At 42.4% G+C, this 115,343-nt stretch carries 96 protein-coding genes, 5 tRNA genes and 1 riboswitch (2 of these 102 cut by a window edge); of the genes, 40 read left to right on the plus strand and 61 right to left on the minus strand.

Annotation, left to right across the window (positions count from 1 at the left end):
- Window positions 1-1,869, plus strand: the 3' portion of a protein-coding gene (locus tag F0226_RS04970) for a bifunctional 2',3'-cyclic-nucleotide 2'-phosphodiesterase/3'-nucleotidase (RefSeq protein ID WP_253820767.1). It extends 255 nt beyond the left edge of the window; the window shows 1,869 of its 2,124 coding nt (coding positions 256-2,124); its start codon lies beyond the left edge, outside the window; its stop codon occupies window positions 1,867-1,869.
- Between the two features lie 126 nt (window positions 1,870-1,995).
- Here F0226_RS04970 and F0226_RS04975 read toward each other — a convergent pair whose 3' ends face one another.
- Window positions 1,996-3,366 (minus strand): NCS2 family permease, encoded by a 1,371-nt coding sequence (locus F0226_RS04975; RefSeq protein ID WP_171734621.1) that lies wholly within the window; start codon window positions 3,364-3,366, stop codon window positions 1,996-1,998.
- Between the two features lie 60 nt (window positions 3,367-3,426).
- Window positions 3,427-3,526: riboswitch (purine riboswitch) on the minus strand.
- Between the two features lie 300 nt (window positions 3,527-3,826).
- Between F0226_RS04975 and gmk the strand changes: the two genes are divergently transcribed.
- The 4 genes from gmk to recG all read left to right on the plus strand — a co-directional run bounded on the left by gmk (window position 3,827) and on the right by recG (window position 9,340).
- A complete protein-coding gene (gene gmk / locus F0226_RS04980; protein ID WP_171734704.1) occupies window positions 3,827-4,450 on the plus strand; it encodes a guanylate kinase in 624 nt (207 codons plus the stop codon).
- Window positions 4,451-4,566: 116 nt separating this feature from the next.
- Complete coding sequence (rpoZ, locus tag F0226_RS04985) at window positions 4,567-4,839, plus strand: DNA-directed RNA polymerase subunit omega (RefSeq protein WP_004735648.1); 273 nt, start codon at window positions 4,567-4,569, stop codon at window positions 4,837-4,839.
- A 53-nt stretch (window positions 4,840-4,892) separates the two neighbouring features.
- A complete protein-coding gene (gene spoT / locus F0226_RS04990; protein ID WP_171734622.1) occupies window positions 4,893-7,019 on the plus strand; it encodes a bifunctional GTP diphosphokinase/guanosine-3',5'-bis pyrophosphate 3'-pyrophosphohydrolase in 2,127 nt (708 codons plus the stop codon).
- A gap of 242 nt (window positions 7,020-7,261) precedes the next feature.
- The gene (gene recG / locus F0226_RS04995) at window positions 7,262-9,340 is read left to right on the plus strand and encodes an ATP-dependent DNA helicase RecG (protein ID WP_171734623.1); all 2,079 of its coding nucleotides are present in this window, start codon (window positions 7,262-7,264) and stop codon (window positions 9,338-9,340) included.
- Between the two features lie 129 nt (window positions 9,341-9,469).
- On the opposite strand, the gene envZ is transcribed toward recG, so the two are convergent.
- A complete protein-coding gene (gene envZ, locus F0226_RS05000) occupies window positions 9,470-10,774 on the minus strand; it encodes a two-component system sensor histidine kinase EnvZ (protein ID WP_171734624.1) in 1,305 nt (434 codons plus the stop codon).
- A gap of 128 nt (window positions 10,775-10,902) precedes the next feature.
- Entirely contained in the window at window positions 10,903-11,622 is a 720-nt protein-coding gene (ompR, locus tag F0226_RS05005; protein ID WP_137373978.1) for a two-component system response regulator OmpR, read from the minus strand.
- A 163-nt stretch (window positions 11,623-11,785) separates the two neighbouring features.
- On the opposite strand from ompR, the gene greB reads away from it, so the two are divergent.
- Window positions 11,786-12,268: a transcription elongation factor GreB gene (gene greB, locus F0226_RS05010; RefSeq protein ID WP_171734625.1), complete on the plus strand. Its 483-nt coding sequence runs from the start codon at window positions 11,786-11,788 to the stop codon at window positions 12,266-12,268.
- Here greB and F0226_RS05015 read toward each other — a convergent pair.
- The 4 genes from F0226_RS05015 to F0226_RS05030 all read right to left on the minus strand — a co-directional run bounded on the left by F0226_RS05015 (window position 12,265) and on the right by F0226_RS05030 (window position 15,658).
- Complete coding sequence (locus F0226_RS05015; RefSeq protein ID WP_171734626.1) at window positions 12,265-12,936, minus strand: Crp/Fnr family transcriptional regulator; 672 nt, start codon at window positions 12,934-12,936, stop codon at window positions 12,265-12,267. The two genes, greB and F0226_RS05015, sit on opposite strands and share 4 nt — an antisense overlap.
- Window positions 12,937-13,112: 176 nt before the next feature.
- A complete protein-coding gene (locus F0226_RS05020; RefSeq protein WP_171734627.1) occupies window positions 13,113-13,838 on the minus strand; it encodes a nucleoside phosphorylase in 726 nt (241 codons plus the stop codon).
- A 66-nt stretch (window positions 13,839-13,904) separates the two neighbouring features.
- Window positions 13,905-15,110: a nucleoside transporter C-terminal domain-containing protein gene (locus F0226_RS05025; RefSeq protein WP_171734628.1), complete on the minus strand. Its 1,206-nt coding sequence runs from the start codon at window positions 15,108-15,110 to the stop codon at window positions 13,905-13,907.
- Entirely contained in the window at window positions 15,107-15,658 is a 552-nt protein-coding gene (locus F0226_RS05030) for an NAD(P)H-dependent oxidoreductase (protein ID WP_171734629.1), read from the minus strand. Before F0226_RS05030 ends, F0226_RS05025 begins: the two co-directional genes overlap by 4 nt.
- A gap of 850 nt (window positions 15,659-16,508) precedes the next feature.
- On the opposite strand from F0226_RS05030, the gene F0226_RS05035 reads away from it, so the two are divergent.
- Window positions 16,509-18,842, plus strand: coding sequence for a Tex family protein (locus F0226_RS05035; RefSeq protein ID WP_171734630.1), 2,334 nt, complete (start codon window positions 16,509-16,511; stop codon window positions 18,840-18,842).
- Window positions 18,843-19,018: 176 nt separating this feature from the next.
- On the opposite strand, the gene F0226_RS05040 is transcribed toward F0226_RS05035, so the two are convergent.
- Window positions 19,019-19,492 (minus strand): ATP-dependent Lon protease, encoded by a 474-nt coding sequence (locus F0226_RS05040; RefSeq protein ID WP_171734631.1) that lies wholly within the window; start codon window positions 19,490-19,492, stop codon window positions 19,019-19,021.
- A 336-nt stretch (window positions 19,493-19,828) separates the two neighbouring features.
- A complete protein-coding gene (gene bioH / locus F0226_RS05045) occupies window positions 19,829-20,614 on the minus strand; it encodes a pimeloyl-ACP methyl ester esterase BioH (protein ID WP_171734632.1) in 786 nt (261 codons plus the stop codon).
- 85 nt (window positions 20,615-20,699) lie between these two features.
- Here bioH and F0226_RS05050 point away from each other — a divergent pair, with 85 nt between their 5' ends.
- From F0226_RS05050 to F0226_RS05070, 5 genes are all read left to right on the plus strand, one after another.
- Window positions 20,700-21,416, plus strand: a complete 717-nt coding sequence (locus F0226_RS05050; RefSeq protein ID WP_171734633.1) for a ComF family protein — start codon at window positions 20,700-20,702, stop codon at window positions 21,414-21,416.
- A gap of 108 nt (window positions 21,417-21,524) precedes the next feature.
- A complete protein-coding gene (nfuA, locus tag F0226_RS05055) occupies window positions 21,525-22,109 on the plus strand; it encodes a Fe-S biogenesis protein NfuA (RefSeq protein ID WP_171734634.1) in 585 nt (194 codons plus the stop codon).
- A gap of 245 nt (window positions 22,110-22,354) precedes the next feature.
- On the plus strand, window positions 22,355-22,924 hold the full coding sequence (gene nudE / locus F0226_RS05060) for an ADP compounds hydrolase NudE (RefSeq protein WP_171734635.1): 570 nt from the start codon (window positions 22,355-22,357) through the stop codon (window positions 22,922-22,924).
- An 11-nt stretch (window positions 22,925-22,935) separates the two neighbouring features.
- Window positions 22,936-23,763 (plus strand): 3'(2'),5'-bisphosphate nucleotidase CysQ, encoded by an 828-nt coding sequence (gene cysQ, locus F0226_RS05065; protein ID WP_171734636.1) that lies wholly within the window; start codon window positions 22,936-22,938, stop codon window positions 23,761-23,763.
- 292 nt (window positions 23,764-24,055) lie between these two features.
- Window positions 24,056-26,242: a putative Ig domain-containing protein gene (locus F0226_RS05070; protein ID WP_171734637.1), complete on the plus strand. Its 2,187-nt coding sequence runs from the start codon at window positions 24,056-24,058 to the stop codon at window positions 26,240-26,242.
- Window positions 26,243-26,357: 115 nt separating this feature from the next.
- Here F0226_RS05070 and F0226_RS05075 read toward each other — a convergent pair whose 3' ends face one another.
- The 12 genes from F0226_RS05075 to gspC all read right to left on the minus strand — a co-directional run bounded on the left by F0226_RS05075 (window position 26,358) and on the right by gspC (window position 38,002).
- On the minus strand, window positions 26,358-27,137 hold the full coding sequence (locus F0226_RS05075; RefSeq protein ID WP_171734638.1) for a type II secretion system protein N: 780 nt from the start codon (window positions 27,135-27,137) through the stop codon (window positions 26,358-26,360).
- 1 nt (window position 27,138) lies between these two features.
- On the minus strand, window positions 27,139-27,630 hold the full coding sequence (locus tag F0226_RS05080; protein ID WP_171734639.1) for a type II secretion system protein M: 492 nt from the start codon (window positions 27,628-27,630) through the stop codon (window positions 27,139-27,141).
- A gap of 18 nt (window positions 27,631-27,648) precedes the next feature.
- Window positions 27,649-28,869: a type II secretion system protein GspL gene (gene gspL / locus F0226_RS05085; protein WP_171734640.1), complete on the minus strand. Its 1,221-nt coding sequence runs from the start codon at window positions 28,867-28,869 to the stop codon at window positions 27,649-27,651.
- Window positions 28,838-29,926, minus strand: coding sequence for a type II secretion system minor pseudopilin GspK (gene gspK / locus F0226_RS05090; protein ID WP_171734641.1), 1,089 nt, complete (start codon window positions 29,924-29,926; stop codon window positions 28,838-28,840). Before gspK ends, gspL begins: the two co-directional genes overlap by 32 nt.
- Window positions 29,919-30,608, minus strand: a complete 690-nt coding sequence (gene gspJ, locus F0226_RS05095) for a type II secretion system minor pseudopilin GspJ (RefSeq protein WP_253820771.1) — start codon at window positions 30,606-30,608, stop codon at window positions 29,919-29,921. Before gspJ ends, gspK begins: the two co-directional genes overlap by 8 nt.
- Window positions 30,609-30,618: 10 nt before the next feature.
- Window positions 30,619-30,990: a type II secretion system minor pseudopilin GspI gene (gspI, locus tag F0226_RS05100; RefSeq protein WP_171734643.1), complete on the minus strand. Its 372-nt coding sequence runs from the start codon at window positions 30,988-30,990 to the stop codon at window positions 30,619-30,621.
- Window positions 30,977-31,585, minus strand: coding sequence for a type II secretion system minor pseudopilin GspH (gene gspH, locus F0226_RS05105; protein ID WP_171734705.1), 609 nt, complete (start codon window positions 31,583-31,585; stop codon window positions 30,977-30,979). Before gspH ends, gspI begins: the two co-directional genes overlap by 14 nt.
- Before the next feature lie 136 nt (window positions 31,586-31,721).
- Window positions 31,722-32,165 carry a type II secretion system major pseudopilin GspG gene (gene gspG, locus F0226_RS05110; RefSeq protein ID WP_171734644.1) on the minus strand — a complete coding sequence of 148 codons (444 nt, stop codon included), beginning with the start codon at window positions 32,163-32,165 and terminating at the stop codon, window positions 31,722-31,724.
- A gap of 121 nt (window positions 32,166-32,286) precedes the next feature.
- Entirely contained in the window at window positions 32,287-33,507 is a 1,221-nt protein-coding gene (gspF, locus tag F0226_RS05115) for a type II secretion system inner membrane protein GspF (RefSeq protein ID WP_171734645.1), read from the minus strand.
- Window positions 33,508-35,010: a type II secretion system ATPase GspE gene (gene gspE / locus F0226_RS05120; RefSeq protein ID WP_171734646.1), complete on the minus strand. Its 1,503-nt coding sequence runs from the start codon at window positions 35,008-35,010 to the stop codon at window positions 33,508-33,510.
- Window positions 35,010-37,040: a type II secretion system secretin GspD gene (gene gspD, locus F0226_RS05125; RefSeq protein ID WP_171734647.1), complete on the minus strand. Its 2,031-nt coding sequence runs from the start codon at window positions 37,038-37,040 to the stop codon at window positions 35,010-35,012. The genes gspE and gspD overlap by 1 nt, the downstream gene beginning before the upstream one ends.
- Window positions 37,041-37,081: 41 nt before the next feature.
- A complete protein-coding gene (gene gspC / locus F0226_RS05130; protein ID WP_171734648.1) occupies window positions 37,082-38,002 on the minus strand; it encodes a type II secretion system protein GspC in 921 nt (306 codons plus the stop codon).
- Between the two features lie 308 nt (window positions 38,003-38,310).
- Here gspC and hslR point away from each other — a divergent pair, with 308 nt between their 5' ends.
- From hslR to F0226_RS05150, 4 genes are all read left to right on the plus strand, one after another.
- Window positions 38,311-38,697 carry a ribosome-associated heat shock protein Hsp15 gene (hslR, locus tag F0226_RS05135; RefSeq protein WP_137373953.1) on the plus strand — a complete coding sequence of 129 codons (387 nt, stop codon included), beginning with the start codon at window positions 38,311-38,313 and terminating at the stop codon, window positions 38,695-38,697.
- Window positions 38,698-38,715: 18 nt separating this feature from the next.
- Complete coding sequence (gene hslO / locus F0226_RS05140) at window positions 38,716-39,594, plus strand: Hsp33 family molecular chaperone HslO (protein ID WP_171734649.1); 879 nt, start codon at window positions 38,716-38,718, stop codon at window positions 39,592-39,594.
- Between the two features lie 337 nt (window positions 39,595-39,931).
- Window positions 39,932-41,557 (plus strand): phosphoenolpyruvate carboxykinase (ATP), encoded by a 1,626-nt coding sequence (gene pckA / locus F0226_RS05145; RefSeq protein ID WP_171734650.1) that lies wholly within the window; start codon window positions 39,932-39,934, stop codon window positions 41,555-41,557.
- 145 nt (window positions 41,558-41,702) lie between these two features.
- A complete protein-coding gene (locus F0226_RS05150; RefSeq protein WP_253820768.1) occupies window positions 41,703-43,718 on the plus strand; it encodes an AsmA family protein in 2,016 nt (671 codons plus the stop codon).
- 98 nt (window positions 43,719-43,816) lie between these two features.
- On the opposite strand, the gene F0226_RS05155 is transcribed toward F0226_RS05150, so the two are convergent.
- From F0226_RS05155 to F0226_RS05165, 3 genes are read right to left on the minus strand one after another with little or no spacing between them, the layout of a single operon-like run.
- Window positions 43,817-44,764 carry a bifunctional GNAT family N-acetyltransferase/hotdog fold thioesterase gene (locus F0226_RS05155; protein ID WP_171734651.1) on the minus strand — a complete coding sequence of 316 codons (948 nt, stop codon included), beginning with the start codon at window positions 44,762-44,764 and terminating at the stop codon, window positions 43,817-43,819.
- Window positions 44,765-44,781: 17 nt separating this feature from the next.
- Window positions 44,782-45,216, minus strand: a complete 435-nt coding sequence (gene dtd, locus F0226_RS05160) for a D-aminoacyl-tRNA deacylase (RefSeq protein WP_137373948.1) — start codon at window positions 45,214-45,216, stop codon at window positions 44,782-44,784.
- Window positions 45,188-46,129: a virulence factor BrkB family protein gene (locus tag F0226_RS05165; protein ID WP_171734652.1), complete on the minus strand. Its 942-nt coding sequence runs from the start codon at window positions 46,127-46,129 to the stop codon at window positions 45,188-45,190. Before F0226_RS05165 ends, dtd begins: the two co-directional genes overlap by 29 nt.
- 43 nt (window positions 46,130-46,172) lie before the next feature.
- Between F0226_RS05165 and F0226_RS05170 the strand changes: the two genes are divergently transcribed.
- Window positions 46,173-46,814 carry a DUF2959 domain-containing protein gene (locus F0226_RS05170; RefSeq protein WP_171734653.1) on the plus strand — a complete coding sequence of 214 codons (642 nt, stop codon included), beginning with the start codon at window positions 46,173-46,175 and terminating at the stop codon, window positions 46,812-46,814.
- 155 nt (window positions 46,815-46,969) lie between these two features.
- Here F0226_RS05170 and F0226_RS05175 read toward each other — a convergent pair whose 3' ends face one another.
- Together F0226_RS05175 and typA are read right to left on the minus strand one after the other, a co-directional pair.
- Complete coding sequence (locus F0226_RS05175; RefSeq protein ID WP_171734654.1) at window positions 46,970-47,509, minus strand: AAA family ATPase; 540 nt, start codon at window positions 47,507-47,509, stop codon at window positions 46,970-46,972.
- 154 nt (window positions 47,510-47,663) lie between these two features.
- Window positions 47,664-49,496 carry a translational GTPase TypA gene (gene typA / locus F0226_RS05180; protein WP_171734655.1) on the minus strand — a complete coding sequence of 611 codons (1,833 nt, stop codon included), beginning with the start codon at window positions 49,494-49,496 and terminating at the stop codon, window positions 47,664-47,666.
- 562 nt (window positions 49,497-50,058) lie between these two features.
- On the opposite strand from typA, the gene glnA reads away from it, so the two are divergent.
- The 6 genes from glnA (at window position 50,059) to add (ending at window position 58,806) form a co-directional block, all read left to right on the plus strand.
- A complete protein-coding gene (gene glnA, locus F0226_RS05185; RefSeq protein ID WP_171734656.1) occupies window positions 50,059-51,468 on the plus strand; it encodes a glutamate--ammonia ligase in 1,410 nt (469 codons plus the stop codon).
- 250 nt (window positions 51,469-51,718) lie between these two features.
- On the plus strand, window positions 51,719-52,285 hold the full coding sequence (locus F0226_RS05190; protein ID WP_171734657.1) for a DUF4124 domain-containing protein: 567 nt from the start codon (window positions 51,719-51,721) through the stop codon (window positions 52,283-52,285).
- A 164-nt stretch (window positions 52,286-52,449) separates the two neighbouring features.
- A complete protein-coding gene (glnL, locus tag F0226_RS05195; RefSeq protein WP_345776506.1) occupies window positions 52,450-53,526 on the plus strand; it encodes a nitrogen regulation protein NR(II) in 1,077 nt (358 codons plus the stop codon).
- 123 nt (window positions 53,527-53,649) lie between these two features.
- The gene (glnG, locus tag F0226_RS05200; RefSeq protein ID WP_171734658.1) at window positions 53,650-55,050 is read left to right on the plus strand and encodes a nitrogen regulation protein NR(I); all 1,401 of its coding nucleotides are present in this window, start codon (window positions 53,650-53,652) and stop codon (window positions 55,048-55,050) included.
- A gap of 105 nt (window positions 55,051-55,155) precedes the next feature.
- Entirely contained in the window at window positions 55,156-57,696 is a 2,541-nt protein-coding gene (locus F0226_RS05205) for a GGDEF and EAL domain-containing protein (RefSeq protein ID WP_171734659.1), read from the plus strand.
- A gap of 105 nt (window positions 57,697-57,801) precedes the next feature.
- Window positions 57,802-58,806 (plus strand): adenosine deaminase, encoded by a 1,005-nt coding sequence (gene add / locus F0226_RS05210; protein ID WP_171734660.1) that lies wholly within the window; start codon window positions 57,802-57,804, stop codon window positions 58,804-58,806.
- Window positions 58,807-58,956: 150 nt separating this feature from the next.
- Here the strand turns inward: add and hemN are convergent, their stop codons facing one another.
- From hemN to F0226_RS05235, 5 genes are all read right to left on the minus strand, one after another.
- Complete coding sequence (hemN, locus tag F0226_RS05215) at window positions 58,957-60,348, minus strand: oxygen-independent coproporphyrinogen III oxidase (protein ID WP_171734708.1); 1,392 nt, start codon at window positions 60,346-60,348, stop codon at window positions 58,957-58,959.
- 210 nt (window positions 60,349-60,558) lie between these two features.
- Window positions 60,559-61,047 carry a DUF2489 domain-containing protein gene (locus F0226_RS05220; RefSeq protein WP_171734661.1) on the minus strand — a complete coding sequence of 163 codons (489 nt, stop codon included), beginning with the start codon at window positions 61,045-61,047 and terminating at the stop codon, window positions 60,559-60,561.
- A 6-nt stretch (window positions 61,048-61,053) separates the two neighbouring features.
- The gene (gene yihI, locus F0226_RS05225; RefSeq protein ID WP_171734662.1) at window positions 61,054-61,623 is read right to left on the minus strand and encodes a Der GTPase-activating protein YihI; all 570 of its coding nucleotides are present in this window, start codon (window positions 61,621-61,623) and stop codon (window positions 61,054-61,056) included.
- Window positions 61,623-62,261 (minus strand): class I SAM-dependent methyltransferase, encoded by a 639-nt coding sequence (locus F0226_RS05230; RefSeq protein WP_171734663.1) that lies wholly within the window; start codon window positions 62,259-62,261, stop codon window positions 61,623-61,625. Before F0226_RS05230 ends, yihI begins: the two co-directional genes overlap by 1 nt.
- 693 nt (window positions 62,262-62,954) lie before the next feature.
- Window positions 62,955-63,572: a c-type cytochrome gene (locus F0226_RS05235; protein WP_171734664.1), complete on the minus strand. Its 618-nt coding sequence runs from the start codon at window positions 63,570-63,572 to the stop codon at window positions 62,955-62,957.
- Between the two features lie 148 nt (window positions 63,573-63,720).
- On the opposite strand from F0226_RS05235, the gene yihA reads away from it, so the two are divergent.
- The gene (gene yihA / locus F0226_RS05240) at window positions 63,721-64,380 is read left to right on the plus strand and encodes a ribosome biogenesis GTP-binding protein YihA/YsxC (RefSeq protein ID WP_273297382.1); all 660 of its coding nucleotides are present in this window, start codon (window positions 63,721-63,723) and stop codon (window positions 64,378-64,380) included.
- A 628-nt stretch (window positions 64,381-65,008) separates the two neighbouring features.
- Here the strand turns inward: yihA and polA are convergent.
- From polA to hemB, 3 genes are all read right to left on the minus strand, one after another.
- Complete coding sequence (gene polA, locus F0226_RS05245) at window positions 65,009-67,807, minus strand: DNA polymerase I (protein ID WP_171734666.1); 2,799 nt, start codon at window positions 67,805-67,807, stop codon at window positions 65,009-65,011.
- 629 nt (window positions 67,808-68,436) lie between these two features.
- On the minus strand, window positions 68,437-68,871 hold the full coding sequence (locus F0226_RS05250; RefSeq protein ID WP_171734667.1) for a GNAT family N-acetyltransferase: 435 nt from the start codon (window positions 68,869-68,871) through the stop codon (window positions 68,437-68,439).
- Window positions 68,872-68,936: 65 nt separating this feature from the next.
- Window positions 68,937-69,983 carry a porphobilinogen synthase gene (gene hemB / locus F0226_RS05255; protein ID WP_171734668.1) on the minus strand — a complete coding sequence of 349 codons (1,047 nt, stop codon included), beginning with the start codon at window positions 69,981-69,983 and terminating at the stop codon, window positions 68,937-68,939.
- A 200-nt stretch (window positions 69,984-70,183) separates the two neighbouring features.
- On the opposite strand from hemB, the gene F0226_RS05260 reads away from it, so the two are divergent.
- Complete coding sequence (locus F0226_RS05260) at window positions 70,184-70,945, plus strand: TatD family hydrolase (protein WP_171734669.1); 762 nt, start codon at window positions 70,184-70,186, stop codon at window positions 70,943-70,945.
- 287 nt (window positions 70,946-71,232) lie between these two features.
- On the opposite strand, the gene tatC is transcribed toward F0226_RS05260, so the two are convergent.
- From tatC to rmuC, 7 genes are all read right to left on the minus strand, one after another.
- The gene (tatC, locus tag F0226_RS05265) at window positions 71,233-71,988 is read right to left on the minus strand and encodes a twin-arginine translocase subunit TatC (RefSeq protein ID WP_171734670.1); all 756 of its coding nucleotides are present in this window, start codon (window positions 71,986-71,988) and stop codon (window positions 71,233-71,235) included.
- 100 nt (window positions 71,989-72,088) lie between these two features.
- Window positions 72,089-72,499, minus strand: a complete 411-nt coding sequence (gene tatB, locus F0226_RS05270; protein ID WP_171734671.1) for a Sec-independent protein translocase protein TatB — start codon at window positions 72,497-72,499, stop codon at window positions 72,089-72,091.
- Window positions 72,500-72,502: 3 nt separating this feature from the next.
- The gene (gene tatA / locus F0226_RS05275; protein ID WP_137373928.1) at window positions 72,503-72,745 is read right to left on the minus strand and encodes a Sec-independent protein translocase subunit TatA; all 243 of its coding nucleotides are present in this window, start codon (window positions 72,743-72,745) and stop codon (window positions 72,503-72,505) included.
- A gap of 51 nt (window positions 72,746-72,796) precedes the next feature.
- Complete coding sequence (ubiB, locus tag F0226_RS05280; RefSeq protein ID WP_171734672.1) at window positions 72,797-74,431, minus strand: ubiquinone biosynthesis regulatory protein kinase UbiB; 1,635 nt, start codon at window positions 74,429-74,431, stop codon at window positions 72,797-72,799.
- Window positions 74,428-75,033: an SCP2 domain-containing protein gene (locus tag F0226_RS05285; protein WP_171734673.1), complete on the minus strand. Its 606-nt coding sequence runs from the start codon at window positions 75,031-75,033 to the stop codon at window positions 74,428-74,430. The genes ubiB and F0226_RS05285 overlap by 4 nt, the downstream gene beginning before the upstream one ends.
- 100 nt (window positions 75,034-75,133) lie before the next feature.
- Window positions 75,134-75,913 (minus strand): bifunctional demethylmenaquinone methyltransferase/2-methoxy-6-polyprenyl-1,4-benzoquinol methylase UbiE, encoded by a 780-nt coding sequence (gene ubiE, locus F0226_RS05290; RefSeq protein WP_137374123.1) that lies wholly within the window; start codon window positions 75,911-75,913, stop codon window positions 75,134-75,136.
- 74 nt (window positions 75,914-75,987) lie between these two features.
- On the minus strand, window positions 75,988-77,520 hold the full coding sequence (rmuC, locus tag F0226_RS05295; RefSeq protein WP_171734674.1) for a DNA recombination protein RmuC: 1,533 nt from the start codon (window positions 77,518-77,520) through the stop codon (window positions 75,988-75,990).
- 136 nt (window positions 77,521-77,656) lie between these two features.
- On the opposite strand from rmuC, the gene F0226_RS05300 reads away from it, so the two are divergent.
- Window positions 77,657-78,565 carry a DMT family transporter gene (locus tag F0226_RS05300; RefSeq protein ID WP_171734675.1) on the plus strand — a complete coding sequence of 303 codons (909 nt, stop codon included), beginning with the start codon at window positions 77,657-77,659 and terminating at the stop codon, window positions 78,563-78,565.
- A gap of 110 nt (window positions 78,566-78,675) precedes the next feature.
- Here F0226_RS05300 and F0226_RS05305 read toward each other — a convergent pair whose 3' ends face one another.
- The 4 genes from F0226_RS05305 to ftnA all read right to left on the minus strand — a co-directional run bounded on the left by F0226_RS05305 (window position 78,676) and on the right by ftnA (window position 82,036).
- Window positions 78,676-79,506: an HDOD domain-containing protein gene (locus tag F0226_RS05305; protein WP_171734676.1), complete on the minus strand. Its 831-nt coding sequence runs from the start codon at window positions 79,504-79,506 to the stop codon at window positions 78,676-78,678.
- Between the two features lie 207 nt (window positions 79,507-79,713).
- The gene (locus tag F0226_RS05310) at window positions 79,714-80,907 is read right to left on the minus strand and encodes an NAD(P)/FAD-dependent oxidoreductase (protein ID WP_171734677.1); all 1,194 of its coding nucleotides are present in this window, start codon (window positions 80,905-80,907) and stop codon (window positions 79,714-79,716) included.
- A gap of 208 nt (window positions 80,908-81,115) precedes the next feature.
- Window positions 81,116-81,439: a universal stress protein UspB gene (gene uspB, locus F0226_RS05315; RefSeq protein ID WP_137373904.1), complete on the minus strand. Its 324-nt coding sequence runs from the start codon at window positions 81,437-81,439 to the stop codon at window positions 81,116-81,118.
- Between the two features lie 69 nt (window positions 81,440-81,508).
- On the minus strand, window positions 81,509-82,036 hold the full coding sequence (ftnA, locus tag F0226_RS05320; protein WP_137373903.1) for a non-heme ferritin: 528 nt from the start codon (window positions 82,034-82,036) through the stop codon (window positions 81,509-81,511).
- Window positions 82,037-82,224: 188 nt separating this feature from the next.
- Between ftnA and uspA the strand changes: the two genes are divergently transcribed.
- Both uspA and F0226_RS05330 read left to right on the plus strand, forming a co-directional pair.
- On the plus strand, window positions 82,225-82,659 hold the full coding sequence (gene uspA, locus F0226_RS05325; RefSeq protein ID WP_171734678.1) for a universal stress protein UspA: 435 nt from the start codon (window positions 82,225-82,227) through the stop codon (window positions 82,657-82,659).
- A gap of 53 nt (window positions 82,660-82,712) precedes the next feature.
- A complete protein-coding gene (locus F0226_RS05330) occupies window positions 82,713-83,582 on the plus strand; it encodes a carboxylate/amino acid/amine transporter (RefSeq protein WP_171734679.1) in 870 nt (289 codons plus the stop codon).
- An 81-nt stretch (window positions 83,583-83,663) separates the two neighbouring features.
- On the opposite strand, the gene F0226_RS05335 is transcribed toward F0226_RS05330, so the two are convergent.
- The 3 genes from F0226_RS05335 to F0226_RS05345 form a co-directional block, all read right to left on the minus strand.
- Complete coding sequence (locus tag F0226_RS05335) at window positions 83,664-84,329, minus strand: hypothetical protein (protein ID WP_171734680.1); 666 nt, start codon at window positions 84,327-84,329, stop codon at window positions 83,664-83,666.
- Between the two features lie 122 nt (window positions 84,330-84,451).
- Window positions 84,452-85,231: a class I SAM-dependent methyltransferase gene (locus tag F0226_RS05340; protein WP_171734681.1), complete on the minus strand. Its 780-nt coding sequence runs from the start codon at window positions 85,229-85,231 to the stop codon at window positions 84,452-84,454.
- Between the two features lie 209 nt (window positions 85,232-85,440).
- On the minus strand, window positions 85,441-88,626 hold the full coding sequence (locus F0226_RS05345; protein ID WP_345776507.1) for an EAL domain-containing protein: 3,186 nt from the start codon (window positions 88,624-88,626) through the stop codon (window positions 85,441-85,443).
- Window positions 88,627-88,724: 98 nt separating this feature from the next.
- Here F0226_RS05345 and asnC point away from each other — a divergent pair, with 98 nt between their 5' ends.
- Window positions 88,725-89,189 carry a transcriptional regulator AsnC gene (asnC, locus tag F0226_RS05350; RefSeq protein WP_137373898.1) on the plus strand — a complete coding sequence of 155 codons (465 nt, stop codon included), beginning with the start codon at window positions 88,725-88,727 and terminating at the stop codon, window positions 89,187-89,189.
- Between the two features lie 188 nt (window positions 89,190-89,377).
- Here asnC and prlC read toward each other — a convergent pair whose 3' ends face one another.
- A complete protein-coding gene (prlC, locus tag F0226_RS05355) occupies window positions 89,378-91,420 on the minus strand; it encodes an oligopeptidase A (protein ID WP_171734682.1) in 2,043 nt (680 codons plus the stop codon).
- A 161-nt stretch (window positions 91,421-91,581) separates the two neighbouring features.
- On the opposite strand from prlC, the gene F0226_RS05360 reads away from it, so the two are divergent.
- The 6 genes from F0226_RS05360 (at window position 91,582) to F0226_RS05385 (ending at window position 99,080) form a co-directional block, all read left to right on the plus strand.
- A complete protein-coding gene (locus F0226_RS05360; protein WP_137373896.1) occupies window positions 91,582-92,436 on the plus strand; it encodes a 23S rRNA (adenine(2030)-N(6))-methyltransferase RlmJ in 855 nt (284 codons plus the stop codon).
- A 194-nt stretch (window positions 92,437-92,630) separates the two neighbouring features.
- The gene (gene gorA / locus F0226_RS05365) at window positions 92,631-93,986 is read left to right on the plus strand and encodes a glutathione-disulfide reductase (RefSeq protein ID WP_171734683.1); all 1,356 of its coding nucleotides are present in this window, start codon (window positions 92,631-92,633) and stop codon (window positions 93,984-93,986) included.
- Between the two features lie 132 nt (window positions 93,987-94,118).
- Entirely contained in the window at window positions 94,119-95,450 is a 1,332-nt protein-coding gene (locus tag F0226_RS05370; protein ID WP_171734684.1) for a serine/threonine-protein kinase, read from the plus strand.
- 40 nt (window positions 95,451-95,490) lie between these two features.
- Window positions 95,491-96,933, plus strand: coding sequence for a chromosome partitioning protein ParA (locus F0226_RS05375; RefSeq protein ID WP_171734685.1), 1,443 nt, complete (start codon window positions 95,491-95,493; stop codon window positions 96,931-96,933).
- Complete coding sequence (locus F0226_RS05380; RefSeq protein ID WP_171734686.1) at window positions 96,933-97,505, plus strand: ECF-type sigma factor; 573 nt, start codon at window positions 96,933-96,935, stop codon at window positions 97,503-97,505. Before F0226_RS05375 ends, F0226_RS05380 begins: the two co-directional genes overlap by 1 nt.
- 24 nt (window positions 97,506-97,529) lie before the next feature.
- Window positions 97,530-99,080, plus strand: a complete 1,551-nt coding sequence (locus tag F0226_RS05385; protein ID WP_171734687.1) for a hypothetical protein — start codon at window positions 97,530-97,532, stop codon at window positions 99,078-99,080.
- A 9-nt stretch (window positions 99,081-99,089) separates the two neighbouring features.
- On the opposite strand, the gene F0226_RS05390 is transcribed toward F0226_RS05385, so the two are convergent.
- Window positions 99,090-99,986, minus strand: a complete 897-nt coding sequence (locus F0226_RS05390) for a hypothetical protein (protein ID WP_171734688.1) — start codon at window positions 99,984-99,986, stop codon at window positions 99,090-99,092.
- 217 nt (window positions 99,987-100,203) lie between these two features.
- Here F0226_RS05390 and F0226_RS05395 point away from each other — a divergent pair, with 217 nt between their 5' ends.
- Window positions 100,204-102,537, plus strand: coding sequence for a hypothetical protein (locus F0226_RS05395; RefSeq protein ID WP_171734689.1), 2,334 nt, complete (start codon window positions 100,204-100,206; stop codon window positions 102,535-102,537).
- A gap of 97 nt (window positions 102,538-102,634) precedes the next feature.
- Here F0226_RS05395 and F0226_RS05400 read toward each other — a convergent pair whose 3' ends face one another.
- From F0226_RS05400 to F0226_RS05445, 10 genes are all read right to left on the minus strand, one after another.
- Window positions 102,635-103,627 (minus strand): SPOR domain-containing protein, encoded by a 993-nt coding sequence (locus tag F0226_RS05400; RefSeq protein ID WP_171734690.1) that lies wholly within the window; start codon window positions 103,625-103,627, stop codon window positions 102,635-102,637.
- A gap of 199 nt (window positions 103,628-103,826) precedes the next feature.
- On the minus strand, window positions 103,827-104,765 hold the full coding sequence (locus F0226_RS05405; protein ID WP_171734691.1) for an ABC transporter permease: 939 nt from the start codon (window positions 104,763-104,765) through the stop codon (window positions 103,827-103,829).
- 2 nt (window positions 104,766-104,767) lie between these two features.
- Entirely contained in the window at window positions 104,768-105,745 is a 978-nt protein-coding gene (locus F0226_RS05410) for an ABC transporter permease (RefSeq protein WP_171734692.1), read from the minus strand.
- Between the two features lie 181 nt (window positions 105,746-105,926).
- The gene (locus F0226_RS05415) at window positions 105,927-107,480 is read right to left on the minus strand and encodes an ABC transporter substrate-binding protein (RefSeq protein WP_171734693.1); all 1,554 of its coding nucleotides are present in this window, start codon (window positions 107,478-107,480) and stop codon (window positions 105,927-105,929) included.
- Between the two features lie 105 nt (window positions 107,481-107,585).
- Window positions 107,586-109,313, minus strand: a complete 1,728-nt coding sequence (locus F0226_RS05420) for an ABC transporter ATP-binding protein (RefSeq protein ID WP_171734694.1) — start codon at window positions 109,311-109,313, stop codon at window positions 107,586-107,588.
- A gap of 662 nt (window positions 109,314-109,975) precedes the next feature.
- A tRNA-Pro gene (locus F0226_RS05425) sits at window positions 109,976-110,052 on the minus strand.
- 54 nt (window positions 110,053-110,106) lie between these two features.
- Window positions 110,107-110,182, minus strand: a tRNA-His gene (locus tag F0226_RS05430).
- Window positions 110,183-110,226: 44 nt separating this feature from the next.
- Window positions 110,227-110,303 (minus strand) — tRNA-Pro (locus F0226_RS05435).
- A gap of 76 nt (window positions 110,304-110,379) precedes the next feature.
- Window positions 110,380-110,455: transfer RNA gene (locus F0226_RS05440), tRNA-His, on the minus strand.
- A 50-nt stretch (window positions 110,456-110,505) separates the two neighbouring features.
- A tRNA-Arg gene (locus F0226_RS05445) sits at window positions 110,506-110,582 on the minus strand.
- A gap of 297 nt (window positions 110,583-110,879) precedes the next feature.
- Here F0226_RS05445 and F0226_RS05450 point away from each other — a divergent pair.
- Window positions 110,880-111,293: a cytochrome c5 family protein gene (locus F0226_RS05450; protein ID WP_137374121.1), complete on the plus strand. Its 414-nt coding sequence runs from the start codon at window positions 110,880-110,882 to the stop codon at window positions 111,291-111,293.
- Window positions 111,294-111,390: 97 nt separating this feature from the next.
- Here the strand turns inward: F0226_RS05450 and rep are convergent, their stop codons facing one another.
- Window positions 111,391-113,409, minus strand: a complete 2,019-nt coding sequence (gene rep, locus F0226_RS05455) for a DNA helicase Rep (RefSeq protein WP_171734695.1) — start codon at window positions 113,407-113,409, stop codon at window positions 111,391-111,393.
- Window positions 113,410-113,589: 180 nt separating this feature from the next.
- Here rep and F0226_RS05460 point away from each other — a divergent pair, with 180 nt between their 5' ends.
- The 3 genes in view from F0226_RS05460 to F0226_RS05470 are tightly spaced (at most 18 nt apart) and all read left to right on the plus strand, a layout consistent with a single transcriptional unit that may run on beyond the window.
- Window positions 113,590-114,171: a TetR/AcrR family transcriptional regulator gene (locus F0226_RS05460; protein WP_171734696.1), complete on the plus strand. Its 582-nt coding sequence runs from the start codon at window positions 113,590-113,592 to the stop codon at window positions 114,169-114,171.
- Between the two features lie 18 nt (window positions 114,172-114,189).
- Complete coding sequence (locus F0226_RS05465; RefSeq protein WP_171734697.1) at window positions 114,190-115,293, plus strand: efflux RND transporter periplasmic adaptor subunit; 1,104 nt, start codon at window positions 114,190-114,192, stop codon at window positions 115,291-115,293.
- Between the two features lie 11 nt (window positions 115,294-115,304).
- Window positions 115,305-115,343, plus strand: partial view of a multidrug efflux RND transporter permease subunit gene (locus F0226_RS05470; protein WP_171734698.1) — the start only. Its footprint extends 3,084 nt past the window's final position; the window shows 39 of its 3,123 coding nt (coding positions 1-39); the start codon lies at window positions 115,305-115,307; its stop codon lies beyond the right edge, outside the window.

The raw sequence follows: 115,343 nt of genomic DNA on the forward strand, positions 1-115,343 counted from the left end.
ATTCAAGGTAGCCCAATGGCTGACTACATGGCGAGCTTAGGTGAAGACAACTTACAGTCAAACCTTCACTCTGTTTATAAAGCCATGAACTTGCTCGGCTATGATGCTGCCAATATTGGTAACCATGAATTCAATTACGGTTTGGATTATTTAAAAGCGGCGATTCAAGGCGCTGACTTCCCTTACGTTGTGTCGAATGTATTCAAATATGATGACACTCTACTTTCAAGCAGCGATTTTTCGAGCCAGTCATGTGAACCTCGCATCGATGAAGAGTTCCTATCTCAAGCTGAAAATGCCTTTACTCCTTATCTCATTCTAGAACGTAACTTTGAAGGCAGTGATGGCAAAATGCACGCGGTGAATGTGGGTGTGATTGGCTTTACACCACCAAATATCATGAGCTGGGATAAAACCAATTTAGAATGCCAGGTCGTTGTTTCAGACATTAAAACCACCGCCGAATTCTACGTTAGTAAAATGAAAGCTGAAGGCGCTGACATCATCGTCGCGATTCCACACTCAGGGCTTTCTGGTAGTGACGCTGACGTACCATTTATCGACAATGCAACATGGGGGCTTGCTAACATTGATGGCATCGACGCCATTATGTTTGGTCATGACCACAACAACTTCCCAACCACAACCGATACTTATGATGGTATGGAAGGAGTCGATGCCGAGAAAGGTAAGATCTTTGATAAACCAGCGGTTATGCCAGGCTACTGGGGTAATAACGTCGGTATTATTGACCTGAAATTGGAATCGACTAACTCTGGGGGGACTTGGAGTGTCAATTACGGTCAAAGTACCGCGGAACTGCGTGGATTGTATGAAGATACCGAAATTATGGCTCAAGATGTGGTTGATGCAGTAGCAGATGACCACCAAGGCACCATCGACTACATGCAGACCCCTATCCTTAAAATTGATCAAAAGATTAATAGTTTCTTCTCAGCAATCGAACCTGATCTATCTGTACAGATTGTCAACGAAGCACAATACAACTGGGGTATGACAGTTACTCAAGATGGCACAGTGCAAATGGAAGATGGCGCTATTTTGTTGTCGGTATCTGCACCTTTCAAAGGTGGTCGTGGTGGCGCTGAAGATTATACCAACATTGATGGCACAGAATTAACCAACGCTAGTGTTGCTGACCTATATGTGTTTGATAACAACACACCTGCAATTCTTAAATTAACCGCAGCTGATGTTAAAGAGTGGCTAGAAACCATTGCATCTCAGCAATACCAAACAGTTAGTACTGGTGGCGATTACCTTCTGCACCAAATGTTCCGCAGCTACAATTTAGATGTGTTCTATGGCGGTTGGAAAGCTGATGGCAATTCGAACAGCTTAAATTACACAATTGATGTCGGCACCCCACCTCGTTACTACGTAAATGCTAATGGTGAGCTAATCAACGACGCTGACGATAAGCCACAACTTAATCCAAATGGTGATTACCGCCGTATCAGTGACATTAGCTACAACGGTGTGGTCCTTGAAGACTCGCAAGTTCTTTATGTGGTAACCAATAACTACCGAGCTTCAAACAACTGGATTCCTGGCGTAGACCAAGCTGAAATTGTTCATGAAGATGGCGCATTCTCAAACCGAGAGTTAGTTGACCAATACCTAAAAGGTATCGCTTCTGAAAGTGCAGAAGAAGTGCCGCTACACCGTTTTGACAATGCTGAGAACTTCTCATTAACGGGATTAACATCAGGTACAGCCGTGAAGTTCTTATCTTCTCCAAGTGGTGAAACATTTGCTGGTGAGGTCCCTTCTGTATCATTCACATCAGAAACGGGCAACGTCGGTGATAATACTGGATTCAGTGTGTTTACCTATACGTTTAATTAAAAGCACGTTTAATTAAGAACACATTTTATTAAAAATACGTTCAATTAATATGCTCTAAATAATGTACAAACAAAAATGGCTTTACCTAACGTAAAGCCATTTTTTTATACTTGTGAAGTATAGGAGTTAAAGCAGCACTAAATACGCTAAGAAGATAACCGAAAGAATATAAATCAATGGATGGACTTCTTTACCTTTGCCTGCAACAACCATTGTAAATGAATAGCTGATAAAGCCCATTGCCATACCATTGGCAGGAGAGAAGCTCAGAACAGTAAACATAATGGTAAAGAATGCCGCAATGCGTGACTCTTTCTTTTCCCAGTTAATCTGACCTAGGCGACCGACCATGTAGATGCCTACCACTACCATAGCAGGTGCCACCATTGCCGCTGAGAAGATAGAGAACAGTGGGTATAAGAACAAAGACACTAAGAACAAACCAGCCACGACAACCGCCGCTAAACCTGTCTTTGCACCTTGAGAAGAAGCAATACCAGATTCAGAGAACGCAGTAATTGAAGTCGTCCCTAATACAGAGCCAATCACAGTACCACCAGCGTCTGCCACTAACGCAGATTTAGCGTTAGGTACTTTGCCATCTTTATCGATAATGCCTGCATCACGACCTACACCAACAATCGTGCTTAACCCATCAAAGAAATCGACAATCAAGAAGATCATCACGACAAATAGCAAATCAAACATTTTCTCTGCAGTGAAGTGAGAGAAATCAAAAATCGCCCCAAACGTACCCGACATACTTGGCGGCATAGACACGAATTGCTCAGGAATAGGAGCGTTAGATGTGCCCATGAAAACGTCAGCAAGTATGGTCAAAACAATTGCAGAAATGAAAGAGATAAAGGTCGCTAATTTGATGTCACGAACCATGCAGCCCAAAGCAATAAAAATACTGATGTAAGCAATGATCACAGTTGGGTCTGAGATGTCACCTAAACCCACTAAAACAAATGGGTTAGAAACAATAATACCGGCGTTTTTTAAACCTAAAAAAGCAATGAACAAACCGAGGGAAACGGTAATCGCCAACTTCAAATCTTCAGGGATTGATTCAATCATCGATTTGCGGATATTGGTCATCGAGAAAGCAAGGTATAGAAGACCAGACAGGAAAATCCCAAAAAGCGCTTCATTCCATAATAAAGCGACTGAACCACTGAGTAACATCCCCTTGAAGAAGCCATTCATACTCATGCCTGGTGCAAGCATTACTGGGTAGTTACCCCAAATCCCCATAATCAAAGTTGCGATAGCAGCAGACAAAGCCGTGGCCGTAAATACCGCGCCTTTATCCATTCCAGGAATCCCTCCTAGAATCGCAGGGTTAACCGCAAGAATGTAGCTCATCGCCAAAAAAGTGATAAAACCCGCATACAGCTCAGTGCTGATATTGGTTTTTCTTTCTGAGATTTTAAACAGTGCATCAAGCGAACCAGAAGACTTCTGGGCTTTGAGGGTTGATTCAGTACTCACAGCGAAACCTTTGCAATTAATTAATAAATTTTAAGATTGAAATGCTGTGCGAAATAGACGAACTTCTACACTAAAAACTGTAGTCACCAAGATAGGCTTGGTAGTAGAAACATCTAATCCATTTCATTAGATATATACAGCATTTAATCGTTTGCGCGGATTGTAAGGTTTTCGTCTAAAAGTTCAACGTCTTTATATTTAGATCACATTAAAATAGTGAAATTACATTTAATTGCACAAGGGTTTTACCTTTTGCGAGCTGGGTGAAGATCTTTTGAAAGCAAATAACGATCAAGATGATTGTTCTCAAGGATCGAAACATGCTACTCTTCGCCTCCATTTTTCTGACCTAATTTTCATCAATTGGCATTTATTAATGCTTAGTTTTGATAAGGCAGAACTATCTTTTTGTGCCGGCTTGTCAGCCAGCATTCAATCCAACAACAGTGGAAACATACAGATGGGCAAAGGTACTCTTTACATCGTATCTGCACCTAGCGGCGCAGGTAAATCGAGCTTGATCTCAGCAATGCTAGAAACCAATCCTACCTACGCAATGAAAGTGTCTGTTTCGCACACCACTCGTGGCATGCGCCCAGGTGAAGAAAATGGTGTTCACTACCACTTTGTAGAAAAACACCACTTCGAAGACCTAATCAAGAAAGATGAATTTCTTGAGTACGCTGAAGTATTCGGCAACTACTACGGCACTTCACGAGTATGGATTGAAGAGAATCTAGAGCGAGGCATTGATGTCTTCCTAGATATCGATTGGCAAGGCGCACGTCAAATCCGCGAAAAAATGCCTTTAGCGAAGAGTGTATTCATTCTTCCACCATCAAATGGTGAACTAGAGCGCCGTTTGAATGTTCGCGGTCAAGATAGCGACGAAGTTATTGCGAAACGTATGAGCGAAGCGAAGTCTGAAATTTCTCACTACAGTGAATATGACTATGTAATCGTGAATGATGACTTTGATGCAGCCTTAATGGACTTCAGAGCTATCATCCGTGCGGAGCGCTTAAAAGAAGATAAGCAAGCGGCAAAATACAGCGGCATGCTTACAGCACTACTGGCGGAATAATCTAGAACTAGATTTTCCATTGAGATAAGTATACGGTGAGCTAGAAAGTATCTAGTTAAACTTGTATACTTTCTCGTCATCAAAAATTTATTAGTTAATTACTATTTGGAGTCCTCATGGCACGCGTAACTGTTCAAGACGCTGTTGAAAAAGTTGGCAACCGTTTCGACCTAGTTCTTATTTCGGCTCGCCGCGCACGTCAAATGCAAACTGGCGGCAAAGATTCACTAGTGCCTGAAGAAAACGATAAGCCGACGGTTATCGCTCTTCGCGAAATCGAAGAAGGTCTTATCACTAAAGACGTACTAGATGCTCGTGAGCGTCAAGAGCAACAAGAGCAAGAAGCGGCTGAACTTGCAGCAGTAAGCAGCATCGCTCACACTCGTTAGCTCACAGCCGTTAATAGCGTCATTCGAACTAATTAACCTTCCGGGCCTTTAATTTGTATCTATTCGATAGCCTCAAAGACGTTGCCCAAGAATACCTAACAGAGCCTCAAATTGAGGCTCTGCGTCAATCTTATGTGGTAGCGAGAGACGCCCATGAAGGGCAAACCCGTTCAACGGGTGAACCATACATTATCCATCCTGTTGCTGTTTCACGAATTCTAGCCGAAATGCGTCTAGACATTGAAACACTGCAAGCCGCCCTACTCCACGATGTAATTGAAGATACTGAAGTTACAAAAGAAGAGTTAGAAGCGCAATTTGGCAATACCGTTGCTGAATTGGTTGATGGTGTATCTAAGCTGGATAAGCTTAAATTTCGTGATCGCAAAGAAGCGCAAGCAGAGAACTTCCGTAAGATGGTTCTCGCCATGGTGCAAGACATCCGCGTTATCTTGATCAAACTAGCTGACCGAACTCATAACATGCGTACGCTTGGGGCACTTCGCCCTGATAAAAAGCGCCGCATTGCACGTGAAACTCTAGAAATCTATTCTCCCCTTGCACACCGCCTTGGTATTCATAATATCAAGACTGAGCTTGAAGAATTAGGTTTTGAAGCGCTCTACCCTAACCGCTATCGCGTTCTTAAAAACGTGGTAAAAGCGGCTCGTGGTAATCGTAAAGAAATGATCCAACGAATCCATAGTGAGATTGAAGGTCGCCTTGAAGAAGTCGGCTTACCTGCTCGTGTGCTTGGTCGTGAAAAGAACCTGTTCTCCATCTATAACAAGATGAAAACGAAAGAGCAGCGTTTCCACACCATTATGGATATCTACGCTTTCCGTGTTGTGGTCGATACCCCAGATACTTGTTATCGCGCACTTGGCCAAGCTCACAGCCTGTACAAGCCACGCCCTGGTCGCATGAAAGATTATATTGCGGTGCCAAAAGCCAACGGCTACCAATCTCTGCATACCTCAATGATCGGCCCTCATGGGGTGCCTGTTGAAGTACAGATCCGTACTGAAGATATGGATCAAATGGCAGATAAAGGTGTCGCAGCGCACTGGTCTTACAAAGGTAATGGCTCACGTAGCAGCAATGGGACTACCGCACAGGTTAAAGCACAGCGTTGGATGCAGAGCTTACTTGAGCTGCAACAAAGCGCGGGTAATTCATTCGAATTCATTGAGAACGTTAAGTCTGATCTCTTCCCTGATGAGATTTTCGTCTTTACGCCAAAAGGTCGTATCGTTGAACTTCCTGCCGGTGCAACAGCGGTCGACTTTGCTTACGCAGTACATACTGACGTAGGTAACATGTGTGTAGGTGCTCGTGTAGACATGAACCCTTACCCACTAAGTAAGTCGCTGAAGAATGGTCAAACGATTGAGATCATCAGTGCTCCGGGCGCACGTCCGAATGCAGCATGGCTCAACTACGTGGTGACATCACGTGCGCGTACTAAGATCCGTCAGGTTCTGAAAACAATGCGCCGTGAAGAATCGATCACGCTTGGTCGTCGATTACTTAACCATGCGTTAGGTGAACTATCGATTAGCGATATTGCTCAAGAAAACATCGAGCACGTACTGTCTGACCTTCGCCTCGACAATCTCGAAGACTTGCTTGCATCGATTGGTCTCGGTGAACTAATGAGCATCGTGATTGCGCGCCGCTTATTAGGTGATGCTGACGAACTGACTGAAGTTGTTAACACTAACGGTACGACGAAGAAGAAACTTCCGATTCGCGGTGCTGAAGGGTTACTGCTCACTTTTGCTAATTGTTGTCACCCAATTCCTGGCGATCACATCATTGCGCATGTCTCTCCGGGTCGTGGCTTGGTTGTTCACCGTGAAACTTGTCCAAACGTACGTGGTTACCAAAAAGAACCAGATAAGTACATGGCAGTAGAATGGTCTGAGGATTATGATCAGGAGTTCACAGCAGAGCTTCAGATTGATCTTCAAAATCACCAAGGTGCATTAGCAGAATTGACCAATGTCATTTCCAAAACAGGCTCCAACATTCACGGCATTTCCACGGAAGAACGTGATGGTCGCTTGTACACTGTGACAATACTGCTAACAACTAAAGATCGCGTTCACTTGGCGAGCATTATGAAAAAGCTGCGTGTGATGCCACATGCGCTAAAAGTAAGACGCCGTAAAAACTAAGTGACACGAAAATAGCAAGTAAGGCTGAGCTTAATTTAGCTTAACCTTACTTAGCTTAGCCATACTTAGCTACGAAGCATTTAAAATCTCCTTAAAGTGACAAACTTTAAGGAGATTTTTTGTATCGGCTTATCGACCAAACATTCAACTTCATCCTTTCCCCTCTCCCCTACAATTCTGCCTGTACAAAAATCCAGTAAAATGATTGAATAGCTTGTCATTCTTATGTTTGCGAGCCATGTATGTCACAACTTTTATCTGCCATCCCTCTAACGTCCTTATCTGGTGTTGGAGCGAAAGTCGCTGAAAAACTGGAAAAAGTTGGGCTCAATAATGTACAAGATTTACTTTTCCACCTTCCATTACGTTATGAAGACCGCACTCGTATCTACCCAATAGCCAAGCTTCACGCTGGTTTATGGGCTGCAGTGCAAGGAAAGGTCATGAGCGTAGACACGACCTTTGGTAAACGTAAAATGCTGACCGTAAAGATCAGTGACGGAAATGGCACGGTTACTCTGCGTTTTTTCAACTTTACTGCTGGGATAAAAAACAACTTCTCTGAAGGTAAGCAAGTTTACGCTTACGGGGAAATAAAGCGGGGTGGTATGGGGCTAGAAATAGTACACCCTGATTACAAGTTTTTCGCCCCAAGGCAGCAGCCCGACATCGAACAAAACCTAACACCTGTTTATCCAACAACAGAAGGGTTAAGGCAGGTCACTCTGCGCAACCTAACGGATCAAGCACTAGCCCTACTCGATAAAGCCGCAGTTAAAGAATTACTCCCAGCGGGTTTATACGATCATCAAATCACGCTTGGCCAAGCTCTGCACACCATACACAGACCGCCACCTTCAATTGATATTGAAGCCTTTGATGAAGGCAAGCACCCTGCACAACTTCGCCTGATCATGGAAGAATTACTCGCACAAAATTTATCGATGCTATCAGTCCGCAGCAAAGGTCAATTGGATAAAGCGTTACCTCTTCCAGAAGTGAACGAACTAAAAACTCAGCTACTTGCCCAATTGCCGTTTTCTCCAACCAACGCACAAAATAGAGTAGTAAAAGAAATCGAAGCTGACTTAGAAAAGTCACACCCTATGATGCGTCTCGTTCAAGGTGATGTGGGTTCAGGTAAAACATTAGTCGCCGCTTTAGCTGCTGTTAGAGCTTTGGAGCATGGACAGCAAGTCGCGCTAATGGCACCGACAGAGCTACTGGCTGAGCAGCATGCTATTAACTTCGCTAACTGGTTTGAAAGCATGGGCATTCAAGTTGGTTGGTTAGCCGGAAAATTGAAAGGCAAAGCAAGAGAAAAAGAGCTCGCAGGTATTGCCAGTGGTGAAGCAAAAATGGTGGTAGGCACTCATGCCTTGTTTCAAGAGCATGTAGAGTTTAACAACCTCGCTCTGGTCATTATTGATGAACAACACCGCTTTGGTGTCCACCAGCGTTTAGAGTTACGAGAGAAAGGGGCAAAGCAAGGTTATTACCCACATCAACTGGTTATGACTGCCACTCCAATTCCAAGAACGTTAGCCATGACGGCTTACGCTGATTTAGAAACGTCAATTATTGATGAACTTCCACCGGGAAGAACGCCGATTCAGACGGTCGCGCTGCCTGACACTAAGCGTGATGACATTGTTCAACGAGTAAGAAATGCCTGCCTCAACGAAGGTAAACAAGCATATTGGGTATGTACCTTAATTGATGAATCAGAAGCCTTAGAGGCACAAGCCGCGGCTGACACTGCTGAAGAATTACAACGCATACTGCCCGACGTAAAAATAGGCTTGGTGCATGGCAGAATGAAACCCGCTGAAAAACAAGCGGTGATGCAAGAGTTCAAAGAGAACAAGCTGCACTTACTGGTAGCCACTACCGTCATTGAAGTTGGGGTTGATGTTCCCAATTCAAGCCTGATGATCATCGAAAACCCGGAAAGGCTTGGTTTAGCACAATTACACCAATTACGTGGTCGTGTCGGTCGTGGTTCAGTGGCAAGTCACTGCGTACTTTTGTACCACTCGCCTTTGTCTAAAACCGCTCAGAAACGTTTAGGTGTTTTACGAGAAAGTAATGATGGGTTTGTCATTGCGCAGAAAGATCTTGAGATTCGCGGGCCTGGTGAGTTACTCGGTACAAAGCAAACAGGGTTAGCCGACTTTAAAATTGCAGATTTAATGCGAGACCAACGTTTAATCCCTGAAGTGCAACGCATTGCTCGTCATATTCATGACCAATACCCAGACAATGCATTGGCTATTATTGAGCGCTGGCTAGGTGAGCGAGACGTTTATTCTAAGGCCTAGCATTCATAAACCAGCTAGATTCGACTCTAAGACAAATCAATTACGCGATTAAAAATTAAGAAAGACAACAAAAAACCGGCTCTATTTAAGAGCCAGCTTTTATACCTACCAATGCATATCAACCCTAAGTTAAGCTTTATATGTGGGGAAACTGATCTGCGCTTTTAAGCCGCCTTGGCTACGATTATTCACAACAACTGACCCTTGGTGCTGGCTAACAATTCTTTTCACTATCGCTAAACCTAACCCTGTACCTTCACTGCCTCGGGCCGTATCACCTCGGGTAAAGGGTTCAAACAGTTTACTTATTTGGTCTTGTTCAATTCCTGGACCATTATCTTCAACCGTCACCCACACTAGTTTGTTATCCGCCGTCATACCCGTTGAGATCTTGACCCAACCATTACCATAGCGAAGTGAATTCACCACCAAGTTACTTACCGCTCGTTTAATCGCAATCGGGTTACCTAAAGCAGCTTTCATTGACTCAGCAATATCCGTTTCTATCTGAACTTCATACCCACCTTCAGAACTTGCTACTTCACGGGCAATATCATCAAGGAATACATTAGTGAATGAGTCTGTATTGACTGGCTTCAAGTAGTCCATGAACTGGCTGATAATCTCATTACACTCTTCTGTATCACTGATGATGCCTTCCGCTAAATAGGCATCTTCTGGCGACATCATTTCTGTCGCTAAACGAATACGAGTTAATGGGGTTCTCAAATCATGACTAATACCAGCCATTAGTAATGCTCTATCTTCCTCAAGCTCTTGTATTCCTTTTGACATACTATTGAATGCTCGAGTGACAGAACGAATCTCAGACGCACCTTTCTCTGGTAGTGGTGGAGGGATTTCCCCGCGTCCAACTCCTTTAGCCGCTTTTTCTAACGCAATTAATGGTCGATTCTGCAAGCGTATAAACAACCAACCACCAGCAATAATCAACAACGCCATAATCAAGCTGTTTCTAAAGAGTGGTGCAAAATCTTCTTCTTGTAGCTCTGAAAGAGGAATTCTAATTAATGAATTGGGCAGCGCGTCTATATCCATCCACAATACGTAGCTTTCTGCACCTAGAATCAACCGAACTTCCGTTTGAGAGCCCAACTCCTTGCTCATCTCCTCGCTCATTAGATCAATCGTCACTGCATGAAAATATTCCTCAGAAATAGGACCATCTTTTGCGTGAACTGTAACCCCCAACTGCTCTAATACACGACGTCGTAAAGGAGCATCCATCTCTAAATCTTCCCCGCTACTTTCATCCAAAACTAAATTCAGCTCATGAGCTAAAATTTTGTTGAACTGCTGCAAGCTCGGCATCAATGCGTAATTGAACACCGCGTAGTAAGAAAACACTTGGCTAGCGATTAATAGAGAAAGAAATAGAACAATAGATTGAGTGAAGGAACTACGGATACGCATAGGAAACCTTAGAAGAGCAGATAATGGAAAGCTGAGAGGCACAAGCCTCAATCATAATGTATAAACAACAAAAAGACCGAGAAACAAAAAGGCCATCGTAAATAAATACAATGGCCAGACATTTTTACTTAAACCGCTTTTCCATCAGGAACAAAGACATAACCTAAACCCCAAACGGTTTGGATGTATCTAGGTTTGCTTGGATCTTCTTCAAGCATACGTCTTAGGCGAGAAATTTGAACGTCAATCGAACGTTCCATCGCTGAATATTCACGACCACGAGCCATGTTCATCAACTTATCACGAGACATTGGCTCACGAGCATTCGTCACCAAAGATTTCAAAACAGCGAACTCACCAGACGTTAATGGCATTGGCTCTTCACCACGGAACATCTCACGAGTCCCTAGGTTCAAACGAAATTCACCAAACTCTACAATCGACTCTTCAGTACTCGGCGCTCCAGGAGCTTCAATCACTTGGCGACGCATAACGGCTTTAATACGAGCCAGTAGCTCACGCGGGTTAAAAGGTTTTGGCAGATAGTCATCTGCACCGACTTCTAAACCGACAATACGATCGACTTCATCGCCTTTTGCCGTCAGCATTAGAATTGGCAATGTATTATTTGCATTACGTAAGCGGCGACAAATGGATAAACCATCTTCACCTGGCAGCATTAAATCCAGTACCATCAAATGGAAATTTTCACGAGTCAGTAGGCGGTCCATCTGCTCACTATTTGCCACGCTACGAACTTGAAAGCCCTGCTCCGACAAATAACGCTCAAGTAATGCACGCAAACGAGCATCATCATCGACCACTAAAATTTTATAGTTTTCTTGCATGTAATGATTCCACCTAATAAAAGCTTACGCCTGAAAATTTATGATTTGGGGTAAGGCATTAAAAATGTAACATTCTTAGCGCAAATGTCGCCCAAAGAATTGTTAACGTATGTTGCCTTTCTATATATTCTATCTTAGAACATGATTTAATTTAGTCAGAGTTATGAAAACAAACTTAATCACTCGTGAGGGTTATGACAAACTCACAAAAGAACTGAATTTTCTGTGGCGAGAAGACCGCCCCGAAGTCACCAAAAAAGTAACGTGGGCAGCAAGCCTAGGTGACCGCAGTGAAAATGCAGATTATCAATATAACAAAAAACGCCTTCGAGAAATCGATCGTCGTGTGCGCTATCTCAGAAAACGCTTAGACCAAGTTAAAGTTGTCGACTATTCGCCACAACAAGAAGGCAAAGTATTTTTCGGCGCTTGGGTCGAAATAGAAAATGAAGACGGTGATATCAAGACGTTTAGGGTTGTTGGCCCTGATGAGATCTATGGTGGCGTCAAAGATTACGTTTCGATTGATTCACCGATGGCGCGCGCATTACTCAAAAAAGAAGTGGATGACGAATTTACCGTGAGAACGCCTGAAGGTGATAAAGAATGGTTTATTAACGCGATCCGTTATGATGGCAAACCTTAAGAAATAAACGCTTCTAGCCGAGCCATATCGCAAATATGTATTTGATTACCTCGCTTTTCAATCAAGCCTTGTTCTATCAAGCTATTGAGAGCACGACGGTAAACTCGGCTTGAAGTGCCAAATCGTTCCGCTTCAAACTCTACCTTATCAAAAGCATCCAAAAAGACATTTTGACGCGCCCTATGCCAAAGGTCATAAGCGATATTATACGCTATCGAGTGCAACACTCGGTTAGTGTAGATTTCCATTGAGTCTTCGTAGTCATAAGCCAATGCCGAAGCAAAAAAGAGCGCCAAGTTGGGCTTATCGGTAATACATTTTTGTAGTTGATTCGCGCAAATCACATCAGCCTCAATGTCATCATCCGCAACCACATTCCATTGACATGCGTTACCAGAAAAAAACTCCATCTCACCAAAAATATGATGATCACACTTCACTTCACCTAATTGAAAACGTCGGCTATTCACCGCACAAATATGCATCGCTACTCGCCCGACAGAAATAATATAGAGTTTATTCACGGGCTGACCTTGCTCTAAAATCGTGTCACCACGACTAAAACGTTGGGTGCCAACCCGACATTGAAAAAGAGCCGCTTCAAAATCACCGTATTGCTGTTCTAATAGAGGAGTAAAGCGTGTATTTGCATAAGGACGTAGCTGCATTGGATTCTTCATAATAATGGAGACTGAAAGAACATACGCATTTGAGAAGGGCTTTGGAATAGATGATGTCAAAAATTGACACAATAGCACCCATTACAACGGTCTAATTATCACAAGAGCCCCCACTTAACTGAGCAGCTCTTGTAATTCGATGGCTAAGTTAATAACTAAAAAAGCTATCGCGTTAAAGCATACAGAGCAGCCAGCGTAGCGTTTTGCTCGCCTTGTGATGTCAGTGTTCCTTCATCGACATAATTGCTAATGCCTTGCTGAACATCTTGCTCGTACAGCACAACGTTATTCAGAACCGATGCAACTTGCACGCCTCTTAATCGACCTACAGTTAATAGCGCAGATGTCTCCATATCGGCACCTAATACACCTTTTCCATGCCAATACCGACAGACATCAAGCTCATTATCGATGTAAAAACTATCATGAGAACGTACGATTCCACGATGAAAGATCTGCAACATTTTTTTGCTAAACTCCACCAACCCACTCACTAGATCTATATCTGAATAGGCAGGATAACTAGGTGAAATATAACTCGCCGATCCACCTTCATCTCGTACCGCAGCTTCTACAATGATCAAGTCACCCATCGCAATATCATGCTGCAAAGCACCAGCGGAACCAACACGGATGAGTTGTTTGGCACCGCACATTACTAGCTCTTCAAGGGCAATAATGGCAGAAGCCGCGCCAATACCTGTACTACAAACAGTAATATCTTGTTGATTGTATCGCCCTCGTATCAAGCGAAACTCTCGATTGTTAGCCAGTGACACCACGTCAGATAAATGTTCTGCAATGCGATTTACGCGTGCAGGGTCACCACACAGAATAACCTTATCTGTAACTTGTGTTTCATCGACACACAAATGGGGTTGTTTGTTCATAATCTACCTTACTGCTCAACGACCTTACTAACCATGGTAGGCTGCGCGATACGCAGCCTCATTCAATTACACAAACAGGCCAACAACCGCCGCGTTCATTAAGTTTGCTAATGTTGCCGCCAAGAGAACTTTCATTCCCAGTTGACCAATAACACCAGCACGCTGTGGAATCATTTTACTCAATGCGCCACATACCATTGCCACCGAACCGATATTGGCAAAGCCACACAGTGCAATGGTCATAATAGCGGTGGAGCGAGGGGTCATTTCAACGCCACCCATACTTGCAAAAGCAACAAATTCGTTAAGTGCGATTTTCTGACCTAAGAAAGAACCCGCAATACCCGCTTCTTCCCAAGGAATACCAATTAGCCATGCAACAGGCGAGAAAAACGTTCCTAGAATGACATCAACCGTTAGATCTGGCTTACCAAACCATTCACCAATCGCTCCTAAACCGCCATTTAGCATCGCCATTAAACCGATACATGAGATGATCACAGCACCGACAATAGCTGCAATTCCCATACCGGCTATCGCACCTTTTGCAACCGCATCAATAAAGCTACTCGGCTTTTCATCGTCTGGAAGTTCTGGTACTTCATCAACGGTCTCTTCTGTTTCAGGGATCAATAATTTAGCAAACATCAAACCAGCTGGAGCCGACATGAAACACGCCATAATCAGGTAATTAAGATCCACTCCCATACCCGCTAGACCAGCCAGAATAGAGCCAGCAATAGAGGACAAACCGCCAACCATCACAGCAAAGATTTGAGAACGAGTTAGTACACGGTGGTAAGGCTTCACCAATAGTGGTGCTTCCGTTTGCCCCAACACAATATTACCAGCCGCATTCATTGACTCGGCGCGAGAAGTACCTAATACACGCTGTAAGCTGCCGCCAATAATACGAACGAACCACTGCATAATGCCTAGGTAGTAAAGCAATGATGTTAAAGATGCCGTAAAGATGATTTGTGGCAATACTTGCAGAGCCCAAACAAAGCCAATGCCATCGACACTAAAATTCACTAAGCTACCAAAAGCGAAACGAATACCTTCAACTCCGTAGCCAAAAACATTCCCTACGGCATTAGACACAGACAGCAACACACTCGCACCAACATCCGTTGCTAGTACGAAGAAAGCAACACCAATAATGACAACAAAAGCACCACCAACTGCACGCCAGCTTATTTTGCTGCGGTTTTCAGAGAAGATAAAACCAACACTCAATAGCGCGATAATTCCGAGGAAGGACTGGATCATTTTGAAACCTCTAAAGCTTGATTAACGACTTGAATAAGGCGTTGTGCATGTTGGTGAGAGAGTTCTAAAGTCATGGCTTTATCACCGCCTTCTTCTGGGGTAGCGTTCATTTCAAAGGTCACTATCGTATCGACAATATTGACCTCTGCCGCTCTGAATGGATGTTCGTACGCGACTTGGTAGGCTAAGAGGGGTAAAAAATTGAAGCCAGTTTCGTTGTATGACTCTTCTGTTGCACCAGCAGTGACAGAAAACAGCACCGGCTTATCTTTAAGCTTGCTACCCTCTGGACCAAAGGCAAAGCCGTATGTGAATACCTCATCAATCCAACGCTTAAGCACTGACGGATACGTACTCCAATAAAGCGGGAACTGAACCACGATTAAATCCGCTATTTGCAGCGCAGTTTGTTCCGCTTCAATATCACCATTAAAGTTTGCAACATGATTAACATTCCACTCGGTTTGCTGAGCAAGGTCAGTCAAAATTGTGGCATTTGCAACTGACTTGGATAAGTCAGGATGACCATCTATCACTAAAATATTCATAATTATGTCCTTGAAGTTACGCTCATTTCGCACAACACATAGCCACTCGATTACCATAGAAAAAGGTTTATCGATTATTGGCTGAATTATAAATAATAAAGATGGTTGGACAGGAGGACATTTGTCCCCTCACGAATGAGGCAGATCATAATCTTTGACGAAAAAAACAGAGGAAATAAATAAACTAGAGATAAAGAGAAGGGATATGTACAGCCTAAAATAAAAGAAACCCCGCTAAGCTTTCGCCTAACGGGGTTATGGTTCTTTTGCAGCAATCCGGCTACTGTTCATCTTATGAGGTTTCCCTTCAATAAGACTGATGCTCCCTGCATCTATCCTTGACTGTGGCTAAATCCATTAACCGATTTCCATAGTTCATCGCCATCCTAGCGGTGTCCATATTGCCCATCATCCTGACTGGCTAATCTCATCCAAAGATATTACTGATTCAGTATTTTACTTCCTTGCTGATAACTCATCCTAAGTCACCAAATCTTCATCCTGAAGATACCTATTCCTTTAGGCTTTGTCCTGTTCCTGCCAACTCCCTGTCGACAAAGTGAATATTACGCGGATTGTTTGACATTCACAGAGGCTAAAAACAAAAATTTATCTGAAATATTAATTAAACAAAAGCAACATTCAAGTAAAATCAATCAGTTAGGATGATTGGTGAGATATTCTATGATAAATGCAAAGCGTATTCTCACATCAGCAGTGAGAGATCTCTTACAAGACTGATAACAGATAGAGAAACCGGTTCTAGCCCATATTATTCGGGGTTAGCTCTAGAAAACACCCAAGTGACTCCCCATATTACTCCTATGATACTAAATAAGAGATTCAACGGATGAGCCACGCTATCTGTACATTGATTGCCCAGGAACTGAATGTTCGCCCTGAGCAAGTTATCGCTGCTGTAAACCTCATTGATGACGGCAACACTGTCCCATTTATTGCGCGTTACCGTAAAGAGGTCACTGGAGCATTAGACGATACCCAACTGCGTAACTTAGACAGCCGACTTTCTTACTTACGAGAATTAGACGATCGCCGTCAAACGATCCTGAAATCAATTAAAGACCAAGATAAGCTGACACCTGAACTCGAAAAAGACATCAATCAAGCAGACAGTAAGACTCGCCTTGAAGATTTATACCTTCCTTATAAACCCAAGCGCCGCACCAAAGGGCAGATTGCCATTGAGGCAGGTCTCGAACCTTTAGCTAACTCCCTTTGGAGCAACGCACAGCAAGATCCAGAAACGGAAGCAGCGCGTTATATCTCTACAGATAAAGGAATCGCAGATACTAAAGCTGCACTTGATGGCGCACGAGCGATCATCATGGAGCGTATTGCAGAAGATGCAAACCTACTTGAAAAAATCCGCCAACACTTAACGCGTAATGCCGAACTAGCAGCTCGTGTAGTGACGGGTAAAGAGCAAGCTGGTGAGAAGTTTAAAGATTACTTTGAGCATAATGAAGCAATGAGCAAAGTCCCTTCACACCGAGCTTTAGCTATGCTGCGTGGCCGTAATGAAGGCTTCTTAACGTTAGCTATGAATGCCGACCCAAGCCAAGATGAAAGCATTCGCACTTCATATTGTGAAAACATCATTTCGGAACATTACGGAATTCATTTAAGCAGCGCGCCTGCCGATGCATGGCGTAAGCAAGTGATCAGCTGGGCATGGCGTATAAAAGTTTCTATGCATATGGAAACTGAACTTATGGGTTCAATGAAAGAACGCGCTGAAATCGAAGCGATTGAAGTATTCGCGACTAACCTTAAAGATCTACTAATGGCAGCGCCTGCTGGTCCTCGTGCGACTTTAGGTCTCGACCCTGGTTTACGTACGGGTTCTAAAATTGCGATTGTGGATGCGACAGGTAAAGTGCTCGCGACAGATACGATTTACCCTCACCCACCACAAAAGCAATACGACAAGTCAGCTCATGTTGTTGAGCAATTAGTTCGTAAATACAATGTTGACCTGATTGCGATTGGTAACGGCACTGCTTCACGTGAAACCGACAGCTTTGTGGCTGATGTAATTAAACGTGGCAACCTAAACGCACAGAAGATTATCGTCAGTGAAGCTGGAGCCTCTGTGTATTCTGCATCAGAATTAGCGGCGAAAGAATTCCCGAATATGGATGTATCGATTCGTGGTGCCGTGTCGATTGCTCGCCGATTACAAGACCCTCTCGCAGAGCTTGTGAAAATTGACCCTAAGTCTATTGGTGTGGGTCAATACCAACACGATGTAAGCCAAACGATGCTTGCTAAGCGCCTTGATGCAATTGTAGAAGACTGTGTGAATGCTGTTGGTGTAGACGTCAATACCGCTTCTGCTGCGCTACTAACACGTGTGGCAGGGCTTTCGACAACCATCGCTCAAAATGTTGTGGATTACCGCGACGAGAATGGTCGATTCGAAGCGCGTACGACATTAAAGAAAGTCGCTCGACTCGGACCAAAAGCATTTGAACAGTGTGCTGGTTTCTTAAGAATCATGGATGGTAAAAATCCGCTTGATGCGTCATCAGTCCACCCTGAAGCCTACCCTGTCGTTAAAGCTATTGCAGAGAAGAACCGAAAAGACATTAAGTCTCTTGTTGGAGATACTGATTTCTTACGTGGTTTACACGCGATTGATTACACCAACGAAAGCTTCGGTGTACCTACTATTACTGACATCATCAAAGAACTGGATAAACCGGGTCGTGACCCGCGCCCTGAGTTTAAAACCGCGACTTTTGCAGATGGCGTGAATAGCATGTCTGACTTAGAACTAGGCATGATTTTAGAAGGTGTTGTCTCTAACGTGGCGAACTTCGGCGCTTTTGTTGATATTGGCGTTCACCAAGATGGTTTAGTGCATATTTCTGCGCTGACTGATCGCTTTGTCTCTGACCCTAGAGAAGTCGTAAAAGCCGGTGATATCGTTAAAGTAAAAGTCATGGAAGTGGATGTTCAACGTAAGCGTATTGCTCTGACCATGCGTATGAAAGATGAACCAGGGCAAGATAATAAGTCACAACGTTCTAGCTCACCTCGCGATCAGCAATCTAGACCTCGAAATCAAAATGCTCAAGGTAACCAGCGTCGTCGTGAAGAACCACAAAACGCGGCTATGGGCGGTGCATTCGCTGCTGCTTTTGCTAAAGCAAAGAAATAAGCTGAATCGATAATAAACCGAAATCAGCCGTTAGCGAAAGCGACCTGTTAACGAAAAAATCGGTTAACAAGAGCAATCAATAAATAAATAAAAGTAATCACAAAAAAAAAGAAAAGCCTGACCTTTCATAAAATGGGAAGAATCAGGCTTTTTTCTTAAGTAGCCAAAGATCTCCGTCATAAAACCGCTATAACTTCTGATGGCGTATGAGGCGCTACCGCATGACCATAGTGGTACTTAATGATCTTACGCCGTTTATCCATCTGATCTTGCCTTATCGCCGCATCTAAAACATGCCTAGGCAGTCGAAAACGCATCGTGTAACCTTTTCCTTGATCAGCACTGTAAGTCTGTAATGCTAATAAACCAAATAACCGATCTAAGATGTCTTTGGGTTCTTCATGATAAATCGAACTGGCTTCCGACTCGTTATCCATCTCATAACCTGGGTGTTCAGAGGGATCCCATGCCGACTGCTTTCGTCGTTTCTCATCAGACTTAACCCTACGTTCTGCATTAGTTTTTGCCATTGCAACCGTTGGGGCTATTGGCTCACGAACTCTATTATCGCGCGCAACTTGCTCTGTTTGCACATTAACTGATGGGGCGATCAATGGCACACTTACAACTGATGCAGGTGGCACTATCATCGCGAAGTCTCCTCAGAATCGCCCAACGTTTTATGCTTTCTTGCTTATCTATTTATCTATTTATCTATTTATCTATTTATCTATACAGCTTTATCTCATCGATAAATTATTCTCGCTATACTCTTTTGCTTGGCTTTTGACCTGGTACGGTCTCCTACCTACGAATATCTATACCAATACCAATACCAATACCAATACCAGCAAAGAAATAACCCCCATTGATAGCCAGTTACTTTACAACTCACCTCGTTGGTTAGCTTATATATCGACCAGTTTGATTATAAATTTAGCATTTAGTTTCTCTTCAAATAAAACAATAATCATTTGAAGTAGTTATCACTGGGGCTTTATCTCTGCAAAATTGAGTAACTGGCTGCAAAATGCTTCTGCTTCAGTCATGAATGGCGCATGCGATGATTGAGTAAAAATAAACTGCTCCGTATGAGGCAACGCTTTGTCTAAATCTTTCGCCACTTTAATCGGAACTAAACCGTCTAGCCGACCATACAAACGCAGCATTGGAACGGATATTTCTGGTAGTTGCTCCCTTAAATCCACATCAGATAGCATCTTCAAACCCGCTAGTAATGATTCTGGATTTGGCAACGGACGAGATAGCACCGCTTGCTTTAACTGTTTCACATCTTGTCTCGCTGAAGGGCTGCCCATCGCTTGTAAAGCCATAAAACGTTCAATGGTGGTTTGAAAATCTTCTACAAGTTGCTCAGTGAAAGCCGTCAACACATTAGGCTGAATACCACGCCACATCACTGGTGTTTTCTCGGCTGAAAACTTAGGTGAACTCGCAACCGTAACCAACTTCCGAACATAATCCGCATGGTGCAAAGCCATATGTGTGGCAACTAGCCCACCAAGAGACCACCCTACCCAAATAGCGTTTTTGGGAGCATCTTCAATCAGTAAATCAGCAATACCTGCAAGATCTTTAGCGTGGCTGTGAGAACTGTGCCCGTAGCCAGGAAGGTCGACGACATGAACCGTAAAATTACGTTCTAGCGTTTTAACAGTTTGCTGCCAAACGGCGCCATTCATTCCCCAGCCATGAACCAAAACTAAGTCAGGACCAGAACCTGATACATGCCAATACAATGCTTTACTCATTCTTGCAGTGTCTCCTACTTTTTTCAGCCACGTTAGCCAAACACGCCACTTACTATTAATGATTGTCCTTTAAAGAATTAAGCTCATGTTATCTGATTGGCTACAAAAGAGCACCCAGCGGCTACTCACACCTCAATGCTCGTTATGTAAATTAAACAAGTCGAACTCAGATCGTTCATCCACCTTTTGCAATACATGTATGGAACATTTTGCTCCAACTCCTCGCTGCTTACGCTGCGGGTTAGAAACACCTTCAACCATTGAGCAGTGTGGCAGTTGCTTATCTCATCCTCCCTTATGGGACAGGCTGTATTGTGTGAGCGACTATACCTTCCCAACGTCTTCTTATATTCATAAATTCAAATACACCAAACAGTTTTGGCTAGCTCGGGATTTAGCATCACTCATTTCAAGTCGTATAGACCAACCCGCACCACTGATCACAAGCGTGCCTTTGCATTGGAGGCGCTATCTACAACGCGGATTTAATCAGAGCGATCTACTTGCCCGTTACACAGCAAAAGCACTAACAACAAAAGAAGTTAAGGTTGAAAGCAAAACGCTTTTCAAGCGAACAAGAGCGACTAAAACTCAGCAAGGATTATCTAAACACCTTCGCAAGCAGAACCTAGCCGACGCGTTCGAATTAATAAAAGCGGATGTGCCTAAGCACGTTGCCATTATGGATGACGTGGTCACAACCGGCAGTACCGTGAACCATTTATGCCAGTTATTACGGGAAATGGGTGTTGAAAGGATTGATATCTACTGTATTTGTCGGACGCCCGAGCCAAGTAAATAAAGGCGACGAGCTTGATCTGTACAGCAATCCAACAAAAAGAGGCTGAATTACAATTCTGACCGGAGTAGAATGTCTGGAATAGCCTACAAATTTACTCAGGTATTAGTCGTGTCAAATATTACAATTACAGAAACAGCTCAAACTCACTTTGCCAATCTGCTTTCACAGCAACCTGAAGGCACAAACATTCGTGTATTCGTGGTAAACCCAGGAACACAAAATGCTGAATGTGGCGTATCTTACTGCCCAACAGACGCTATTGAAGCTTCTGATACGAAACTGTCTTTTGAAGCATTCGATGCTTATGTAGATGAGCTAAGCTTGCCATTTCTAGACGAAGCAGAAATTGATTTCGTAACAGACAAAATGGGCTCTCAGCTTACTCTAAAGGCACCAAACGCAAAAATGCGTAAAGTATCTGATGACGCAACACTTATAGAACGTGTTGAATACGCAATTCAAACACAAGTTAACCCGCAACTTGCTGGTCACGGTGGTCACGTAAGCCTAGTAGAGATTACTGAAGAAGGCGCAGCTATCGTTGCATTCGGTGGCGGTTGTAATGGTTGTTCAATGGTTGATGTGACTTTAAAAGAAGGCATTGAGAAAGAACTATTAGAACAGTTCCAAGGTGAACTTACTGCCGTTCGCGATGCAACAGAGCACGATCGTGGTGAGCACTCTTACTACTAGTCCACAGTAGAAGTAACACCAAACAAACAGCAAAAGGTTGATGTGTAAGCATCAACCTTTTTTAATGCCTTATCTCATCCTATTATTGAATAAGTTCATTGAGTGAATGATCGGTCCTCAGGTATTCACCCTAAGAATTTTGCATAAGGTTCAGAATTAAGTCGAAACACAAAATCCGCCAGTATCAATCCATGCCGTTTTTTCATATATTGGGGGTATCTAATTAAAGCTAAGGAGCGAGCGTAATGACAAAAAGGAAAGTGCCAGAAATTTTGGCTCAGCAAACTGTCGCTCAATCAAAACTTTTCTCTATTGAATCTCTCGATTTACGCTTCTCTAACGGTGAAGAAAGAACTTACGAACGCATGAAGCCCAGTGGGCGAAGTGCCGTGATGATGGTTCCTATTTCTGAACAAGGTGATCTTTTACTGGTTCGTGAATACGCTGCAGGCACTGAGCGCTACGAACTTGGCTTTCCAAAAGGGTTAGTTGATGAAGGTGAGACACCTCCAGAAGCCGCAATCCGAGAGCTTAAAGAAGAAATTGGATTCGGTTCTCATAAGTTAACCCCTTTAAAAGAAGTCATCCTTGCTCCTTCTTATTTTTCGAGCAAAATGACGCTATTCATTGCTGAAGAGTTATACCCTGAAAAGCTTGAAGGTGATGAACCTGAACCTTTAGACATCATACGCTGGCCACTTGCTCAAGCCGAAGAATTACTCACTCATCTCGATTTTAGTGAAGCTCGCTGTATTACCGCCCTACTACTAGCCCTCAGAACATTAAAAGAACAAGCTAGTACATTAGAAGAATAAGAGTTAGCCCTATGCCAATAACAAAAGATCTATCCCACCTCTTACCTTCCGTCATTGAAATTGCTCGTTCTGCTGGGCAATTGATTCTCGAAATCTATGAAAAAAAGGATTACGAAGAATTTACGAAAAGCGATGACACGCCTGTAACCAGTGCCGATTTAGCCGCACATAAGCTTATTGAACAGCGCTTAACGGAGCTCACTCCTGATATCCCAGTGCTTTCTGAAGAAGCTGCTGACATTAGTTTAGAGCAACGTAAGCAATGGGATCGCTACTGGTTAGTCGACCCACTTGATGGCACTCAAGAATTCATCGCACGTAGTGGTGACTTCGCAACCATTATTGCGCTGATTGAGCATAACCGTCCTGTCATGGGAGTGGTATACGCACCGGTATCTGGTGTGACTTATTACGCTTACCACGGTAAAGGGGCATGGAAAATTCCTGAGTTAGCGGAAAGTGTAAAAATCAAAACACATCATCATGAGCTGCCAAATCAATCTATTGCGATGGCGATTAGCCGTCGTCAAGATATCAATCGAATCACCAGTTGCATGAGCTCAGCTTGGAATTATGATTTAGTGCCTTTGGGCTCTGCCGCATTAAAAGCTTGTTTAGTTGCAGAAGGCGCGGTTGATTGCTATCTAAGATTAGGGCCAACCGGTGAGTGGGATACCGCCGCCACGCAATGTATTGTTGAAGAAGCTGGTGGAAGAATCTTAAGTACTCAATTAGAGCCTCTTTCATACAATGAGAGAGAAACATTAGAAAACCCAAACTTTATTGTTTTAGGGGATGAAAACTTACCATGGGATGAAATCCTAACGGTTAAAAACTAGAGCAGACAAACTCTAAAGCCTTCTCCAAACCGCTTAATTCAATTAGCCGTAACACTGTTACGGTTTTTTTGTACCTCAAAGAAACACTCACAATTTATAAAACCAAGCGATGATAACGATTACATTGAAACTAATGAAATTGAGTAAATTATCATTAACAATCAAATAATTAATGAAGTCATACTTTCTGAATTAAGTTCACAAATATTGTTTACAAAGTGATTCTAGTTTCATAAAACTACCATTCATAAAATCTATACCTAAAAAGTTACTAAAGGAAATGGTAATACACATGAACGTTCAGTGGTCTAAAAAGAAACTCATCGCAACTTCGATTGCATCTATTTTACTCGCCGGGTGTGGTGGTGGCAGTGACGGTGGTTCATCAACTCCTGCCGATCCAGGTAATGCCTCTTTAAGCATCACCTCAACAGCAGTAACAACTGCGACTGAAGATATTCTCTACCAATACCAATTAACAACTGATTACGCCGATGCGGTTAGCTATTCAGGGACGAATTTACCAACAGAAATGACACTTAGCACTGATGGTTTACTAACTTGGACACCAGTCGAAAACGTTTTAACCTCAGATGAAATCACGATCAATGTAGAAGCGAATTCAGATAACACGCTTAAAGACTCCCAGAGCTTTACTATTCAGGTAACTCCAGTCAATGACCCAGTGGTCGTCTCTTCTATACAACCGCTATCTGTAGAATCTGGGCAATCGATAACTCATCAAATACAAGTTACCGACCCGGATGATGAAAACAACGGAACCGATATACTTTTCTCTTTACGTAATGCACCTGCTGGTTTAACAGTATCGCCTACAGGAGAACTCTCTATATCTTCAACTGTCACCGCTTCAATTGATCACTCAGTGACGGTTTCAGTACAAGATGGATTAGAAGATAATGCGCAAGTCTCTGAAACGACTTTTGACCTATCAGAACTATTTTATCACTACGTAAATGGACAAGTTGCTAGCTATTACACCAATGACGTAATACCAGCAAGTACCGTTAAAGTTTCAAATAACGGTCAACTAATCAATCAAGGTCAAACAACTGCCGAAGGTACATATTCGATAAAAGTACTCGATACTTCTCTGACTCAATCAATGCCATTGATTGTGTCTGCGGACGCTGTTGGATTTACAGAAGCCTCGGAGTCTAAATCATTTGGTGAGCTTTCTAGCGGTATCAACCTGTACTTACCAGAAGTTCACGCTTCAGTTACTTTTGATAGCCAGGCTCCCTCTAACCTACAGGTCGACAATGAAACGCTAGTGACTGTTGAAGCGCAAAGCTTTGTGAATCAACAAGGCGAAGCTGTAACAGGAGAAATATCCTCTGAGCTCTTCATCATTGACCCAAGTTTAGATATTGACCTAATGCCTGGTGAGATGATTACTCAGACACCTCAAGGAGAAAGCGTGCCTATCGAGTCTTTTGGTGCTATCACTGCAACATTCACAGACAGTGAAGGCAATGATCTTCAGTTAGCTGACGGAAAAGTAGCAGAAGTAAGAATCCCTGCTTCAGGAAATAATCCTCCTGCAACCATCCCTCTCTTTTACTATGATGACGTTCAAGGTATTTGGATTGAAGAAGGGACTGCAACTCTAGAAAATGGCTTCTATGTTGGTCAAGTTTCCCACTTTACCACTTGGAACGCTGACCGTATTTATGAAACCATCTATGTCGATGGCTGTGTAGTTGACAAGGAAGACCTACCAATTGCGAATGCTAGAATCCGATCTGAAGGCGTCGATTACAATGGCAGGTCATCAGCTTATAGTGACGACCAAGGTGTATTCCGAATCCCGGTAAGGCAAGAAAGTACAGTGCTAATTTCTGCAGAAAGCAATTACCAAAGCCGTACAGAAACAGTTCGTACCGATACAACTGACAAAACGATAACTGAATGTCTAACACTTGATGATGCAACGACAAAAATTCAGCTAACTTGGGGCGAAAACCCGAGAGATTTAGATACGCACTTCTACGGACCTGACGGACAAGATGGACGTTTCCATGTTTACTTTTCGAGTAAGAGTTTCAACCAAGCAGGAAACAATATTTACTTAGATGTGGATGATACATCCAGCTACGGTCCTGAAATCGTAACGATTCCTGATTACACAGTTCCAGGGACGTACCGCTACGCAGTTTACAAATACACAAGTAGCGGGGCTATACAGCATAACGAAACCAAAGTTGAGCTTATCTTAGAAGGGAACCGAACAGTATTTACTCCACCTGAAGGCACTGCAACACGTTGGTGGCATGTATTTGAAATCGAAGTGGCAGCAGATCTAAGCCAAACTTTAACACCTATTAACATCTGGTCAGACACTGATCCTGATTCTGCGAATAATAACGCACCTCAAGCTCAGTCTCGCTCAGCTGACGTAACGGAATCGAAAGGTATTGCTGAAACATTACTAGAAGAGAAGTACTACGCTAAATAACGATACTTTTCAGATACAATAAATATAGAATTAAGTACCTAAAAATAAAAAGCCCTCAAATTGAGGGCTTTTTTGTGCTTCAAGCAATTGCTAAACATCAAAATAAAGCTAACTTCTAAAAACGCCCTTGGTAAGTAAACTGATATTTACCTTGCGAATCAGGGTTGCCTAACCACTTCAACTGGCTTTGCATTGCAGCTGGGAATTCAGCGCCAGGCTTAAACCAAGCCGAAGTCGAATAGCGTTTATTTGGTGTTAACTCAGCAGAAAACTCACTCGTTACGTTAGGGCTATTCTGCTCACCTTTTGCAGATATTGTATTTTCTTGGCAGGTAATATCCGCAATAACCGGACCAAGTTCCAACGCGCCAATTGGTGACTCAACACCCGCACTTGACCATGCTAGTGTACCTTCGGCTTCTTGGCACCATGGCTGACCATGTAAAGCATGTTTAATCGTTAGCTCAACTTGCCCAGCAACAGAAACAGGGACTGGAATGCTCGGAGCATAATCGAGTACCTTTTCTGCCGGAATAGTCGCCACTAAGTTATCAGCGTAAATACCCGCCAGGCTATAGCCGACATTACCTTTGCCGCGGAGAGTCATATCACTATTACGACCAAAACGTACTGCTAATTCAGCTTTTGCCTGAAATAACTTACTGAACTGAAAATCCCACTGTACCGAACCATAATTAACTCGTTGCCAAGATACATTCTGTGCGCTGCCTTTCCATAGCGAACCTTCAACCCCTTCAATACTCAAACCTCTAACAGGTGGCACTTGTTTCAAGGCAAAAGAAGCAGGTAGGTGAAGAATGAGACTCACCGAAAAATAACCCACAAAAATACCGCTAAATAGCAGCCCACGTTTAGTAAATAAACCTAGCTTCACGTTATCCTCGCTTAAACTGTAGGCGGTTAATCTCAATGACACCTGGGCTTTCTGCACGGTCAATGTCCATAAACTCGACCTCAACACCCTGCTTTTCCTTTAAATACGTTATCCAATCAATGAACTGGTTAAACGAAACAGGGTTTATCCATACTTGAAGCATTTCACCGCGTGGCTGAACACGTATTAAATCAATTTTATAACGGCGTATTGATGATGATACAACTTGGTTCAGTGGTTGATTTGAGGCTTTCAGCCCACCACTTCCACGCAGCTCAACGATTTCATCGGCTTTATTTTCTACCCAAGCCAATAACTGTTTTTCACTCTGAATGCGAGTTTGAGCAAGCTCTGCTCGTTGACTGAGAGGCTGTAATACTCCCCAATAAATCAATCCCATAACAAGTAATAAAGAACATGCGAGCATTAATCGCTGCTCTCTCTGGCTTATTGAACTCCACCACGTTTGGAGTGGTTCAAGCATTTTTTTCATCACTGATCTCCTAACGTTTTATTGACGAGCTTTTAAAGTGAAACTACCAAACACCGACTCACCATTACGATTCAGCGGACCTTGTTCAACATCAAATTGCTCTGATAGCTTGGCATTGGCACTTTCAAAACTTTGGAAGTCAGCGCTCTTAGCTTGCAGGCGAACTTCCGAGCGATTGCCATCATACTTAATGCTTTCAATCTCAATCGCCGTTACTGTACCTAATGTTTTAGGCAGTAGAGTTAGCCAGCTAAGTAAAGATTCATCAGAACCAGAACCACCTAAACTGCTTGCCTCATCATTCATCTGACGCTTCAAGTAGCTCACGGTTGGGATCTTACGTTTATTAGGAAATACCGTTCTAAAGATGCGTTCACTTTCCGTTCGGTAGGCTTGAGCTTGTGTTTCATACTGCTGGACAGTAAGAACTTGCTGAGTGACTAGAACAGCAATTAATAACGATGCAGCAATCGCCACTTTTTGCCAAATTCGCCAATACTTACTAAAAGATGACTTCTCTTTAAAGCTACCACTCAACAAGTTAATACTACTTGTGATGGCTTGCTGGCTTAGCAAAGACATGATCAATTCAGCAGGCTTTGCTTGCCACGCCACGCGGCTTTGCTCAATTACATCTTGGCTTGGTAACGACGTATAGCAATGAACGGTAGGTTCACTTTCATGATCCAACCAATCTGTTTGTAGAAATAGTGCAAGCCAATCATTATCGACGGAAACCGCTTGGTATAAGCCCTGTCGAAGTAACCATTGAGAGTCGATTTGTACTGCCGACACTCCTTCCTCTTCAACAGGTAATGCTAAAATGTCAGGAAGAACTTTACGGACGGTAATGTTCACTTGCTTAAAGTCATCCATTATTTGGCTTAACCAAGCTCTATCTACACCACATACCGTGGCATGAGTGGCATTTTTTTCCAAGATCGTAAAATGAAGGTCTTCAACATCTTGCGCGATTTCATCTTCTAATAAAAAAGGCAACATAGAATCAAACTGTCTTGCAGCCCCTTTCGGGATCTCGACATGATTCAGTAAACAATCATTACCAGACAACAACGCAATACAAGTACGCTGCTCGGCATAAGGTGTCAATTCTTCTAATTGATGCCAACTAGCAAGCTCACCACTTGCGATGACTTCCTGTTGACTTGTCGACCAGACCAACCATGGTACTGGGCTTTGTGGTTCGCTACTCAGCCGAACGGTCAGAAACTCGCTCACTGATCCCTCCAAAACGACGGCGTACTACCGTCACGGTTTTTCGATTATCACTATAGAAAAGGCTGCGAATTCTCACGCGAGACTTTTCCACTAAAATTTCCGCATCTAACTCAAAATAAGCGCTATCAACAGTTAAATAAGATTTAGCTGATTTTTTAACCGCAGAGCTCACTGCAGCGACAGATGCCTCCGCCATAAAATCATCAATGCTATCCCAACCATCAAATGGTCTATTTTTAATAAGCTCTTTGGCATTACTTTCACTTAAATTTGGTGCAAACATTGCCATTAAAATAGGGGCTTGTTTTTCAGATAAGGTATTCACATTCAGGCGAAAGTCGTCAGTAGGTAAAGCGCACACGAAAGGGTCGACTTTTTCCATGACATCACCAGACACTTGATAAATTGCTCGAAGTTCAGAGCTGTCAGCAAGCAAACCATTCGCAGCAACATACGAAGGGCTCATAGATTCATAAGTGCTGTCTTCCACACCTGTGGATGAAGAAGTGCTGCTATTACTGTCAACAAACTCCCATGTGGAGTGTGCAATCACTTCTGCCTGATAAGGCTCAACTTCTACTTCTTCTAGCAAGGCTTGCCACACAGTGACTAAGTAAGGCGACTTACTTGAGCCCGTACTGCTTTTTACTTCAGCAAGCGCATTCAGATTAAAGCATGCTTGCTTATCCAGGATTCGACCCGTGACTTGCCCGTAATCCAGAGGGAAAACTTGCTCTTCCAATGCCCAAGGCTGGTTTAGGTTGACTGTATCGCTATCTTTATAGCTTTGTTCAATACCGACTTCAGCTAAGCTTTCAATACCAATACTGTACCAGTAAGCTTGCTGATAATTGAGTTGGTTCCCCACCCGTTTGAATTGAGTAAAAAGACGCTCAGACATGCTACCAGCAATGCCTGCCATGATGGCAAGCAGCATCAAAATGACAATTAAAGCCACACCAGACTGACGATGCTTAGACCTTAGAGATCTAGCCTTTGGGGTACCCGATTTTGGAGTTCTAGCCGATGAAGTATTCGTTCTTAGAAACTTATCCATTGTCAGAACCTTCTGAGCTATCACTCTCACTGGTACGAGTCACCTTTCCGTCAGGTGTTAAATACACTCGCTCAACGTCGCCATAGTCTTCTAATGTGAGTATAAGCTTCACGGCTTTAGGTAAGGTTAACTGTGCTGCCCATTCTTTTAGCCAGTTTTTTCCATCATAAAACTCCAGCTCAAAGCTTTCGATATTCGACAGCATCGGGGTAATCACCCCAAGTTGACCCGTAGGTGTATCCGGGTAGCGCCACCAAACTCGCTCGAGTGTCTTTTCCTTAATGCGATAACCGACTTTTGTGACTTCGCCTCGTGGGAACTGCTGTTGAGGGTTGTGCCAACCTAACCGAGTGAACATCACCCCGTTACTATCAGAATCTAATAAATAAGGCTGAGATAAAATCAGCTTAGAAGATGTATTTTCACCATCCGTTCGAAATTGGCGTAATGCCATTTGGCGAAAATCATTGTCTAAGATGACTAAAGATCGTTGCAGCTCATTCAACCGAGCGCTGCGTTCTATGGATACTTCATTACTGCGTTGAATTTGGCTCACAACTTGATAAGCCGCCATACTCAAGGTGGCAAAAATCGCAATAGATACCAAGACTTCAATTAATGTGAAACCTTTGTTTCTACGCTTTGGTGAAAGTGATTTTATACTGGGTTGATAAGTATTCATCTGCTGCTTATTAATTCGGGACATAGCTGCGCACCGTCACAACAGGAGAGGAAGTTTTACTCGTTGCTACGCTGACATCAAAAGCTTTCAGCAAGCTATCACTGGTCTTAATCGGGGTAACAGTCCAAAACCATTTGCGACCTGCCATTTCTTGCTCACCCTTAGATTTTTTTAATTTATCAGGGTGTAACATCACCATCGCCATTTGGTTATCAACCACAATTGAAGCAAATGTTTTTTCTTCCAAATACCCTAAGGTATTGATGTGCTGAGTCACCGCACGAATAACACTGATCGCAGCGGTTGCAAAAATAGCTAATGCGACGAGTACTTCTAGCAACGTCATACCACGAGTGGTCTGACGGCGATTACTTATCTTCATCAAGCACCTCTCCTGGCGCCAGCAAGGTTATCACACCGTTATCTGCCACTTGAATACGCCAGCCATCTTCGACGGTATCGCCAACATTTGGATGAAATGAAAGGATAAAGGGCGTGACTTCAGCACTCGAAAGGATAAATACTTGAGGAGGCTTAGGTTTACTTTTCTCTTCAACGTCAGCAAACATGTCTTCATCAAACAAGTTTCCAGGAGTAAACAACCTATCGCTATCAGCCCAAGCTCCACCACCTAGTGTGAGTGATAAAGATTGGTCTTCAGATAATTCAGTTAAAGAAGGGATCTTTTCAAAATCAGTTTCTTGCCAGCCATCAGAGTTCAGTGACATTAAAGTATACGTCGATTTTTTTTCATCAACACGTATCCCAAAATCCAAACCGCTGAGAATGGCTTCTTCATTGAGTAACTGAATTCGCTGATAAAAGCTCTGCGCATAGCGCTTAGTCTCATCTTTGCTATTGGTGGGAATCGTTGAAATGACCGCCATAGCAGTAACCGATAGCAACACGAGGACTAATAATATTTCAATTAAAGTAAAGCCTTGCGAGTGCTGACGAGCGAAAAAGGCTTGGAACATATTGGTTCTTAAAGCCCCTTTGTCTCTTTTCAAGTCACTCAACTTATTTGGCTCACTTACACAATGAGACCTTGTTGGTCTTCGCATCACTATCAATCTATACAAACTGCATTGACGTATTCAATAAGCCCGAAGCTTATTGATAGTCTTGCATGTTCCAGTTACCAATATCTGCCATCACACCTTCACCACCTTCTTGACCATCAGCACCAAGTGTAAAGATATCAATGGTGCCATTGTCACCAGGGCTTAAGTACTGGTACGCGTTGCCCCAAGGGTCATTTGGTAAACGTTTGATGTAACCGCCATCGCGGTAATTACGAGGCTCAGGGCTGCTTGGCTTAGAAACCAATGCATCCAGACCTTGATCTGTTGTTGGATAAACACTGTTGTCTAGTTTAAACATATCCAATGCATTTTCTAACGCAACGATATCTGTAATGGCTTTTTGTTGGTCCGCTTTCTCTTTGTTTCCTAGCAAGTTAGGTACAACAAAGCTGGCTAATACGCCCAAAATCACAACAACAACCATTACTTCAAGTAAGGTAAAGCCAGACTGTTTCTTCATTTTATTTTTCATTATTTTCTCCATATAACGGGCTAAGGTATTAGATCAAAATGACCTCTACTCCTCAGTTCCAAATTGTTCGACAAGTGCTATTAGTTGTTAACCATTAACCATTAAGATTAGCTAATAGCTATTAGCCACTCATCAAGTTATTCATTTCCAGCATAGGCATAAGTGTTGCCATCACAATAAACAAAACCAAACCAGCCATCAAAGCAATTAAGGCTGGGGTAAAAATGCCTAAGGCTATATTTACCGTTGATTCAAAACTTTGATCTTGGTTATCAGCAGCACGAGTCAGCATCGACTCTAACTGGCCACTTTGCTCACCACTGGCAATCATATGCAGCATCATCGGTGGGAACAGTTTGGTTTGATCCAGTGCTTTTCGTAAACTTGCGCCTTCTCGCACACTGTCTGAAGCCAGTAAAACTTGTTGCTTCACATGATGGTTAGACATGACATCAACCGCCACTTTCATCCCTTCAAGAATCGGGATGGCACTTGAAGTACAAATGGAAAGCGTACGAGCAAAACGCGCCGTATTGATGCCTTTTGCAATTTTACCAATCAAAGGTAAAACCAATAACTTCCTATCCCAGCTCATTCTGACTGCTGGCTTCTTTAACACTGTTTTTAACAGCATAAAGGCACCAACAGTTAGGACTAACAGTTGGATGCCCCAATTCTGAATAAATTCACTCGATGCGAGTAAAAATTGTGTGGATTGAGGTAGCTCTTGTCCCATCTGAATAATGGGTTCGACAATTTTAGGTACAACAGTCGCAAGAAGGAATGACACGATCGAGACAGCAAAAACCACCAGCACAACCGGATAAATCATGGCTTGCATAAGCTTTGAACGCATCTTTTGACGATTCTCTGCATAGTCAGCCAATCTTTCTAGTACCGCATCTAAATGCCCTGATTTTTCACCAGCCGCTACCATTGCACGGAACAGCTCATCAAAAATATGAGGATAGTCGGCAAGGCTATCTGCCAGTGTGTAACCCTCTGTTACTTTTGAGCGAACCGCTAATAACATAGTACGAATACGAGGTTTTTCTGATTGCTCAGCAACCGCTTTTAGACATTCTTCAAGTGGCATGCCTGATTGAACGAGCGTCGATATCTGACGAGTGATCAGAGCCAGATCTGGCGTACTGATACCACGCTTAAAACCCGATGATTGACCACTCGACTTGGTCGATTTCGCTTTCGCCTCTACCATATCAACAGGAATCAAACCCTGCTCTTTTAGACGTTGGCGAGCTTGGCGAGCATTATCAGCTTCAATCGAACCTTTTTTATGTTTGCCTTTCGAGTCTAAGGCTTTGTATTCAAACGCCGCCATCTATACTTCCTTGGTCACTCGCATCACTTCTTCAAGAGAGGTAATGCCTTGTCTTACTTTCAACAAGCCATCATCACGAATACTTGGAGTGGTACTACGAATTGCTTTTTCAATCGCTTGCTCACCCGATTCACTGTGGATAAGCTCTTGCACTGAATCATCAATCATCAATAATTCATGAATGCCGGTACGTCCGCGATAACCTTTCTGATTACAGTGTTCACAACCTTTCGCTTGATAAAGGGTTAGTTCATCTTTCTTTTTCAAGCCAAAGATTTTCTTTTGTTCTTTGTCAGCTTCATACGGCTCTTTGCAATCCTTACACAAGGTACGAACTAATCGCTGAGCAAGAACACCAAGTAAAGATGAAGAGATTAAGAACGGTTCAATACCCATATCTCGTAGACGAGTGATCGCACCTACTGCTGTATTGGTATGCAGCGTAGACATCACTAAGTGACCGGTTAAAGACGCTTGAACCGCAATTTCAGCGGTTTCTAAATCACGAATTTCACCAATCATCACGACATCAGGGTCTTGACGTAAAATCGCACGTAAGCCGCGTGCAAAGGTCATATCAACTTTAGGGTTAACCTGCGTTTGACCAATGCCATCAATATCGAATTCAATCGGGTCTTCAACGGTTAGGATGTTTCGCTCATTACTGTTTAGCTCTTGCAAGCCAGCATAGAGTGTGGTCGATTTACCTGAACCCGTAGGACCAGTAACCAAAATAATACCGTGTGGACGCTGGATCAGCTTACGGAAATTTTCGTGATTCTCACCAGTCATACCAAGGCTGTGGAGATCCAGACGCGTAGCATTTTTATCAAGCAAACGCATTACCACGCGCTCACCATGCGAAGATGGCATGGTAGATACACGAACGTCTACCGCTCGCCCACCAATACGCAGAGAAATACGACCATCCTGTGGCACGCGTTTTTCCGCAATGTCCATTTTAGACATGACTTTCACACGAGAAACTAACAAAGGTGCGAGCTTACGACTTGGTGCTAATACATCACGTAAAACACCATCGACACGGAAACGAATACACAAAGATTTTTCGAAGGTTTCGATATGGATATCAGACGCACCTTCTTTGATTGCCTCACCAAGCATCGCGTTAATGAGCTTGATGATTGGAGCGTCATCTTCAGATTCTAGTAAGTCTTCATCTTGTGGCAGTTCTTCCGCTAAAGAAAAGAAATCATCGCTATCTGCGCCTATATCTTCCATTAACTGGCGAGCTTCTGAAGAATCTCGCTGATACGCTTGCGTAAGCTTAGTATCAAAGTCACTGGCTGAGATAGCCACTGGTGTGAAGCCACCTTTCACCACTCTACGAACTTCTAAAATTGCAGAAGCATTAAGAGGCTCAACAAAGTAAAGACTTGGTGGGCGTTCAGGGTGCTGATATTCCAGCACCATTTTATAACGGTTTGCGAAGCTAAACGGTAAACGTTGATAAGCTCGCGCCATATCGACCATTTCTGCCATTATTTCGCTTCCATTTGAATTTGATCGATAAAGGCTTGGATCTCAGCAGGGTGTCTGATGTCATCACCAAACTTAGGCAGCACCGGGATATTATCATTATCCATTAGCTTCAAACCTTGCTCTTGTTTGAACAGTTGCTCAGCACGAATGTAGTTGTATTTACGCTGAGTAATACCGTCTGCAGTCATACCATCACGGATAATCGTTGGCTTAATGAAGACCATTAGATTCTTCTTCTCAACCTGAGTGCTGGTTGATTTAAATAGGTGACCGATTACTGGAATATCGCCCAGTAGCGGCACTTTTGACTCACTTTCAAGCGCACGTTCATCAATCAAGCCGCCAAGTACTAACATTTGTCCATCTTGTACAATCACTGACGTGTTCAGTTGGCGTTTAGCAAAACGTACATCCACCGCGCCATTTGCACCTAAAACGTTAGACACTTCTTGTTCGATATTCAGTTGAACAGAATCACCTTCGTTAATCTGTGGAACCACTTTTAGTTTGATACCCACTTCTTTACGATCAACCGTTTGGAATGGGTTGTCGTTACTTGAACCTGCTGTAGAACCCGTTAATACAGGTACTTCTTCACCAACGATGAAAGAGGCTTCGCCATTATCCATTACGGTAATACTTGGAGAAGACAGAATGTTCGAGTTTGAGTCTGTCGCTACTGCACTGATTAATGCTGTCCAGTCGCCCATCGCTAAGCTTACCGCAGCGCCATTCACGCCAGAAAGTGCAGATGCTAAAGTTGAGTAATCGCCTTCTTCTGTTGATTCACGGCTTTCCCACTTATTGTCTGTTGAGTTCCAATAACTTTCAGTAGTCGTAGTATCTTTCGCTTCTTCCAAACCGATCATTACACTACCAATTGAAGCTCCCGTGTTTCCATATTGGATCATGGCACCCGTTTCTAGGTTACCCCACTGAACACCTAGGTTAACGCCATCACCTTCTGCCATTTCTACAATTAAGGCTTCAATCAATACTTGAGCTCGACGAATATCAAGCTGCGCGATCACGTCTTGTAGAGCATTCATGATGTCAGGTTGAGCGGTAATCACCAATGAGTTCGTTTCTACGTGAGCCGCGATCATCACTTGGTTACGGTTTGCATTTTTGCTCTTACTTGATGATTGCTTTTCAGATTGCAGGTTATCTGACACGCCTTTAAGCACATCAACTAAATCTTCTGCTTTCGCATATTTCAGGTACACAACTTGGTTGTTACCTTTTGTCGCCATTTCGACATCAAGCTGTTCAATCAATTTTCTTAGACGGCTTCGAACTTTAGGGTCACCTGAAATCAAAATAGAGTTAGTACGATCATCAGCGACTAATTTTGGCTGTAGGAATGCAGGAGTGCTTTTTGCATCTGTTGTCTTATTTAAAGCATCGACGATTCTTACCATTTCAGCAGCCGATGCGTTTTTCAGATCAACAACTTCAATTTCTTTATCACCCGCTTGGTCAACACGTTTAATGATTTCCGCAAGACGGTTCACAACCGCGGCGCGGCCAGTAATCAAAATGATATTAGCTGGATCATAGTGAACAACGTTACCCGCGCCAGCATTATCATTTAGCTGACGTAATAGCGGTGACAATTCACGAACCGATACATTACGAACCGCAACAACACGTGTAATTACGCTATCGCCTTGGATAGAATCACGATCACCAACCACAGGAATGGCTGAGGTTTTAGAGTCTTTTGCTTTAATGATCTTAAGTACGCCAGACTCCATTTCAACGACAGCGTAACCATACACTTCTAAAACGTTGAGGAAGAAGCTGTAATATTGTTCTTCATCGAGTACGTCATAACTACGTACATCAATCTTGCCTCGTACCGAAGGGTCAACGATTATCGTTTTTTCTAGGTTACGTCCAACAATATTAATAAACTCTTGGATATCTGTGCCTTTGAAGCTGGCACTAAAATCATTGGCGATAGCGGTTGGTAAACAAACCAAGCTTCCTGCTAGTAACCATGCACTTTTCTTAAACCAATGTTTCACGTTTTTCTCCTGCATTTTCGCCCAAATTCTGGCAAAAAGTCTTAAAATTCAATAAATATATCATGTTGCTGACCGTCTCTTTCAACAGTAATGCTGAGCTCTGATTGTTCTTGTAATGTTCGAAACACCTTACCCATCGCGGCAGGATCTGTGAGGTCATTACCATTCAACTGAGTTGCAATATCTCCCGATTCGAGCCCAACAGACTTAAATAGTTCCGGCGCTTTACCTGGGCTTACACGATAGCCCAGTACATTTCCATCTCGCTTAACCTGCGATAAACGGACGTACTGAAATAGCTGTTGTGGGTCTTTAGCGATGATCGCTTTAATTTCCGACAATTTATCAACTGAACTGGGGTTGTTTCCACGGTTAGAAGGGGTCGGTTTTGCTTTCACTTGTGACGCAGTTGAAAGCTTCTTATATTCACGCCCATCTAACATTAATGTTTCATCACGACCTGAGTTATCAATAATGACACGGTCGATAAGTACGGCTTTGAGTTTCGCCCTCGTCCCTTCAATTTCTTCATTGATCCCGTAAGTCGCTTGTTTGCCACGGTTGGCAATAACCGCAAGACTAAGCTTTGGATTCGAGCTCGACACCGCACCAACTAACACTAAATTAAGGCGTGTTTTAGGCGCATCGGTCACTATTGGTTGTTCAACAACAGGCGCAACCGCTTGGTTGTAGGCACCAAAAATGTTGCCTTTCTGTAAAGCTGAAATATCTAAAGATGCTTGTTGACGGTTTGATGAGGAAATACTGGCTTTCCAAGGTGTGACAGATTGCTCAGATGGCTGGATAAACCATACTAACTGACCTAAGATCCAAGCTGTGATACCAAGTAATATGCAGCAAGTTAATACACTGATCTTCTGTTGGAATACTGTTCCATTCTGTAATAACCGGTTTAATGCAGGAAACCTATCAAGCCCACTACCGAGTTCTAATAACTTCACTCGTCTACAATCCTTTCAATAACTCTAAGGGCCACAATGTTGTCGCTCTCAACTGACTAACCTGAGTGACAATATATAAGTCACAATGATTACAACATCATATAGTCATAGGTTTTTCGACTATACCACAAACCCCAATTCCGCAAGTGACTCAGCAGCTATTTTGCAATGAACCTTGAAAAAAATAGGTCGCGACACCACTTTAGCTTCTACGAAATGAATGCTCAGTCGCTTATCGTGATTTTACACACAATAATACTGAATAATTTATATCCACAATATTTCAATATGATGAGGCGCAGCGCCGTATGAAAACTCCTAATGAAGCTGTCAGGCTAGATAAATGGTTATGGGCAGCTCGCTTTTATAAAACTCGCTCAATTGCTCGTAATATGGTCGATGGTGGTAAAGTCCACTATAATGGTCAACGCAGCAAACCAAGCAAAATTGTCGAACTTGGGGCGGTGATTTTACTGCGTCAGGGTAATGAAGAGAAAACCGTTACGATCGAGAAGATTTCCGATCAACGACGTGGAGCGCCTGAAGCTCAAACTCTCTACGCCGAAACGCAAGAAAGCGTAGCAAAACGTGAAACATTCGCTGAGCAACGAAGGTTACACGCACAAAACCCAAGCCCTGAGCGCCGACCTGACAAAAAGCAGCGTCGCGACATTATCAAATTCAAGAGTCAATAAGCTGGAAGGAATAGCCACATGGCAAATAACGTTTTAAATCGCTACCTATTTGAAGACCTATCTGTACGCGGTGAATTGGTGCAACTGGATGAAGCATACCAAAATATCATTTCTAGCAAGGAATACCCTGTAGCGGTTCAAAAACTACTTGGTGAGCTATTAGTTTCAACGACTCTTCTTACTGCAACATTAAAGTTTGAAGGCTCTATTACTATGCAACTGCAAGGTGACGGTCCTGTTACTCTTGCTGTGATCAATGGCGACAATGATCAAAAAATACGCGGTGTTGCTCGTTTTGAAGGTGAAATCGCAGACGATGCTGGTCTTCACGACTTGATGGGTAAAGGTCACTTAGTGATCACTATCGATCCGAAGAAAGGCGAACGCTACCAAGGTATCGTCGGTCTTGAAGGCAACACATTAGCTGAAGTGCTTGAAGGGTACTTTGCTAACTCTGAGCAGCTAAAGACGCGTCTATGGCTTCGTACTGGCGAGCATGAAGGTAAAGCTCACGCTGCTGGTATGCTTTTACAGATCATGCCTGATGGGACTGGTTCTCCAGATGACTTTGAGCATTTAGAGCAATTAACCGATACGGTGAAAAATGAAGAGCTATTCTCTTTAGAAGCAAATGATCTGCTTTACCGTTTATACAACCAAGAAAAAGTTCAGGTGTTTACACCACAGCAAGTTGAATTCTTCTGCGGATGTTCTCGTGAACGAAGTGGTGCTGCGATCATCACCGTTGCTCAAGAAGAGATTTACGACATCATAAGTACTGAAGGCAGTGTTGCACTTCACTGTGATTACTGTGGCACAAACTACGCGTTCGACAAAACTGATGTTGACGCTTTATATGCTCAATCGGCAGATAAAGGCGATAATACGGTTCATTAATTTCATCCGTACAGTAAAGACGTAATTTACCCAAAAAAAGGCCTGCACTATGCAGGCCTTTTTGTGATCTAAGACTAGTAAAAACGGGACTTTAACGTAAGAAAAGCACTGCTTAATTTTAGTCAATTAATAAATCAATTTGCTCTGGCGCAAAGGTTTGCGTGCAGGATAGACTAGCTATGCCAATATGTGACGAGACACTTAAAACCCCATGGTTGATATGGATATTTTTTGAGCTATATCCCTGTTTTCCCCCGGTCTCGTTGCTAGCATGGTGAGCAGATAACAATAAAAAATTAATAAAAAATCCCTACAAAATATCCTACAAGGAGCACCTATGACTGTTATGGAACATACAAAGGCTGCACAAATTGATCTAACTAAGCACGGACTTACTGGCGTTACTGAGGTTCTTCGCAACCCAAGCTACGAGCAGTTATTCGTTGAAGAAACACTTCCAGGTTTAGAAGGCTACGAAAAAGGTGTAGTCACAGAACTTGGTTCTGTTGCTGTTGACACTGGTATCTTTACTGGCCGCTCACCGAAAGATAAATACATTGTAAAAGATGACACAACACGCGATACCATGTGGTGGTCAGATCAAGGCAAAAATGACAATAAAGCAATTACTACTGAAGTATGGAGCGAACTAAAAGAATTAGTCACGACTCAGCTATCTGGTAAACGCCTATTTGTAATTGACGGTTATTGTGGTGCAAACCCAGACACTCGCCTAAGTGTTCGAATTATTACTGAAGTGGCATGGCAAGCTCACTTCGTTAAAAACATGTTCATCCGCCCATCAGAAGAAGAATTAGCAACGTTTGAACCAGACTTCGTGGTAATGAATGGTGCTAAAACAACCAATCCTAACTGGGAAAAACAAGGTCTTAATTCAGAAAACTTCGTCGCATTCAACCTAACTGAGCGCGTACAAGTTATCGGCGGTACTTGGTATGGCGGTGAAATGAAGAAAGGCATGTTTGCAATGATGAATTACTTGCTACCTCTGCAAGGTATTGCATCAATGCACTGTAGTGCTAACGTCGGCGAAGAAGGCGATGTTGCGGTATTCTTCGGTCTTTCTGGTACAGGTAAAACAACGCTATCTACCGATCCTAAACGTCAACTTATTGGTGATGATGAGCACGGCTGGGATGATGACGGTATCTTCAACTTTGAAGGCGGTTGCTACGCTAAAACCATCCGTTTATCTAAAGAAGCAGAACCTGAAATTTACAACGCGATTCGTCGTGATGCTCTACTAGAAAACGTCACCGTTCGTGGCGATGGTTCTATCAACTTTGATGATGGTTCTAAAACAGAAAACACTCGTGTTTCTTACCCAATTCATCATATTGATAACATCGTTAAACCTGTATCAAAAGCGGGCCATGCGCAGAAAGTTATCTTCTTAACTGCCGATGCGTTTGGTGTTCTACCACCTGTGTCTAAACTGACACCAGAGCAAACGAAGTACCACTTCCTATCTGGCTTTACAGCGAAACTGGCAGGTACAGAGCGCGGTATTACTGAACCAACACCTACGTTCTCTGCGGCATTTGGTGCGGCATTCTTAACTCTTCACCCAACTCAGTACGCTGAAGTGTTAGTGAAGCGTATGGAAGCGGCTGGCGCTGAAGCTTACCTAGTAAATACTGGTTGGAACGGTTCAGGTAAGCGTATTTCAATTCAAGATACACGCGGTATTATTGATGCGATTCTTGATGGTTCGATTGATAATGCAGAAACGAAAGTTATCCCTATGTTTAACCTAGAGATCCCACTTTCTTTGCATGATGTTGACCCTACCATTCTTGACCCTCGTGATACTTACACTGACCCACTACAATGGGAAAGCAAAGCGAAAGATCTAGCAGAGCGCTTCATCAACAACTTTGATAAGTACACTGACAACGACGATGGTAAAGCACTGGTTGCCGCTGGCCCTCAGTTAGACTAAGCGAATAGCTAAACTGGCTTAAGGCTTGTGTTAAAAGTGATATTTTTGTAGCAAGCCCCTCTTTTGAGGGGCTTTTTTGTTGCTGTAACACTTTTTTTGCTCCACTCTACTTCAAGGCTTAATGAGACTTTAAGGTATTCAAGGAATGAAAAAAGCACTGATGGCTTTTGGTATTGTGTTATCAATCATGATAGCAACCGTTGCCGCGTTGCTATTGAGCCTGCAAAGCTCTTATCGTGTAGATATCGCCAATTCTATTCTTAAACGAGCGACAACCTACCCCATCACGATTGAAGACATCGCCTACAACGCTCCTTATCAGCTCTCACTCTCAGGTGTTCAACTAGGGCAAGATAAGCCCTTATATATTGACCAAATCACGCTGTGGTTAAGCTCCGATACGTTTAAAGCCAGAAGTTGGGTTCTCGATAGCATACTTATCGACGGTCTTAATCTTCAGCAAGCTAAACCATCACTACTATCCGCTTCGGCTTTGCTTAACAAGCACAATATTCTTCTTCATCAATTAGCATTCAATAACCTCGACTTTGCCCACGAAGGTGCATCACCAAATGAGACCTTCAGTGCCCGAAGCCTCAACCTACAAATTACTGACCCCACTTGGGAAAGTGAACAACAAGTCTTTCCCTATGGAAAGCTGCAGCTAAGTGCTGAACAAATTTATTGGCAAGATGAAGCCATAGACAATTTATTAATTGATGTCGACTATAAACCGAAAGACAGCACTGCTTATGGTATTTCCTTTTCATGGCGAGATGCACAAATTTCAGGGCAAGCTGAGCAGTTTGACCAAGCTTGGTCATTAATCAATGTCACCATTGATGGGTTAAGGCTCAATGAACAACAAGCCAAAAATATTATTACGAAGGATTGGAGCCTAAGTGCTTTTAAGATCAATCACCTCAATAGCGTCGATATATTACGAAGTGATGTTAAATGGCAAGATGGGCACTTTGCTGGGTTTGATATCTCACTAGAAAATATCCAACTTCCATTTAAACAATGGCAACAAAATAAAGGTAGTATTTCCATTCAAGCGAATAGCCTAACTTTAGGTCAGCATATTTGGGTGGAACCGAGTGTGAAGCTAAGTTTAATGCCAGGTCATATCATCCTTGATGACTTATTTACTCAATGGTTGCAAGGCAGCATTCAGCTCAGCGGGGCAATCACACCAGACTCGATGCGCCTTAATCAACTCTCAATTCAGGGGGTTAAATGGTTTAAAGAGGAAGCTCAAAATCAAGTTTTACCTTCATTCATTAACTCTGAGTGGTTAAGTGACCTCAAAGATTTATCCATAAACGAACTCAACATAGAGCGTAGTCAATTTATCCAACTTGCCCAGCATCCCTATTGGCAAGTTTCCGGCTTTAATGTTGAAGGTCAGCAATTAACAATAATAAAGAATCGCAAGCTGGGGCTATGGCAGGGGCAACTTAGAGCCAGTGCTAATAATGCCAGTTACCAAAGTATTGTGAGTTCACATCCTTTGCTCGAAATGAACAGTAATCAAGGTGTATGGCAATTAACTCGCTTCTTTGCTCCACTTGAACGGGGATATATGGATGCACATTCAACGTTTGATTTTTCAAAACCTAGTCAACCTTGGACGCTATCCCTCACCGCCGATGGGCTACCCATCACACCATTCACCAACTTGTTAGCTCTGCCTTTTGAAGTCACAGGACTGAGTGAGTTTGAACTGCAAGCCAGCGGTTTAGGCGGTGATCTGTTGATGTTTAACCACACTCTCGACGGTCAGATAACCGGTAGCATTAGAAACGGAGAATTGGTTTTTCCTGCCACTCAACCTCAAATCGATCAACCTCGAATCGAAAATGCGAATTTTGAAATTCCAGAGTTAGCAATAAACGTAGATAGAGGACGATTAGAGCTATCTCCCGCAGAGATATCAGGGAAAAATTGGAATGGAGATATAAGAGGGAAACTTGATTTGTCACAGGTACAAGAAAGTACATTATTCATGTCGTTAAGCAACGAATGTGCTCGTTATAGTGGTAAACCAAACGATATTAAATTCTCACAAGATAAGCATTGCCAGCAATCAAAAAACGCTGATCAACCACATTCTACTCAACTAAGCGCTACCCAACTAAACGCTACTCAACCAGAGTAGCGCTGTAGGGTGAACGATGTGCATGCACTGCAGATAAATCAGATTGCGCTGTCTTTACACTTTTAACTGTAATAACACCTAAAGCGAAATGAACAGCGTTAAGCTGTTATTGGTTCATCAGTATTATCTGGAACCGTCAGCACCTTCTTATAATCAGGAAGAAGCATGTAAGTTCCCACGAAATCGACAGCGGCTACATCGCCACTAAAGATAGTCACATGGATGATAATTCGAGCCTTACGACCAGAAGCTAATCGATCTAAGTCACCACTGATACCGTCTAATGATGTTGAAGCTACTGGGTTTTGCTCAACCGGATGTCGATAGCGAATATTACTGTCTGCTAAAACAATATCACCCGTGAGGTTGCGCTCTTTCATGAGCAACCATGTCATCCCCCACCCAGTTAATGTCGCTAAAGTAAAAGCAGAGCCTGCAAACATTGTATTATGTGGGTTCAAATTAGGGTTCAGCTGAGCACTACATTCAAATTGATAACCAGTATATTGGTTAATTTTGATTCCCATCTTATCGCTGATAGGGATTTGATGTTCCCAACGCTGCTGCAACTCATTACACCATTCAGGCTTTCTCAATACATCTGCCATTGGGTCTAAATGCTTCACCATTTGCTGGTGACGAACCGGACCGCGCTGGTCATTAATCTCACCTCGGCGCTCAAAGCTATTTTTCTCATAAAATGAGATGGCATCTTCACGAGCGTTACATACTAAGCGCTTAGCACCTTCTTGCCGTGCTAATGACTCCAGTGCAACCAGAATTAATGATCCCATGCCTTTACTACGACGCGAATTTTTCACCGCCATATAGCGGATTTGGCCTTCAGAATCAGACGTAATGTACAAACGTCCAATAGCCATTGGCCTGCCTCGACCATCGACTATCATTCGATGGTGGCTCATAGGATCATACTCATCACGCTCCGATCCAACTGGCATACGCCATGGCTCTCGGAGCATTTGCCACCTAAAGTGGTAATACTTGTTGAGTTGATTTTCAGTTGTCGGAGTAATGAGTTTAAACATGCTTGTCCTTTTTAAGCCTAAACTTGTAGCCAGAATGTCACCGGTCCATCATTGACGAGTGACACTTTCATATCCGCCGCAAATTGACCGCGCTCTGTGGGCAGTACTAATTCGCATTGTTCAGAAAAATAGTCATAAAGACGTTCAGCTTCACTAGGGTGAGCGCCGCGAGAAAACCCTGCACGCGTCCCTTTTTTTGTATCTGCTGGTAACGTAAATTGTGAAACCACCAATACCTTACCATTAACTTGTTGAACATTAAGGTTCATCTTGCCCGCTTCATCCTCAAAGACGCGGTAAGTTGTCACACGCTCTACTAGACGTTTAGCTTTTGCTTCATCATCATCACGCTCAACACCTAATAAAACCAATAGACCTTGGTCTATTTCACCAACAACCTCACCATTAACACGAACGGCGGCTTCACTCACTCTTTGGATCAGTGCTATCACTCGGATTCCCTTTTACTACAGCGGTAGGATTATCAAGAGAGTGTACCATTTCTTGATTCTCTCTCCACTGTTCCTGCTCTCCTAGCGCAGCGGTCACTTCTGCACCAACCAAAACAATTAACCAGCATAGGTACACCCAAACAAATAAGATTGGAATGGCAGCAAGGGCACCATAGATCAATTGATAAGAAGGGAACTGGGTAATATAAGCAGCAAACCCTTTTTTACTGAGTTCAAAGAGAATTGCTGCGACAAGAGATCCAATAAGCGCGTGGGAGAAGTGTACTTTTTTATTTGGGACCAGCAGGTATAACCCGACAAATGCACAGAAAGACAGGATGAAAGGTAATTTGCGTAATAAGGTATGGTACAAGCCAGAAACAGCTTCATGCTGTATCACATTTAAAGACGTAATATATGAGGTTGCCGCAATACTCGCACCCACAAGAATAGGGCCTAAAGTAAGGACCATCCAATACATAGAGAAGGATAAAACAGCACGCCTTTTATCTCTAACTCGCCAAATATAATTCAGATTTTTATCTATATTGGATATCAGCATCAATGCTGCAACAAACAAGAAAGCACTACCAACTGCCGTCATCTTGCCGGTATTTGCAACGAAATCTAACAATGCGCCATGCACTGCATCTCCAGCGGCTGGTACAAAGTTATTAATAATAAAACTCTGGAGTACTACCCCAACATCAGAGAATACAGAAAATGAAGACAAAATGGACAGCAAAACTGTCAACATCGGGACAATCGACAACAAGGTTATATATGCCAAATACCCTGCATTCACATTTACTCTGTCGTGTTTCATCCGTGCGAGTAAATAACGAAAAAACATCATCACGAGTGCCATTCCCTTTGCAATCTTCAACTTGTAACTCCTTTGTAACTCGTTCATAGTTCTAAGTAATACTTTCGCTACTCACCAATAGGAATCAAGGATGCCTTATTTACTCGTCTTTATGCTATCTATTTTTACATTGACTGGATGTCAATCAGCATATTATTCAGCGATGGAGCAAGTCGGCTACCACAAGCGTGACATCATGGTTGATAGGGTGGAAGACGCTAAAGAGTCTCAGCAGGATGCTCAAGAAGAATTCACCAGCGCCTTAGAAGCACTCACCGCATTAACAAAATTTAATGGTGGTGAGCTAGAAGGCATGTATAACCAGGTTAATGACAAATACCAAGACAGTGAGAAAGCCGCTCAAAATGTCAGTGACCGAATTGCAGCCATAGAAGATGTTTCAGACGCATTGTTTGATGAATGGCAAGCTGAACTAGAGCTCTATACTAGTAGTTCACTTCGCCGTTCAAGCGAGCAGAAGTTACGAGAAACGAAAGCCTCATACAAGACCATGCTTTCAGCAATGAAGCGAGCGGAAAAGAAAATGGACCCGGTATTGAACACACTAAGAGACAATACTTTGTATTTAAAGCATAACCTTAATGCAAGTGCAGTAGGTTCATTACAAGGTGATTTCATGAGTTTAGAGAAAGACATTGCGTATGCGATCAAGCAAATGAATACCGCGATTACCGAGTCAGATAAGTTTTTAGAGCGACTCAATACTCAGTAAAATTGAGGTCCGTAACATTTAGCTCAGCCATATTTAGTTCAACCATATTTAGATAAATAATATTTAACTTAATAACACTTTAAAATGCAGCTCTAAATTCTTCGTAGGGCTGCCTTACCCTCAAGCTACAAATTCCACTCGCTGTTATCCCACTCCTAAGATTTCACCTTTTGTAAATGAAGACACTGCTCCACAAAAGTAACTCGTTCAGTCAAACTTCCCCATGGCACATCGACCACTTCAAAGCCCGACTCTTTATACGCTTCGATTAAAGCTTGGTGAATCTCGATCGCTTCATCAAATGGATAAGGTCGAACATCATCTTGAACATACACTGATGCTTCAGGTCGGCAGAAAAAAGTTTGAGGGTGATAGCCTTGGCATTCTTCAGTATACCTCGAAGGAATAGCCAGATTTTCTTGCTTTAAGTACCCAAAAATATCAGGGATTGCACGATCTAAGAAGACAACATCATTATCATTCGATCTAAGCTTTTGTTCTTTCATCGCAATAAAGCACAGCTCTGCGAACGCTTCCATATCAACCCATGGAAGAGTGCCATTTTCTAACTGACTTTGCTCTTCTATGAGAATACGAGAAACCTCTGGATACGTAGTATAACCAGCACTCAAAAGCGCATTAATCAGCGTCGTTTTTCCAGCGCCTGGTCCACCCGTTATGATAATCGGTAGCATGGTTTTCCTTTATGGTAACTAGAGATGAAATTGTGCAGCATAGAAATTGCGAGGCACAGGACTAAGCAAGCCAATAAAACAAAAACCCCGAGCAGCCAAGCTACTCGGGGTTTCTTATTCTAAGATAACCTGACGGCTATCATTAGCAAATTAATTAAGCTTTAGCAGGACGAGCTGCACGCTTACGTTCGTTTTCAGTAAGAAGCTTCTTACGGATACGTACGTTAAGCGGTGTTACTTCAACTAGCTCATCTTCATCGATAAACTCAAGAGCTTGCTCTAGAGTGTGCTTGATCGGTGGAGAAAGAACTTGTGCTTCATCAGTACCAGATGCACGAACGTTCGTTAACTGCTTACCTTTTAGACAGTTTACTGTCAGGTCGTTTGAACGGTTATGAATACCGATAACTTGACCTTCATAAACTTCATCAGCGTGCTCAGCAAATAGACGACCACGAGCTTGAAGGAAGAACAATGCGTAAGTTAGAGCTTTACCAGTTGCGTTCGAAACTAGAACACCGTTGTTACGCTGACCAATGATACCGCCCTTGTATGGACCGTAGTGATCGTATGAGTGGTAGATAAGACCAGAACCAGACGTCATTGTTAGGAATTCTGTTTGGAAACCGATAAGACCACGAGAAGGCATCATGAAGTCCATGCGAACACGGCCTTTACCATCTGGAGCCATATCTGTTAACTCACCTTTACGAAGACCAATGCTTTCCATGATTGCACCTTGGTGCTCTTCAAGTACATCGATAGTAACCGTTTCGAACGGTTCCATCTTCTGACCATCTTCTTCTTTGATGATTACTTCTGGACGAGATACTGCAAGCTCAAAGCCTTCACGACGCATGTTTTCGATCAGGATAGATAAGTGAAGCTCACCACGACCAGATACGCGGAAACGGTCTGGACTGTCAGTTTCTTCAACACGTAGTGCAACGTTGTGTACTAGCTCTTTTTCTAGACGCTCAAGGATGTTACGTGAAGTAACGAACTTGCCTTCTTTACCCGCGAACGGAGAAGTGTTTACTTGGAACGTCATTGTTACTGTTGGTTCATCAACAGATAACGCTTCCATAGCTTCAACATTGTTTACGTCACAGATAGTGTCTGAAATTTTCAGCTCACCAAGACCTGTGATTGCAATGATATCACCAGCGTTTGCTACTTCAACTTCGTGACGGTCAAGACCTAGGTAACCAAGAACTGTACCTACTTTACCGTTACGCTTTTTACCTTCAGCATTAACAACCGTTACTTGCTGGTTTGGTTTAACACTACCGCGAGTTACACGACATACACCGATAACACCAACGTAAGAGCTGTAATCTAGTTGAGAAACTTGCATTTGTAGTGAACCATCAAGGTCAACTGCAGGCGCTTCAACTGTATCAACAACCGCTTGGAATAGTGGTTCCATGTTCTCGCCAATAACACCTTCTTCCATTGTTGCCCAGCCATTAAGAGCTGATGCGTAAACAGTAGTGAAGTCTAGTTGCTCATCTGTAGCGCCTAGGTTATCAAACAGGTCAAAAATTTGATCCATAACCCAATCAGGACGAGCGCCTGGGCGGTCAATCTTGTTGATTACAACGATTGGCTTAAGACCGTGTGCGAATGCTTTTTGCGTTACGAAACGAGTTTGAGGCATTGGGCCATCAACTGCGTCAACGATAAGTAGAACAGAGTCAACCATAGACATGATACGCTCAACTTCACCACCGAAGTCCGCGTGTCCCGGAGTATCTACGATGTTGATGCGGTAATCATTCCAGTTAATTGCTGTGTTCTTAGCAAGGATTGTAATGCCACGCTCTTTTTCGATGTCATTCGAATCCATGACACGCTCTTCAGCTTCACCACGAGACTCAAGAGTGCCTGACTGTTGTAGCAGTTTATCAACCAAAGTCGTTTTACCGTGGTCAACGTGCGCGATGATCGCGATATTTCTTAACTTATCAATCTGTGGAGTAGACATGGATTCTCGATTCACTCATAAAAGTAGCCGCATATAACCTCTGAAAATAGAAGAAATGCCACTAGCTTGATTTAAAAAACGGTCAATAATATACCAGATTTTAGACAAAACCCCAGAAATATGTGATCTGATACAAACGTTTTTTTACTTTTTTGATTCACCTTGTTTTAAGTTCAACCATTTACTGGTTTTAACCTCTAATAATTTTGAGCATTTATTAGCGAAATCACACCATTTAAAAATGAATGTCTCGTGAAATAAGAAAAGTGGATTGACAATAAGTGCAATTCATTGCTGAATGGTATCGGGTTTGTGGTTCACATTGGTGCAAAATCATTAAATTGCACCATATCAGTGCAAATAAAGACCATTTTGGTGCATTGAGAACCCAATTACGTACAACAAACCAAGTAAAACATTGAAATTAATGGAATAATTTTTTTGGCATGATTTTGGCTTTAGTGAATTCAGCATCGATTAATGCAAATGACAGACATTAATCAATGCTGGTTTCATCCGAATCTAGCTAATACCGATTTAATAACACTGGAGGTTATCCAAGATGTCAGTAGAAAATGTACTATCGCTGATCCAAGAGAACGAAGTTAAATTTATCGACTTACGTTTTACCGATACAAAAGGTAAAGAGCAGCATATCTCTATTCCTTCTCACCAAGTTGATGCAGACTTTTTTGAAGAAGGTAAAATGTTTGACGGCTCTTCAGTAGCTGGTTGGAAAGGCATTAACGAATCTGACATGGTAATGATGCCTGACGCATCATCTGCTGTTCTTGACCCATTCACAGAAGACGCAACCCTAAACATTCGTTGTGACATTCTTGAGCCTGCAACAATGCAAGGCTACGACCGTGACCCTCGCTCAATCGCTAAACGTTCTGAAGAATACCTACGCTCTACTGGTATCGCAGATACAGTTCTAGTGGGTCCTGAGCCAGAATTCTTCCTATTTGATGATGTTAAGTTCTCAAATGATATGTCTGGTTCTTTCTTCAAGATTGATGACGTAGAAGCAGCTTGGAACACAGGTTCTGACATCGAAGGCGGTAACAAAGGTCACCGTCCTGGCGTTAAAGGCGGTTACTTCCCAGTTGCTCCTGTAGATTCTTCTCAAGACATCCGTTCTGCAATGTGTCTAGTGATGGAAGAGATGGGTCTAGTTGTTGAAGCTCACCACCACGAAGTAGCAACTGCGGGTCAAAACGAAATCGCAACGCGCTTCAACACGCTAACAACAAAAGCTGATGAGACTCAAATCTACAAGTACGTTGTACACAACGTTGCTCACGCATTTGGTAAAACAGCGACATTCATGCCTAAGCCACTAGTTGGTGATAACGGTTCTGGTATGCACGTTCACCAATCTCTAGCAAAAGACGGCGTTAACCTGTTTGCTGGTGATAAGTACGGCGGCCTATCTGAAATGGCGCTTTACTACATCGGTGGTGTAATCAAACACGCTCGTGCAATCAACGCATTTGCTAACCCATCAACTAACTCGTACAAGCGTCTTGTACCTGGTTTTGAAGCTCCGGTAATGCTTGCTTACTCAGCACGTAACCGTTCTGCTTCTATCCGTATCCCAGTAGTACCAAGCCCTAAAGCACGTCGTATCGAGCTACGTTTTGGTGACCCTGCAGCTAACCCATACCTATGCTACTCAGCAATGCTGATGGCTGGCCTTGACGGTATCAAGAACAAGATCCACCCAGGCGAAGCTATGGATAAAGATCTATACGACCTTCCAGCAGAAGAAGCAGCTGAAATCCCAACAGTAGCTGAATCTCTACAAGAAGCTCTAGCAGCTCTTAATGAAGACCGTGAGTTCCTAACAGCTGGCGGCGTATTCTCTGACGATTTCATTGATTCTTACATCACATTGAAGTCTGACGATGTACAACGCGTGAACATGGCGACACACCCACTTGAATTTGAACTGTACTACTCAGTTTAATTTGATGCTGGTATTGCATAACCTCGATATTTAGTCGAGTAATGCAAAATGTAACATAGTTACAATTTATTCGGCTCGCCTCGCAGGCGGGCCTTTTTTATACTTAAAATCCTGATTCTTCTCGTAATATATTGTCGGCAACAGCTCATTATCGGCAAAAACTCTAAGCTGCCCGCACAACAATAAAAACAATATAAAACCAATACGTAAACAACCCTACTAAAGTGCTGAATCTAGAAGGTAGAGAAGAATGAAACAGATCCTAATATTACTTGGACTAGCCTTCGCTATTCCTACAATACATGTTGCAACCTTAGCTCATGCACAAACTGTCTATACATGGGAAGATGAAAATGGTGTGCTTCATTTTAGTGATTCACCAATACAAAGTGCTAAGCAAATAACTCTACCTAAATTAGAAGCATCAGCCCCTGCACCAAAATTTGAGTCTTCTACCCCTGTCGATCCTCCTAAAAAAGACACGCCACAGAAAACAGTTAAAAAGAAAGATAAGCCAGCAAAAGTTCAAGAACTCATGTTAACTATGCTTTCTCCTCAACATGATGAAACCATTCGTAGTAATCGTGGGAACCTCACAATACAGATAGAGTTAAACCGTAAGCTGGGGATAGGTGAGCAATTGCAACTAATACTCGATGGACGTCGATATGGTGCTCCACAGACCCAAGCGACATGGCAATTAAAGAATATAGATCGAGGCACTCATACCTTATCAATTCAAGCACATAGAAGCGGCAAGCTTATTGCATCTACTAGTCCTGTCACTGTGTTTTTACATAGAGCGACAATCAAGTAGGTTAATCGGTTAAAAAAGGGAATAAACGGACACATATTCCCTTCTTTCTATCAATAATCAGCCTCTATCATGAATTAACTTTAGCTTCTGATTGATATGCGCCATACTTGAATTCATCACGCACCAAATTGGTGCAGGGATAAAGCCAGTTCAAGGATGCGACAGTGAACCGATCAACTCAAAGCGACAGCATAGATACTCATCAGCTTTCAAACGCCATTCTCGACAATATGGTCACGGCTATCTTAATGCTTGATGAGCAATTATTTATTCGCCATGCGAACCCTGCAGCTGAACAGCTTTTTTCTCAAAGTGCTAAGCGTATTGTTGATCACCCTCTCACCCAACTCATTCAGCATGCATCATTAGATCTCGCATTACTTACCCAGCCTCTACAAAGCGGTCAAAGCATTACAGATAGTGATGTGACCTTCGTTGTCGATAGCCGCCCTCTCATGCTGGAAGTGACGGTAAGTCCAATATCTTGGAATAGAGAAACTCTACTGCTCGTCGAGATGCGGAAAATTGACCAGCAAAGACGTTTAAGCCAGGAACTTAACCAGCATGCTCAGCAGCAAGCCGCCAAATTATTAGTTCGCGGTCTAGCACATGAAATAAAGAACCCTCTGGGTGGATTAAGAGGGGCTGCTCAACTGCTAGGGAAAATGCTGCCAGACCCATCATTAAATGAATATACACAAATAATCATTGAGCAAGCTGATCGCCTGCGTGTACTCGTGGATCGACTGTTAGGCCCACAAAAGCCAGGCAAAAAATCAGAAGAAAATCTTCATCAAATATTAGAAAAGGTTCGCCAATTAGTCGAACTGGAGGCGGGTCCATCTCTCACGATTGAACGAGACTATGACCCTAGCTTGCCCACTTTCTTGATGGATCCCGCGCAAGTAGAGCAAGCCATGCTAAATATTATTAGTAATGCTGCCCAGATTTTATCAAGCCAAGAACGAGCGAGAATCACTATTCGCACCAGAACGGTGCATCAAGCGAATATTCACGGAAAACGCTATAAACTCGCCGCTCGGGTCGAAATTAATGATAACGGTCCCGGCATTCCATCAGAGCTGCAAGATACCTTGTTCTATCCGATGGTCAGCGGCAGAGAAGGCGGAACAGGGTTAGGGCTATCCATCTCTCAAAACTTAATAGACCAACACCAAGGAAAGATAGATGTAGAGAGTTGGCCCGGTAATACAACTTTCACTATCTATTTCCCAATATAAGTTTCGTAGACCCGTAAACCTCAAGTTCACGGGCAAGTAAAATAGAAGATATAAAAACAACAACGCATAAAAAATATAAATATTAATTCGCACATTAAGCAGTTGCCGCAAAGGAATCACACTATGAGTAAAGGGTATGTTTGGGTTGTTGACGACGACAGTTCAATTCGTTGGGTTGTAGAGAAAACGTTGTCATCCGCCAATATAAAATGCGAGACATTTGCTGATGCCGAAAGTGTGTTGCTAGCACTTGAGCGAGAAGCGCCAGACGTACTTGTATCCGATATTCGAATGCCGGGTATGGATGGTATTGAGTTGCTTAATCAAGTACATCAAAAGTCACCAGATGTACCTGTCATTATCATGACTGCGCACTCAGACCTTGATGCAGCTGTGAATGCTTATCAAAAAGGTGCCTTCGAATATCTGCCTAAGCCGTTTGATATCGATGAGACACTCACTCTGGTTGAGCGGGCCATCGCACACAGTCATGAGCAAAAACGTGAGCAAGCCAATGAAATCGCCGACAGTAACCCACCAGAAATAATTGGTGAAGCCCCAGCGATGCAAGAAGTATTTCGTGCTATTGGTCGCTTGTCACGCTCCTCTATCTCCGTTCTTATCAACGGTGAATCAGGTACAGGTAAAGAATTAGTTGCTCATGCCTTGCATAGACACAGTCCTAGAGCAAAAAAACCTTTCATCGCACTTAATATGGCCGCCATTCCAAAAGATTTGATCGAATCTGAATTGTTTGGTCATGAGAAAGGCGCTTTTACTGGTGCGAATAGTGTTCGCCAAGGTCGGTTTGAACAAGCAAACGGCGGCACATTATTTCTTGATGAGATAGGTGATATGCCTCTTGATATCCAAACAAGGCTATTAAGAGTGCTATCTGATGGTCAGTTTTATCGAGTGGGGGGTCACTCTGCAATAAAAGTAGATGTACGTATTGTGGCAGCTACCCACCAAGATCTTGAGCGATTGGTGCATGAAGGTGACTTCCGTGAAGATTTATTCCACCGCCTGAATGTCATCCGAATCCATATTCCTGCTCTTAGAGAACGTAAACAAGACATTGAAAAGCTGACTCAACATTTCCTTGTGCTTGCAGCTGAAGAGCTAGCGGTAGAAGTTAAAACATTACATAAAGATACGGTGGCGACATTAAACAAACTTACCTGGCCTGGGAATGTTCGTCAGCTTGAAAATATATGTCGCTGGTTAACGGTAATGGCAAGCGGTAGTGAAATTTTACCCTCCGACCTTCCAACAGAATTGCTCGACGAGAAAAAAAATATTTCTAGCCAAGGTACTGAAAACTGGCAAGAACAATTAGGTAATTGGGCAAAGTGTGCACTTGCTTCAGGAGAAAAAGAAATACTTTCTTATGCGCTTCCTGAATTTGAACGTATACTTTTAGAAGCTGCCCTCGATCATACAAATGGTCACAAGCAAGACGCAGCGAAAGTTTTAGGCTGGGGCAGAAACACCTTAACTCGAAAGTTAAAAGAACTTTATTAGTTCGACCATCCCTAGCGAAGTAGCTAAATTTTAATCAAAAATAGTTCGCTAGGGAGACATTGAGTGGGTACAATTACAGTACATCATACATAGTCATAGCCAAACATGTCCATAAAAACACAAATTACATTAAGAACAGCCGTTGTTCTTCCATTCGTGATGATCTTTCTCTTCACTATCGGTGTAATTGTGTTTGCTCAAAAGCAAAACTACGAAGAAATGGTCTCTGACATTAGTGCCCGACAGCTTACGTCATTGACTGAAAACGTAAATAAAAGCTTAACTGTTTTCCTCCAAGAGCCCTTCAACGCTGCATTGGCACTCAGCCATACCATTGGCTATAACGGTTTATATAAACCCGGCGAGACGGAAGAAGTTCAGCACTACATGTTTGAGAGCTTTTCAAACTTGTACAGCTCAATACCACAACTTGATGTATTAGGTTTTGGCTCTGAAGATACCAATTATGTGGGTTTTCGAAAGGAATCCAATAATGGTTATACCCTGATGATTCAAGATGACCGGACAGACGATAAACTCGTTATTTATAGAGGTAGCCAGCTTAGCAGCGATATTCGCTCTGTTATATCCGGTTACGACCCAAGAATTCGACCTTGGTATGCACCTGTTGCAGCATCAAGGAAACCACTTTGGTCATCCATTTACGCCAATGCCGACGAAAGACAAGAAATAACCTTATCTGCACTTTCCCCTATCTTTGATGACCAATCCTTTATCGGTGTATTTGTTGCGGATATTAAGATCGATACTTTTAACTCGTTCCTGCAAAGCATCAAAGATAAAACCGATACATCCGTATACATTATTGATAAAGAACAACGCCTAGTCGCTCACTCAAGCGGTGGCAGTGTACTTTCCTGGGGCACGGATAAGACAGAGAAAGGGGTTCGATTATTAGCCACAGAAAGTGCAAACCCAATTATTAGTGAAAGTGCAGCCTATGTTGATCAGCTCAATCTGACAGCGAATAAAGATGCACAGCGTTTTAGCTTCAAGCTCAATGGCGAACGCTACTTCAATCAAATCACACCTTATGAAGATGAGTACGGAATAACCTGGTTCATTGGTATGTCTATTCCTGAATCTGACCTACTCGGTGACCTACCAGAAAACCAGCGTAATAGTTGGATAATAGGCTTAATTGTTAGCTTAATTGGTATCACACTTGGGTTAGTCACTTTCAACCATATAACACGACCAATCACTTCAACAGCCGCTGCAGCGAAGCACTTAGCGAAAGGTGATTGGGAAAGCAATATGCCACAGCCTGGGCATATCTATGAAACCAGTATGTTGGTGTATGCCTTTACAGAAATGGCGAACAATTTAAAAGCATCATTTAATGCGCTTCAAACCCAATTAACCTATGACTCCCTGACTAATTTATACAGCAGAGAAGGGTTCATTGACGCTTACAGTAAGCTGGAAGATAAAAATTGCGGCAGTCTGTACCTGATAGGAATTGACCGATTCAGAGACATTAATGACAGCTTAGGTCACTACAACGGTGACCAATTATTAATAATTGCAGCTTCCCGATTGAGAACCACATTACCGGAAGAGTACTTACTCGCACGAACGGGTGGTGATGAGTTTGCTATCTATGCACCGGCAATAACTCAGAAAGACGACATCAGCTTACTTTCACACCGATTAGTACAAACTTTTGCTTCTCCTTTCGGTATGGAATCTGAGAATGTTGTAGTGAATGTATCGATTGGCGTGGTGAAACTCACTGAACAAAAAGACATGACGCTCTGGCTACGTAATAGCAGCATCGCATTAAGTAATGCGAAACAAGATAAAACTCGTATCAGTATCTATAGCTCTGAAATGGGTGAGGCTTCACGTCATCGCACGACTATGCTTGCTCGTATTAATACCGCCATTGAACGCCAACAATTCGAACCTTTCTATCAACCTATTATTGATTTAGAAACTGGGGCAACCGTTGGAGCTGAAGCTTTAGCGCGTTGGATAAGCGATGAAGGCATCATTTCACCATTAGAGTTCATTCCTCTAGCGGAAGAAAGCGGCTTAATTAACGATATTGGGCACCAAATCTTACACAAAGCCTGTCGTGATACTGCCAGCGCGATTGAATCAGGAAAGTGGGGAGTGGACTTCTCAATCCACGTAAACCTGTCCGTCGACCAACTGACTCAGAAAAACTTTATCCAAGATGTGAAAAATACTCTCCAGTCCACACGATTATCTGCAAGAAATCTTACTCTGGAAATTACAGAATCACGCATCGTCGATAATGATCCAATCATCATCGAAAATATGCTCGCCTTAAAATCATTAGGTATTTCCATTGCGATCGATGATTTTGGTACAGGTTACTCCTCTCTAGCTTATCTACAAAAGCTTCCGTTTGATTGCTTAAAAATAGACCGTAGCTTTGTCAGTAAATTAGAAAAAGAAAATCTCGACAGCTCTATCGTTGCTGCCATTGTTAATATCACAAAAGGCTTTAAAGCGAATCTGGTTGCTGAAGGAGTCGAAACACCATTACAAGCGGAATTATTATCTCAATTACGCTGTCCTCAGGCACAAGGCTTTCTTTACAGCCGCCCTGTACCCTTTGATGAATGGCCAACAGATTTGGTTAACATGAAGTAGAAAACAGCGGATTTCGCTGCTTTCCAACGCATTTGTTACTGACACAGCTCTTATTCATTTTTATACTGATACCACCGCACACATTCTTGATCTGGATACTTTCTAATGATAACTAAAAATTTGCCCCTTACTGATTTGCACCGCCATTTAGACGGTAACATTCGTACTCAAACTATCTTAGATTTGGGTCAGAAGTTTGGTGTTGCGTTACCAGCTTATGATGTTGAGGCTCTAACACCACATGTTCAGATTGTTGAAGCAGAACCTTCACTAGTGGCATTTCTTTCTAAGCTTGATTGGGGTGTTGCGGTTCTTGGTGATTTAGATGCATGTCGTCGTGTTGCTTACGAAAATGTCGAAGACGCACTGAACGCTCAAATTGATTACGCAGAGCTGCGCTTCTCACCTTACTACATGGCAATGAAGCATAAACTTCCGGTTGCTGGCGTAGTCGAAGCTGTTGTAGACGGCGTCGAAGCTGGTATGCGTGACTTTGGTGTAAAAGCGAACCTAATTGGTATCATGAGCCGTACTTTCGGAACCGATGCATGCCAACAAGAGTTAGACGCTATTCTGACTCAGAAAGATAAAATTGTAGCTGTTGATTTAGCTGGCGATGAACTGGGTCAGCCTGGTGACCGCTTTGTTACTCACTTCAAACAAGTGCGTGATGCAGGTATGAATGTAACCGTGCATGCAGGAGAAGCGGCTGGTGCAGAAAGCATGTGGCAGGCAATTCAAGAACTAGGTGCTACTCGTATTGGTCACGGCGTGAAAGCGATCCACGATCCAAAACTAATGGATTACCTTGCTGAAAACCGTATTGGTATTGAGTCTTGCCTGACTTCAAACTTCCAAACAAGCACAGTTGAGACTCTTGCAAACCACCCTGTTAAGCAATTCCTTGAGCACGGTGTTATGGCGTGTCTAAATACAGATGATCCTGCAGTTGAAGGCATTGAACTGCCTTACGAATACGAAGTTGCAGCGCCACAGGCTGGTTTAAGCCAAGCACAAATTCGTCAAGCTCAAATCAACGGTCTTGACCTTGCTTTCATCTCTGATGCAGAGAAAAAAGAGCTAAAAGATAAAGTAGCCAATCGCGCTTAATGACTTAATGCTATAACACTTTAGTGCTTTAGTGCTTTAGTGCTTTAGTGCTTTAGTGCTTTAGTGCTTTAGTGCTTAGCAAAGTCTAGAAACAAAAATGCCAGCTTAATGCTGGCATTTTTTATGGAATCGAATATTTAACGCAACAAGTTAAATCACTCGTGAGAACTGCTGCTGACGCGCTTTAGCACGCAAGTACTTATCGAAGCACATACAAATATTTCGGATCAATAAACGACCACGTAGAGTCACTCGAATTTCTTTATCATCCACTTCAACCAGCTCATCATTAATGAATGTCTGCAGAAGACCTAAGTCCTCTTTGAAATATTGATTAAAGGTGACTGAAAATTCAGACTCGATCTTAGTTTTGTCCAATTTGAAGTTACAAATCAGCTGTTTAATCACTTCGCGGCGCAGTAAATCATCACCATCAAGTGCTACCCCTTTCCATAAAGCATGGCGTAGGTCATTCACTTGCGCGTAGTACTTCTTCAGATCTTTTTGGTTTTGCGCGTAAGCGTCTCCCATCATAGAGATAGCGGATACACCAAAGCCAACCAAATCAGCTTCACCTTGTGTGGTGTAGCCTTGGAAATTACGATGCAAAACGCCTTCACGCTGAGCAACTGCCAGCTCATCATCAGGTAAAGCAAAGTGATCCATACCAATGAACTGATAGCCCGCACCAGTTAAAGTCGCGATAGTATCTTGTAAAATGCCCATGCGCTCTTCAGCAACCGGTAAATCTTCTTCTTTGATTTTACGTTGAGCAGCAAACAATTGCGGCATGTGTGCGTAGTTAAATACAGACAAACGACCTGGTTGCATTTCTAACACTTGCTTTAAAGTTTCAGCAAAAGATACCTTTGTCTGCTTAGGCAAGCCATAGATTAAATCGAGGTTCGTCGAGCGGAAACCTAGGTCTTTCGCGCGCTTAACCATTGCGATAATAAAATCTTCATCTTGCTCACGGTTAACCAGCTTTTGCACTTCTTTATTGAAATCTTGAACACCGATACTTAAACGGTTGAAACCTTCGCTACGTAGGTGGTCAAGCATATCTAGCTCAATTTCACGTGGGTCAACTTCAATACTGATTTCAGCGGTTTCAACAAAATGAAACTCATCATGAATGATCTTCATTAGACGAGTAATTTGCGCTTTATTCAAGAATGTTGGCGTACCACCACCAAAGTGCAACTGAGTCACGTTACGACCATGCAATAGAGAAGCGCGCTGGCGAATCTCATGTTCTATCACATCAAGATACTCATCCGCTTTGTGAGAATGACGAGTGATCACTTTATTACAACCGCAGTAATAGCAAAGCTTATGACAGAATGGGATGTGCACATACAAAGATAGTGGTCGATCAGGGTACTGGGTACACGCCATGTCATAATCTGCTACCGTGAACGCTTCATGAAACTCCAACGCCGTTGGGTATGAAGTGTAGCGCGGTCCAGAATAGTTGTACTTGTCTAAGATGGCTTGATCCCAAACGATTTGCTGGTTGGTTACGACTGGCTGACTCGACATGATGGTATTTCCGGTTAAGATCAGTTGCACATGAGCGCCCACTGATCAGTTTACATACTTAAAATTATAGACTGGCTATTCTGCCATATGACTTTCAAAGCAGTTTGATGCGACAACAAGTTTTGGCAATTAATATTCAGAACTGCTAGCACGATCACTCATGCCTGCTTTAAAACAAAAAGGCTTACCAGTTTCAGTAAGCCTTTGGGGTTATATCATTTGGATGTTGATTTGATTGTTGAGCGGTTGCACCTTTTTCTGGAGCACCTTTAACTCTTCAATAATCGTATCATTCAAGCGGGTTTCAGCTTTATATCGTGCTAGGTTTTGTTCCATACGCTCTTTCTTCGCGAGCGCTTGCCTATCATCACCACGAGCCATACTTTCTACAATATGGAAAAGTTCAGACGTTGCTGGATATTCCGCATCAAAGTCGACACGTTCATCACCTTGAACATTATCCATAATGTAATAAATACGAATGCTCAATTCTGATAAGTCGCATTGACCTTGGATACCAGCTAAACATAACGTATTTATGTTTTCATAAATGTTCGCGTTGCGTTTTTCAATCGCTAACGCTTGATGCTGTTTTTGCAGTTCCGTCTGCTTCTTCACTTGAAGTAGAAGGTAACCTGCATAAGCACCTAAGCCGAGAATGATCACTCCACCAGCAATGGCTAATAAGGTTACATTCATTCGATATTACCCTTTAAAACTGTCTAGATCGAAGTCTTCAAACTGAGATAGCAAGTCTTCATCAGAACTCGCTTTCTTTTTCTTAGCGACTACAGGCGTTTCTTCAAAGATTTCATCTTCAGATTCTTCGTCTTCTTCTGGCTCTAATAAACCAAGACGGCCCATTAGATGCTCAATACGATCCAGTTTTTCATCAACAAATTTCTGTAGACCTGCACCTAGGTTTTCACCATTTTCAATGCGATCTAGTAGAGTATTCAGTTGAGCATCGTTCTCAAGCATTTCAAGTTCTTGCTCGTTAGAAAGCTTACGCTCTTGCTTATTCGGCTTTTTAGCCGGCTCAACGATCAATGGAATTTTTTTCTTGCTACCTAAACGAGGGTCGCGATTTTGTGCAGCTTTACGTTGCTGTGCATCGCTACCATCTGAGTGTCGGCTGCCTGATTTTAAGCCTTTACGCTTTTTAATACGCTTACGTTCACGGCCTTCAACATTAGACTCACTACGGTTTCTTGTAACCATAGGTTCTGGAGCACCGAGTGCTCCCGGCTTTCTTGATTTCTTACTACGACCCATTACTGCAGTTTCCTCAGTAAAATTACATCATTTCCAACAAATTCTAGTTCGAGCTTATCCCGCTCAGCCAAAAACTGGAATGTTTGACGACTAAAGAAGACTACATGCGTAGGATCATTCTTGTAGTGCCAACCAGCAAACGCATCTACGTCTATTACTAGCTTGGTCATTAAACCAATCCAGCCGTCTGGCTTAACTAAATTTAACCATTGCTGCCAAATTTTATCCGGTTGATAGAGATGCTCTATTACCTCAGTGGCAGTCATAAAGTCGTACGTTTTTTCCAACACCGAAGTTTCGGGATGGTAATAGATATCGTACAAATCCATAGTGTGTCCGGCTTCTTCTAACATAATAGATAATGTAGGACCGGGACCACAACCAAAATCCAACCCATGTGAATTGGATGAAATTTTTCCTGTTAACGGTTCAGCTATACGAGATAAAAATCGACGATAGCCTGCATCATTCGGATCGTTCTCATGGAGATCGTATTGCGCTTTTTCTTCGCTTGCAGCTAATCGTTGTTGAGGATTAACAAATACCAACTCACATTGCTGACATTGCAAAAATTCTCTGCGTTTGTCTTCAAAGTAGTGATTCACATCATCGTGATGGCATAAGGGACAAGTATACATGCGCACATCCTTAAACAGGGATGCGAAACATACCAGAAAGTGCGTATATAGTGGAGTGGTATTGGGTGTTTTTTCATCAAACCAATAAAAAAAGCGATAGGAAAACCTATCGCTCTCTAAATCTGCCTATTATGGCCAAAGTTTGTATACTCAACTTGGTACACAAATCTCCATTTGTTATTGGTGCTTTCCTTGCCAAGTTTGTTTGTTGGTCATCATCCTGATGAATTTTGGCTTTCCTTTTCTAACACCTTGTTACTGGGCCATCCTAGCCTGATCCATTTCTGTCTATACCTTCAGACAAGTCGATCATCCATATCTAGTTCAGCTCCTTGCTGATAGTGGGTACTTTACCCTTCTAGACTTAGACTGCAATGGCTTCACATCACAATTTTCAAACGTTCAATCATCAATTTATAAAGCGTCTAATTTTCATTACGTTAGAAAACAAGCTCTATGAACGTGCGGTAAATAATAGCCGATCTCTCACAAATACAGAGGAGGGAATAGAACTTACACCAATAGCGACTCACTGCACGTATCGAAAAACGACATCATAAATTCTCTCGAAGTTCTATATTTGCCACATAAAAGAAACGCCCCTACCGTATTCCGATAGGGGCGTTTCTCAATTCTGTGCTCGAACGTAGATGTAATTCAGACCTATTTATTATTTTTATAGGTTAAGAATGATTAGTGTAGGCCACCAACGTATTTAGATAGGGTGTCGATATCTGCATCTGTTAACTTTTTAGCAACATCACGCATCATCGCATTCATATCATTATTACGGCTACCATCGCGGAACTTTTCTAGCTGCGCTTTGATATAGTCAGCATGCTGACCTGAAACTTTAGGGAAACCCGAAAGTTCAGTACCGTTACCACGCGGTCCATGACATGCGATACATGCCGTAATGCCGCGCTCTGAATTACCAGCGGTATATAAAGCTTTACCTTCAGCAACCACGTTTTCTGGTGTTGAATTATTTGAGATAGGTAGAGAGGCGTAATATGCCGCTAGATCCGCCATATCTTCTTCAGACAAAGGCATCGCCATCGCACCCATTACAGGCTCGTATCGACCTTGCTTACCACCACTTGTCATACCTAACTTGAGCTCTTTTAACTGCTTCTCAAGGTACTTGGCATGTTGACCTGCCAGTTTAGGGTACTGTGTGATTAAGCTGTTGCCATCTGCACCGTGGCAGGCAACACATGTTTGTGATTTGGCTTTACCAGCTTCAATACTACCTTGAGCCCATACAGAGCAGCTGGCTAAAAGACTCAAAATTAGCGCTAATTTCTTCATGACATTCCATTATAATTATCAAGCTTCCAGTACCACTCTATGTTGCCACTCATGGTACAATAGGCGACCTTATGCCGAGCACGGTTATTTTACACAAATTCACAAAAAAGTAATCAATCGACTACACAAAGTCGAGATGGAGTTAACAGTGAGCGTAAAAATTCATTATCAAAAGACGCATTTCATTACTAGTGCACCCGATATTCGTCACTTACCAGAAGACGAAGGTATCGAAATTGCGTTTGCAGGACGCTCCAATGCTGGTAAATCTAGTGCACTAAATCGCCTAACCAACCAGAAAGGTTTAGCGAAAACCAGTAAAACACCAGGTCGAACTCAACTTATTAACTTATTTAAGGTTGATGAAGGTTGTCATATTGTCGATCTTCCTGGATATGGATTCGCACAAGTTCCTCTAGAACTGAAGAAAAAGTGGCAACAGTCTCTTGGTGAATACCTACAGCGTCGTGAATGCTTAAAAGGTCTTGTTGTGTTGATGGATATCCGTCATCCAATGAAAGATCTCGATCAGCAGATGATCTACTGGGCAATCGACAGCCGTATTCCAGTACAAGTTCTACTAACCAAAGCTGATAAGTTAAAGAGTGGCGCTCGTAAAGCACAACTTCTCAAGATCCGTAAAGACGCCGAGTCTTTTGGTGGTGATGTGAACGTTGATGTTTTCTCTTCACTGAAAGGTTTAGGAGTTGATCAGCTGCGCAGTAAGCTTGATTCTTGGTTTGCACCTGCATTTGCTCATCTTCTAGAAGAAGATCTGGACAACGATGTAGATTCAAACGACGAATAAACACGATCGCAATAGCTGCTTCGTAAATGACAGTGGCTAGAAGAGATCAGTTCGAAGAAAAAGTTAAATATAGCCTCGCATCATTGCGAGGCTTTTTTATGCCTAATGAATTTTGAAAAGATAAGAGAAACAAGAAACTACTCATCACCAACGGCTAATGAAAAAGCAGAACTAAGCTTATTTAAACGAACAAACAAACAAATAGCGATCTTGATTTATAAAGAGAAATAACCCAAGTAGAAAAGAAATAAACTTACAAATAGGGATTTTTCGTTAATAACGGATAAGTACTAAGGACAGGAAAAAGAGAGAGAAAAAAGGGCTTGTTTGAAATTTTCTTTGCCACAAGAAAAAACGCCCCAGTCAAATACTGACTGGGGCGGCTGAATCAGCCTAATCCAATAACGTGAAACAAAAGGTCTGAAAGATAGAACATCTTACCTCTGTACCCTACGAGATTAATGTACAACAATTGCTCAGAAATGGAAATAGATTTTGTAGTTTTTTTTCACTTAAGTTTTATTAAAGAACACAATAGCCATTTATCAATTAACTTTTTTTTAGATAAAAAAAAGCCAGCGTTTGTGCGCTGGCTCATGCTAATTATGTCAATAAGCTCTATTTTTGACTAGTGAGCTTGGTCCCAGTTATCTCCGCTACCAGCTTCAGCCACTAAAGGTACTTCTAGATCGGCAGCTGATTCCATCAATTCCTGTACTTTACTTTCAATTTCAGCCAAAGCTGACTCTTCAACTTCAAAAACCAATTCATCGTGTACTTGCATAAGTAATTTCACACGACCATCACCTTCCGCTTGAATCCACTCATCAACAAGAAGCATTGCTTTTTTAATAATATCCGCAGCAGTACCTTGCATTGGTGCATTAATCGCAGCACGTTCAGCAGCTTTACGACGCATACCGTTACGAGATGAGATTTCAGGAAGATGCAGTCGACGACCATAGATAGTTTCAACAAAGCCTTGCTCTGATGCATTACTACGGGTGTCTTCCATATATTGCATTACGCCAGGGTAACGTTCGAAGTAAGTATCCATATAGTGCTGTGCTTCACCACGTGGAATGCCTAACTGCTTCGCTAAGCCGAATGCGCTCATGCCATAAATCAGTCCAAAGTTAACCGCTTTAGCACGGCGACGCTGTTCTGTGGTGACATCATCAATGCTCACACCAATAATTTCAGCTGCGGTTGCCGCGTGAATATCTTTACCTTGTTGGAAAGCTTCAAGTAACGCTTTATCACCAGATAAGTGCGCCATAATACGCAGCTCAATTTGAGAGTAATCGACCGCTAAGATTTTCCAACCGTGAGGTGCAACGAATGCCTGACGAATTCGACGTCCTTCATCGTTACGAATTGGGATATTTTGTAGGTTTGGATCGGTCGAAGATAAACGCCCTGTTGCCGTAACAGCCTGATGATAAGAAGTATGCACTCGACCCGTTTCAGCATTGATCATCTTAGGCAGCTTGTCAGTATAAGTAGACTTCAACTTCGCCAAGCCGCGATATTCAATAATCAACTTAGGCAGCGGGTAATCTAATGCTAGCTCTTGAAGTACTTCTTCATTAGTAGAAGCGGCGCCAGACGGGGTTTTCTTAATAACGGGCAAGCCCATCTTTTCGAATAAGATAGCTTGAAGCTGCTTAGGGGAATTCATATTGAATTCTTGCTCTGCAATCTCGTAAGCTTTTTGCTCTAATTCATCTAAACGAACCGCGATTTCTTGAGATTGAGCACCCAGCAGCATGTCATCAATAAATACACCAGTACGCTCAATTCGTGACATGACTGGTACTAGAGGAATTTCAATCTCCTCATAAATGGTTTTCAGCTTTTCGTCTTGCTCAATGTTTTCCATTAAACGATTGTGCAAACGCAAAGTCACATCGGCATCTTCAGCCGCATATGGTGATGCTTCTTCAATATCGATTTGGTTGAAGGTAAGCTGTTTTTTGCCCTTACCTGCAATTTGCTCGAATGAAATGCAGCTATGCTGTAGGAAACGGAGTGCTAAGCTGTCCATATCGTGCTTACCACCTACGCTATTAAAAACGTAAGAAGCGAGCATGGTATCGTGCTTGATGCCTTTCATTTCGATATCGTAACGAGCCAGTACACTTGCATCATATTTTAGGTTCTGACCAACCTTAGCTTGTGCATCATCTTCTAAAATCGGTTTCAATTGTTCTAGCACCCAATCACGATCAAGCTGCTCAGGCGCAACTAAGTAATCGTGGGCAACGGGTACATAAGCCGCAATACCTTCTTCTGTCGCAAATGACAAACCAACTAGGTTCGCCACCATGTAATCTAAGTTGTCCGTTTCCGTGTCAAAAGCAAAGACATCAGCTGCTTTAAGCTTATCTAGCCACTTAATAAAAGTGTCTTGGTCAAGAATGGTTTCGTACTGGCTGCGATCAATCGTTACTGCCGATGTATTCATTTCCACACCTGAAGATGCCGCTGGTGCATTGCTACGTACCGCACCTGATCTTTCATCCGCTTCTACAACGCCATTGCCACCTTCAAGTAGCTCATTGAGCCATGACTTAAAGACTAATTGACCGTAAAGCTTGATCAACTCATCGGTATTAGGAGTAGCTTTTACTAGGGATTCTGGTGTTTCTTCTAGCTCTACATCTAATTTGATCGTCGCAAGTTCGTAAGACATATCAGCATTGTCTTTATTATCAATGAGCTTCTTCGCCATCGTTTTAGAACCACGGAAACCAAGTGCTGCGATGTCATCAAGGTTTTGATACAGCTTTTCAATACTACCGATGCCTTGAAGTAAAGCCGTTGCCGTTTTATCACCAACCCCAGGAACACCCGGAATGTTATCGACTTTATCGCCCATAAGCGCAAGGTAGTCGATGATAAGCTCTGGTGGGATACCAAACTTCTCAATTACACCTTCTCTATCCATCACAACATTAGTCATTGTATTGATAAGAGTGACGTTCTCATCTACCAGTTGAGCCATATCTTTATCGCCCGTACTGATCAGCACTGGGATACCAGCTTTTGAAGCTTGTGAGGCTAAAGTGCCAATCACATCATCGGCTTCTACACCAGAGATAGAGATAAGAGGTAGACCCATAGCTCGAATAACGTTGTGCAAAGGTTCTATCTGACAACGTAAATCGTCTGGCATTGGTGGGCGATTTGCTTTGTACTCTGGATACATATCATCACGGAACGTTTTTCCCTTCGCATCAAAAATTACCGCAATACGATCAGAAGCAAACTGGCGCATCATGCTACGAAGCATGTTCACCACACCGTAAACGGCATTTGTTGGAATATCACCATTACTCATGGTGCCTGGGTAGGCATGAAAAGCACGATAAAGGTAAGAAGAACCATCAATAAGGATCAATGGATTATCAGGAATACGAGCCATAATATTTGTGTATCCAGTAAGTACAGAAATGATCTGTTAAGGATGCCACGTCTCATGTTTTGATGCTACGTTATCAGACTTACCGTGCCAGCTTTAAAGTTAATACTTTTTATTCAAGACTTACCTAAATTGTGGATAACTCTGTTTATATTATTTATACACATGCTCTAAATAATACAAGCCGAGACTATAAATTGAATTTAAGTGATTGATAAAAATAAAAATAAACACAGATCGAACAATGCGCCAATGATCTTTTTTCGATCTTGCTCTGTGGAAAAAATTGCTGGTGTTGTTTTATTCATAAGAAATGAAGATTTGGTTTGCGCAAATAGAAAAAAAGCGACACCCGAAGATGTCGCCTAGCAAAAAGCGGTAAAGCCATTCATATTGAATACTACAGCTCTACCAAAAAGCTATAAATTACACTGGAAGCAATGTGAGCAATGTCGTGTCAAAAAAGAACTTAGTACAAGTTCGCTAGAAATCTGTTCTCAGCAAGTCTAAACAAGCTGATTCAACATCCTTGTGAACTGTTTCCTCATTCCCTAAGACGTGGTTAATAATAATGATTCTCATTTAATAGTCAACATCTAAATGAGAAAAAGTCTCATTTAATTTTTATAACACTAAAATTGCTTGATAAAATGGATGCGACTTTCTAGTAAAATTTCTTTATTTTCATACTGTTCAATAAGATAGCCATTGCGAAGCAACAGCCTTAACATCGCGGGGAATTGATTACGAGATTTCACCTTTAAGTGCTTATAACCTTGTTCTCTCACCCAATGTTCTTGAGCTTCGAGTTGTAATTGAGCCACTCCTTTATTTCTCGCCAATGGAGATACACCACCGAACCAACTATAAAAAGTATGCTCATCTAATTGATAACCGATTTTAAAACCAAGCAGGTCGCCTTCGTCCTCCGCAATCAATATTAATGACTTTTTACCGTCAACACGGGAAGCTAACGATTCCACCGTTTCTTTGTGAGCAAACTCATCAATCTGATCAACGATACGTATTACTTCTTCTAGCGAACCTTCTCGAATCAATACAGCCATAATGCATTCCCCAATGAAAAAGAGCCGGTATAAACCAGCTCTTTGTGTGCTAAATATCTAACTGATTATTCTTTTGTAGGTAAGTGCTCAGCAGCTTGAGCATTATCTTCAGCAAGCCACTCTGCTACATCTTTAGCGAAGTAAGTTAAAATACCATCAGCACCCGCACGTTTGAAACACAGTAGAGATTCTAAAACGGTCTCGCGCTCTTTTAACCAACCGTTCTGAATCGCTGCTTTGTGCATCGCGTATTCTCCAGAGACTTGGTAAGCAAAAGTAGGCGCTTGAAGCTCATGCTTCACTCGACGAACAATATCCAAATATGGCATGCCAGGCTTCACCATCACCATGTCCGCACCTTCGTTAAGGTCCATAGCCACTTCATGAATGGCTTCGTCGCTATTAGCAGGATCCATTTGGTAGTTTTTCTTGTCGCCACCTTTAAGGTTTGAAGCACTGCCCACGGCATCACGGAAAGGGCCGTAGTAACAAGAGGCATATTTTGCAGAGTAAGCCATGATCTGAGTATGAATGTGACCCGCTTCTTCTAACGCTTCGCGGATCTTACCAATACGACCATCCATCATATCTGACGGAGCAACGACATCAGCACCAGCTTCGGCATGCGAAATCGCCTGTTTAATCAAAACTTCGGTTGTTTCATCATTTTGCACATAGCCCGTTTCATCAATGATGCCGTCTTGACCATGAGTCGTGAATGGGTCTAGAGCCACATCCGTAATGACACCAATTTGAGGAATATGCTCTTTTAATGCACGAACTGCACGTTGAACTAAACCTTCAGGGCTGTAGGATTCAGCCGCACACAAGCTTTTCGCATCTTGATTCACAACGGGGAATAACGCGATAGCTGGAACACCTAGATTCGCTAAGTACTGCGCTTCTTCTAGCATTAGATCGATGGACAAACGTTCGATACCAGGCATAGATTCAACTGTTTCACGACGATCTTTGCCCATTAAGATGAACATTGGGTAAATTAAGTCGTTCACGGATAGTTGGTTTTCTGCCATAAGGCGACGGCTGAAGTCATGTTTACGCATACGGCGCATACGACGACCTGGGAATTGACCTTGAATTGAAACAGACACGAGATTCTCCTTGCCTAGTCTAAACATCAATATGCCTAGATATGAAAGTGCTAAATACTGATAAAAGCATATCACCGATGGTTACAGACTCTAACAGTAAAGCTTAGATCTGAATGAAAAAATCGAACAAATGACAAAAAATGACCTTCCTCTCACACTACCGTATACTCAGCGCAACCTTAGATTTTCAGGACAGTACGATGATTGACACTCACGCCCATATTTATGCCAGCGAATTCGACAATGACCGTGAAGAAGTGGTACAGCGAGCACTCGCACAAGGCATTGATACGATTCTTCTCCCGAATATTGACCTAGATTCAATTGAACCTATGTTAAACACTGAGAAGCAATTTCCTGATGTCTGTCGTTCAATGATGGGGCTGCATCCGTGTTATGTAGACGCGAATATTGAGCAAACCTTAACGACAATTCGCGGTTGGTTTGAAAAACATAACTTTATTGCTGTCGGTGAAATTGGGATTGATCTGTACTGGGATAAAACATTCAAAGCAGAACAAGAACTCGCTTTTGTGACTCAACTGCAATGGGCGAAAGAACTGAATCTTCCTGTCGTGATCCACACCCGTGATTCAATCCAAGAAACACTGGCGCTTTTACGCCAAGAGCAAGATGGCAGCTTACGTGGTGTATTCCACTGTTTTGGCAGCAGCTTGGAAGAAGCACAGGCAATCAATGCGCTAGGTTTTCACTTAGGTCTAGGCGGAGTATCGACATTTAAAAACTCAGGTATGGATAAAGTCATCCCTCACTTAGATATGGAATACATCATCCTTGAAACAGATTGTCCGTACCTAGCCCCAGCACCAAATAGAGGTAAACGCAATGAGCCAGCCTACACAAACCTTGTTGCAAAACGTGTCGCAGAGCTCAAAAATATAAGTCTAGAAGAGGTAGACCGTATTACAACGGATAACGCAAAAAAACTATTTTCCTTATAAATCTTATAATTGATAATAAATTTTAATCGTATTGACTTGAGTTGCATAATCAACGAGGTTAGTATTCGCGCTCACTTTAAAAATAAGACTAAAGAGTGAGTTAAAATGTGTGAACACGATACCATTCACTTACAGCGTCAGCATCGAACTTTTTGGCACAAGATTATTGGCATCAAAGAAATTTACATATGCCAAATTTGCGGTCACAAAGTAACAGTCCGATAGTTAAAATAAAAAAGCAGCCTTCTGGCTGCTTTTTTATTTTAACGTGATTACTTAGTCTAAATTTACTCTTCTATTTCTTCTTCGTCACCTTCAACAGGTTTTCGTACATAAAAACGAGCAAAGAACAGACCAATTTCAAACAATATGCACATTGGAATGGCAAGTAATGTTTGAGAAATCATGTCTGGCGGAGTAAGCATCATACCGATAATGAATGCACCCACGACAATATACGGACGCTTTTCAGATAAAGCTTTCGGAGTCGTAGCCCCTGTCCAACATAGTAAAATAATCGCAACTGGCACTTCAAACGCAATGCCAAAAGCAAAAAATAGCGCTAAGACAAAATCTAGGTAGCTGGATATATCAGTCGCAAATTCAACTTGCCCAAGAGAAATAGCCGTAAAAAAGCTAAATACCAGAGGGAATACAACAAAATAAGCAAACGCAACACCACAATAGAAAAGCAATGAACTTGATGCCAATAATGGCATGATCAAACGCTTTTCGTGCTTATACAGCCCAGGAGCAACAAACGCCCACACCTGATACAAAATAAACGGGACAGCCACAAAAATCGACGCTATCAATGTTAACTTCAACGGTGTGAAAAATGGTGACGCTACATCAGTAGCAATCATTGTTGCCCCTTCAGGTAAACGATCTACCAAAGGTGCTGAAACAAACTCGTAAATATCATTAGAAAAATAAATTAGCCCTACAAAGATGACAAGAACCGCAACAATTGCGCGTAAAAGTCGGTTACGTAGTTCAAGTAAATGGCTAATCAAAGGTTGTGTCTGCTGAGTCGAAGACATGTCAAACCTCTATAACAGGGAGATCGAAAAGGAGCCAATCACATGCACAATACATAAAGCATTGTGTTCCATGAGCTTATTGTGGCTCCTCCTTGCGAGACTATTCGGCTTTTTTATCTGACGCTACTGAAGCTTCTTTACGAATTTGAATACTTTCATTCTCACTCGTTTCTGTGATTGGCGTCGTTTCCGCTTCACTTGCTTTTTCAGTATCAGGCTTCGCATATGGTCGTTGAACAGCAGCAGCAGCCTGCTTTAATTCATCAACCGATGCTTTTAGATCTGGAGATAAATCTTCCATACCCATTTGCTCAGCCTTACGCAGGTTTTCTTGCAATTCTTGAACTTTAAGCTCGTGAGAAAGCTCATCTTTCACACTGTTTGCCATGCTTTTTGCAGTACCAATAAACTTGGACACACTACGAATAGCGACTGGCAAACGCTCAGGTCCTAAAACGACTAACCCGACGACAGATATTAATACCAGTTCCCAAAAACCGATATCAAACACGACTTACGCCTGCTCTTTGTCTTTCTTTGTTTCAGCAGTAGCGTCTGTTTTCTGCTGTTCAATATTCTTTGGTTCAAAGTCTGCGTCTTTTTTATCGGCAGGCTTATCTTCATCGCTCATTGCTTTTTTAAAGCCTTTAACCGCTGAACCTAAATCACCGCCCATACCACGTAGTTTCTTAGTACCAAATAGTAAGATTACGATTACAGCAATGATTAGAAGTTGCCAAATACTGATACCACCCATTGTATTGTCCTCGGGTTTTTCTACACAAAAATTATTAAGGGAGTCTACCGTTTAACGACGGTAAGCTCGCCAACTTAGCAGCCAAAATGTGACACCAGCGATGCCACAGCCCATGCTTAGCTGCTCGTAAGGGCTTGAAACTAATATTGCGGAGCATACGACTAAAGTCGCTCCAATACCAAACAAAAACTTACCCGTTGCTTGTTGGCGTTTACTATCACGGTAACCTTGGTAAAGCTGATCCATACGCTGGTTCATGGCTTTACCTTGGCGCAAGCTATCATATAGAAGCTCGGGCAACTCAGGTAATTTTTCAGCCCAAAATGGTGCACGCTCTTTTACTGCATTAATTACAGCTTGTGGGCCAACTTGGTTCATCATCCAAGTTTCCAAAAATGGCTTTGCCGTTTCCCATAAATCGAGTTGCGGATACAACTGACGACCTAAACCTTCCACATAAAGTAACGTCTTTTGCAATAAAACCAGCTGAGGCTGTACTTCCATATTGAAACGTCTTGCCGTATTGAACAAGTTCAGCAGCACATGACCAAATGAAATTTCACCAAGCGGTTTAGCAAAAATAGGTTCACATACAGTACGAATTGCGAATTCAAATTCATTCACATTGGTATCGTGTGGCACCCAGCCAGAGTCAACATGCAGCTCTGCAACTTTTCGATAATCACGATTAAAGAATGCCAATAAGTTTTCGGCTAAATAACGTTTATCTTCACTATTTAACGTACCAACAATACCGCAATCTAAACCAATCCATTGTGGATTTTCAGGATTCTCTGGATTTACAAACACATTACCTGGGTGCATATCAGCATGGAAAAAACTGTCACGAAATACTTGTGTGAAAAATACTGTAACGCCACGTTCGGCCAATAGCTTCATGTTAGTGCCATTGGCTTCTAACATGGGAATATCCGACACTTGGATGCCGTAAATTCGTTCAGATACCATTAAAGATTCACTGCTTAAATCAGTGATAACTTCAGGTACGTATAACTCTTCGCTGCCTTCAAAGTTACGTCGAAGTTGAATGGCATTCGCGGCTTCTCGGCGTAAATCCAATTCATCAATGAGTGTCTTTTCGTACTCTCGTACGACTTCAACAGGTTTCAAACGACGTGCTTCAGGAAGAGCTTTCGCGACTATACTCGCCATTCGGTGCATCAGTTTTAGATCTGCATCAATGACGGGACGAATATCAGGGCGGATCACCTTAAGAACGATTTCACGACCTGATTCTTTAAGTTTAGCAGTATGCACCTGAGCGATCGAAGCTGAAGCTAATGGCGTGATATCAAAGTCAGTGAACCAGTTATCTAAACTGCCACCCAGCGCTTCTTCCATATGCTGCTTAGCCAACCCACCATCAAATGGGGCAACTTGGTCTTGCAACAATGCCAGCTGATCGGCGATATGAGGTGGAAACAAATCACGTCTTGTTGACATCATTTGACCAAACTTAATCCATACCGGACCAAGCTCTTGAAGTGCCAAACGCAGACGAAGACCTAGCTCTTTATCTTGATGCTTGTTCTTTACCCAAAACAGTGACTTTCTTGCCAGTAATGGCGCTTTCGTCAATTGGTGAACCGGCATCAACTCATCAAGACCGTACTCTAACTGTACCTTGATAATATGATAAAGGCGTTTCAATTCAGTTGGAGTCATGCTTTCTCCAGCAACGTGTTCAGTTTCGCTTCCAAACGAGCCGTTGCACTTTTCACATCATCCACCTGATCGCAGAAATGCGCGATCTCTAACGGAGCAGGAGCAATTTTCCACTCTTCCGTTAAGACTTGGGCAATATGGTTTTGATGCTTAGTCGCTTGCTTAGAAACAAAGCCACCCACGTTTTTCACACCTTGCACTAAAGTATGCGCCACCACATCTCCAGTGATGCGAGACAACCACTCTTCAAGATCAGGTTTGCAATCTGTCATGAGCTGAGCAAATTTTTGCGCGAGTTGAATATCACCTTCTAAAATCAGCTTATCTTGCTTGATCAGCTTGGTGATATTGGACTGCTCACGTAATTCAGGTAATACCGATAGGTTCAGCGACAAATAACAGTCAGGCTGACCTTCATAATCGCCCAATACATCAATCTGCTGGCTGAATACGAAAGTAAGCGTTTTATTAAGCTCTTTTAAATTAACTTGGATTACTTGCCCCTTTAAACGAGATAAACGACGCACCAATTCTGGATCGTCGTTTACGAAGGTATTTAAAGAGGTTTCAATAACCGCAGTCACTAATGGATCAAATGGCATGACAGTCCTTAGCTTGTATAAAAGATAAACGGCATAACGGATGAAGAGTCACTCACCCGTTTTAATAATTTCATTGAATACGTCTATCTCGAAACCTGAGTTAGAACTTGTAACCGCGGTGTAAGGCAACAATGCCACCCGTTAGGTTAAAGTATTTAGTATTCTCGAAACCGGCACCTTGCATCATGCCTTCCAGAGTCTCTTGATCTGGGTGCATGCGGATAGATTCCGCTAGGTAACGGTAACTGTCAGCATCGTTTGCAATCAACTCGCCCATTTTAGGCAGCAAGTGGAAAGAGTACGCATCGTACACTTTCGATAAAGGCTCAAGAACTGGCTTAGAAAACTCAAGAACCAGCAAACGACCGCCCGGCTTTAACACGCGGTACATCGAACGTAATGCTTTATCTTTGTCTGTTACATTACGTAAGCAGAAGCTAATCGTGATGCAGTCAAAGTAGTTATCTGGGAAAGGCAGTTCTTCCGCATTCGCTTGTACATAGTGCACATTACCTACAATGCCGCTGTCGCGAAGTTTGTCACGACCAACGTTTAGCATTGAGTTATTGATGTCAGCCAGTACAACATGACCTTTCTCACCAACAATACGTGAGAACTTAGCCGTTAGGTCACCAGTACCACCACCAAGATCAAGAATACGCTGACCAGGTCGAACACCACTGCAATCTATTGTGAATCGCTTCCACAAACGGTGAACACCACCCGACATAAGATCATTCATGATGTCGTATTTAGCGGCTACAGAGTGAAACACCTCTGCTACTTTTGCGACTTTTTCGTCTTTCGCGACGGTTTCAAAACCAAAGTGTGTGGTTTCTGATTCTACTGCTGAATTTGTCTGCACGCTTGTGTCCATAATGCTGTTATCTACCATGGTAAGTTTTTCATCAACAGCGCGTGATACCTCAATACATCTAAGGGCGCTGCGGTCGATTAGTTTACTTTATCCTCAGCAGGTTGTCTTTCTACTAACGAGGCATTTTCTGAAAAAGCCTCGTTTTGCGCGATCTCGGTAAGGTTTATCGAAATGGGCTTCTTCACCTCTACGCCTAATTCTTTAAAGCTTTCCGCTTGGCGAATCACATTACCACGACCTGTTGCCAGTTTATTCATCGCACCTTGGTAGCTTTGATTTGCTCTGTCTAAAGCCCCGCCAAGCCCTTCCATATCATCAACAAACAAGCGCAATTTGTCATACAGCTTGCTTGCGCGATCAGCAATGACTTGCGCATTTTGGTTTTGACGATCATTGCGCCATAAATTATCAATCGTTCTCAGAGCCACCAACAAAGTGGTTGGGCTGACCAGAATTATATTTTGTTCCATGGCGTCTTTGACCAAGCTTGGGTCTGCTTGAATAGCCACTTGAAAAGCAGGCTCAACAGGGATGAACATCAATACGTAATCTAAACTTTGAATGCCCTTTAACTGGTGATAATCCTTCTGACTCAACCCTTTAATGTGCGCTCGTAAAGCAATCAAATGATCTCGCAATGCAGAATCACGCTGTTGATCATCTTCAGCATTGAAGTAGCGTTCAAAGGCAACCAATGCCATTTTAGAGTCGACCACGACTTGCTTTTCTTGTGGTAAATGCACAATAACATCCGGCTGATAACGCTTTCCGGCATCATTTTGTAGGTTCACTTGTGTGTGATATTCATGCCCTTCTCTCAGACCTGACTCTGCTAATACGCGAGCTAACACTACTTCACCCCAATTGCCTTGTTGCTTGTTATCCCCTTTCAAAGCTTGAGTCAGATTTGTCGCTTCACGTGTCATGGTTTCATTTAAGCGCTGTAAATTTTTCAGCTCATGCACCAAAGTATGTCGCTCTTTGGCTTCTTGACCAAAACTGTCGTTCACTTGCTTTTTAAAGCCTTCTAATTGCTCACGCAATGGGGACAAAAGCCCTTCTAAGCTTTGCTTATTTTGCTGATCCACTTTTGCTGTTTTAGTTTCAAACAGTTGATTGGCGAGAATTTCAAATTGTTGTTTCAAGCGAGATTCAGCTTGCTCCAACAACTGTAGTTTTTCACTGCTGGCTAGGTTTTCTTGATCATGCCGAGCTTCTTGCTCACGCAATTCTGCCTCTAACTCAGACTTTTGCTCTTTTAGATGGTTGATCTCATCTGCATATTGCTGGCGCTCTTGCTTCACCGCTTCAAAATATCGCAGTTTTTCTACCGCAGCCATCACTTTGCCATGAGCTTGTTTAAGTTCAAACGCGGCTTTATCTCGCTCATCATCCAACTCATCCAGTTCTTTTTGTGCTTGCTCTAAAGATGATTTGAGTTGCAGGGCTTGGGATTCATGCAGTAGCTTGTCTGATTCGATCTGCTGTTCTAAAAGCTGTTGCTGGAAAGAAAACTTCTGTTTTACCCACCAGCTGACAGCCACACCACTTGCGAGAGCGCATGATATTGCGGTGATAAGTGTCATTTGATGTTCGATAATCCATTGCATGATAAAGATTTAGCCTATTTAGGAGTGACTCTTTAAATGGTATTTTGATACTGGATAAATGTCCAGTTTGCCGTATTAAATTTCGACAGATAGACTAGACCTCCGTATCCTATTCCAACAATAATAATGAGTTGCTATGAACGAACGTCGCGCCTTAGGCTTTGGTCTTTCTGCTGTGTTGCTTTGGTCAACGGTTGCCACCGCTTTTAAGCTCACCCTTGCTGAATTTTCACCCATTCAAATGCTCGCGGTTGCCAGCGTTGTTTCTTCCTTCGCCCTGATTGCGGTTTGCTTTTTCCAAGGTAAACTTTCTCAGCTAAGTACGACCTTTTTCTCAAACCCTTGGTACTACTTATTATTAGGGTTAGTAAACCCACTTGCCTACTACCTGATACTTTTCAAAGCCTACGATTTACTGCCTGCATCACAAGCGCAAGCCATTAACTACAGTTGGGCCATCACCCTCACACTCATGGCAGCTGTATTTCTTGGGCAAAAGATTCGCAAGCAAGACTGGGTAGCCTGCACCTTCAGTTATTTGGGTGTAGTCGTGATTGCCACCAAAGGCGATCTCTTAGGGTTAGAATTTGACAGCCCATTCGGCGTTGCTCTTGCTCTGGTTTCCACATTGCTTTGGGCGGGTTACTGGATTCTCAACACCAAAAATAAAGCCGACCCGGTAGTCGGTGTGCTTTTAGGTTTCTTAGTCGCGCTACCAATTGCGATTGGTTTAGCGATTTATGAAGGAAACAGTTGGGATCATATAACAGCGAAAGGCTGGATGGCCGTCACTTACGTAGGGCTTTTTGAGATGGGCATTACGTTTGTTTTGTGGCTTTCAGCGTTGAAGTTAACCAACAATACCGCTCGTATCAGCAACTTGATTTTTGCATCACCTTTTATTTCATTAATGCTGCTGGCAACCATAATTGGGGAAGACATTCATCCTTCAACGTTATTCGGTTTAGTGCTGATCATTGTAGGTTTGGTCATACAGCAAATTAAATTTTCAAAAAAGAGCGCGGTAGAAAGCCCAAGCTCCTAAACATTCATCATCCTCTTTATAGCCTTCGAACAATGAGATAACGGCTAGTTCACCTTCCAATGAACTAGCCGCTTTGTTGTGAATGGACAGACTTAAATGTTCTCATTTATCTAATCAGAAAACAGCTCATACGCTAACTCACTACCTTGGCCACGAACTTCGTCAATCACTGCTATCATCTCATCCGAGATACTGAGTGCCATAGCCGCAGGGTGACTATGTAAGAAATCTTGTTTTTCGGCATCATCTAAAAATGAATCCCAACGTTTATTCACTTCTCTTGCGAAATACAGCAAACAGGCAAGTTTTTTAGATACGCGCGCCTTACCCGGTCTATTGACGTTAGCAATTGCATCCACCATTTCAAGAGGGAATTGCCACGCTTGCGCCAAGCGAGCCCCTAATTCTGGGGCATCTGTCGATAACACATCTCTTTGTACCTTCAACATGCTTTCACCACCTTCAACCCGTCTGGATATTTCAACGGCTTGCTCTGGCACAAGGGAATGGATCATAAGTTCACCGATATTGTGTAGAACACCTGTGGTAAACACTTCATTCGGGTCTAACTCAACACTGGGGGCAAGCTTGCTGGCGATCATCGAGATTTCAAAGGTATTAGACCAATAGTCTTTTAGATTTAGAGTTTCAATTTTAGGAAAGGCGCTAGAAAGAATAGAAGATGAAACGAGTGTTCGAACCGCACCACTACCTACTCTTATGATGGCATCATTTATGGAAGAAACTGATTTATTGCCGCCGAACTGAGCAGAATTCGCCATCCTCAAAATGCGAGCACTTAGCACCTGCTCCATCGACATTTTCCTCGATAGCTCATTGAAATCGACGTTTTCTTTATTCACCATTTCAAGCAGTTCTTGCAGGATGCTCTCAATTCGAGGTAATTCATTGAGACGAGAAATCAAGGCTTGTTGGCTCATTAGCTCACTCCTTTTAGCATGTCACCATTCTTAATATAGGACAGATTTAGTGCTTTGGAGTGAGTCATTGATTAATCTGATAGAGTTATCAGTAAAGTTTGGAGCATCGCATAGCAATCAAGATTAGACGGCTATGCGACTTAAAAAGTACTACACTTATTATTCAAGAGTGCTTATAGGAGAACTTTATTGTTTTCTGAACAAAAATTATGCCCATTGCCCTGCAACATAACCGCTAGACCAGCACCATTGGAAGTTATATCCACCAAGCCAGCCCGTTACATCCATCACTTCACCAATGAAGTACAGACCAGACACGGTTTTACATTCCATGGTTTTAGAAGATAAATGGTCAGTATCCACGCCGCCTAACGTGACTTCCGCGGTTCTATAACCTTCCGTGCCATTGGGCGCGATCTTCCAGTTTTCTAGGTATTCGGTGATCGCCTTTAGCTGCTTTTCATTAAACTGTTTCAGCGGTTTATCTTCTAATTCTTTACGCTCAATTAACACTTCAACTAAGCGCTTTGGCAGCACTTTTGCGAGTGTGTTTTTTAGACTTTGATTCGGATGTTGCTCACGAGATTGTTCCAATAACGCATCCACATCGGCTTCTGGAACCAAGTTTATTGATACCGCTTGACCCGCTTTCCAAAAAGATGATATTTGCAATACAGAAGGTCCGGACAACCCTCTGTGAGTGAACAATAATGCTTCTTTAAATAGCGTCCCATCTTGAGCGGTAATTTCAGCAGGAACGGCAATGCCAGAAAGCTCAGCAAAGTCTTCTTTGTCTGCTTTATGCAGCGTGAAAGGCACTAAGCCAGCCGTCGTTGGGATGATAGACAAACCAAATTGCTCTGCAATCTTATAACCAAACGGGGTGGCACCTAACTTAGGCATTGAAAGCCCACCCGTCGCCACCACTAGCGATTCACATTCCACTTCGTCTGTATTTAAGTGCAATTTGAAGCCGGATTCTTGCTTCTCAATTGAGTGCACATCACAGCGATAGCGCTGCTCAACATTCGCTTGCTTACACTCTTCTAGCAGCATGCTCACGATGTCTTTTGCCGTGGAATCATTTACACAGAATAACTGGCTATGATCGCGCTCTTCAAAATCAATACCGTGTTTGCATACCATTGAAACGAAATCCCAGTTGGTATATTGAGATAAAGCAGACTTAACGAAGTGTGGGTTTTTACAAAGGAAGTTATTCGCTGTCACATCATAGTTAGTGAAGTTGCAACGACCACCACCAGAGATCAAGATTTTACGCCCGGGCTTTTTCGCATTATCGACCACAAGTACTCGGCGTCCGCGTTTTCCCGCTTCTGCTGCGCACATTAGACCGGCTGCGCCAGCGCCAATTACGATTACATCAAATTTTTCACTCATAGTGGTCTGTTTTAACTCTTTACTTACTGATCAGCCGAGCTACGTCCTGTAGTGGTGATTTCACCAATAAAAAAGGATGTGCATTAACAGCACATCCTTACTAATTTCCCGCTATTTTAGCGGCAAAACTTAACTTTGCAATTGATGATCAATTACCCAGCTCAGTGGTAACCAAAAACGGTTCCACTCCATGTCTATTTGCTTAGCTCTACACTATGAATGCAGCAAGCAGTGTTACCCCAAGTAAAGATACCGACAAGATAAATAGCTCTCTTACTCGGCTACATTTAGTGATAAACATAGTATCGTGATGATGATGATATTCTTTACTTTTTATATAGCTAAACAGACGAACCTGCTTAGTCATATTGCCATGCGTGGTGAAGAACCCGCCGCCATCTACTTGTTGATAAAGTAGTGGGTGAGCTTCTCGCATAATATAGATTAATGTTCGTAAAGCCGTTAAATAACGAGCCCAGTTAACGCATGTCACGAACATAAGCGCAAATAGAATAGTGTCTCCGCTGATCATCCTTTCCTCCCTACATCTTCATCGACGCTCAAAAGAAAAAGACAATCAGCTGACTATTTTCTTACAGCTTTACGCTGCAGGAGCTTCCATAATTGAAGATGAACCATCTTTTGCCAATTGAGCTAAATCTTTATCAATGAAGAACAGTGCTTTACCGTCTTCACCAACAAGCTCTAACTTGTCTAGAACGCCTTTAAATAACTTCTCTTCTTCGTGCTGCTCAGCCACGTACCACTGCAGGAAGTTAAACGTTGAGTAATCTTGTGATGTAAAAGCAACGTGAGCCAATTTGTTGATTTGTTGAGTAATCATTTGCTCATGTTCGTAAGTTTCACGGAACACATCACCTAAACTACCAAATTCATGTTTTGGAGCTTCAATAGCACCTAAAATTGGCATTGCACCTGTCTCGCTCACGTAAGTGAATAGACGTTGCATGTGTTCCATTTCTTCTACGGCATGAACACGCAGAAACTCAGCTGCACCTTCAAATCCTTTATCTTCACACCAAGCACTCATTTGTAAGTATAGATTGGATGAGAAAAATTCTAGATTAATTTGCTCATTCAGTTGTTCGACCATAGTTTTAGATAGCATTAAAGTCTCCTAGTTACCTCTTTAATTTGGTTTACTATATCACTAATTAAGCGATATCTCTTAGTCCAATACTTCACCGAACAAGATTAGTATTCCTACGCAATACAATGGATATGAGATCACTCTGGCAAAAAAACGTACAGGACGGTGCTAATCTATAATAAGACCGATAATAGGGAGATAGCAGTATGAGTTACCAACATATTTTAGTCGCCGTCGATTTGTCCGATGACAGTAAGCTATTGGTAGATAAGGCGGTAGCGCTTGCCAAACCGTTAGAATCTAAAGTTTCTTTTATTCATATTGATATCAACTACGCGGAGCTTTATACCGGGCTTATTGACATCAACATGGCTGAAACTCAACATAACGCGATGGAAGCCTCTCGCATTCAACTGCAAAATTTTGCAGAACACGCTCAATATCCAATCACTCATACTTTAGTCGGAAGTGGTGATTTAAGTAATGAGCTTTGCGACACCATTAACGAATTTAATGTCGATTTAGTGGTTTGTGGGCACCATCAAGATTTTTGGAGCAAATTACTTTCGTCCACTCGCCAACTGATCAACGCGTCTCCTGTTGATATGCTGGTCGTACCCCTACGGGATTCTCAAGACTAGGACTACAAGATTCGGTAGACTGCAGAGCATTCATTTAACAAATAGATCGATATATGAGTTATTTAGCTGCAGTCACCCTACTATGGGCGTTTTCCTTTAGCTTGATCGGCGTTTACCTCGCAGGTCAGGTAGATGCTTGGTTCTCGGTATTAATGCGCGTTGCCTTAGCCGGTCTCGTCTTTTTACCTTTTTTAAAATTCCGTAATGTCCCAAAACCTTTAATTGCCAAACTCATGGCGATTGGCGGTATTCAATTGGGATTAATGTATTGCTTCTACTACCAATCTTTCCTGCTACTTTCTGTTCCTGAAGTGCTTCTTTTTACGGTTTTCACCCCGATTTACGTCACTCTTTTTTATGATTTCCTAAAAGGTCGCTTCTCTCCTTGGTATTTAGTGACTGCTGCAATTGCAGTACTTGGCGCGGTATTCATAAAGTTTGCAGGGATTAATGAAAATTTCTTAATGGGCTTCTTAGTGGTACAAGCGGCGAACCTGTGCTTTGCCATTGGTCAGGTGAGCTACAAAGTGGTGATGGAGAAGGAATCCATTGATTTACCGCAACACACTGTCTTTGGCTACTTCTACTTAGGCGCGTTATGCGTGGCATCTGTTGCTTTCATGCTCCTAGGTAATCCAGAAAAACTACCGACCACACCATTACAATGGGGCGTACTTATTTATTTAGGGCTAATCGCTTCAGGTTTGGGATATTTTGTGTGGAACAAAGGCGCGTGTTTGGTTAATGCAGGGGCTTTAGCGGTGATGAATAACGCACTCGTTCCTGCGGGGCTTGTAGTAAACATTTTGATCTGGAATAGAGACGTCGATTTAGTCAGACTTTCTATTGGTGGCGGTATTATTTTACTGTCATTGTGGGTCAATGAAACTTGGGTAAAAAAGCGAGTTGCACAAGCCCGCTAACAAATAAAAATAGCGACTGGTGACAGTCGCTATTTTTTAAATCTTTATGCTTGCTTAGCAAAGAGAGAAGCCTGATTGTAGTTAGTGAATATGCTTGGTTGAACCTGCGATTTGGCTTTCATTCAATACTGCATTTTCAATATGTGCACTCATTCTTTCGAATTGGCTTTCAAGCTTTTGGCTCTTCTTAAGCAACTTTCTTTGCTGTTTCACTACTTTAGCTAGCTTCTTATTGTACTTTTCACGCTTTTTAAGCGATTTTTTTGCTCGCTTCAATTCTTTGCGATCGAGCTTGTCGTTTTTCTCTCGAACTAATACTTTTACACCAACTAATGCCTCAGCACTAACTTGAGCCGCTTTTTCCGCTTTTTTCTTAAGCGCTTTGTCTTTTAGCGATTCAATTTTTAGAGCCTGCGCTGTTAAAGCAGAGGTTGCCTTGGAGGTAGGTTCGAAGATTTGCACAACTTCAGCTTGGGGCTCCGAAAATGCCACTGGAATTTGATCCGCTAAGGTCAATTCAGGAATTGGAAGCGTTTCAGCAAGTAGACCACAAGCCGCTTTTTCTGCTACCGACTTAGTTTGGCAACCCACAGGTGGTATTGCTGATGGCTTACATAGATTGGCTTTATCTGCAGACGAACGCGCACAAGAACGGCACACAAATTTAGGTTCCGTCACAAGGTTATGGATTTCACCTAAATGTTCAGTGATATCTCGTCGGTTCAGCTTACAAAAACGTTTAGCCATTTCTACAACTCCAGCTAAGAATGGTAATAATTCTTAGTTAGATATACATCTAGAATTCACCGACCGCAAGCAATAAATAGTAATTTTTCGTATTTATGTCGGTTAAATAAAACCGCGTTTCGCTAAGTCATTGAAGCCTTTACATACACGTCAAAACGGTTCTTTTTAGTCTCGATTGCCATGCTTGGTTTTTTCTCATCTAACCAATCTGCATAATCAGGTCTTTTGACGACAACACGCTTGCTCGCCAGTAACAAAGCTGGCTGTAATAAACCGTCTGCATCCAAATCTGCACCCACTAAAGATTGAAAGACTCGCATCTCTTTTTTCACTAAAGCTGACTTCTTTTTATTTTCAGGGTGTGGGTACATTGGGTCCAAATACACAACATCTGGCTGTTGAAAGTTTGGATCATTGGCGAGCTTATCTAACGCGTCATGGCTTGAAGCATGAATTAAGCTCATGCGCTCGCTAACCCATGAGCCAATACCTGCATCTTGCTTGGCACGCTCTAAACCGTCATCTAACAACGCGGCAACTACAGGGTGGCGCTCAACCATTTGAACTTTACATCCTAAAGATGCCAATACAAACGCGTCACGCCCTAAACCAGCAGTACCATCTAAAATCGTGGGGGTTGCCCCTTTATTTAACCCAGCAGCTTTAGCAATAGCTTGACCTTTCCCGCCACCAAATTTGCGCCTGTGACCCACAGCCCCGCCCACTAAATCAACAAAGATCGCACCTAGCTTAGGTTCATCTACCTTGCGAAGTTCTAACCTTTCACTAGTCAGTACCAAGGCGAAATCACTGGCATCATCATGAGATAAGTTCCAGCGTTCAGCTAAATCATTCAGGCGATCAGTTTGATTAGCATCTTCGCAGATCAGTTGTAGTTGCAAGGTCGTCTCCAGCAGGTCGGTATTTAAATCTCAATCACATTGAGAGGGCAAATAAATAAGGCAAGCAGTTTACCTGATTGCCTCAAAAATAAGTATTAGATGATGTGGCGATAAATGCACATTTCTCTCACATGAATCTATAGCAGTTTTATTATTGCGTTTTGCTATAGCGTTCTCATCAAGCTGTGCCAGCTAGCCATTGGACATTGTTAAATGTTTTTCTCTTGAATCAGTTCTTCCACCAGCTCCGCCAATGGCTTGGGTTTGCCAATGATATAACCTTGAGCATAGTCGACACCCAGCTCCATGAGTCGGTCAATAATCTGAGTGTTTTCAACAAACTCAGCGACGGTTCGCTTACCCATCTGTTTCGCTAGGTCATTAATAGAACGGACCATGACTCTGTCCATTTCATTGACATCAATGTCTCGCACAAAGAGACCATCAATTTTTACAATATCGACAGGCAGCTTTTTCAAATATCCAAACGAAGACAACCCCGAACCAAAGTCATCTAAAGCAATCAAACATCCCAGCTCTTTCACTTTTGTGAAAAACTCAATGGCTTGATTCATATTACTCATGGCTGCTGTTTCCGTGATTTCTAAGCAAATCTTACAGCTTGGTACCCTAGAGTTTTTCAAACTCTCTAAAAAGAAATCAATAAACTCTTGGTTCCCCATCGAGTGACCCGATAGGTTAATCGAACATAACCCTAAGTCATCAAAGGTTTCAAAATTCTCTTCTAACCATTGCAAGGTTTGCTTTATCACTTGGCGATCAATGTTATGCGCGATGTTATAGCGTTCAGAGGCAGGAACAAATATCCCCGGTGAAATGTATTCACCTTTGTTGTTCTTTATTCTGGCTAATATTTCAAAGTGCATTTTTTCATGACCACTATCTAGACCTAAAATGCGCTGAGCAAACAATTCTAAACGGTCATGAGCCAATGCATCATGAACCAAATTCACACATTCCATTTCTAAGTGACGGCGGCGTAAATCCTCATCATCTTGATGATAAAGGTTATAACGATTACGCCCTTCTTCTTTGGCAATATGGCAAGCTGCATCCGCTTGGGCATGAACCATTTGTGGCGAAGAAGCCGTATGGTCAATTAAGCGAATACCAATTGAACTGGTTAAATTTAGGCGAATGTCATCCCACAGGAATGGGGCTTCTCTCATCGTCGAAATAATGCTGCGACAAACATTGATAGCATCTCGCTCTGTGCAGTCTTTTAGCAGCACGGCAAATTCATCCCCGCCCATACGCGCTAAAATCGCGTTGTAAGGTAAAACGTCTTCAAGTAACCCTGCACAAAATAAAATCGCAGCATCTCCGGCTTCATGCCCTGCGGTATCATTCAGTACTTTAAGTTGGTCGAGATCGAGAAATAACATCGCATGAGTTCGCATATGGCTCGCGACTTCTTTTAGTGCCTTATCCAGCTCTTGCTCAAAGTGATTACGATTAAACGTGTTCGTCAATAAGTCATAACGAGCTTGGTATTCAAGCTGCTCTGAAAGGGCGTGAGTTTCTGTAATGTCTTCGCCGACAATCAGTAATTGATCTGAATCGACTAACGGACGAATGTTTTCACGAATCCATATCGTGCGACCATCAGCATGACGATATTGAATATCTCGTCGCCATACTCCTTTCAAATACTGCTGAGGAAGCAATAAAACTTGGCGTGGAATCATGACATTCTTTTCGACGTAGAACTCTCTAGGTCGATGACCTAACAACTCATCCAGCGGGTAACCCAGTAATTGCTCAGCAAACTGGTTCACTTGTTGAATACGGTTATTCCCATCTAGGGTAATCATCATGACGGGCTGTTTGTCGTAGTACAGTTTCAAATTCGCTTCGCGCTGAAACAGTTTATTTTCAGTTAACTTACGAGAAGTAATGTCTCTTGCTTCTAATAAGAATTGAACCTCTTCTGAATTGGGCATTGGTTTCAATGAAACTTCCAATACCATTGCGCCTCGGTCTTGGCACCACACTTCCCCTTCAAACCTAAGCGCTGAATAGGGTGCGCCCGCTGTGAAGTATTCTTTTAAAGTTTGACTAGCCGAATCTTCCAAATGCTGATGCTCAAAGAGTGGTGAGCCCAGCTTATAGCCTTGGTTATAAAGCAACTCATGCAACTGTGTATTACTTGAAATCAGCGCCCCATTTTTTTCTACAATCCCCATAAATTGCAGGCTTTGGTCAAAAATAGACTCTAATAATAGCTGACTCTTTCGGCTGCTTTTTTCGCTGATGCGTAGCCGGTTCAAATAATAAATCAATGTGAAGATAACAATCGTCATCAATAAGAAAACACTACCAACGGTACGAATTTCATCGCGATAACGAGTCATAAATGACTCGGGTTTATTGAGCAATGTTACTGACGCTTCATTTTCAGTGCCTAGATCCCAACGGCTAAGCTGTTGATGGTCTAACTTAACTTCAGAAGAACCTGATTTTGCTATTGGGAGAGGCTCATTGGGTGATGCTAATACATTAACGAGCACTTCACCGGTTTCTCGACCTTGAGACGAACCACTTTGAATCACCCCGCCAACGGCACCAAAACCGAGCCCCAAATCATGAACCATATAAATGGGAACATTAGTTAACTGGTTTAACTTACGCCAATCATTTTCAGTACTGATGTAACCATTATGATCTCGATAATAAACCCAAAACAGCACACTCTGGGTCATGTCACTTCGCTGAGAAAACTGGATAAGTTCTTGGTAAGTTTTAGGAATAAAATGTTCTACAAGATCATCAAATTCAGGGTTCTGATCTAGAAAAGCATCCACCTGAGTTCGGACGGCTTCTCCTGTCACGGAGTAGTCAGATACCACATAAACTGTCTCAACTGTTGCTTGCAGGCGTTGAATTAAGGTTAAGTTATTAAGGATATCAATATCTTCAGTGATGCCCGTCGCGTTTAAGCCTGTGTGCATCTCTGGTGAGTAATTATTAATTCCCCCAAAAATGACCGGAGTGCCTTTTAACTCAGGAGCCAAGCGCTGCATTAAATGCAATGCAATGTTATCGCTCACCACTACAGCTGAAAATTCTTCATGGGACAGTTTTGATTTATAAAGCTGATAAACTTTTTCTAAATACGCTTGGCTTTGTACCCGCTTAGCATCTAAATACACCACCCGATAAGAGATACCTGCGTCATTAAGCGGCTTTGATAGACCACCTTGAAAATCGTCTGTCCAAAAAAAGCCTTGATGGTACGAATGCACAACCAAAACATCTTTCGGTTTCGCCATTTCTTTCTGCTGAACTATTTCTTTCTGTTGTGCGATTTCCTTTTGCTGTGCAATAGCAAAAAAACTGCAAACCATCATGAGAATAAATAACGAAAAGCGCACTGAGTTGACCTTATCAATGTAGATACTGTTAATATTATCACCCTTGGCTATGAAATGTACTCTAGCTATCTGTTTTTCACTCTGTACAAGGATTTTGTATGTCGACGACAACAGCCCGCCTAGATGATCTGGATCGCGCTATTCTAAAAACCCTAATGGAAGACGCTCGCACTCCTTATGCAGAGATGGCGAAGCAATTTGATGTTAGCCCAGCCACCATTCACGTTCGTATTGAAAAAATGAAAGCCGCTGATGTCATCGAGAAAACAGAAGTGGTCGTCAATACAAAAAAACTGGGCTACGACGTTTGTTGTTTTATTGGGATCAATCTTAACGCCGCACGAGATTACCATTCCGCCATTGAAAAGCTGAATGCATTGGATGAAGTTGTCGAGGCATATTACACGACAGGTGCCTACAATATCTTTGTAAAGTTGATGTGTAAGTCGATTGAAGAGCTGCAATTTGTATTGATAGATAAGCTACAAGCTATTGATGAAGTGCAATCTACAGAAACGCTGATCTCCCTGCAAAACCCAATCAACCGCAATGTGAACCCTTAGCTCTCTAACGATACTTTTCGGTAATAGTGCGACTTTTGGTATTAGAGATAGTTTAGGTATTAGAAATAGTTTGGGGAAATACAGATAACTTGGGTAAAGATTAAACGGCTCAGTCAATAAAGCTAAAATAGACGCATACAAAAAAGGCTGAACTCATAAGTTCAGCCTTTTACTTTATGCAGCTTTAATTACGCTTCAATACCAGCGTGACGCAACATCGCATCAATTTGTGGCTCACGACCACGGAAGCGTTTGAATAGCTCCATAGGTTCTTCGCTACCACCCATTTCCAGAATGTTATTCAAGAAACGTTGGCCGGTTGCTTCATTGAAAATACCTTCTTCTTCAAACGCAGAGAACGCATCAGCAGACAGTACTTCAGCCCATAGGTAGCTGTAGTAACCCGCGCTGTAGCCACCAGCAAAGATATGCCCAAAGCTATGCGAGAAACGGTTCCACTCAACACTTGGTAGTACCGCCACTTTCGCTTTTACATCTTGCAGCGTTTCAAGAACACGCGCACCAATTTCAGGGTCGTATTCTGCGTGCAGAGTGAAGTCAAATAAGCCTAGTTCTAGCTGACGTAAAATAAACATCGCTGATTGGAAGTTTTTCGCCGCCAGCATTTTATCTAGCATTTCTTTTGGCAAAGCTTCGCCCGTTTCGAAATGACCAGAAATGAAGGCAAGTGCATCTTCTTCCCAACACCAGTTCTCTAGGAATTGACTTGGCAGTTCAACGGCATCCCAAGGTACACCGTTAATGCCGGCAACTGCACCTGCTTCTACTTGAGTCAGCATATGGTGAATACCATGACCAAACTCATGGAACAAAGTAACGACTTCATCATGCGTAAACAGTGCTGGCTTATCACCAACCGGTTTATTGAAGTTACACGTTAAGTAAGCGACCGGGGTTTGCAGCTCACCAGATTCCGTAATACGGCGACCACGGCAATCATCCATCCACGCACCACCGCGCTTATGCTCACGAGCGTAAAGGTCAAGGTAAAAACTGCCACGTAATGTATTAGTTGCATCAAAAATATCAAAGAAACGTACAGATTCGTGCCAAGTGTCCACGTCTGTGCGCTCTTTTACTGACATACCGAATACACGATTCAGTACTTCAAAGAGTCCAGATACTGCTTTTTCTTCTGGGAAATATGGACGCAATTCTTCGTCTGAGATTTCAAACAAGTTTTGCTTTTGTTTTTCGCTGTAGTAAGCGATATCCCACAATTCAAGATTTGATGCGCCAAACTCTTTTTCAGCAAATTGACGTAGCTCTTCTACTTCTTTCTCACCTTGAGGTTTTGCTTTTACTGCAAGGTTATTTAGGAAGCCTAGAACTTGATCCGAAGTCTCAGCCATTTTCGTCGACAGTGACTTTTCGCTGTAAGTAGAGAAACCAAGCATACGCGCAATTTCATGGCGCAATTTTAGCTGCTCAGTGATCAGCTCTGAGTTATCCCATTTACCCGCATTTGGACCACGATCAGAAGCACGAGTAACGTAAGCTTCATAAAGCTCTCTACGTAATGCTTGGCTATCACAGTAAGTCATTACTGGTAAGTATGATGGGATATCTAACGTCAGTAGGTAGCCTTCTAAATCTTTAGATTCAGCTGTTGCTTTCGCCGCCGCAAGTGCAGATTCAGGCATGCCCGCAAGTTCGGTAACATCAGTAATATGCTTGCTCCAACCCATGGTTGCATCCAGCACATTGTTTGAGAATTGAGAGCCTAGCTCTGACATACGTTTGCTGATTTCACCGTAGCGGTATTGCTCATCAGCAGGTAAACCAATGCCTGATAATTCAAAATCACGCAGTGCATCGGTAATTGTCTTTTTCTGAGCTTGGGTTAACGTCGAAAATTCATCACTCGCTTTAATCGATTTGTACGCTTCAAATAAGCCTTTGTGTTGGCCAACCCATGTACCGTATTCCGAAAGAATAGGTAGGCAACTTTCATACGCATCGCGTAATTCATCGCTATTCACTACCGAGTTCATATGGCTTACTGGTGACCAAATTCGACCTAGGCGATCATCTACTTCATCAATTGGCGCAACCAGGTTGTCCCAAGTTGGTGAAGTATTACCTTCTAATACTTGTTCGATTTTTTTGCGGCAGTCGGCAATCACTTGCTCAACAGCTGGCTTAACGTGCTCGGGTAAAATTTTAGAAAATGGAGGTAAGTCCGTGAAAGTCAGTAATGGATTAGACATGAGGCATCCTTTTAAATTTCGTCTTTTTTATCATTTATACGTCTAATAAATGTAGGCAGCTTATGCAAATTTCAATAGTGGCGTATAATCATTCACATTAGTTTGTTTGGAGTACCAGTTGATGAGACTCCACGGTTCATTCAGTTAAGCGAGAAATCATTTTGCTAAGTTATCGTCACAGTTTTCACGCAGGCAACCATGCGGATGTGGTTAAACATATCGTACAAAGCCTTATTCTTAATTCACTTAAGCAAAAAGATAAACCTTTTGTTTATCACGACACTCACTCAGGCGTGGGTCGCTACGACTTAACGCACGAGTGGTCTGAAAAGACTGGTGAATACAAACAAGGTATTGCTCGCCTTTGGTCGATGAATGAAGAAAACCAAGACGGTCTTCCAGAAGCATTACAAAGCTACCTAGATTCTATCTCAACGCTAAACAACGGTGAGAAACTACGTTTTTACCCAGGTTCACCGCGTGTGGCTCGTGCTCATTTACGCGAGCAAGATCGCATGGTATTAACCGAGCTTCACCCAGCGGATCACCCGTTGCTAGAGCAAGAATTTCATCGTGACCGTCAAGTGTCTATCTACAAAGAAGATGGATTTCAACGTTTGAAGGGCAGCCTGCCACCAAAAGAGCGCCGTGGTTTAGTACTGATTGACCCTCCATACGAGCTTGCAAAAGAGTACCGAGATGTCGTGACAGCCATTGCTCAAAGCCATAAGCGTTGGGCGACGGGTATTTATGCAATTTGGTACCCAGTGGTTAACCGCTGCGATATTGAAGACATGATTGAAGGGTTAGAAGGTTTAGGCATTCGTAAAATCTTACAAATTGAACTCGGTGTTTCTCCTGATACTAACGAGCGCGGTATGACAGCATCTGGCATGATCGTCATTAACCCGCCTTGGATGTTAGAAAACCAGATGAATGAAATTTTACCGGTTTTAAAAGAAGCAATTGCACCGGCGACCGGTCATTTCAAAGTGGAATGGATCGTTCCGGAATAAACATTCCTGAATGCTCACTACTTTGCCAAGAGAAATGAAACCTCTCATTGCGCACAAAAAGAACAATAATTTTAAGGATAGATTGAGTTCAACCGATCTATCCTCCATATAAAATAAATAAAACAAATTCATGTTGAGATCGTTACGCTAGCAATCCAAGCAACGCTCTCACTCAATAAAAATTGGAGAAAGTAATGGCTACTCATTTTGATTACATTTGTATTGGCGGCGGTTCAGGCGGTATTGCATCGGCAAACCGTGCTTCTATGTATGGCGCTAAAGTGGCACTAATTGAAGCTCAAGATCTAGGCGGTACTTGTGTAAACGTTGGTTGTGTACCAAAAAAAGTGATGTGGCATGGCGCGCAAGTTGCTGAAGCTATTAACCTTTACGCTGAAGATTACGGCTTTGATGTTGATCTTAAAGAGTTCAAATGGAGCAAGATGATTGAAAACCGCCAAGCGTACATTGGCCGTATTCATCAATCTTACGATCGCGTTCTTGGTAACAACAAAGTAAACGTAATCAAAGGATTCGCTAAGTTCGTTGATGAGAAGACAGTAGAAGTAAATGGTGAGCTTTACACAGCTGATCACATTACCGTTGCAGTAGGTGGTCGCCCAACTGTTCCTAACATTCCAGGTGCAGAGCACGGCATTGATTCAAACGGTTTCTTTGAGCTAATGGAACAACCTAAGCGCGTTGCTGTTATTGGTGCAGGCTACATTGCCGTTGAAATTGCGGGCGTATTACACGCACTAGGTACGGAAACTCACCTTTTCTGCCGTAAAGAATCACCGCTACGTAGCTTCGATCCTATGATCGTAGAAACGCTAGTAGAAGTAATGAACACTGAAGGTCCCACACTTCACACGCACTCAGTGCCAAAAGAAGTCGTTAAAGAAGCGGATGGTAGCCTAACTCTACACCTAGAAAACGGTGAGAGCCAAAACGTAGATACGCTTATTTGGGCGATTGGTCGTCACCCAGCAACAGATGCAATTAACCTTGCATCGACAGGTGTTGAAACAAACGATCGTGGCTACATTAAGGTTAATGAATACCAAGAAACAAACGTGAAAGGTATTTACTGTGTTGGTGACATCATGGAAGGCGGCATTGAGCTAACTCCTGTTGCGATTAAAGCAGGTCGTCAATTGTCTGAGCGTTTATTTAACGGTCAAACCAACGCAAAAATGGATTACAACCTAGTGCCAACAGTTGTATTTAGCCACCCACCTATCGGCACCATTGGTCTAACGACACAAGAAGCTGAAGAGCAATACGGCAAAGACAATATCAAAGTCTACACTTCTGGCTTTACTGCAATGTACACGGCCGTGACTAAGCACCGTCAACCCTGCAAAATGAAGTTGGTTTGCGCTGGAGAAGAAGAAACGGTTGTTGGCTTGCACGGCATTGGTTTTACCGTTGATGAAATGATCCAAGGTTTTGGTGTTGCAATGAAGATGGGCGCAACAAAAGCAGACTTCGACTCTGTGGTTGCTATTCACCCAACTGGCAGCGAAGAATTCGTAACAATGCGCTAATTGCCTCTAAAGTTTATAAAAAACCCAGCTTATGCTGGGTTTTTTTGTGTTCATATCAATAAAAACTTCAAGAAACAACCCGATTTCTTATAGAATGATTTTCTAATAAATACAATATTATCAGTAGTGACAATGTCAGCCCAAAGTCCCACAGAGGTCTTTTACCACCTAATGGATTTATCTGGTTCAGACAAAGAAGTGTATCTAAAAAAGCTAAAATCACTTCAGCCTGAGCTATTTAAGAAAGTCTCTCCACTGCTTGCGGTGGATAAAGAATCTGAGCAATTTACCCAGTTGCTCGGCTTTCACGCGCATCAAGCAATGAATATCGAATTAGACTTAACCAACACCTTAATTCACAAATATCACATTACTCATGAATTAGGACGCGGTGGAATGGGGATTGTCTATGCCGCTAGTCGTGCCGATAAAACCTTCGAGCAAGATCTCGCGATAAAATTCATTCAACCCTCATTAACCCATATTCTGGGAAAAAAGGCTCTTTTTGATGAAGCTCAGCTCTTAGCTCATCTCAACCATCCTTATATCGCTAAGGTATTTGATGGCGGAGTGTATGAAGGGTCAGTCTATATCGTCATGGAACGAGTGAAAGGGCAGACTTTATGTCAGTACCTTGCATCCACACATTTAGCGCCAAATAAGAAACTCAAACTATTCAAAGATATTTGCTTTGCGATTGAGCATGCGCATCAAAACCAGATCTTACACGCCGATCTAAAGCCTGAGAACATACTCATCGATGATGATGCTTCGCCAAAAATATTGGATTTCAACCTAACTCAAAAAGTCAGCCAGTCGAATAAATCGAATTCCACATTATTAACGGCTTACAGCAAAGCGTATGCAAGCCCAGAGCAAATGGCAGGAGATTACCTGACTCAGCAAAGTGATATCTACTCATTGGGTAAAATTCTTAAATTACTCTTTCCGAAAGAAAAACCAACCTCCGATATTGCTCATATCATTGAGAAGTCGATACAAGAGGAAATCTCTAAACGTTATTCGACCGTTGCTGAAATGCGTCTCGACATAGAAAACCAATTAGCGTGTCGCCCAATATCGCAAAAAGCGCACCTGCCTTTTTATACGGCTAAAAAGCTTTTCTGCCGCAGGCCCGTTCAATGTGCGCTGTCTTGTTTATTGCTGCTTTCAGGCGCCGCATTTTCTAGCATGCTGATTTATCAAAACCAGCAATTAGCGCAAGAAAAGCGGATTGCCGAAAATATGATGTTTGAAGTCACCAGTTTACTTTTTCATGCGAAAGGCAGTGAATCTGCCCATATGTCTGTCAATAGCATGTTAGAACTGACTCGTCGGCGTATTTTATCCAACCCAAATATACCGAAAGACATTAAACAAAAAATGTTGCTCGCCATGCTTACCCCCGCACCTGAAAAACAAGTGCTGGTAAGAAACTGCACCGAAGGCTGCACAACACCATAGCTTTGCTTAATATCTACAGAGAAGAATTTTAAGAATAATCATGAAGACTTTTTATTTACTTGCGGCACTAAGCTGCTTTTCCTATCACGTTGTTGGCGCACAGCCAGAAACACAAACGGGATACTTTATTGATTCTCCAGTCTCAGGTTTGTATTACGAAACTAGCTCTAATTTATCAGGGACCACCAATAAAGGGGCATTTGAGTACAACCCAGGAGACATCATCAGTTTTTTCATTGGCAATGACAGCTCGGGCTACCTTTTAACGACATTATCCGCCCAACAAATCATTACCCCGACTCTTTCATCCACCAAACCAAGCCGCAGTATTAATATGACTCGGTTATTACTGTCACTCGATAGTACGCCTGAAACCCGAGAAGAAATTGTACTTGCCAGTAAAATCTTATCTGACGTGGCATTTCAAAAGCAGCTAAAGAGTATTGATCTCAGCTATCTAGATAATATTGAGAGCTCTCTTGGTTTGGACTTAGTTTCAACCAAAGAAGCCACCGAGCATTTAAACCAAAGCCAGCAGTACATAAAGAAAAATTTTACTTCAAATGAAATCATCTTTTCGCCTAAAAACATCAAGATGAGCAATATCATCATCATGAAAAAAGATTGGGCGGGCAGAGCCTGTATGTATGATTTAGCCCATGCAAAAAACCCTAAATATCATGGACCAATCGGCAGTACTGATTACAAAGTAACAGGCGATGAACTCATTCAGTACCCGAGCATTGGCGATTATTTTAAAGGGTGCAACCTTGTCCCAGGTAAGCTAACCAGTGAGATAATCAGAGAGCCAATAGAAAATACCGAAGGCTGGAGTGGTCTGATTGGGTGTGCGGCAAAAGGTTGTACTCGCAATGATTTAAGCGGCTTTGCCATTGAAGATTACGATGACGAAGGGGACTGGAAATACAGAACCGTTGCGCTAGATTTTGACCCAACCACTCAACTGTTGATGGAAAAAATCCAAGGGCTTGGCCGAAATGAACACATTCAACATTCCAACAAACGGGAAATGATCTGGTTCACCTACCCTGCATCAGGCAAGGGTGATGCGATACCTTATCAAGGGTTCTGGCAGCACACCATATATGAGCAAACTGATATGGTTCAGCAATGCTTATACATTAATAACAAAACCATCTTGCAGACAGAAATGATTGAGGATGGCTGCTCTACAAATGCTGCACACTATATCACTGATGTCACTCAACAATATGGTGATATGTGGTGGTTAAATAACCCAGAAAACACGGCATCTTTAGCGCAATTAAACACTCAAGTTCGTTGGTATGATTCAATTCCGAATCAACATTTCACAACGTGGGAATATCTTCCAGCAGGAAAAGAGTGGGACGAAGGAATCTTATATCGATTCCGTCAGGCTATCTCGTTAAACGGTGATGGTTCCCATAAAATTACGACATTATCAGTTTCTGAATTCAACAAAGTAGGGTCGAATATCTAATGGCGACAGCAACGGCAGATCTCACTCAAATCATCAATGAATGGCAATCAGGTAATAAGCATGCAGAAACTGAACTGTACAAATTTGCTTATATGCAACTTCGGCATATTGCTCTCGAAGAGCGAGTTAGAAATGCGCAAAAACATGGGGATGATAATCAAGTATTAAACGACAGCATGAATAGCACGACAGCGCTCATACATGATGCTTACCTTAAGATGTCATCATCTAACTTGCAGTCAATTAGCAGTAAAAAAGATTTTTTCTTGATGGCTGCCAAAGTCATGAGGCAGATCTTGATCGATAATGCTCGCCATCTACAAGCTCAAAAAAGACAACAACTTACGCTGGTTGGTCACGATCATGACGACCGATTCGAGCAATTTGTCATCATGGATAAGGCTATTGATAGTTTCAGCCTTCGCTACCCTCGCCAATCTCAAGCTTTGAAACTCAAATATTTAATGGGGATGCGAAATCAAGAAATCAGCCAGTTGCTGGAGTGCAGCGATAGCTTAATTGAAAAAGATCTTAAATTTTCTCGAAGCTGGCTTCAAAGCAAACTGGTATAAATAATGAACAAACTGGTATAGATAATGAAAAAGAGAATTGGCTTTGTCATTGTAGCTGGGTGTGCGGTTCTTATCAGCTTGCCCTCTTTTTTATCATCGAAAGAAAGTAATGAGGTGCCGTTCATAGATACGATGAACACAGAACCATCCAATGCTAGTGAAGACTCTCGCAGCCACTCAACACCAAAGTTTCAATCACCAAAGCAGAATGAACCTGATGCATCAGTAAAAGATGATGATAAAGAAGCGAAAAACACTAACGATACTTCCTCTTATTCTATCAAACAAAAACAAGAAACAACTGAGCCCTTTGGCTTTTCTGGCTCAGGAGAAACATTGGTCATTAAAACCGATGACCCAACTCAGCTGAAAGATAAAAACCGCAAACCTGAAGTCAATTTAGCGACTCAGCAAAGTATTCAAAACGAAGTCAACCAATGGGTCTTCACTGAAAGCTCACCAGTTAATTACTCTTTGGATATTTCAGGATTATTTGAAGATCCTGACGGTGATTTACTCACCACTCAAATGACCATTAATCACCCTTCATTTTCTGTATCAGGCAGCTCTGGGAACCTTCAAATACAAGGCACACCAAAAGCTGGAAACACGCCAACTCAAATTATTATACGAGCAAAAGACAGCCACCATGGTTTAGAAGAAGATGCTTGGGTCTCAGCCACTTTTCAATTGCCTTTCGTTGATTCAGGCTTAGAAGAAGACACTTCACACCCACTGATTGGTCAAACCTGGTTCCGCCTAGAAACGACCAATAATTTAGCGGGGAAGAATTACAATTACGAAGTGGTTTACTGTGAGGCGTTTAAGTTCATCAATGATGAAGTCTTTTTTGCCGCCTCAAAAACATTAACGACTTGCCCACAAGAAAATGACCTCCGCCTTGTGGGTAACTACCATGTCAGCGAAGGTGATTTAATCGCCACTAGCAGTCTGTCTCCTTTTGATTCCGACATGACATGGCGAATCCTTGAAGAATACCCTGACTCACCTAAGTACTCGACCGCTTATGTCGCCAGTGTTCTCACTGGTAAGCATTATGAAACGTACACTCTAGGATCCAGCCGAACACAGATAGAACAACGTATTAACACCGTCACCGGGCAATACAGCTTGCAAATGACCCCACATGACTACATGTACTTAGCGACAAATGGGCGCTATTACCTTGGCGTTATTGGTATGCATCTCAGTAACTACCAACAATCTAATCCTAGCAACCCTGATATAATGGATGGTGATTTAAACATCCAATCAAAACAAATTAACGTTACATGTAATGATTTGCTTACCGGCTTTAATTATATATCTGTTGCAGGGAAAGGTGTTTACGGTGACATTATTGGTCAAACGACTGGAGAACAGAATGAGCCAATAGAGTGTGCGGAGGTTTTTGTCCCTCAATGGCAAAAACGCTACTCATTCTTCGACGTAGACTTCTTAAGCTTTGATGAATTTAAGAGCGGAGAGATATTCAGTATCATCCTCCGCCCTAGAGCCGAGTTTGCTCATAAAGTTGAAGAAATTAAGATGAACGTTAAGTACCTCACCCCTTAATCTTTTATCTTAGAAACTCCACAACGCCTGTAAGCCAGTACTGAAAGTATAAGTATCGGCTTCAGGCAGAGTCGCCTTTCTATTTTCGGTAATCATTTCCGTACACTTGCCATCAACCATGGTATTACAATAACTGGTTGTCACGGTCTCAGGATCTGATTCAAAGCGTTTTTCATAACCAAACATCGCATACCACCCTAAATGGAAGCCCGGTGCAACTTCGTAACTGACCGTCCCTTCTAGTGCGGTTCTAAAGCCAAAGTCATAAAAGTCCGTATCTGGGAATTGAGTATTGCTCGTCACGCTCCAAACGGGTAAGCCGAATGTCGCTTTGCCACTGACATGCCACTTGTCATCTCGATATAAAGTGCCGTCATCATAGGCGATACCGACATCAAGAAAGATATCTGTTGAGGTTTCTTCCCAGGTTCCATAAAAAAACTTATTGCCGTCCGCAGTATGGTTTTTCACACCGTAGCGAGTGAAGGTTTGATACGTAAGAGAGGGTCCACCAATGATTCTCCAACGATCATTCACTTTATAATGCAGCTGTATATTGGTGGCTGTTTTGAGATATTCCAGCTGATTGTTTTGAATGACACCACCGTCATTCACCCAATCTTCAGTGCCATTTTGAGGGGAAAAGGAGGCGAGTGCATCAATAGAAAAGTCATATTTATCATTGATGTAATACAGACCACCAGTATTAAGCACAGGGTTGGTTACCGTCACTTCAGACGTTAATCCACCAAAATTTTCTTGGTAAGTTACGTTCTCAATTCCCACCGTAAAGTAAGAGTACCCGTAGCGATCTTTACTGATTTCCTCTTGGCTGTTTTTTATTTGAGCATAGTCCTGAGCCCAAACCGCCATTGGCATTAAACCTAAGCATATCCACTTTTTCATTTTACATCCCTAACCTTTCATTGATGGGCGGAATAGTAATGAAAAGAAAACCTCAACTGAAGGCGATAAATGGAAATAAAATTCAATTAAATTTTACGGTTTTTTTGTGATTTTACGTGCATTGAATTTCTGAAACCCACCTGTTAAAACATCGCCAAGATAAATGGATGTTAACTCAAAATAACAATGAGTTTATAAACTCAAATAAAGGTATCTCATGAAAAAGGTTAGTTTATTAACAGCGTCAGTGGCTTTAGCGTTAACAGGTTGTGGTGGCGGTTCTGATGGTAGTTCAGGCACTCCAACTCCAGGCGGCGTAATCATTACAGGCTTTGATGGTTACTTTAATCAAGCTGTCGTTTTTGACGATAAAAACAACAATGGCGTTCTAGACATTGGCTCTGACGTTATTTTCGGTCTTACCAACGACCAAGGCCAAATTGAGATATCTGGCGACGTTTCAGGTGCACTAGCACTTCAAACATTAACACCGGGCGGCACAGTACAAACTGCACTAGTGAATCACGATAGCAGTAAATACGCAGGTAAATACACAATCGATATGGATCACCCTGCTCAAGCAATGGCTCATGAGCTTGTGTTCCGCGCACCTACGTCATCAGAAGTTATTTCTCCAATTACTGATTTAGTTGCAATCGAAATGGCTAAAGGTACAGACGCTGCTCCTGTTACTGAAGAAGAAGCGGTTGCGATTGTTAGCACTGCTCTTGGTGGTACAGAAGAAGCACCTATCGACCCTTACTCTGATTTCGTTTCAGGCGATGATGCAAATGCTGAGCTACATAAAACAGCACAGATCCTAACGGAATCGAAAGCGGCTAACCCTACGACCTATGAAGAAAAATCTGATCAGTTTGCAAAAGAAGCCGATGCGATCGTTGATACGCTAACTTCAGACCAACTAGCAGACAACGATTTAAAACCTGTTATTGAAGATAACGCGGCTCCTGGTGAAGATCTTGACCCTGTTGTTGTAACCAACAATAAGCTAGTTGTAACAGCAAGCGTTTTAGAAACAGAGCAAGGTAAAATCCCAACACTAGAAGAGAATGGTAGCTCATCAAATATCGTTCTTGATATTGCAGGCTTATTTGTTGATAAAGACCAAACTCTAATCACGCCAACTCTAACTCACAACATCCCTGCAGCAAGCGGTATTGTTGTGACTCTTGATAGCGACACATTAACTCTAGTTGCATCAGATTACATCGATGCTGCTGGTGACTTTACAGTGACTTTAACAGCTGAAGATAAGAACTCGACGCCTGAAGTAGTTGGTTCTGCGATCGCGACGTTCAAGGTTAAGATTGAAGCTGCGAACCAGGTTCCTACTGTTGACTATACTGAATACGACGTTTTACAAGCTGAAATCAACAACTGGCAGCTAGAGGTGGGTGTTCCATTCGAACAAACCATCAACATTGAAAACCTATTCACTGACAAAGATGGTGACATTGTTTCTTACCGCACTGGTGACATGACAATTCCAGGTTTAACTGTATCTCCACAAGAAGGTACAAACCCAATCATCACCGTTTCAGGTACACCTACAAAAGCAACAGCAGCCGACACTTCAGAAGCATTCACTGTTGGTGGTGTTGATAACGAAGGCGCTGCAGCTTACCAAGAAATGTTAATGCCTAGCGTAGCAGAAGGTGCTTTACCAGAACCTGATCTTCACCCTCTTGAAGGTAAGACTTGGTACATGCTAGAGCACGGCAGTTCAAACGGTGAAAGCGAGCAAAACTACGCGAGCATCTGGTGTGATTCGATTAAGTTTGAAAATGGCATCGTACTGGGTAATGTAAGAAGCATCGCGAATAAGACAACATGTTCTGAAGCTGATACTCACACTGAAAACGCAACTTATGAAGTTATCGACGGTAAACTTTTTGCGACATTTGAATTTGTAGAAGATGGTCAAAACCTAGTTGAAACCTTCCAAGTAGAAGTGTTTGAAGACGCTGATGCAATTTCTAGCGGTGCTAAAACTATCATTCACCGCATGAAAGACGCTACTGAAGACTCAGCAGAACGTTATACATACTTCAGCAATAAAGCAGACATCGAAAAACGTATCAATGTGACTTCTGAGATGGGTCCCGATGCACGTTATTTCGCCGCTTACTTACCAGCAGAACAAGACCTAACGTATAACTTAGGTACTATTGGTTTAGCGTTGAAAGAAAATTCTAACTCAAATGACAGTAACGTAATGGACGCAGGTTTATCCTTTGACGTTCCAAATAATGATTTTACCTGTGCGACTATTAATGAGTTTTTCTCAGGCTTTTACTTCACTGGTGAAGATATCGGTAGAATTAAATCTGAAGAATTCAATGGCTCTGCTATTGAGTGTTACACAAATGAAGAAAACGGCGTTAACTATGCGTCTGTTGACTTTGACTTACCAGCACTAACAGTTAACAACGTATACAGCATTATCGGTAAGGTAAAAGACAGCAATGGCGAATACCTAGAAGCGGTTAAGTTCAACATTGAATGGACTGGCACAGGTAACAACGAATAATTGGCTCACTAAGCTGAATTAATAATGTCATACCTATAAAAAACCCCGCAATTGCGGGGTTTTCTTTTATCTGAAGGAATTACTAAATGATTAATGCTTATTTCACACACAGCACATTCAATAATGATGAACCTTTCAATTGAGTGATATTACCATTGGTAAATAAGCCTTTTTTCAGAAGTCCCCAATAAGGTAAATGCATTGGCCAGTCTTCTTTTTCCATCACCTTAGACTCAAGTAGCCTTTGCCACTGTTCTTCCGTTGCCAGACCCATTCCTAACTCATAGCACACTAACTTAGCACCGTCGTAGTCTAAACGGCTCCATGGCTTACCTTGCTCCATGTAGAACTGATGTTCGTTATCACTTAAATAAGGAACTGAGTAGGTTTTACCTGAGATGTTAGTTTGCAAGCGAATCTGTACATTGAAGTTTTCATCGCCTTTCTTGGGCATGTGGGTTTTAAGTGTCGGCGCAGCAGGAATTGGAGCAACAGAATTGGCAACCTTCGGTTCTGCCTTAGGTTTCATTGTCTCTTTCGAATCTGTATATACTTTTGGAGAAGCTGTAGCCGCTACTACTGGTGGTTTTGACTCAGGCTTTGCTGATGATTTTGGTTTAGGCTGAGATTGAGATTTACCGGAAGCGGATTTATCAACCATTCGGATAAATGCTTCTTCATAGCCTTCAACTTTACGAACACCATTTAACTCTTTTTTGGCATCAGAATAGGTTTGATACGGACCAATTAAACAGCGGAAACCTTTTGCCTCTGGTTTCATCCATACGTTGGTAGAAATGTTCTTGTAGATAGGTTTAGCTTTTTCTAATGACAATGGTTTCGTCAACAAACCACACTGCACCCAAAACAGATCATTTTGAGTATGCCCTTTAGGCTCAGAACTTCCCCATAAGCCTTTACCAATCGGACAAGCTTGTTCGAGTACTGGCAGTTGATTTTCACTTGCTTGAGTAGCATCGCATAAAAAAGACTCGGCATGCGCCTGGCTTGAAAGCAACATTGCAAAAGCGAACACGCCAAAGTGATAGTGTTTTCTAAACCCGCATTCTATCGCTGCTGTAGTTGTCATCTCTATTCCCATCACTCTGAACCTTCAAGAGTTAAATTATTATCGATGGAGTGTCGATAAAAAATGAATTCCATTTTTCGTCACAACTCTATTCACTATAAACTAATAAGCACTATTAACTTATAAGCAAAAAAAGAGCCGTAATTGCTTACGACTCTTAGTTTAGTGAGTTTTTTGATTAAAAATCAATTGGATCTGATCACCCTTTATAGATTTTAGGGTTAAATACATCACGTAACCAGTCACCAAGCAGGTTAATCACCAGAACTAGCGTTACCAGTAGCACACCAGGGAAAGCAGTGATCCACCATGCCCCAGAGAAAATGTAGTTAAAACCAGTACTGATTAGTGCACCAAGTGAAGGTTGATCAACCGGAAGACCTAAACCTAGGAAAGAAAGTGCCGCTTCCGACATAATGGCATTTGCCACTTGTACCGTTGAAATAACCAAGATAGGTGATAGACAGTTTGGCAAAATATGACGGAACATAATTCGCGGAGCTTTGAAGCCCATCACTCGCGCCGCTTCCACATACTCTTTTTTCTTTTCAGCTAATACTGAAGCTCGAATAGTACGTGCGTATTGTGGCCATTCCGCCACGCCGATGATCACCACCAGCATTACCACCGCATATTGAGAGTAGAAGTCACTACCAAAGCTCGCTTTGAATATGGCAGATACAATGATCGCCACCATCATGGTCGAGAAGGAAAGCTGTACATCTGCAAAGCGCATTAAGAAGCTATCAATACGACCGCCAAAATAGCCTGCAGATAAACCAATCACAATCCCTAGTGTTAACTGTAAACCAACCGCCAAAAAGCCAATCGTCAAAGATAAACGAGAGCCGTAAAGCATGGTCGATAAAATATCACGACCTTGTTCATCAGTACCTAAAAGGAAGCGCTCTTCACCATCTTCCATCCATGACGGTGGAAGTTCTGAATCCATAATATCAATAGACGTCACGTCATACGGATCAGTAGGAGCAATGATAGGTGCAGCTAATGCCATCACTAAAAAGACGGCGAAAATAGCAAAGCTCACCATTGCTACTTTATCACGTAAGAAATAGTACAGAATATCTGACTGTTTGAATCGCTCCCAGCGAGATGGCACTGTCGATGTTTGTTCCATGATTATGCTCCTTTCCCTGTGATGTTCACTGTCGGGTTAATTACGCCGTAAAGCAAATCTACAATTGTGTTAGTCACAACGAAAATCAGACCAACAAAAATAACGTATGCCGTGATAAGTGGTGTATCTACACGGTTTATTGCTTCAAGGAAAAGGAAGCCAGTACCTGGCCACTGGAAAACAGTTTCGGTAAGAATGGTGTATGCGACCATTGTACCAATTTGAACACCACCAACCGTCAATACAGGTAACATGGTATTTTTTAAAGCGTGTTGGTAATAGATTTTATTTAATGCTAGGCCTTTTGCCTTGCCGAATTTGATGTATTCCGAGCTCAATACTTCCAGCATTTCAGAACGTACAAGACGGATAAATAAAGGCAGCATGATTGAAGCCAAAGCAATACTTGGAAGCACAAGGTGCGCCAAGCCATCTAGCGTTAAGAAACCAGATTCCCAGCCAAACCAGTTTGCGGTGTCACCGCGACCAAAGGAAGGTAACCAACCTAATTCAATAGAGAAGACATACATCAACATAATCGCCGTTAAGAATACCGGTACCGAAATACCCACACTACTGCCGGCCATTATTAATTTAGTAAAAAAGCTTTTAGGATGAATAGCGGAGTAAACACCTAAGGGAATAGACAAACAAACGATAATAATCGAAGCACCTAATACAAGCTCAAGTGTTGCGACTAATTTGTCTAAGATGACATCCACAGCGGGACGTTTGAAGAAGTACGATGTACCGAGATCACCTTGTACGGCTGCGCCAACAAAGCGAGTATATTTTGTAACGAAGGGATCATTTAAGCCGAGTTCATCACGCAGTGCTTGACGCTCTGCCTCTGAAACAGATTGACCGACTAACTCACGTAACGGGTCGCCCAGGTTATCCTGAATGGCAAACGCCACCAAACTGATCACAAACATCACTATCAGTGCCTGAAACAGGCGCTTGACCAGAAACGTAACCATTCCTTGCCCCTTTTCTATCCATGATAATCCAACAAAACAACATAGTTGGATTCAATATTTCAGTCTTAAAAAAGGTATCTAGCCAGACTGAAAGGAAGACTAAATACCGAAACTTAATGATTTACTTATTAAAGTAATTAGAGAGCCTGAATCGACAGGCTCTCTATTCTAGCAAGCTAGATTATTTTACAACTAGGTCACCGAAGTAAGGCATAACCATAGGGTTTACAACGTCTGCAGCACCTACGTTAGACTTCGCGCCCCATGCTTCACTTTGCCAATGTAGCGGTACGAATACTGCGTCATTGTAAAGTGTTGCTTCAACGCCTTTAAGCATCTTAGAACGTTTAGCAGGGTCAGTTTCAGTGTTAGACGCTTCTACAATCGCATCCATCTCTGGGTTTGAGTAACCAGAACAGTTGTATTGACCACGACCCGTTTCTTCGTTACGAGTCATTGTTAAGAACTCATTGAAGTTCGCTGAATCTTCAGTATCTGCGTGCCAACCAATCATCATCATGTCAGCAGAACATAGGTCAAACTCAGGCCAGTATTGTGCTTTTGGCATTGTCTTAAGATCAACTTTGATACCAATCTTAGACAGCATTGAAGCAGAAGCTTGCGCTACTTTTGCATCGTTCACATAACGGTTGTTTGGCGCTGCCATTGTTAATGTGAAGCCTTTCTCGTAACCCGCTTCTTTCATCAGCTTCTTAGCTGCTTTAAGATCGTAACGTGGTACTAGCTCTTCATTATGACCTGCGTAACCTGTTGGACTTTGCTGACCAGCAGATGTTGCAAAACCTTTCATGATCTTCTTAACAATACCTTCATTGTTAATTGCATGAACGATAGCTTGACGAACACGTACATCTTTAAGTGCTTCGTTGCTGTTTTGGTTCATTTGGAACGTGATGATACGAGTACCAGGTAAAGTCACTAGATCGATGTTCTTAGCGTTTTTAACACGCTTGTGATCGTTTGGTGCTACCGGGTGAATCATATCTACATCGCCAGAAAGTAGAGCAGCAACACGAGTCGCGTCTTCTTTGATTGGTACTAGCGTTAGTTTGTCTACGTTGCCTTCAGTTTCTGTATCCCAGTAATCGCCGAAACGCTCAAATGTTACCTTAACGCCTTGCTCACGCTGAGTCACAATGAATGGACCCGTACCTGATACGTTAGTTGATGCGAACGAGTTACCGTGCTTAACAACTTCTGACTTGTCTGTGCCTTCTGCTGTTTTGCCCGAGTAGAACTTGCTGTCCATTGGGAAAATGTACGTTGCTGTTTGCAGTACAAGTGGGTAAGCCGCTTTTGATATTAGCTCAACTGTGTAGTCATCTACTTTTACCATTTTTTCATATGGAGTGAAGATTGACTTAAAGTCTGGAGAAGCTTGTAGACGTTCGAAAGTCCACACTACATCGTCAGCTGTTAGTTCATTACCTGAGTGAAATTTAACACCCTGACGTAGGTTGAAGCGGAACGTAGTATCGTCAACACGTTCCCAGCTTGATGCTAGGCGGCCTTCAAAGTCCATTTCTTGTGTGAAACGTACTAGAGGGTCAAACACCATGTGAGACATTTGCAGTGTGCCACCAGATAGCTGCTCGTGCGGGTCAAGTGATACTGGGTCAGCTGCGTAGCCAACGGTAATATCTGCTGCTGCTGCACTAAAACTTAGGCCAGCTGCCATCAAAGCTACTGCTAATTTGCTTTTCATGGTTTTCATTTGCATAACTCCTTCATGCGGGAATCCAGATCCCTAGTTGTTGTATTTGCGTCTGTTATTGTTTTTCAAGTACAGCCTTGTACTTCTTGACCGCTTGAAACTTTTTTATATTGCGGCTTGCGCCACTGCTTTTTCTTCTCGTAAGCCTGTAAATTCAGGCATCAAAGAAATTAGGTGTTGACTGTATTCATGCTGTGGTGAGTTGAATAACTGCTCAGTAGGTGCTACTTCCAGTAGCGTACCCATTTGCATCACACCAACACGATCACACATCTGACGAATAACCGGTAAATCATGGCTGATAAACAGCATTGTGAGATTCAGTTCGTCTTGTAGATCTTTTAATAAGTTAAGAATTTGCGCTTGTACTGATACATCCAACGCCGATGTTGGCTCATCACAAATCAATAAACGAGGGCGCGTAGCCAAAGCACGAGCGATAGAAATACGCTGACGCTGACCACCAGAAAATTCGTGCGGATATTTCACACCAGCCATCACTCCAAGACCTACGTGCTCCAACAGATCATGAACGATCTGACGAGTTTCATTCTCGTTACGAGTCAGCTTATGGAAGCGAATTGGCTCTGCGACAATGTCAAAAATCTTCATACGTGGATTCATTGACGTGTACGGGTTTTGGAATACCATCTGCATTTGGCGGCGCATTGGACGACGCTCTTTTTCAGATTTCAGCCCAGTAAGGTCAATACCTTCGAAGGTTACCTTGCCTGAGTTAGGTGCATACAAACCTGCGATTACACGTGCGATGGTTGATTTACCTGAACCAGACTCGCCAACTAAACCAAAAGTTTCACCTTCATGCACTTCAAAACTCACGTTGTTTGACGCCTGAACGTACTCACGACGACTCTCAAAGAAAGAGTCCTTGGTGGTAAAGCGTAAGTTTACGTTTTCAACATTCAACAGCGGACCGGTGTAATCACGGTGATCTTGGCTTTGACCTAACCAGTGGTTTTTCACATCAAGTGGTTCCATCTCATGCGCTTCTTCGATGTAGCTCACAAGAGGGAAACGATCGAGTTTACGATCTGAACGAGGAACCGCTGAGATAAGACTGTGCGTATAAGGGTGTTCAGGCGTGCCAAGGACTTTCGCCGTTGGACCAAACTCAACCAAATCACCACGATACATAACGGCTACGCGGTCGGTAACGTTAGACACAACACCCATATCGTGCGTAACCAACATACAGCCTACGTTTTTCTTAATACATAAATCGCGAATCAAACCCAAGATCTGGTCTTGGATAGAAACATCCAGTGCCGTTGTTGGTTCATCTGCGATGATTAGGTCAGGTTCACCTGCCAATGCAATCGCAATAACAACACGCTGACGCATGCCGCCAGAGAATTGGTGTGGATACTGTTTGAGACGGTTCTCAGGTTGTGGGATACCCACTTGATTCATTAGATCTAATGAACGTTGATAAGCTTCTGCGTCCGATACCTTCATATTGGCATGGATCGTTTCTTTTAATTGCTGCTCAACAGTGAATAGCGGGTTCAATGACGTCATTGGGTCTTGGAAGATAAATCCAATTTTAGAACCACGTACTTTGCGCATTTGCTCAGGAGATAGTCCTGATACTTTTTCACCATCAAGGAAAACTTCACCACTCGCGATACGACCAGGAGGGCTTAATAAATCAATCACAGCATTACCAACTGTCGATTTACCCGCTCCAGACTCGCCAACTACGCCGACAATCTCTCCACGCTCAATATTGAACGACAATGATTTAACGGCGGCATGAACTCCATGACGAGATGGGTATTCGATCCGAAGGTTTTTAACTTCTAAAAGTGACATTACCAGACCTCTACTGCTATGGCAGCTTTCTGCCCTGTCTGAAAAATTGAATCCATTCATATCAGAATATTGTTCTGATATTTTATACGGCAAACAATTTGGCAAATAATTCACACAAAAGCAACAAAATTAGGATAAAAAGTCGATATTCGACGATTTGAAAGCAAAAACGACGCATAACTATTCAAAACTCAAACATATAATATAATTTACGAATGACGTTCAATATGCAACAAAGACTATTTATTAAGCTAAAACTGAGGTTAAACAAGTCCAATCATTAAAAAACATGAGATAGCCTCAAGCAGACTAGCAATAAATATTCATCAAACTAAAATTTAACACAATAAAAACATACGCTATTAAAACCAGACAAGACAGATATAACTACTATCATTACAAGCATATACAGTCAATAAGACCATAAAATTGGATTTTTGATAGGTTTTTACTTCAAAGGTGATTTTATATAAAAAACACCCACAATAGAGCCTAGTCGGAAATGACGATCGCATTGAGGTATTTATCTAAAGTGTGAAATTAGTCATCAGAATAAAGAAAGGGATGCTATCAAGAGCGCTATTAAAGCGAGTTGGCATCTGGAATGAAATTTATCGCTAGAAATGAAAAAAGCCTCGTCATTTCTGACGAGGCTTTTAAGGTGGTCGGTGAAGAGGGATTCGAACCCCCGACCCTCTGGTCCCAAACCAGATGCGCTACCAAGCTGCGCTATTCACCGAGACGTTTCGTTTGATTTCTCAAACAGGAAGCTTAAAAAAGCTACCAAAATTAATGGGGTGGCTAACGAGATTCGAACTCGCGACCACCGGAATCACAATCCAGGGCTCTACCAACTGAGCTATAGCCACCACTAATTTTTTATATAACCGCTTTAAAGCGATTATTGAAATAATGGTCGGTGAAGAGGGATTCGAACCCCCGACCCTCTGGTCCCAAACCAGATGCGCTACCAAGCTGCGCTATTCACCGACTAATTTCGTCTCAACTCTTGGGAATAATGAGTCAACACTGGAAGCCTAAGCTACCGATTTTTGTAAAGAAAGAATGGGGTGGCTAACGAGATTCGAACTCGCGACCACCGGAATCACAATCCAGGGCTCTACCAACTGAGCTATAGCCACCATTATTTCTTTTGTTGCCAATTTCTCACTTATCGAAATAAGTAACCGGATGGCGCGCCTGAAAGGATTCGAACCTTCGACCTTTGGCTCCGGAGGCCAACGCTCTATCCAGCTGAGCTACAGGCGCATGCCCTGTCGGCGGAGTGGAATAATACGTATATCACCCTAGGTCGTCTAGTACTTTTTTTACTTTTTTTATCGTTTGGTCTATTTTTCAGCAGTTAATATGTGATAAACCCCTAGTTTGAGCGTGACAAAGCACTGAAGCGTATAAGTTGTTGTTTATTGCAACAACTTATCAGGATATAATCACCCATTATTTACATTGATTTAACAGCAGCTCATGCAAAGTTGGATCAAGATGCCGCTATAACACTATAAATTGGTAAGCATGTACTTACCTTGGGAATGTAAAGTGAGTTTAATGGATATGTCTCGTCGAATTTTAACCGTTGTCATCGCAGCTTTAACTTTTTCTACGGCCGCTATGGCTTCAAACTTGAGCCAAGCTGAACAAGATGCAATTGCTGAACGCATCAAACCAGTAGGTCAGGTCTATTTAGTTGGTAGTGAACCTGTTAAGGCTGAGCCTACAGGCCCTAGAGATGGCGCAACGGTATACGGAACTTTCTGTATTGCTTGTCACTCTTCAGGAGTAAGCGGAGCACCTAAAACAGGTGACGCTGCAGACTGGGCACCTCGTATCGCTCAAGGTAAAGACATTCTAAAAGACCATGCGATCAACGGCTTTAATGCAATGCCCGCTAAAGGTTCTTGTATGGATTGTTCAGATGACGAAATCGTAGATGCTATTGAGCATATGATTGCGGGTCTGTAATCCAATAAGCAAACGGCTTCTAACATAAACAGAAAAGGTGACCACAAGGTCACCTTTTTAATATTTCATTATTGAGTAATACCGCTAACTAACGGTCTTACTTCTTATTGAACATCGCCCTTATATTAGCAATATGTGCCTGCCCTTTTTCCATACGCTCTTCTGCGGTTTGTGGCTTCTTCATATTTTCCCATTCAATATCTTCAAATGGCAGCTCGTCTAAAAAACGGCTCTGCGTAGGTTTAATGAGTTCACCATACTGTCGACGCTCACGACATTTAGTGAATGTTAGCTCTTTCTGGGCTCGAGTAATGCCTACATACATAAGACGGCGTTCTTCTTCTACATTGCCTTCATCGACACTCGTTTGGTGGGGTAAAATACCTTCTTCTGCTCCCATTAAATAAACATAAGGGAACTCTAGACCTTTAGAAGCATGCAGCGTCATTAGTTGTACTTGATCAGAATCTTCATCATCTTCGCCGCGTTCCATCATGTCACGCAGAGTTAAACGTTGAACCACTTCTCTTAATGTCTTCTCTTCTTTGTCGTAATTGTCACCTTCTAAATCGGCAACAATCCAGCTGTATAGGTCCGACACGTTTTTCATGCGCATCTCGGCGGCTTTAGGGCTTGCTGAAGTTTCGTAGAGCCAATCTTCATAGTTGATGTCACGAACCAAAGATCGTACCGCTTCAACGGTATTTCCACGTTCAGCATTATCCGAGATTCGAACAATCCAATCAGAAAAACGTCGAAGATTTTCTAAGCCTCGCCCTGTGAGCGTTTGTTCCAACCCCATTTCAAAACTGGCTGCAAATAAGCTTTTACCACGCATGTTGGCGTAACTACCCAACTTCTCTAAGGTGACAGGACCAATTTCACGGCGTGGCGTATTCACAATGCGTAAGAAGGCGTTGTCATCATCAGGGTTCACCAACACTCTAAGATAAGCCATGATGTCTTTAATCTCAGCACGAGCAAAAAATGAAGTCCCACCAGAGATTTTGTAAGGAACTCTATTTTGCATTAGGGCTTTTTCAATCAAACGAGATTGATGGTTTCCGCGATAAAGCACAGCATAAGCTTTGTAATCCGTTCTATTTAAGAACTTATGCGCAATGATTTCACCAGTAATGCGCTCAGCTTCATGCTCTTCATTCTTAGCATTCAAAACCTTGAGCTTTTCTCCATCTGGGATCTCAGAGAATAGCGATTTTTCATAAACGTGCGGGTTGTTAGCGATCAAGATATTCGCTGCTCGCAAGATTCGACTGGTCGAACGGTAGTTTTGTTCTAGCTTGATCAATCGCAGATTTGGGTAATCTTCACCAAGTAACACTAAGTTTTGAGGCTTTGCGCCACGCCAGGAGTAAATGGATTGGTCATCATCGCCTACTACCGTCAAGCGACCACGCTCTCCCACAAGTAAACGAACCAATTCATATTGGCTTGTGTTGGTATCTTGGTATTCATCAACCAACAAGTAACGAATCCGCGACTGCCAACGTTCACGTACTTCCTGATTGGTTTTCAGCAGTAATACCGGCATCGCGATCAGATCATCAAAATCTAGAGCGTTATAAGCTTTCATCTGTTTTTGATACATCTCAAAGCAAAATGCGAACAACTGTTCTTGTTCACCTTGAGCACGTGCTTTCGCCTGATCTGGCGTCAACATGTCATTCTTCCAGTTCGAAATAGTACTCATTAATGCACGCAGCAGATCTTTATCGCCATCAATTTGTGTTTCTGTAAGTTCTTTCAACAGTGCTAACTGATCTTGGTCATCAAACAATGAGAAACCAGCCTTCAACCCTAGAGCCTTGTACTCTTTTCGAATAATGGTTAGCCCCATCGTATGAAAGGTAGACACTATCAACCCTTTAGATTCATTTTTCCCAAGAGTTTGCCCAACACGCTCTTTCATTTCGCGAGCGGCTTTATTGGTAAAAGTTACTGCGGCTATATTTCTAGCTTTATACCCACACTGCTGAACCAAGTAAGCAATTTTATTAGTGATTACGCGTGTTTTACCTGAGCCAGCGCCCGCTAGAACGAGGCAGGGGCCAGAAACGTATTTCACGGCTTCATCTTGTCTTGGATTCAGTTTCATCGAGTTCTCAACATAAATTAATGAGGTCTTGTTTAGGTACATTCCTATAATAATGCTGCAACACGGGGAATGCTATGTTCTCTTTTACAAGATTTTTACGCGTGTCATGCAAAACTATGTTGCATTAATGTATGGTTCTTAAGCTATAATGAATGAACGTTCATTCACTGGTGATGATTTATGATCATTAATACATCTCAGGATAAACGTCTTCAGATACTCTCTGCTGCTGAAGCTCTTATTGCAGAAGTAGGCTTTCAAGGCTTATCCATGCATAAATTAGCGAAACAAGCAGGAGTGGCCGCTGGTACTATTTATCGCTATTTTGATGATAAAGAGCACCTAATTGAAGAGGTTCGCATACAAGTTACTCAACAAGTTGCGAATGCTGTACAAGAAGGCGTTGATGATTCACAACCAATAAAACAACGCTACCGAACCATGTGGTTAAACATATGGAACTTAGCTGGGACTAACCTTGCTGCAATAAAAAATCGAATTCAATACGATTCTTTGCCAACAACTCATTGCACTCAATTTCGGGATTTAGAACGAATTATGTTTTCCCAGGTCGAACTGCTATTTAATGAAGGTAAAGAGCAAGGACTTTTTAAACCGCTTGATAATGAAGTATTAAGTGGTCTGAGCTTAGCCGCTAGTGTTTCACTAGCTCGTAAGCATTCTTTAGGCTTTTACCAATTGGATGATGCTGCATTAGATGCCGCTATTGAAGCCAGTTGGGATGCAATAATTAAACACTAACTTGGAGTTCAAATAAGAATGAAAAAGTGGATTATCATGCTATCAATTGTACTTGTACTATTCGGTAGCGTTTTTGGATATCGCATATACGACATCCAACAAAAAATGGCCGCGTTCGCAAATATGCCAGAGCCTGCTTTTCCAGTTACCGCTATGGAAGTGGATACCGTTGACTGGGTTCCAGTTATTGAGGCAATCGGCTTTATTGAACCAAACCAAGGTGTGACTCTTGCCAATGAAACGGCTGGTATCATTGATCAAATTTCGTTTGAATCTGGTACTGACGTTAAAAAAGATCAACAACTTGTTCGTCTAGATTCAGAAGTAGAAAAAGCGAACTTGAAAAGTACTCAAGCTCGTTTACCTGCAGCTGAAGCTAAATACAAACGATACAAAGGTCTATTCAAAAAGGGCTCTATTTCTAAAGAGGCTTATGATGATGCAGAAGCTAACTTTTTCTCATTATCTGCTGATATTGAGAGCTTAAAAGCCTCTATTGAACGTCGCCAAATTCGTGCACCTTTTGATGGTAAAGTGGGTATTCGTAATGTTTACCTTGGTCAATACCTACAGTCAGGTACTGATATCGTTCGTCTAGAAGACACAACGGTAATGCGCCTACGCTTTACTGTCTCTCAAAATGATATCTCACGAATCAATGTTGGTCAGGCAATTGATATTTATGTTGATGCTTATCCTGAACGACCATTCCAAGGTTCTATCAGCGCAATTGAGCCAGCAGTAAGTGTTCAAAGTGGTTTAATCCAAGTTCAAGCCGATATTCCAAACAATGACGGTAAGCTTCGTAGCGGTATGTTCGCTCGTGCCAACATCATTCTTCCGAAGCTTGAGAACCAAGTAACGCTTCCTCAAACTGCTATCACATTCACTCTCTACGGTGACAATGTTTACATTATTTCAGATGTAGATGGCGAAATGCGTGTGAAACAGCATGTAGTTAAAGTGGGTGAAAGAGCAAAAGACAAAGCGCACATCCTTGAAGGCGTGAAGCCTGGCGATATCGTCGTGACTTCAGGTCAAGTTCGCTTAAGTAATGATGCTAAAGTTAAAGTCGTTGAAAGCGACTCTCTAACTCCACCGTCTGAAACACCAATGCTGTAATTGGAGGCACAATGCGCTTTACTGATGTTTTCATAAAACGTCCAGTTCTA

The organism is Vibrio sp. 99-70-13A1, from assembly GCF_013114625.1.
Lineage (GTDB): Bacteria > Pseudomonadota > Gammaproteobacteria > Enterobacterales > Vibrionaceae > Vibrio.

Excerpts from the sequence above, each read along its gene's own strand:
- gmk (WP_171734704.1), top strand. The coding sequence starts at position 3,827 with ATGGGCAAAGGTACTCTTTACATCGTATCTGCACCTAGCGGCGCAGGT.
- rpoZ (WP_004735648.1), top strand. The coding sequence starts at position 4,567 with ATGGCACGCGTAACTGTTCAAGACGCTGTTGAAAAAGTTGGCAACCGT.
- recG (WP_171734623.1), top strand. The coding sequence starts at position 7,262 with ATGTCACAACTTTTATCTGCCATCCCTCTAACGTCCTTATCTGGTGTT.
- envZ (WP_171734624.1), bottom strand. The coding sequence starts at position 10,774 with ATGCGTATCCGTAGTTCCTTCACTCAATCTATTGTTCTATTTCTTTCT.
- ompR (WP_137373978.1), bottom strand. The coding sequence starts at position 11,622 with ATGCAAGAAAACTATAAAATTTTAGTGGTCGATGATGATGCTCGTTTG.
- greB (WP_171734625.1), top strand. The coding sequence starts at position 11,786 with ATGAAAACAAACTTAATCACTCGTGAGGGTTATGACAAACTCACAAAA.
- F0226_RS05015 (WP_171734626.1), bottom strand. The coding sequence starts at position 12,936 with ATGCAGCTACGTCCTTATGCAAATACACGCTTTACTCCTCTATTAGAA.
- F0226_RS05020 (WP_171734627.1), bottom strand. The coding sequence starts at position 13,838 with ATGAACAAACAACCCCATTTGTGTGTCGATGAAACACAAGTTACAGAT.
- F0226_RS05025 (WP_171734628.1), bottom strand. The coding sequence starts at position 15,110 with ATGATCCAGTCCTTCCTCGGAATTATCGCGCTATTGAGTGTTGGTTTT.
- F0226_RS05030 (WP_171734629.1), bottom strand. The coding sequence starts at position 15,658 with ATGAATATTTTAGTGATAGATGGTCATCCTGACTTATCCAAGTCAGTT.
- F0226_RS05035 (WP_171734630.1), top strand. The coding sequence starts at position 16,509 with ATGAGCCACGCTATCTGTACATTGATTGCCCAGGAACTGAATGTTCGC.
- F0226_RS05040 (WP_171734631.1), bottom strand. The coding sequence starts at position 19,492 with ATGATAGTGCCACCTGCATCAGTTGTAAGTGTGCCATTGATCGCCCCA.
- bioH (WP_171734632.1), bottom strand. The coding sequence starts at position 20,614 with ATGAGTAAAGCATTGTATTGGCATGTATCAGGTTCTGGTCCTGACTTA.
- F0226_RS05050 (WP_171734633.1), top strand. The coding sequence starts at position 20,700 with ATGTTATCTGATTGGCTACAAAAGAGCACCCAGCGGCTACTCACACCT.
- nudE (WP_171734635.1), top strand. The coding sequence starts at position 22,355 with ATGACAAAAAGGAAAGTGCCAGAAATTTTGGCTCAGCAAACTGTCGCT.
- cysQ (WP_171734636.1), top strand. The coding sequence starts at position 22,936 with ATGCCAATAACAAAAGATCTATCCCACCTCTTACCTTCCGTCATTGAA.
- F0226_RS05070 (WP_171734637.1), top strand. The coding sequence starts at position 24,056 with ATGAACGTTCAGTGGTCTAAAAAGAAACTCATCGCAACTTCGATTGCA.
- F0226_RS05080 (WP_171734639.1), bottom strand. The coding sequence starts at position 27,630 with ATGAAAAAAATGCTTGAACCACTCCAAACGTGGTGGAGTTCAATAAGC.
- gspK (WP_171734641.1), bottom strand. The coding sequence starts at position 29,926 with ATGGATAAGTTTCTAAGAACGAATACTTCATCGGCTAGAACTCCAAAA.
- gspJ (WP_253820771.1), bottom strand. The coding sequence starts at position 30,608 with ATGAATACTTATCAACCCAGTATAAAATCACTTTCACCAAAGCGTAGA.
- gspI (WP_171734643.1), bottom strand. The coding sequence starts at position 30,990 with ATGAAGATAAGTAATCGCCGTCAGACCACTCGTGGTATGACGTTGCTA.
- gspH (WP_171734705.1), bottom strand. The coding sequence starts at position 31,585 with ATGTTCCAAGCCTTTTTCGCTCGTCAGCACTCGCAAGGCTTTACTTTA.
- gspG (WP_171734644.1), bottom strand. The coding sequence starts at position 32,165 with ATGAAAAATAAAATGAAGAAACAGTCTGGCTTTACCTTACTTGAAGTA.
- gspF (WP_171734645.1), bottom strand. The coding sequence starts at position 33,507 with ATGGCGGCGTTTGAATACAAAGCCTTAGACTCGAAAGGCAAACATAAA.
- gspE (WP_171734646.1), bottom strand. The coding sequence starts at position 35,010 with ATGGCAGAAATGGTCGATATGGCGCGAGCTTATCAACGTTTACCGTTT.
- hslR (WP_137373953.1), top strand. The coding sequence starts at position 38,311 with ATGAAAACTCCTAATGAAGCTGTCAGGCTAGATAAATGGTTATGGGCA.
- hslO (WP_171734649.1), top strand. The coding sequence starts at position 38,716 with ATGGCAAATAACGTTTTAAATCGCTACCTATTTGAAGACCTATCTGTA.
- pckA (WP_171734650.1), top strand. The coding sequence starts at position 39,932 with ATGACTGTTATGGAACATACAAAGGCTGCACAAATTGATCTAACTAAG.
- F0226_RS05150 (WP_253820768.1), top strand. The coding sequence starts at position 41,703 with ATGAAAAAAGCACTGATGGCTTTTGGTATTGTGTTATCAATCATGATA.
- F0226_RS05155 (WP_171734651.1), bottom strand. The coding sequence starts at position 44,764 with ATGTTTAAACTCATTACTCCGACAACTGAAAATCAACTCAACAAGTAT.
- F0226_RS05165 (WP_171734652.1), bottom strand. The coding sequence starts at position 46,129 with ATGAACGAGTTACAAAGGAGTTACAAGTTGAAGATTGCAAAGGGAATG.
- F0226_RS05170 (WP_171734653.1), top strand. The coding sequence starts at position 46,173 with ATGCCTTATTTACTCGTCTTTATGCTATCTATTTTTACATTGACTGGA.
- F0226_RS05175 (WP_171734654.1), bottom strand. The coding sequence starts at position 47,509 with ATGCTACCGATTATCATAACGGGTGGACCAGGCGCTGGAAAAACGACG.
- typA (WP_171734655.1), bottom strand. The coding sequence starts at position 49,496 with ATGTCTACTCCACAGATTGATAAGTTAAGAAATATCGCGATCATCGCG.
- glnA (WP_171734656.1), top strand. The coding sequence starts at position 50,059 with ATGTCAGTAGAAAATGTACTATCGCTGATCCAAGAGAACGAAGTTAAA.
- F0226_RS05190 (WP_171734657.1), top strand. The coding sequence starts at position 51,719 with ATGAAACAGATCCTAATATTACTTGGACTAGCCTTCGCTATTCCTACA.
- glnG (WP_171734658.1), top strand. The coding sequence starts at position 53,650 with ATGAGTAAAGGGTATGTTTGGGTTGTTGACGACGACAGTTCAATTCGT.
- F0226_RS05205 (WP_171734659.1), top strand. The coding sequence starts at position 55,156 with ATGTCCATAAAAACACAAATTACATTAAGAACAGCCGTTGTTCTTCCA.
- add (WP_171734660.1), top strand. The coding sequence starts at position 57,802 with ATGATAACTAAAAATTTGCCCCTTACTGATTTGCACCGCCATTTAGAC.
- hemN (WP_171734708.1), bottom strand. The coding sequence starts at position 60,348 with ATGTCGAGTCAGCCAGTCGTAACCAACCAGCAAATCGTTTGGGATCAA.
- F0226_RS05220 (WP_171734661.1), bottom strand. The coding sequence starts at position 61,047 with ATGAATGTAACCTTATTAGCCATTGCTGGTGGAGTGATCATTCTCGGC.
- yihI (WP_171734662.1), bottom strand. The coding sequence starts at position 61,623 with ATGGGTCGTAGTAAGAAATCAAGAAAGCCGGGAGCACTCGGTGCTCCA.
- F0226_RS05230 (WP_171734663.1), bottom strand. The coding sequence starts at position 62,261 with ATGTATACTTGTCCCTTATGCCATCACGATGATGTGAATCACTACTTT.
- F0226_RS05235 (WP_171734664.1), bottom strand. The coding sequence starts at position 63,572 with ATGAAGAAATTAGCGCTAATTTTGAGTCTTTTAGCCAGCTGCTCTGTA.
- polA (WP_171734666.1), bottom strand. The coding sequence starts at position 67,807 with ATGGCTCGTATTCCTGATAATCCATTGATCCTTATTGATGGTTCTTCT.
- F0226_RS05250 (WP_171734667.1), bottom strand. The coding sequence starts at position 68,871 with ATGGCTGTATTGATTCGAGAAGGTTCGCTAGAAGAAGTAATACGTATC.
- F0226_RS05260 (WP_171734669.1), top strand. The coding sequence starts at position 70,184 with ATGATTGACACTCACGCCCATATTTATGCCAGCGAATTCGACAATGAC.
- tatC (WP_171734670.1), bottom strand. The coding sequence starts at position 71,988 with ATGTCTTCGACTCAGCAGACACAACCTTTGATTAGCCATTTACTTGAA.
- tatA (WP_137373928.1), bottom strand. The coding sequence starts at position 72,745 with ATGGGTGGTATCAGTATTTGGCAACTTCTAATCATTGCTGTAATCGTA.
- ubiB (WP_171734672.1), bottom strand. The coding sequence starts at position 74,431 with ATGACTCCAACTGAATTGAAACGCCTTTATCATATTATCAAGGTACAG.
- F0226_RS05285 (WP_171734673.1), bottom strand. The coding sequence starts at position 75,033 with ATGCCATTTGATCCATTAGTGACTGCGGTTATTGAAACCTCTTTAAAT.
- rmuC (WP_171734674.1), bottom strand. The coding sequence starts at position 77,520 with ATGCAATGGATTATCGAACATCAAATGACACTTATCACCGCAATATCA.
- F0226_RS05300 (WP_171734675.1), top strand. The coding sequence starts at position 77,657 with ATGAACGAACGTCGCGCCTTAGGCTTTGGTCTTTCTGCTGTGTTGCTT.
- F0226_RS05305 (WP_171734676.1), bottom strand. The coding sequence starts at position 79,506 with ATGAGCCAACAAGCCTTGATTTCTCGTCTCAATGAATTACCTCGAATT.
- F0226_RS05310 (WP_171734677.1), bottom strand. The coding sequence starts at position 80,907 with ATGAGTGAAAAATTTGATGTAATCGTAATTGGCGCTGGCGCAGCCGGT.
- uspB (WP_137373904.1), bottom strand. The coding sequence starts at position 81,439 with ATGATCAGCGGAGACACTATTCTATTTGCGCTTATGTTCGTGACATGC.
- ftnA (WP_137373903.1), bottom strand. The coding sequence starts at position 82,036 with ATGCTATCTAAAACTATGGTCGAACAACTGAATGAGCAAATTAATCTA.
- uspA (WP_171734678.1), top strand. The coding sequence starts at position 82,225 with ATGAGTTACCAACATATTTTAGTCGCCGTCGATTTGTCCGATGACAGT.
- F0226_RS05330 (WP_171734679.1), top strand. The coding sequence starts at position 82,713 with ATGAGTTATTTAGCTGCAGTCACCCTACTATGGGCGTTTTCCTTTAGC.
- F0226_RS05335 (WP_171734680.1), bottom strand. The coding sequence starts at position 84,329 with ATGGCTAAACGTTTTTGTAAGCTGAACCGACGAGATATCACTGAACAT.
- asnC (WP_137373898.1), top strand. The coding sequence starts at position 88,725 with ATGTCGACGACAACAGCCCGCCTAGATGATCTGGATCGCGCTATTCTA.
- prlC (WP_171734682.1), bottom strand. The coding sequence starts at position 91,420 with ATGTCTAATCCATTACTGACTTTCACGGACTTACCTCCATTTTCTAAA.
- gorA (WP_171734683.1), top strand. The coding sequence starts at position 92,631 with ATGGCTACTCATTTTGATTACATTTGTATTGGCGGCGGTTCAGGCGGT.
- F0226_RS05370 (WP_171734684.1), top strand. The coding sequence starts at position 94,119 with ATGTCAGCCCAAAGTCCCACAGAGGTCTTTTACCACCTAATGGATTTA.
- F0226_RS05375 (WP_171734685.1), top strand. The coding sequence starts at position 95,491 with ATGAAGACTTTTTATTTACTTGCGGCACTAAGCTGCTTTTCCTATCAC.
- F0226_RS05380 (WP_171734686.1), top strand. The coding sequence starts at position 96,933 with ATGGCGACAGCAACGGCAGATCTCACTCAAATCATCAATGAATGGCAA.
- F0226_RS05385 (WP_171734687.1), top strand. The coding sequence starts at position 97,530 with ATGAAAAAGAGAATTGGCTTTGTCATTGTAGCTGGGTGTGCGGTTCTT.
- F0226_RS05390 (WP_171734688.1), bottom strand. The coding sequence starts at position 99,986 with ATGAAAAAGTGGATATGCTTAGGTTTAATGCCAATGGCGGTTTGGGCT.
- F0226_RS05395 (WP_171734689.1), top strand. The coding sequence starts at position 100,204 with ATGAAAAAGGTTAGTTTATTAACAGCGTCAGTGGCTTTAGCGTTAACA.
- F0226_RS05400 (WP_171734690.1), bottom strand. The coding sequence starts at position 103,627 with ATGACAACTACAGCAGCGATAGAATGCGGGTTTAGAAAACACTATCAC.
- F0226_RS05405 (WP_171734691.1), bottom strand. The coding sequence starts at position 104,765 with ATGGAACAAACATCGACAGTGCCATCTCGCTGGGAGCGATTCAAACAG.
- F0226_RS05410 (WP_171734692.1), bottom strand. The coding sequence starts at position 105,745 with ATGGTTACGTTTCTGGTCAAGCGCCTGTTTCAGGCACTGATAGTGATG.
- F0226_RS05415 (WP_171734693.1), bottom strand. The coding sequence starts at position 107,480 with ATGAAAACCATGAAAAGCAAATTAGCAGTAGCTTTGATGGCAGCTGGC.
- F0226_RS05420 (WP_171734694.1), bottom strand. The coding sequence starts at position 109,313 with ATGTCACTTTTAGAAGTTAAAAACCTTCGGATCGAATACCCATCTCGT.
- F0226_RS05450 (WP_137374121.1), top strand. The coding sequence starts at position 110,880 with ATGGATATGTCTCGTCGAATTTTAACCGTTGTCATCGCAGCTTTAACT.
- rep (WP_171734695.1), bottom strand. The coding sequence starts at position 113,409 with ATGAAACTGAATCCAAGACAAGATGAAGCCGTGAAATACGTTTCTGGC.
- F0226_RS05460 (WP_171734696.1), top strand. The coding sequence starts at position 113,590 with ATGATCATTAATACATCTCAGGATAAACGTCTTCAGATACTCTCTGCT.
- F0226_RS05465 (WP_171734697.1), top strand. The coding sequence starts at position 114,190 with ATGAAAAAGTGGATTATCATGCTATCAATTGTACTTGTACTATTCGGT.